This is a genomic window from Mycoplasmopsis fermentans PG18 (genome assembly GCF_000209735.1).
GTDB lineage: Bacteria > Bacillota_I > Bacilli_A > Mycoplasmatales > Metamycoplasmataceae > Mycoplasmopsis > Mycoplasmopsis fermentans.
In genome coordinates this window covers 890,821-982,020 of sequence record NC_021002.1, presented here as the reverse complement: position 1 = coordinate 982,020, position 91,200 = coordinate 890,821, and the positions used below count along the sequence as shown (strand labels likewise).

Annotated in this window: 86 protein-coding genes, 2 rRNA genes and 4 pseudogenes; 76 read left to right on the top strand and 16 right to left on the bottom strand. The window is 29.0% G+C overall.

All coding sequences use genetic code 4. From position 1 onward, the window contains the following. Both MBIO_RS04465 and MBIO_RS04460 read right to left on the bottom strand, forming a co-directional pair. Positions 1-531: pseudogene (locus tag MBIO_RS04465) on the bottom strand (IS3-like element ISMi1 family transposase); the annotation flags it as partial. Positions 532-578: 47 nt separating this feature from the next. Beyond that, a pseudogene (locus MBIO_RS04460) lies at positions 579-1,084 on the bottom strand (IS3-like element ISMi1 family transposase); the annotation flags it as partial. A 201-nt stretch (positions 1,085-1,285) separates the two neighbouring features. On the opposite strand from MBIO_RS04460, the gene MBIO_RS04455 reads away from it, so the two are divergent. Together MBIO_RS04455 and MBIO_RS04450 are read left to right on the top strand one after the other, a co-directional pair. Further along, positions 1,286-2,338, top strand: coding sequence for a zinc-dependent alcohol dehydrogenase (locus tag MBIO_RS04455; RefSeq protein WP_041594285.1), 1,053 nt, complete (start codon positions 1,286-1,288; stop codon positions 2,336-2,338). A gap of 119 nt (positions 2,339-2,457) precedes the next feature. Continuing rightward, positions 2,458-3,072, top strand: coding sequence for a hypothetical protein (locus MBIO_RS04450; protein WP_013527025.1), 615 nt, complete (start codon positions 2,458-2,460; stop codon positions 3,070-3,072). Positions 3,073-3,291: 219 nt separating this feature from the next. Here MBIO_RS04450 and rpmA read toward each other — a convergent pair. Further along, positions 3,292-3,561: pseudogene (gene rpmA, locus MBIO_RS04445) on the bottom strand (50S ribosomal protein L27); the annotation flags it as partial. Between the two features lie 9 nt (positions 3,562-3,570). Beyond that, positions 3,571-3,870, bottom strand: a complete 300-nt coding sequence (rplU, locus tag MBIO_RS04440) for a 50S ribosomal protein L21 (RefSeq protein ID WP_013354830.1) — start codon at positions 3,868-3,870, stop codon at positions 3,571-3,573. 144 nt (positions 3,871-4,014) lie between these two features. Between rplU and MBIO_RS04435 the strand changes: the two genes are divergently transcribed. Beyond that, positions 4,015-5,286: a YitT family protein gene (locus MBIO_RS04435; RefSeq protein ID WP_013354829.1), complete on the top strand. Its 1,272-nt coding sequence runs from the start codon at positions 4,015-4,017 to the stop codon at positions 5,284-5,286. 96 nt (positions 5,287-5,382) lie between these two features. On the opposite strand, the gene MBIO_RS04430 is transcribed toward MBIO_RS04435, so the two are convergent. Then, complete coding sequence (locus tag MBIO_RS04430) at positions 5,383-6,936, bottom strand: phospho-sugar mutase (RefSeq protein ID WP_041594284.1); 1,554 nt, start codon at positions 6,934-6,936, stop codon at positions 5,383-5,385. A 51-nt stretch (positions 6,937-6,987) separates the two neighbouring features. On the opposite strand from MBIO_RS04430, the gene MBIO_RS04425 reads away from it, so the two are divergent. The 16 genes from MBIO_RS04425 to pgmB all read left to right on the top strand — a co-directional run bounded on the left by MBIO_RS04425 (position 6,988) and on the right by pgmB (position 29,576). Beyond that, positions 6,988-7,920 (top strand): ECF transporter S component, encoded by a 933-nt coding sequence (locus tag MBIO_RS04425; RefSeq protein WP_013527023.1) that lies wholly within the window; start codon positions 6,988-6,990, stop codon positions 7,918-7,920. A gap of 932 nt (positions 7,921-8,852) precedes the next feature. After that, positions 8,853-10,139, top strand: a complete 1,287-nt coding sequence (locus MBIO_RS04420; RefSeq protein WP_232048382.1) for an alpha-amylase family glycosyl hydrolase — start codon at positions 8,853-8,855, stop codon at positions 10,137-10,139. Positions 10,140-10,183: 44 nt separating this feature from the next. Further along, a complete protein-coding gene (locus MBIO_RS04415; protein WP_013527020.1) occupies positions 10,184-10,585 on the top strand; it encodes a hypothetical protein in 402 nt (133 codons plus the stop codon). A gap of 235 nt (positions 10,586-10,820) precedes the next feature. Next, complete coding sequence (locus MBIO_RS04410) at positions 10,821-11,282, top strand: hypothetical protein (protein WP_013527019.1); 462 nt, start codon at positions 10,821-10,823, stop codon at positions 11,280-11,282. A 20-nt stretch (positions 11,283-11,302) separates the two neighbouring features. Next, on the top strand, positions 11,303-13,678 hold the full coding sequence (locus MBIO_RS04405) for a lipoprotein (RefSeq protein ID WP_013527018.1): 2,376 nt from the start codon (positions 11,303-11,305) through the stop codon (positions 13,676-13,678). Beyond that, on the top strand, positions 13,678-14,199 hold the full coding sequence (locus MBIO_RS04400; protein WP_013527017.1) for a hypothetical protein: 522 nt from the start codon (positions 13,678-13,680) through the stop codon (positions 14,197-14,199). Before MBIO_RS04405 ends, MBIO_RS04400 begins: the two co-directional genes overlap by 1 nt. Further along, a complete protein-coding gene (locus MBIO_RS04395; RefSeq protein ID WP_015511284.1) occupies positions 14,187-17,297 on the top strand; it encodes an ABC transporter permease subunit in 3,111 nt (1,036 codons plus the stop codon). Before MBIO_RS04400 ends, MBIO_RS04395 begins: the two co-directional genes overlap by 13 nt. Positions 17,298-17,299: 2 nt before the next feature. After that, entirely contained in the window at positions 17,300-18,250 is a 951-nt protein-coding gene (locus MBIO_RS04390) for a sugar ABC transporter permease (RefSeq protein WP_041594266.1), read from the top strand. 3 nt (positions 18,251-18,253) lie between these two features. Further along, a complete protein-coding gene (locus MBIO_RS04385; protein WP_013354818.1) occupies positions 18,254-19,474 on the top strand; it encodes an ABC transporter ATP-binding protein in 1,221 nt (406 codons plus the stop codon). Then, positions 19,474-20,136 (top strand): hypothetical protein, encoded by a 663-nt coding sequence (locus MBIO_RS04380; RefSeq protein ID WP_013354817.1) that lies wholly within the window; start codon positions 19,474-19,476, stop codon positions 20,134-20,136. The genes MBIO_RS04385 and MBIO_RS04380 overlap by 1 nt, the downstream gene beginning before the upstream one ends. 91 nt (positions 20,137-20,227) lie before the next feature. Then, positions 20,228-22,000, top strand: coding sequence for an alpha-amylase family glycosyl hydrolase (locus MBIO_RS04375; RefSeq protein WP_232048381.1), 1,773 nt, complete (start codon positions 20,228-20,230; stop codon positions 21,998-22,000). Positions 22,001-22,043: 43 nt separating this feature from the next. After that, complete coding sequence (locus MBIO_RS04370) at positions 22,044-22,709, top strand: GntR family transcriptional regulator (protein ID WP_013354813.1); 666 nt, start codon at positions 22,044-22,046, stop codon at positions 22,707-22,709. A 145-nt stretch (positions 22,710-22,854) separates the two neighbouring features. Next, positions 22,855-24,888, top strand: a complete 2,034-nt coding sequence (locus tag MBIO_RS04365; protein ID WP_041594265.1) for an alpha-amylase family glycosyl hydrolase — start codon at positions 22,855-22,857, stop codon at positions 24,886-24,888. 7 nt (positions 24,889-24,895) lie between these two features. Beyond that, on the top strand, positions 24,896-26,539 hold the full coding sequence (locus MBIO_RS04360; protein WP_013527013.1) for an alpha-amylase family glycosyl hydrolase: 1,644 nt from the start codon (positions 24,896-24,898) through the stop codon (positions 26,537-26,539). Positions 26,540-26,548: 9 nt separating this feature from the next. Next, positions 26,549-28,918, top strand: a complete 2,370-nt coding sequence (locus MBIO_RS04355; RefSeq protein WP_013527012.1) for a glycosyl hydrolase family 65 domain-containing protein — start codon at positions 26,549-26,551, stop codon at positions 28,916-28,918. Beyond that, the gene (pgmB, locus tag MBIO_RS04350; protein ID WP_013354809.1) at positions 28,911-29,576 is read left to right on the top strand and encodes a beta-phosphoglucomutase; all 666 of its coding nucleotides are present in this window, start codon (positions 28,911-28,913) and stop codon (positions 29,574-29,576) included. The genes MBIO_RS04355 and pgmB overlap by 8 nt, the downstream gene beginning before the upstream one ends. 52 nt (positions 29,577-29,628) lie before the next feature. On the opposite strand, the gene MBIO_RS04345 is transcribed toward pgmB, so the two are convergent. Continuing rightward, positions 29,629-30,063: a bis(5'-nucleosyl)-tetraphosphatase gene (locus MBIO_RS04345; protein WP_013527011.1), complete on the bottom strand. Its 435-nt coding sequence runs from the start codon at positions 30,061-30,063 to the stop codon at positions 29,629-29,631. A 141-nt stretch (positions 30,064-30,204) separates the two neighbouring features. Here MBIO_RS04345 and MBIO_RS04340 point away from each other — a divergent pair, with 141 nt between their 5' ends. The 4 genes from MBIO_RS04340 (at position 30,205) to MBIO_RS04325 (ending at position 36,634) form a co-directional block, all read left to right on the top strand. Next, positions 30,205-31,986 (top strand): ABC transporter ATP-binding protein, encoded by a 1,782-nt coding sequence (locus MBIO_RS04340; protein ID WP_013354807.1) that lies wholly within the window; start codon positions 30,205-30,207, stop codon positions 31,984-31,986. 16 nt (positions 31,987-32,002) lie between these two features. Continuing rightward, the gene (locus MBIO_RS04335; RefSeq protein ID WP_013527010.1) at positions 32,003-33,841 is read left to right on the top strand and encodes an ABC transporter ATP-binding protein; all 1,839 of its coding nucleotides are present in this window, start codon (positions 32,003-32,005) and stop codon (positions 33,839-33,841) included. Between the two features lie 147 nt (positions 33,842-33,988). Further along, on the top strand, positions 33,989-35,389 hold the full coding sequence (locus MBIO_RS04330) for an RNA-binding domain-containing protein (protein ID WP_013527009.1): 1,401 nt from the start codon (positions 33,989-33,991) through the stop codon (positions 35,387-35,389). A 33-nt stretch (positions 35,390-35,422) separates the two neighbouring features. Further along, the gene (locus MBIO_RS04325) at positions 35,423-36,634 is read left to right on the top strand and encodes a restriction endonuclease subunit S (RefSeq protein ID WP_015511273.1); all 1,212 of its coding nucleotides are present in this window, start codon (positions 35,423-35,425) and stop codon (positions 36,632-36,634) included. A 61-nt stretch (positions 36,635-36,695) separates the two neighbouring features. Here MBIO_RS04325 and MBIO_RS04320 read toward each other — a convergent pair whose 3' ends face one another. Beyond that, entirely contained in the window at positions 36,696-38,426 is a 1,731-nt protein-coding gene (locus tag MBIO_RS04320; protein ID WP_013527007.1) for an APC family permease, read from the bottom strand. 165 nt (positions 38,427-38,591) lie between these two features. Here MBIO_RS04320 and hisS point away from each other — a divergent pair, with 165 nt between their 5' ends. The 11 genes from hisS (at position 38,592) to MBIO_RS04265 (ending at position 50,195) form a co-directional block, all read left to right on the top strand. After that, positions 38,592-39,905, top strand: a complete 1,314-nt coding sequence (hisS, locus tag MBIO_RS04315) for a histidine--tRNA ligase (RefSeq protein ID WP_013527006.1) — start codon at positions 38,592-38,594, stop codon at positions 39,903-39,905. A 3-nt stretch (positions 39,906-39,908) separates the two neighbouring features. Then, positions 39,909-41,618 (top strand): aspartate--tRNA ligase, encoded by a 1,710-nt coding sequence (gene aspS, locus MBIO_RS04310; RefSeq protein WP_015511270.1) that lies wholly within the window; start codon positions 39,909-39,911, stop codon positions 41,616-41,618. 229 nt (positions 41,619-41,847) lie between these two features. Continuing rightward, complete coding sequence (locus tag MBIO_RS04305; RefSeq protein ID WP_013527003.1) at positions 41,848-42,591, top strand: DeoR/GlpR family DNA-binding transcription regulator; 744 nt, start codon at positions 41,848-41,850, stop codon at positions 42,589-42,591. A 142-nt stretch (positions 42,592-42,733) separates the two neighbouring features. Beyond that, on the top strand, positions 42,734-43,654 hold the full coding sequence (gene pfkB, locus MBIO_RS04300) for a 1-phosphofructokinase (RefSeq protein WP_013527002.1): 921 nt from the start codon (positions 42,734-42,736) through the stop codon (positions 43,652-43,654). Then, on the top strand, positions 43,645-44,265 hold the full coding sequence (locus MBIO_RS05175) for a fructose PTS transporter subunit IIA (protein WP_013527001.1): 621 nt from the start codon (positions 43,645-43,647) through the stop codon (positions 44,263-44,265). The genes pfkB and MBIO_RS05175 overlap by 10 nt, the downstream gene beginning before the upstream one ends. 18 nt (positions 44,266-44,283) lie before the next feature. Next, on the top strand, positions 44,284-45,669 hold the full coding sequence (locus tag MBIO_RS04290; RefSeq protein ID WP_015511267.1) for a PTS fructose transporter subunit IIC: 1,386 nt from the start codon (positions 44,284-44,286) through the stop codon (positions 45,667-45,669). Positions 45,670-46,200: 531 nt separating this feature from the next. After that, a complete protein-coding gene (locus MBIO_RS04285) occupies positions 46,201-46,710 on the top strand; it encodes a DNA alkylation repair protein (RefSeq protein ID WP_258408939.1) in 510 nt (169 codons plus the stop codon). Between the two features lie 43 nt (positions 46,711-46,753). Then, positions 46,754-47,623 carry a hypothetical protein gene (locus tag MBIO_RS04280; protein WP_013526998.1) on the top strand — a complete coding sequence of 290 codons (870 nt, stop codon included), beginning with the start codon at positions 46,754-46,756 and terminating at the stop codon, positions 47,621-47,623. 286 nt (positions 47,624-47,909) lie between these two features. Beyond that, entirely contained in the window at positions 47,910-49,301 is a 1,392-nt protein-coding gene (gene gltX, locus MBIO_RS04275; protein ID WP_013526997.1) for a glutamate--tRNA ligase, read from the top strand. Then, a complete protein-coding gene (locus MBIO_RS04270; RefSeq protein ID WP_013354794.1) occupies positions 49,292-49,702 on the top strand; it encodes a hypothetical protein in 411 nt (136 codons plus the stop codon). Before gltX ends, MBIO_RS04270 begins: the two co-directional genes overlap by 10 nt. 73 nt (positions 49,703-49,775) lie before the next feature. Then, positions 49,776-50,195, top strand: a complete 420-nt coding sequence (locus MBIO_RS04265; RefSeq protein ID WP_013526996.1) for a transcription antitermination protein NusB — start codon at positions 49,776-49,778, stop codon at positions 50,193-50,195. A 76-nt stretch (positions 50,196-50,271) separates the two neighbouring features. On the opposite strand, the gene MBIO_RS04260 is transcribed toward MBIO_RS04265, so the two are convergent. Beyond that, on the bottom strand, positions 50,272-50,862 hold the full coding sequence (locus tag MBIO_RS04260; RefSeq protein WP_013526995.1) for an FMN-dependent NADH-azoreductase: 591 nt from the start codon (positions 50,860-50,862) through the stop codon (positions 50,272-50,274). Positions 50,863-50,940: 78 nt separating this feature from the next. Between MBIO_RS04260 and MBIO_RS04255 the strand changes: the two genes are divergently transcribed. From MBIO_RS04255 to MBIO_RS04240, 3 genes are all read left to right on the top strand, one after another. Then, a complete protein-coding gene (locus tag MBIO_RS04255; protein ID WP_013354791.1) occupies positions 50,941-51,642 on the top strand; it encodes a nuclease-related domain-containing protein in 702 nt (233 codons plus the stop codon). Continuing rightward, positions 51,623-52,393, top strand: a complete 771-nt coding sequence (locus MBIO_RS04250) for a YgjP-like metallopeptidase domain-containing protein (protein WP_013526993.1) — start codon at positions 51,623-51,625, stop codon at positions 52,391-52,393. Before MBIO_RS04255 ends, MBIO_RS04250 begins: the two co-directional genes overlap by 20 nt. Before the next feature lie 166 nt (positions 52,394-52,559). Next, a complete protein-coding gene (locus tag MBIO_RS04240; protein WP_041594264.1) occupies positions 52,560-52,766 on the top strand; it encodes a hypothetical protein in 207 nt (68 codons plus the stop codon). A gap of 126 nt (positions 52,767-52,892) precedes the next feature. On the opposite strand, the gene mgtA is transcribed toward MBIO_RS04240, so the two are convergent. Both mgtA and MBIO_RS04935 read right to left on the bottom strand, forming a co-directional pair. Beyond that, a complete protein-coding gene (mgtA, locus tag MBIO_RS04235) occupies positions 52,893-55,607 on the bottom strand; it encodes a magnesium-translocating P-type ATPase (protein WP_013526991.1) in 2,715 nt (904 codons plus the stop codon). A gap of 310 nt (positions 55,608-55,917) precedes the next feature. Then, positions 55,918-56,070, bottom strand: a complete 153-nt coding sequence (locus MBIO_RS04935; RefSeq protein ID WP_013354789.1) for a hypothetical protein — start codon at positions 56,068-56,070, stop codon at positions 55,918-55,920. 322 nt (positions 56,071-56,392) lie between these two features. Here MBIO_RS04935 and MBIO_RS04230 point away from each other — a divergent pair, with 322 nt between their 5' ends. Next, a complete protein-coding gene (locus MBIO_RS04230; RefSeq protein WP_013354788.1) occupies positions 56,393-57,478 on the top strand; it encodes a M42 family metallopeptidase in 1,086 nt (361 codons plus the stop codon). Positions 57,479-58,392: 914 nt separating this feature from the next. Here the strand turns inward: MBIO_RS04230 and MBIO_RS04220 are convergent. Beyond that, positions 58,393-59,211, bottom strand: a complete 819-nt coding sequence (locus tag MBIO_RS04220; protein ID WP_013354787.1) for a TIGR00282 family metallophosphoesterase — start codon at positions 59,209-59,211, stop codon at positions 58,393-58,395. 253 nt (positions 59,212-59,464) lie between these two features. On the opposite strand from MBIO_RS04220, the gene MBIO_RS04215 reads away from it, so the two are divergent. Together MBIO_RS04215 and MBIO_RS04210 are read left to right on the top strand one after the other, a co-directional pair. Next, entirely contained in the window at positions 59,465-59,692 is a 228-nt protein-coding gene (locus MBIO_RS04215; protein WP_013526989.1) for a hypothetical protein, read from the top strand. Positions 59,693-59,771: 79 nt separating this feature from the next. Further along, entirely contained in the window at positions 59,772-60,038 is a 267-nt protein-coding gene (locus MBIO_RS04210) for a hypothetical protein (protein WP_013354786.1), read from the top strand. Positions 60,039-60,161: 123 nt separating this feature from the next. Here MBIO_RS04210 and recA read toward each other — a convergent pair whose 3' ends face one another. After that, positions 60,162-61,181, bottom strand: a complete 1,020-nt coding sequence (recA, locus tag MBIO_RS04205; RefSeq protein WP_013526987.1) for a recombinase RecA — start codon at positions 61,179-61,181, stop codon at positions 60,162-60,164. Between the two features lie 156 nt (positions 61,182-61,337). Beyond that, positions 61,338-61,646, bottom strand: a complete 309-nt coding sequence (locus MBIO_RS04200; RefSeq protein ID WP_013526985.1) for a hypothetical protein — start codon at positions 61,644-61,646, stop codon at positions 61,338-61,340. Here MBIO_RS04200 and MBIO_RS04900 point away from each other — a divergent pair. Continuing rightward, positions 61,646-61,822, top strand: a complete 177-nt coding sequence (locus MBIO_RS04900; protein ID WP_013526984.1) for a hypothetical protein — start codon at positions 61,646-61,648, stop codon at positions 61,820-61,822. The two genes, MBIO_RS04200 and MBIO_RS04900, sit on opposite strands and share 1 nt — an antisense overlap. 100 nt (positions 61,823-61,922) lie before the next feature. Here the strand turns inward: MBIO_RS04900 and MBIO_RS04195 are convergent, their stop codons facing one another. After that, a complete protein-coding gene (locus tag MBIO_RS04195; RefSeq protein WP_041594262.1) occupies positions 61,923-64,532 on the bottom strand; it encodes a hypothetical protein in 2,610 nt (869 codons plus the stop codon). A 629-nt stretch (positions 64,533-65,161) separates the two neighbouring features. Here MBIO_RS04195 and rpsJ point away from each other — a divergent pair. The 35 genes and pseudogenes from rpsJ (at position 65,162) to MBIO_RS04020 (ending at position 90,001) form a co-directional block, all read left to right on the top strand. Continuing rightward, the gene (rpsJ, locus tag MBIO_RS04190; RefSeq protein ID WP_013354782.1) at positions 65,162-65,467 is read left to right on the top strand and encodes a 30S ribosomal protein S10; all 306 of its coding nucleotides are present in this window, start codon (positions 65,162-65,164) and stop codon (positions 65,465-65,467) included. A gap of 71 nt (positions 65,468-65,538) precedes the next feature. Then, a complete protein-coding gene (gene rplC, locus MBIO_RS04185) occupies positions 65,539-66,366 on the top strand; it encodes a 50S ribosomal protein L3 (RefSeq protein WP_013354781.1) in 828 nt (275 codons plus the stop codon). Further along, positions 66,366-67,499, top strand: coding sequence for a 50S ribosomal protein L4 (gene rplD, locus MBIO_RS04180; protein WP_013354780.1), 1,134 nt, complete (start codon positions 66,366-66,368; stop codon positions 67,497-67,499). Before rplC ends, rplD begins: the two co-directional genes overlap by 1 nt. Beyond that, positions 67,499-68,011 carry a 50S ribosomal protein L23 gene (gene rplW / locus MBIO_RS04175; protein WP_013354779.1) on the top strand — a complete coding sequence of 171 codons (513 nt, stop codon included), beginning with the start codon at positions 67,499-67,501 and terminating at the stop codon, positions 68,009-68,011. The genes rplD and rplW overlap by 1 nt, the downstream gene beginning before the upstream one ends. Before the next feature lie 71 nt (positions 68,012-68,082). Further along, the gene (gene rplB / locus MBIO_RS04170) at positions 68,083-68,928 is read left to right on the top strand and encodes a 50S ribosomal protein L2 (RefSeq protein WP_013354778.1); all 846 of its coding nucleotides are present in this window, start codon (positions 68,083-68,085) and stop codon (positions 68,926-68,928) included. Beyond that, a complete protein-coding gene (gene rpsS / locus MBIO_RS04165; RefSeq protein ID WP_013354777.1) occupies positions 68,928-69,203 on the top strand; it encodes a 30S ribosomal protein S19 in 276 nt (91 codons plus the stop codon). The genes rplB and rpsS overlap by 1 nt, the downstream gene beginning before the upstream one ends. 2 nt (positions 69,204-69,205) lie before the next feature. Next, on the top strand, positions 69,206-69,565 hold the full coding sequence (gene rplV / locus MBIO_RS04160; protein WP_013354776.1) for a 50S ribosomal protein L22: 360 nt from the start codon (positions 69,206-69,208) through the stop codon (positions 69,563-69,565). A 6-nt stretch (positions 69,566-69,571) separates the two neighbouring features. Beyond that, the gene (rpsC, locus tag MBIO_RS04155; RefSeq protein ID WP_013354775.1) at positions 69,572-70,246 is read left to right on the top strand and encodes a 30S ribosomal protein S3; all 675 of its coding nucleotides are present in this window, start codon (positions 69,572-69,574) and stop codon (positions 70,244-70,246) included. Then, positions 70,224-70,649, top strand: a complete 426-nt coding sequence (rplP, locus tag MBIO_RS04150) for a 50S ribosomal protein L16 (protein WP_015511245.1) — start codon at positions 70,224-70,226, stop codon at positions 70,647-70,649. Before rpsC ends, rplP begins: the two co-directional genes overlap by 23 nt. Beyond that, positions 70,649-70,852, top strand: coding sequence for a 50S ribosomal protein L29 (gene rpmC / locus MBIO_RS04145; RefSeq protein WP_013354773.1), 204 nt, complete (start codon positions 70,649-70,651; stop codon positions 70,850-70,852). Before rplP ends, rpmC begins: the two co-directional genes overlap by 1 nt. Further along, entirely contained in the window at positions 70,852-71,118 is a 267-nt protein-coding gene (gene rpsQ / locus MBIO_RS04140) for a 30S ribosomal protein S17 (protein WP_013354772.1), read from the top strand. The genes rpmC and rpsQ overlap by 1 nt, the downstream gene beginning before the upstream one ends. Further along, positions 71,118-71,486: a 50S ribosomal protein L14 gene (gene rplN, locus MBIO_RS04135; protein ID WP_041594261.1), complete on the top strand. Its 369-nt coding sequence runs from the start codon at positions 71,118-71,120 to the stop codon at positions 71,484-71,486. The genes rpsQ and rplN overlap by 1 nt, the downstream gene beginning before the upstream one ends. A 21-nt stretch (positions 71,487-71,507) precedes the next feature. Further along, positions 71,508-71,834 (top strand): 50S ribosomal protein L24, encoded by a 327-nt coding sequence (rplX, locus tag MBIO_RS04130; RefSeq protein WP_013354770.1) that lies wholly within the window; start codon positions 71,508-71,510, stop codon positions 71,832-71,834. A gap of 2 nt (positions 71,835-71,836) precedes the next feature. Then, positions 71,837-72,382, top strand: coding sequence for a 50S ribosomal protein L5 (gene rplE, locus MBIO_RS04125; RefSeq protein ID WP_013354769.1), 546 nt, complete (start codon positions 71,837-71,839; stop codon positions 72,380-72,382). A gap of 1 nt (position 72,383) precedes the next feature. After that, positions 72,384-72,569, top strand: a complete 186-nt coding sequence (locus MBIO_RS04120; protein ID WP_013354768.1) for a type Z 30S ribosomal protein S14 — start codon at positions 72,384-72,386, stop codon at positions 72,567-72,569. Between the two features lie 2 nt (positions 72,570-72,571). Beyond that, entirely contained in the window at positions 72,572-72,967 is a 396-nt protein-coding gene (gene rpsH / locus MBIO_RS04115; protein ID WP_013354767.1) for a 30S ribosomal protein S8, read from the top strand. A gap of 11 nt (positions 72,968-72,978) precedes the next feature. Then, entirely contained in the window at positions 72,979-73,518 is a 540-nt protein-coding gene (gene rplF / locus MBIO_RS04110; RefSeq protein ID WP_013354766.1) for a 50S ribosomal protein L6, read from the top strand. Between the two features lie 26 nt (positions 73,519-73,544). Beyond that, on the top strand, positions 73,545-73,910 hold the full coding sequence (gene rplR, locus MBIO_RS04105; RefSeq protein WP_013354765.1) for a 50S ribosomal protein L18: 366 nt from the start codon (positions 73,545-73,547) through the stop codon (positions 73,908-73,910). A gap of 2 nt (positions 73,911-73,912) precedes the next feature. Continuing rightward, positions 73,913-74,623, top strand: a complete 711-nt coding sequence (gene rpsE, locus MBIO_RS04100) for a 30S ribosomal protein S5 (RefSeq protein WP_041594260.1) — start codon at positions 73,913-73,915, stop codon at positions 74,621-74,623. Between the two features lie 54 nt (positions 74,624-74,677). Continuing rightward, positions 74,678-75,118 carry a 50S ribosomal protein L15 gene (rplO, locus tag MBIO_RS04095; RefSeq protein ID WP_013354763.1) on the top strand — a complete coding sequence of 147 codons (441 nt, stop codon included), beginning with the start codon at positions 74,678-74,680 and terminating at the stop codon, positions 75,116-75,118. Positions 75,119-75,441: 323 nt separating this feature from the next. After that, positions 75,442-76,954, top strand: a 16S ribosomal RNA gene (locus MBIO_RS04090). A gap of 313 nt (positions 76,955-77,267) precedes the next feature. Next, positions 77,268-80,151 (top strand): 23S ribosomal RNA (locus MBIO_RS04085). Together the 16S and 23S rRNA genes form the textbook arrangement of a ribosomal RNA operon. A gap of 313 nt (positions 80,152-80,464) precedes the next feature. Next, the gene (gene secY, locus MBIO_RS04080) at positions 80,465-81,964 is read left to right on the top strand and encodes a preprotein translocase subunit SecY (RefSeq protein WP_041594283.1); all 1,500 of its coding nucleotides are present in this window, start codon (positions 80,465-80,467) and stop codon (positions 81,962-81,964) included. Further along, positions 81,958-82,620, top strand: coding sequence for an adenylate kinase family protein (locus tag MBIO_RS04075; RefSeq protein ID WP_013354846.1), 663 nt, complete (start codon positions 81,958-81,960; stop codon positions 82,618-82,620). The genes secY and MBIO_RS04075 overlap by 7 nt, the downstream gene beginning before the upstream one ends. A 27-nt stretch (positions 82,621-82,647) precedes the next feature. Further along, positions 82,648-83,397 carry a type I methionyl aminopeptidase gene (gene map, locus MBIO_RS04070; protein WP_041594259.1) on the top strand — a complete coding sequence of 250 codons (750 nt, stop codon included), beginning with the start codon at positions 82,648-82,650 and terminating at the stop codon, positions 83,395-83,397. Beyond that, the gene (infA, locus tag MBIO_RS04065) at positions 83,398-83,613 is read left to right on the top strand and encodes a translation initiation factor IF-1 (protein ID WP_013354844.1); all 216 of its coding nucleotides are present in this window, start codon (positions 83,398-83,400) and stop codon (positions 83,611-83,613) included. 17 nt (positions 83,614-83,630) lie between these two features. Continuing rightward, positions 83,631-83,744, top strand: coding sequence for a 50S ribosomal protein L36 (gene rpmJ, locus MBIO_RS04060; RefSeq protein WP_013354843.1), 114 nt, complete (start codon positions 83,631-83,633; stop codon positions 83,742-83,744). A 10-nt stretch (positions 83,745-83,754) separates the two neighbouring features. Next, positions 83,755-84,126 carry a 30S ribosomal protein S13 gene (gene rpsM / locus MBIO_RS04055; protein WP_013354842.1) on the top strand — a complete coding sequence of 124 codons (372 nt, stop codon included), beginning with the start codon at positions 83,755-83,757 and terminating at the stop codon, positions 84,124-84,126. A 22-nt stretch (positions 84,127-84,148) separates the two neighbouring features. Beyond that, on the top strand, positions 84,149-84,535 hold the full coding sequence (gene rpsK / locus MBIO_RS04050; RefSeq protein WP_013354841.1) for a 30S ribosomal protein S11: 387 nt from the start codon (positions 84,149-84,151) through the stop codon (positions 84,533-84,535). An 18-nt stretch (positions 84,536-84,553) separates the two neighbouring features. Next, complete coding sequence (locus MBIO_RS04045; RefSeq protein WP_013354840.1) at positions 84,554-85,567, top strand: DNA-directed RNA polymerase subunit alpha; 1,014 nt, start codon at positions 84,554-84,556, stop codon at positions 85,565-85,567. Next, positions 85,567-85,926 (top strand): annotated as a pseudogene (gene rplQ, locus MBIO_RS04040) (50S ribosomal protein L17); the annotation flags it as partial. The gene MBIO_RS04045 and the pseudogene rplQ, both read left to right, overlap by 1 nt. A 461-nt stretch (positions 85,927-86,387) precedes the next feature. Then, complete coding sequence (locus tag MBIO_RS04035; protein WP_013354838.1) at positions 86,388-87,185, top strand: energy-coupling factor transporter ATPase; 798 nt, start codon at positions 86,388-86,390, stop codon at positions 87,183-87,185. Then, positions 87,176-88,087 (top strand): energy-coupling factor transporter ATPase, encoded by a 912-nt coding sequence (locus MBIO_RS04030; protein WP_041594258.1) that lies wholly within the window; start codon positions 87,176-87,178, stop codon positions 88,085-88,087. Before MBIO_RS04035 ends, MBIO_RS04030 begins: the two co-directional genes overlap by 10 nt. Next, positions 88,087-88,953 (top strand): energy-coupling factor transporter transmembrane component T family protein, encoded by an 867-nt coding sequence (locus tag MBIO_RS04025; protein ID WP_013527028.1) that lies wholly within the window; start codon positions 88,087-88,089, stop codon positions 88,951-88,953. Before MBIO_RS04030 ends, MBIO_RS04025 begins: the two co-directional genes overlap by 1 nt. Before the next feature lie 199 nt (positions 88,954-89,152). Continuing rightward, positions 89,153-90,001 (top strand): HAD family hydrolase, encoded by an 849-nt coding sequence (locus MBIO_RS04020; RefSeq protein WP_013354835.1) that lies wholly within the window; start codon positions 89,153-89,155, stop codon positions 89,999-90,001. Here the strand turns inward: MBIO_RS04020 and MBIO_RS04015 are convergent. Both MBIO_RS04015 and MBIO_RS04010 read right to left on the bottom strand, forming a co-directional pair. After that, positions 89,998-90,729 carry a DNA-processing protein DprA gene (locus tag MBIO_RS04015; protein WP_013527027.1) on the bottom strand — a complete coding sequence of 244 codons (732 nt, stop codon included), beginning with the start codon at positions 90,727-90,729 and terminating at the stop codon, positions 89,998-90,000. The genes MBIO_RS04020 and MBIO_RS04015 overlap by 4 nt on opposite strands. Positions 90,730-90,826: 97 nt before the next feature. Then, positions 90,827-91,200 (bottom strand): IS3 family transposase (locus MBIO_RS04010; protein WP_158305111.1); only part of this gene is annotated, 374 nt, incomplete at its 5' end.

Genomic DNA, 91,200 nt, shown 5'->3' with positions numbered 1-91,200 from the left:
TTAAAATTCTCATAAAAAGTTTGACTTTTTCAATTTAAATTTTTTCTAATATAATTTAATTAAAAAATAGCTTTTTAAATTCTTGCCTTAGTTCAATTGTTATTTTGGATTTTTCTTTGTTAGTGAGTCTTTCAATTGAACCAAGGCGCTCACTTTTTTTGCTATCGCATTCTCCAATTTGAGTATTTTATTTTCTTCCTTTAATTGTTTAATTAATAAATCTTTATTTTCTATTTTATTTTCAATATTGATTTTAAAATTTGTTGCCTTTTGAGCATCTAAATTTATTTTAGATTTTCTTCCTTTTTTCTTTTCCATAGCAAAAGAATTATAACCAAACTTTTTGTATTTTTCTATTACTGAATAGCATGCTGAATAAGAGTTTTCCATTATTTTAGATATTTCTAAAATACTAAATTCTTGAAAATATAATTCGATAATTTTTATCTTTTGATCAAGTTTTAATTTTAAATAACCTTTTATATCTCTATTTCATTTGTTTCTTTTTACTTTTTTAAATTTAAATTGCATAAAAATGAACCCCTTTCCAAAAAGTCCGGAATTTGGGGTTCACTCTACTTTTTCAATTTAATTTTTTCTAATATTAATTTAATAAAAAATAGCTTTTTAAATTCTTGCCTTAGTTCAATTGTTATTTGGAATTTTTCTTTGTTAGTGAGTCTTTCAATTGAACCAAGGCGCTCACTTTTTTTGCTATCGCATTCTCCAATTTGAGTATTTTATTTTCTTCCTTTAATTGTTTAATTAATAAATCTTTATTTTCTATTTTATTTTCAATATTGATTTTAAAATTTGTTGCCTTTTGAGCATCTAAATTTATTTTAGATTTTCTTCCTTTTTTCTTTTCCATAGCAAAAGAATTATAACCAAACTTTTTGTATTTTTCTATTACTGAATAGCATGCTGAATAAGAGTTTTCCATTATTTTAGATATTTCTAAAATACTAAATTCTTGAAAATATAATTCGATAATTTTTATCTTTTGATCAAGTTTTAATTTTAAATAACCTTTTATATCTCTATTTCATTTGTTTCTTTTTACTTTTTTAAATTTAAATTGCATAAAAATGAACCCCTTTCCAAAAAGTACGGAATTTGGGGTTCACTCTATTGTAGAAAACTTTTAGTATTTTTTTCAAATGGCAATTTTATTTTAAAAAAAATATAGAATTAAATTATGGGAATGTTCCCATGAATGTTTTATAAAACATTAAAAAATTACTATTATTTTTTTAAGGAGATAGATTTTATGGCAAAAACAACTATGAAAGCTTTTGTTGTTGAAAAACCAAAACAATGAAGTGTTAAGGAAGTTCCAATTCCAAAACCAGGGCCTAAACAAGTTCTTATTAGAATGGAAACTTCAGGGGTATGCCACACAGACTTACACGCTGCAAACTATGACTGATTGGTAGAACCTAAATATCCATTAATTCCAGGACACGAAGGTATCGGTATTGTTGAAAAACTTGGTCCAGGATGTACACGTCTTAAAAAAGGTGACAGAGTTTGTCTAGCATGATTACATGATGCTTGTGGATTATGTGAATGATGTTTACAAGGTGAAGAAACACTTTGTCCTAAACAAAACATGTCAGCTTACACATTTGATGGATCATTTGCTGAATATGCAATTGGACACGAAGATTATGTAGGAATTGTTCCAGAAGGATTAGATTTAATTACTGGAGCACCTGTAGTATGTGCTGGTGTTACAACCTATAAGGCAATTAAAAGAGCTAAAGCTCGTCCAGGTTACTGAATGGTTGTTATCGGTGTTGGTGGACTTGGCCAATTAGCAATTCAATATGCTAAAGCAATGGGATATAGACCTATTGGTATCGACTTAACAGATGAAAAATGCGAATTAGCTTTAAAATCAGGAGCAGAATTTGCATTCAACTCTAAGAAAGATCCAAACTTTATTCAAAAACTTATTGAAAAGACTGGTGGTGGAGCTCACGCTGTAATTAACACATCAGTTGCTACAATTGCTGGTGAACAAGGCATGGAAATGCTTCGTCGTGGAGGACGTCAAGTATTAGTAGGCCTTCCATCAAAAGACAAACTTGGTAAAGACAACATTGGCGTTTCAGTATTCTGAACAGTATTGTTCGAAAAAGAATTAGCTGGATCAATCGTTGGTACAAGACTTGATTTACAAGAATCACTTCAATATGCTGCAGAAGGAAAAGTTAAATCAGAAGTTACAAAAGTTATTAAACTAGAAGAAGTTTCAGAAGTATTTGAAAAACTTCAAAAAGGTGAATTCTTAGGACGTGCTGTTATTGACTTTGGTTACAGAGGAAAGAAATAAAATCTGCCTAAATTTAGACAAGACCCATAGTGGTCTTGTTTTAAAGTCTTGTTTATTTTTTAAAAAATTAAAATATATACTATAAAATAATTATAGTAATTAAAAAAAGGAAAATAATAATGTATAGTAGAACTAAATTTATTCCGCTAATAGTATTATTAGCTTTTGTAGTTGGCTTTTGTTTATTGTTCATTTTTGGTATGCAACCTGAAATGATCATCAAAGAAGAAGCCAAACCAGCAACAACTGAATTTGGAGTAGGATTCTTTGGCACTTGAAATATGTGCGCAGTTGCTATTTCAATGAAGGATGGATTTGCTGCTTGTAAAGAATTTATAAATAACATTTTTCATAATTCAACTTCAATTTCATTAATTGGTGGCTCAATTATTGCTTTAGTTGCAATTGCTTTATTCTTTATTCTTTCAACAGCTACAGTCATTGTTTACTTTGTAACATCAATAGCTCATATAGCAAGAAAGAATTGAGTCTTTGGAACAATCTTAATCATTTTAGCAGCAGCTACAATAGCAGGTATTACAATAAGTTGTTTATATGGACTTGTATATTCAAAAATAACTAATTCTTCTTTAAGCGTAGAAGAGTCAGTTGACTTATTGAGAAAACTTATAACTTGAAACAGCATTTTAACAATTATTGTCGCAGGTTGTTCAATTGTTATTTCAATTATTGCAATGATTTTTCAAAAGAGAAAATTTGCTAAAGAAAGTTAAAACAGGCAAGTCCTGTTTTTTCTTAAAAACCTATAAAACACTCAAATAAATAAAATATGCACATCATAAAAATGTGCATATTTATCTAAATTATTTAGTTGCTTTTTTTGCAGCACTAACTTTTTTAGTTGTTGTAGTTGCTTTTTTTGCAGCTGGTTTTTTAACCGCTACTTTAGGAGCGGTTTCTTTTTTAACAGCAGCCTTTTTTACAACTGGTTGTGAAAGAGCACTTGAAACTCTTTCTGGATATACTGAGGCATATGTTCTATTTCTTCTTGTTTCAAATTTTACATATCCTGTAATTAAAGCAAATAATGTATCGTCATTTCCACGTCCACAATTTGTACCTGGGAAAATCTTTGTACCACGTTGTCTAAAGATAATTGATCCAGCTGTACAAAATTGTCCGTCACCTAATTTGATTCCAAGTCTTTGACCACGAGAGTCACGACCATTACGGGTTGAACCACCGGCTTTCGTATGTGCCATGTTATAATCCTATCCTACAATTTTTGTAATTTCTACACGTGTGTAAGGTTGACGGTGTCCCAATTTTCTCTTATGAGTTGATTTAGGGTTGTGACGATATACAACTATTTTTTTTGCTTTGCCTTGTTTTTGGATTTTTCCAGTAACTTTGGCTCCTTTAAGATATGGTTTACCAATCTTATTGTCGATTAATAAAACCTTGTCAAAGTCAACGGTTGAACCTTCTTTACCTTCAATTTTTTCAATAAAGATGGTTTGGCCTTCTTTAACTAAAATTTGTTTGCCTCCAGTTTCGATAATAGCAATCATGCTATACCTCCTGAATTTTGTGGCTCATCTTTAAGGTGGCTTATAAGCTCTTAAACCTGTTCAGAATGGTTACAAAAGTAACATGGTTATTATATAACAAAAATATTAATTAAAAAAATAAATATTTAATATAAAATTAATATTATGAATAACAACGAAAAAGATACTACCAAACTAGAACAAGTGCATAACCTTGAAGTTAGTAAAGAAGCTATTCAAGAAGTTAAAGATATGGTTTTTGAAGCAAAAAATCAAATCCAAGAACCTAAAAAGGAAATTCTTGATGAAAAATCTCTTGACAGTCTTGAAATGGTCCGTCATAATTATGAAAAAGATAATCCTAAAAACAAGGAAGTTAGGAAAAGAATTGCTAAACTCTATGCTCGTCGTTTAGTTTTTATCTTTTTATCAGCATTGGTCTTTAACTTTGGTGTGCAAGTATTCTTAAATAGAGGTGAAACTATTCCTAGTGGACTTAGTGGAGCTCCCTTATTAATTAACTTAATTGCACCGAGTACTAAGCCTTATTTTGCTTTAATTTACTTAGCTTTTAACTTACCGCTTCTTTTAGGATTTGGATTTAAGATTAAGAAAAGTTTTACTTTGATGACACTAGCTTTTATGCTATTTCAAATATTAACTAATTTGATATTAACTTCAGTTCCAATTGGAGAAAATAAAATAGTTTTAGACTGATTACATGAACATATTAATTTTGCACCTGGTTGAACTAAAGAAATAAAAGTTGGAAGTGTAACTTTAGAAAATCCTAATTCTTGACCAATTTTTGCTTATGGAGCTATTGGTTCAGGTTGTGCTGGAACAGCAATTGCTATTGCTTGAAAAAATGGCGGATCAACTGGCGGCACAGATATTGTTGCTTATTACTTCTCAACTAAAAAACAAAAAAGTGTTGGCAATATCTTAAGTCTTATTTCAATCATAATGACTATAACATTCTTAATCATTTTTGGTTTTGCTCAACCACATCATAACTATGCAAAAATTTTAACAAATGGTGTTGGAACTCAAATTATTGAAGATTCAGGTAACAGAGTATTCTTCGGAATGAGAGAATTTACAACATTCTTCTATATATTGGTTGTTAACTTCTTAATTAACTTTATTTATCCTAAATATAAAAAAGTTGCAGTTGAAATTTCTTGTGGGCCTTCACCAGATTTAGTGTTAGCGTACTTTAAGAAAATTAACTATTGACATGGCTACACTGTTGTTGAAGGCATAAGTGGTTACTCAGGCTTAAAAACATATAGTGTAGTAACTACAATGCTTCTTTTAGAAACACGTAGCATTATTCGTGATTTAAAAACTTTAGATACTAAATTATGAATTTCAGTTAAACCAGTAATTGGAATTTCAGGTAGCTTTATTACTAAATATGTCGACGAAAAATAATCAATTAATGGACTTTTTAAAAAGTTCATTTTTTGTATAAGCCTATAAAACAGTTAAATAAAACAAAAGGCTAATCCTTTTGCTTTAATATTATGGTTATTTTATTTCTTTTATAATTCTTGCAAAATTATCAAATTTTGCTTGAGCTTCTTGTTGATCTTTACCAAATGCAAAAATGTAAAATTTGATTTTTGGTTCTGTTCCTGATGGTCTTAGTGCAAGTCAAGAATCGTCATTTGAGAATGTAATTTTAATCATATTTGATTTAGTAAAATCAGTTTTTTTGTTAAAGTCATCAACAATTTTATTGTCTAAATCTAAGTTAATAAAACTGTTTTGAATATTACTTAATGATGTATTTTCATCAGTCATAATTTCAACATTACCACTAACAATGTAACCATTTTCTTTATATATTTCATTTAAAGCATCAACAATTGTTTTGTTTTCTTTTTTGTATTCTGCAGCTATTTTAACTAAAATAGCAACTGATTGAATAGCATCTTTATCTCTAGCTAAACTTTCATCAATTAATGAACCATAGCTTTCTTCAAAAGCAAACATGCAGTGTTGATCTTTTTTGATTTCTTCATTTATTATCATTCCAATTCATTTAAATCCTGTTGGAACTTCATAAACTTTTATACCATTTTTTCTAGCTAAAATTGCTGGCATATTTGATGAAACATATGAGTAAACCATGTATTGATTTGCAAAATTACTTATACTTGATTTACTAATCAAGTAATCAAAAATAATTGTTGCTGTTTCATTACCATTTAATCTCACATATTCGTTATTATGTCTAACAACTAAACCGACTCTATCGCTGTCTGGATCAGTTACTAATATAATGTCTGCGTTATGTTTTTGAGCTTGTTTAATAGATTTGCTGTATGTTTTTTCTCTTTCAGGGTTTGGATATTTGCAATGTCTAAAAGATGTACTTGGATACATTTGACTTTTGACATAATGAACATTTTCAGGTTTTAATCTGTATCTTTCAATAAATTTATTAAATATATCAGATACAAAATCACGTCCTGTCCCGTGTAATGGAGAATAGATTAACGAAATATCAGATAAGTCAACAAGTCCTCCTAATTTAAGAATCCTATCGATATATTCATTGTAAAGTTTCTTTGGATAAAACTTATGGTTTTTCAGTTCTTTAAAAATAGCTTCTTTTTTAGGAACTTTAAGATTTTCATCATATTTTGAATAATCTTCAAAATAAGCACTAATTTCTTTAATTTCTTCAGGTAAGCATTGACTTCCCATGTCGTTGTAAAGTTTTATTCCATTATATTCTGCTGGATTATGACTTGCTGTAATGTTAATTCCACCTTGAGCATGTTCTCTTAAAATTGCAAAACTAACAAAAGGTGTTGGAGTCAAGTATAGAGGAAAAATAACCTTAATGTCATATTGGCTTAAAATTTGAGCACTTAAGGTTGCAAATGTAGCTGAGAATCTACGGTTATCACGTCCAATAACAACAGTAATTGGATTAATGTGGCTATATTTGTTTTTTAAATATTTAGCAAAACCATGAATAACTCTTTGAACATGAGCTACATTTAAATGGTCTTCACCAGAACCTAAAATTCCTCTAATTCCAGCTGTTCCAAATTCTAATTTTTTGTTCATAATATATATAATATAATAACAAATAAAAATTTTTAACATATAATTCAAAATATGCAAAAAAATGAGAATTTTACCAATAATATTGCAGCCAATGAAGATGACAAATCTTTTAATGAATTATCATTTGGCAAAAAGTTTAAGCAACACTTCGCTAAGTCATTTCGTCTTAGTGTTTTAGATATTGCTTTAGCAGGTATATTATTGGCAATTCATTTTGTTGTTGCAATAATTTCTAAGTTTACAATTTTAAAAATAATACCCTTAGAAACTGATGCAATTTTTTTTATATTATATGGAATCTTTTTTGGACCACTTAAAGGATCTTTAATATCATTTTTAGCTGATACTTTTATGATGCTTTTAACTGGTACAATTGGAACTTGGTATTATCTTTATGCATTGATTCCAATAGGCATTTGTATTTTAAGCTCCTTTTATTACTTTTTTTATCGTGCTAGTTTTTTATTTAGAATTATTTTTCCAATAATTGTAATTTCAGTTGGTTTCGCTTTATTACTCTATGTTGTTATAAATAGTGGAAATGATAAAGGTTATCATATTAAAGGAATTAAGAAGCTAAAATATTTACCTAAAAATGCAGTTTTATGAATGCTCTTAATATATTTTAATTTCAGTGTTATCGCATTTATTTTTATTATTTTTCAATTGCTTTTTGCTAAGAATAAAAAAGTGAAAAAAAGATGATTTGATTATCTATTTGTCTTCAGTATTATTATTTTTATTATGATCATTTTTAGATGACTAATTGGGCCTTATGTTTACATTAATTATTACAATTATCTTTATGCTGGCAGAAAGTCATTAAATTATACTGGTGAGCATTATTACTTAATCACTATTCCAATCCTTTTAAAAAGCCTTATTACTATCCCAATTTACTCAATAATAATGAATCCAATTTTTTCTGTGGCCATTTTATTAAAAGAAAAATTTGTGGAAAAAAATAGCAAAATTTCATATTAATTATTTTTACTCAAAATTTACTAAAAAGTCTATAAAACAGGCTTTTTAGTTTTTTTATTTATTTGCTTTTGGCATTGATATATCAAGCAATAAATTATATTAATTTATATATTAATATAATAAAAGTAGAATCAAAATTTATTACTTTATTATTTCCAAAAGTGAGGGCGGCAAGTTTTAAGAAAAATGCATTTTCTTAAATTGTCTGCTTAAATTTTAATTTAAAAATCATTTTTTTCATATGAAAGTGAAAAAATGCAAAAGAAAATACTCCAGCGTAAGCTGGCAAAATCCAGCGCAAGCTGGAAATTTTATATTTATTTTGTTAATTCAAAAGTGAGATCTCTAAAACCTATGGTCTTGCTTTTGAATTAACAAAATATGTTTATCCAAAATTCAAATTAGATGGCATATTTAAAGATAATTTTAGAAACTATGGCAATGATACAGAATACTATCTTAAAGATAAAAAAGCAGTCAATAAAATACTTGTTTTAGCTAACACAATAAAAAATCATACAAACAATTTTGACAATTAGAAACTAAATTTAAAAACACACCAACTAATATTAATGTAATTGCAGCTAATAATTCTAAAATAGAAAATATTTAATTATTTTCAATAGTGATACAGGATTAATGTTAGTTGAATTAAGTTTTTAAAATAACTTAAAATTACTAAAAACATTGTTTTATAAGCATTTTGGTAATTTTTCTTTATTTGATTTGCAAGCTTGTACTATTAAGATAATTTATTTTAATATAATATTTGTATTAAAGAAGGTATAAATGAGTAAAAAAACAAGAAAAAAATTAGCATATTTTTCTTTAATTGCACCTATCGCTTTATGTTTAAGTGCAAGTTGCACAAGTGTTAAAAAAGATTATTAATTGTGAAACAATGAAAAATTTGTTGAAAAAATATAAAGAATTTGTCTTATGAAGGTGAATTTAAAAATGCAAAATTTATTGTGCCTTTTAACAAATCTATTAAGCCTTCAAATGTTATGTATCAATTAACAATTTATTCTTTTGCAGATCGCAATAATGATGGTATTGGCGACTTTATTGGACTAAATGAAAATTTAGAATATTTTAGCAATTTAGGAATTGATACTTTATATCTTTCACCAATACATCCAGCCAGCTCATATCATGGCTATGATGTAATTGATTATACAGATGTTGCTCCTGAATTAGGTGGCATGGAAGCCTTTGATCAATTTTTAATAAATGCCCATAAAAAAGGCATAAAAGTTATTATGGATTGAGTCATTAATCATACTTCATTTGAGCATCCATGATTCCAAGCAGGTCTTCAAAACAAAGACGAATTTGACAAATTTTATAATTTTTACAACTTCCAATATAATTGTGAAAAGAAATATGGTGTTGATGATTCTAGTACAAGAAATTTATTTTACAATATAGATTCTAATCAAAAGTCTTCATATAAAAGATATGTTGCTGAATTTTGAGGCGGTATGCCTGATTTAAATTTAAAGAATTCCAAAACAAGAAAAGAAATTATTAATGCTATGAAATTCTGAGTTAAAAAAGGAGTTGACGGTTTTAGATTTGATGCTTTTTATTACATTATGAATTCAGAAAATAAACATGAATTTAAAGACGCAACAGGCTTAGAAAAGAGAAAATTATTTAATGAGCAAAGATTAGCCTTAAGAGAAGTAATAAAAGAAACTAAAGATCAAAGATCAAGCGATGATATATTTTTCTTTGGTGAATGATGAAATAAACCAAGTAAAGCTCATAAATATTTTGCAATTAATGATACAACAAAACCTTATGAAGAAAGAATTGGCTTAAATATTGTAATTGATGGTTCTCATTTTAAAAATGGTTTTTTTATTGAAACTTCAAAAAAAGATTATGAAAAAATTTTAAAAGAACATGAAGTTGAAGGTCATATTAGAACATGATTACCATTCTTAGATAACCATGATGAAGATAGATGAATTAACAAGCGCTACTATAATAACCAATTGATTTTTGGAGTTAAAACTTTTTATCTCGAAATTAAGCAAAATGATTTTAAAGTTTTAAATGTAATGAGTTATGGATTAAGTAACCTATTAATTCAAAGTGGCAATCCAATTCTTTATAATGGTAATGAATTAAATATGAGAGGTGGCCCACAAGCACATTCTGATGCCTTTTTAAGAGAAGCTTTTAAATGAAGTAATAAAAAAACCAAGTAGATTTTTATGAAAGACGTTCGGGTATTGAAACTAGTCATATCTTTTTGAATTTATCCAAGAATGAGAATTCGATTGAACAAGCTCATAAGAATAAAAAATCTAATTTTAATTTAGCCAAAAAAATAATTAATTATCGTAAAGAAAATCCAAAAATGTTTGCTGAAAAAGAAAATACTTATGCTAATTTAGATGATCTCTTTAAACCCGGTTATGATTATAAAGGACTTGGATATAAATTAGTTAAAGCAAAGCAAAAAGATAAAAAGTTTTTAGTTTTAGTCAATTCAATTTATTATCATACAGCTTATGGTCAAGAATGAAATCTAGTCTTTAAGAATGCTCCAACTAAAATTAATGTTATTTTTTCTAATAATTCTTCGATAAACAATGAAAAAATAACTTTTAGTGGGAATACTGGTTTAATGTTAGTTGAATTAACTTATTAAAAATTAAAATCTCATATATGAGAAAATTTCCACAATTAGATTAAGTTAGATTAAGAATAAGAATATATAAAATGCACAAAAAACAGCAAAAAGAAATTTTTTACACTAAAATTTGTTGTTTTTTGAATTTTTTATTATCTTGAGTGGTCAAGGGTAATGTTCCTATATTTAATCAAGAATTGCACACTGACAAGGCATATATTTTAATTTTAAAATATAATTTATTTAGTTAATTATGCAAAAAAACAGGAGATTAGAAAACAAAAAAAGTACAAAAGTTTCATTTAAAACTAGAATGAGATGACTTTTTTTAGGCAAATGACCAAATGAAAGAAGATCATTACCTAAAATTCTTGAATACATGTTATTAGTTTTTACTCAAATCATTATTTTGATTTTAGAAATATTAATTTTGTATTTACTAGGCAAAAATAAATGAACTTTTGAAGGCAAATATTTAGAAAACATAGTTAGCGAAATAAAAAGTTATACTTATAGAATTTTATTTTCAGCTGCATTACTTTCTTATATATTTGCAATATTCGTTTGCATTCATGTTTACTATATTTTGGATAAAACCGAATTTTACAAATGAAGCGGAATTATTGCAACAATATTTGTCTTAACTTTTTTTAGTCCACTAGCAATTATCTTTTCAATAGTTGCTTATGAAAAAAATCTAATCGTTTTTGAATAGTTAGCTAACAAGGAGAAATTATGAGTAATTTTAAGAAAACTTTTAAAAAAATAGCAATTGGCTTTGCAACCTTAGCAGCTCCAGTGACAGCATTAGCTACAATTAGTTGTGGTACTACTGAAAGCAAAACAATTTTAATTGCAGTTGATGGCGTTCAACAAAAATTCTATGACAAAGCAATTGAATTGTTTAAGAAAACAAAATCAGGCCAAAATGGCTATGAAATTAAAACAATAGCTAAAGATGTTTGAGGTGCTTTAGAAATGCCTACAGGGGCAACAGATGAAAAAATTGTGCCAGATATTTTTTATGCACCACATGATAGAATTACAACTTTAGTTGCATCTAATGCAGTTGCTGATTTAGATCAATTTTCACCAGGATTATTAGATCGTATTGCTAAAAAAGTTAAAGCAACTGAAGAAGAAAAGAAACAACTTAGATCATTTGGTTCAGTAGTCGGTATTGAAAAAATTACTCAATTACCAGCTGAAAAACTTTTTGGTATTAGACACAACACTGAAGGTGTTATAGTTGCTTCAACAAAATCTTTAGCAGATGTTAAAAAAGACTTAGCTAAACCTGAAAATGATACATTGCTAAAATTAGTAAAACAAGGTCGTGCATTTTTAAGATTCCAAGACTTCTGATATGGTAATGGTATTTTAGGCGCTGTAGCTCATGAATACAAAGCTGAAGATATGATGAAGAAATTACTTTTCTTAAAAAATGGAAAAATTTCAACAGGTCTTTACACAGAAAATCCTATCCATGTTGAATTCAAAAAAGCAGTTGATTTAATGTCAGAATTCTTCTTTCCTATATATGAAGCTGCATATATCCTAGACTCAGGAGCATATGCTACTTCAGTATGAGGCAAAAGAAATATTAAACAAGATGACTTAAAAGCATTATTAAGTAATGACATGGGCGCTGTAAATAACAAAGTATTTGAATTAATGAAAGAAGGCAAACTAGAATATGGTTTAATTGGTACTTGAGATGTTCAAGTAGCTCAAAAATCAGGTAATGCCAAAACATTCTTTAATGCAGGCAAATTAAATGACGCTTATACATACCGTCAAGCTTCAAGTTCTTGATCATATTTAGTAAACATTAGAAATAATGGTAAATCAAAAGCAAGAAAAGAAGCTATTGCAGAATTTCTTGAATGTGTATTTGATTCTCAATCATTCTATGAATACTTCAAGAGCGATTCAAAAGTTCCATTTATTGTAGACTTACAAAAAGAATTAAAAACAAAAGTTGATCAAGATTCAGCCGCTCAAAATGCAAAATTACAAGAATTAATGAGCAAATTGAAATATACAGATGCTGCTGAATTTAATAGAGATTATGATTCATCAATTCAAGTAATTAATAATTTATCAAATGTAGGCGATTCTCCAAGTGCAAGTACTTGAGAAAATACAGCGAATGATGACCCACTTGCGGATTCAAATATGTATTCAGCTAACAATTTACCAGTACATGCTGTGTTAAACAGTACTTTAGAATCTAAATTAGGCATGAATTTCAAAGATATTCGTGATAAATATACTGAAAAAGGTACTGGATTACGTAATGCATTAGCAGCAATTTTAGGTTTGGAAAAACTTTCGGATTTACAAGGTAATGGCCAAACTTGACAAGTAGCTTTTACAAAATTAAACGAAGCAAATGTTTTAAATGAATTATTTGCAAATGCAAAACAAGGTGACAATTCGTTCCATATTAGAAAGCTTGAAAAAATCATTTTTGGTGCTGATGGTGACAATGGTAAAGAATACGATGCTGTTGTCGAAAAATTCAAAACAGCATTAAAAGAAAACAAATTGCAAGATTTAATCAATGCAAAAATTGCTGAAGCTAAAAAAGTTTCACAACTTTTATCTAAAAAAGCAGTAGCTGATGAAGTTATTACAAAAGCAGTTAAAGCATATCTTTACGCAAGATACATTAACCAAGCTGAAGTTAGAAATCTTGGTGACAAATTAACTAAAGAATTTCAATTTCCAGCAAAAGATAAAAGCACTAAAGTGCCAGCTTCTAAAGTTATTGAAATTGTTGAACAATATAGAAAAAATCAAACAGTTGACTTAATTTATCAAACATTATCTTCAACTAAATCATTAGCTGATGGTGGATTGAATGTAATTCAATACCAACCAGGACGTATTGACCAATCAAATCCTCAATTTGGTAATGTTGCATGAAGTTCATGAAATGATGCTGTATTTGGAAACAAATTATTATATTCTGAAATTGCAACAACAACTAAAACACTTGACGCATTTAAAAAAGTGATGTATGAAAAATTAACAGCAATTTACAAAGAAAAAATTGACACAATTAATAGTTCAACTGAATCGACAGCTGTTATTAGATTTGAATAATGGATCAAAATCCATACATTAAACCCAAATTAAATATAGACAAATTTAGTTTTTACTTTTTAGTTTCTTGTTTAGCAGCAATTACAGTCTTAATGATTTTTTGAGTCTTAATTCCTTTTGTTTATGGTTCTAAATTTATAGAGACAAGTCTTAGCGATGAAGAAAAAGCACAAATTGCTAAACAAGTGACAATAACTAAAATTGTTTCCTATATTGCAAACTCATTAGCATTAATTTGCTTTCTAATTTACATTGTTCTATTAAGGCATAAATTAAAAGCAGGCTATGGGTTTTTAATTATATGAATTTTAGTATTTGCTCTTTTAGGAGCTTTGCCTTGATTTAGAGGCACTAGAGTTTTATTAAAACAAGAAATTATTATAGGAGTATTTATTACAATCTTTTGTGTAATAATACTTTCTTATCTAATCTTTTTAACAGTCAAATTACATTTAGCTCGAAGAATGCACCATTATGAATGGTACACATTGAATAAAGGACATTTAATATGGAAAAATTAAAACTTTTTAACTGATATGGAGAAGAATTTGACACAATTCTTTCTGAAGAACAAGATACCTTAAAAGCCTATAAACATCATGTTAGAAATGTTGTTAATAGGCGTATCGATAAAATTAATTCACAAATGAAGATTAACAAAAATTTATTTTTACGAGCTAGAACAAAACTACAAGATAACTTAAAAAGAGAACTTTCAAGTTTATATGCGGCTTATTCAAATAAAATTAAAGCTATTAAAGATGCTATTAAAAAGATATCGTTTGCTGATAACGAAATCTCAATGATTAAGTATGAAATTAAAGCGTTAATAAAAGAAAAAAAGGCTCTTAAAAAATATGTACTAGAATTTCAAAAATCACTAAGACTAACAGCTGACATTGATGAAAAGAAGAATGAATTATTAGAAGAATTAAAGCAAAAAACAATTAAAGAAGAAAATAAAATTCTTTCTAAATATGCTTTATTCAATATAACTCTAAAATATCTTAAACATAATTCAGATCTTGATTTTGACATCAATAAAATTAAAAACTATTTGCATAAACAAGAACTAAAAATATTAAATACTTTAGAAGACCCAAAATCTTATTTCCAAAACTTTTATCAAAAATTGGAAAAACGTCGTTTAGAATTAATTGAAAAACGTAATTCACTAAACCACAAATATCAAAATAATAAATTTATTGAATTAAAGATTTATAAAGCAAACAAATACAACATTAAATTAGAAACAAATCAAAAAAATCTTGCTTTAGAATATGAATATAATCAAAAAGCAGAATTACAAAAACAAGAAGTAAAAGCATATAAAAAAGAAGCATATGCTAAAATCGAAGAACACAAAAATGAGATTAAACGTGTTGAAAAAGGCAATATTGAAAAAATTAAAAAAATAAAGCAAAATGGAAAATCAAAAATTAAGATTGTAAATCAAAATTTCAAGCAACAACTAAAGAAAATCGATGATTTAGTTGCTACTAGAAATTACCAACAATATTTAGAATTTTTAGCTAAAAATAACTTTATAGATTCTAATAAAGATGAATCTATAAAAATTACCAAAAAATCTGTTTTACAGTCATTTAAGAAAAATAAACAACTTGTCTATAATGACAAAAAAACATCTGCTTTAGCTAAAATATTTAAAAAATTATTGTTTGGTTTTTTTAACACAAAAAGCCTAAAAAAAGAATTTGAATGATTGCTTAAATCTGAACTTTATTTCAAAGAATCGGCAATTTATGAAAAATATTCTTATGAAGGAAATTATAAAAAAGAATTAGCTTTAGCCTTAAAAGAAAGAGCAATAAATGCTGAGCAAGTAAGACTAAAATTCTTATATGAAAAAGTTTTAGCTATTTATGAAACAAAACTAAATTCTTTAAATCTTAGCTCAAATGAAAATTCTAACATTTTAAAAGAACAAGTTAGAAACAAAGAACAATATCAAAGCGAAAAAGAATTAGTTTCTAACAAGAAAAAACAACTTTATAATCAATATCTTGAAACAGTTAAGCAAACAGCTTTAAGATATAAAAATAAAGAAATATCAAAACAAGCTTTTAAACATAGTAAAATGGAAGCAAAGATTGATTATAATGAAAAAAGATATGAATTAAAACTTCAAACTAACAGTCTTAAAAATAAAGAAATTTTATCAACTTGATTCTTTAGAAGACAAGCCGAAATGAAGGTTGTTTCAAAAATTTATGAAAGTAAAGTTAATGAAGCTGTTAAAACTGTACCAATTGAATGTACACGTAATATTAAATGATTAGCAGCAATAATTAGTTTTATTTTCCCTGGACTTTCAGAATTGATATTCTTCAAACAAAAAACTAAAGGGATTCTTTTACTTTTAGTAACCACATTATTGTATGCAATTTTTATTCCTTTTAGTTTCGGAGCTTATACTACTGGTATTGATGGTATGGAAGGGATTCTGAGTTTCATTGACTTAGGAGCTCGACACTTCAATTCTAGCATGGGCATATTTAGAGATGCTCGGCGTTACCTTTTTGGTGGTGTCATATCTGTTATTATCTTAACAATAGTATTAATTTACTTTACAGTTTGTTCAATTATTGCATTTAGAACAGCTAAATTAATGGAAGAAGGGTCACGTCCAAGTAAATGATCATATACAAAAAGATGATTAAATACAAGCGGCTTCCCTTGAATGATTTCAATTACAGGTTGAATCTTAATGTTATTTATTGTTCTAGCTCCTATTATTACTTCAGTTCTAATTTCATTTACTGACTATGGATACATGCATCAAGCCCCTACTCAAACCAGTTCATGAGTTGGCTTGAAACAATGAGGACTTTGATGAATTTATCGTAATAATGGAATTCTAACAGCTCTAGAAAGAATTATTGGTTGAACATTTATTTGAACAATCGCTTCAACTCTTTGTCCTATTTCACTCGGTATTATTTTAGCGATATTAGCAAATAATAATCGTCTTAAAGGAAGAAAATTCTTTAGATTAATCTTTATTATTCCTTGAGCAATTCCAGCTTTCGTTATGTTGTACTTCTTAAGAAGTGCTTTTGTTAATGGAACAACAGGTTATATTAATATGATTCTATTAAAACTTCATTTTGTTAATAGACCTATTGAATGACTTAACAACATAACCTCAGCTCGAGCTATCTTAATTGTTGTTCAAACTTGAATAGCTTATGCCTTTATCTTCATGTTAGTTACTGGTAACTTACAAGCAATTCCAAAAGATATTTATGAAGCTGCTTCTATTGATGGAGCCAAAAATTATCATAAATTCTTTAAGCTAACACTACCTTCTTTATTATTAGCAATTGCCCCAATGTTAATTGGTCAATTTGTTGGAGCATTCAACAACTTCACAACTATTAGTATCTTTAGTGGCGGAGGCCCTGCGTTTGCTAAACCAACTGCTTATCAAGAAGGTGCAACTGATATTCTAATTTCATTTATCTATAAACTAGCCACTGGTGCAGTAAAAATTGAATCTGATCAAGCTTTTGCAGCAGCTTTGACAACTCTTGCAGCTCTATTAAGTATCGCTGTAGCAGCTAGAGGATTCATTAAATCTATGACAAGGAGGGACTAATAATGAATAGTGAAAACAAAATTTATGATTCAATTGTTGATAACATTTCAACTAAAAAAGTTATCAACAAAAAAGTTCGTATCAACTATAACTTATCAGATACTAAACCTCCAACACCAATGGAAATAGTTTGACTGTTCTTTAATTACTTAATCTTAATTTGTTGATCCTTGATTGTGCTTTTCCCTGCGGTTTCACTAATTGTGGCCTCACTAAATGTTAACAACCAAAGGGTTGTAGCCATAACACCTTTTAAATTTGGCTTTGACAACTTTACTTATTTATTTACAAGTGAACGAAGCTATTTTTTAAGATGATATGGTAATACATTATTGCTAGCATTCTTAACTATGGTTATCTCAACCATTTGTGTTGCTTTGAATGCTTATGCTTATTCAAGATTTAAATTCGCTGGTTCAAAACACTCATTAACTATTATTATGATGTTGCAAATGATTCCTGCCACTTCATCTCTTATTTGTCTTTACATTATTGTGCGGATGGGGAATGATTTAGGAATTAATTCAATATTAATGCTGGTTATTATTTATTCTGGTGGAGCTATATCTTCAAATACCTTTATGCTAAAAAGTTATTTAGATACAGTTTCAAGAGAATTAGATGACTCAGCTAGAGTTGATGGATGTTCTAACTGAGGATTATTCTTCAAAATACTTCTACCAGTTATTATGCCTGCTTTAATTATGACTGCTCTATGATCATTCTTAACTCCATTTACGGATGTTATCTTACCGAAATTTGTTTTAATAAGTAACGAAGAAAAAACTTTAGCTGTTGGATTAGATATTTTACTTAATGCTGAAGAAAAACATAAAAATGCTGGTGCTTATGCAGCTGGCTCAATACTAGCTTCTCTTCCTGCCTTTTGTCTATTTATGTACTTACAAAAATACATTGTTGGTGGCTTATCTGAAGGAGCTGTGAAAGGATAAAATATGTGATTTAAAAAGAAAAATAAAGACTTGAATAATACTCAAAATCAAAATGAAGATTTTGACGATTTATCCTTTGAAACAATTAATTTGGACAAAATGCTAGATGAAATCGGTGAGCTTAGAAATATTGAAAAAGGAGCTCATATTGAACTAAAAGGATTATCTAAAAAATATGAAGGTAATGAAAATTATACACTTGAAAATATTAATTTAGATATTCAACCAGGTAAATTTTGTATCTTTTTAGGACCTAGTGGTTGCGGTAAAACTACACTACTTAGAATGATTGCGGGATTAAATTCAATTACAAAAGGTGACTTATTATTCAATGGCAAAAGATATAATAACCTTTTACCTAGTGAAAGAAATATTGCAATGGTTTTTCAATCATATGCTTTATATCCTCACATGAACGTTTACAATAATATTGCTTTTGGTTTAAAAATAGCCAAAGAAAGAAAAGACGTTATTGACAAACGTGTTAAGGATGTTGCTAAAATTCTAAAAATAGAAGATTACTTATACAGAAAACCACGTGACTTATCTGGTGGTCAAAGACAACGTGTGGCAATAGGTCGTGCTATTGCTCGTAAACCTCAAGTGTTCTTGATGGATGAGCCTCTTTCTAACCTTGATGCAAAACTTCGTGAAAGTATGCGTCGTGAAATTGTTAATATCCACAGAATGCTTGGCGCAACCAGTATCTATGTAACTCATGACCAACTTGAAGCTATGACAATGGGTGATCAAATTGTTGTCTTCAATGATGGCTCAATTCAACAAAATGGTACTGGCCGTGACTTATACTTCAAACCTGCTAATGTCTTTGTAGCTAGATTTATTGGTTCTCCAACCATGAATGTTTTCAAAGCAGCATGCGAAAACGGCAAAATTGTTAGTGCTCAAAAAGACATTAAAATTAAAGCCCCAAAAGAATATTTGGAACAATTAAAAGACAAAAAATTAAAAATTGGTTTTAGAAGTGAAGACATCAAAATTCATGCTTCTGAAGTATCAAATTCAATTCATGCAACTATTAAAAATATTGAATTAATTGGTAAAGAACAACTTGTAACTGTTAAATTGGATAATGACGATATCGAACTTACAATTACAGCAAGCAATTCAGATACTTACGAGCTTTATTCAAAAGTTTACATTGAATTTTATGAACCTAGAATCCATATCTTCGATGCGGAAACAACAAAACGGATTAATTAATGTTCAAAGTTAACCAAAAATTAAAAAAATCTAAAACAAATTATTTAGCTCGTAAATCTTTATTAGTATTATCAATTATTATTACAATAGTTGCAATAGCAATATTGTTTGCTTTTCTCTTTTTATTCTTAAAAAGAATAGATGAAGAATTAAATTGACTTCGAGATGTAGATCCTGCTGCTATCAAGTCAACTAAAGAAAAGATTTACAATAGTTCTTTTGCAAACTCTCCTTCTTATGGTCTTAAAAATTTCCTTCCTGCATTAATAATGATTAATATAAATATTCTCTTCATATCTTTAATCATTAATTGTATTGCAGTAATTCGACTTTTCTCAAATAAAAGTAATGCAGACAAATACTTTATTTATCTTATATTTCTCCAATTAACCTCTTTTTGTTTATTCTTTTTTGCAATCTCACTAAGTCCTAATAAACTTAACAAAGTTATTGACTTTAAAGAATTAAGCGGTTCAGAATATGCTATATATCAATTTTTAGATAAAATGAACATTACTTATGCATGAATTGGAATGTTCGTTATACTAACAAACTTTATTTTGTTAATTGTTGCTAAAACAAAATATGGATATGTTAAAAATGACCAAATTATTGCTAAAAGCAAAATTGATACTAAGGACTTAGAAAAACAATTAATATAATGATTAAAAAGGTGCTTCGGCATCTTTTTTGATACATCAAGATTTTTATTTAAAAAATATTTTAATATTTAAAAAAGTTAAAATTATTATTATGAAAACAAACAAATTAAAAGAAAAATTTATGAACTTTATTAAAAAAATGAAACTTAAAAAATTCATTAAAAAACATCCAAACCAAAATTATGTATCTTGAGATGATGCAAAATATTTAATAAAAAATCCAAATTTAACTTACTTAAATTTAGATCAAAAAATTGAAACTTGCAGTATTAATAAATCAAAATTAAGCAGCAATGTTATTTATCAAATTTTGGTTTACAATTTTGCGGATGGTAATAATGATGGCATTGGTGATTTTTACGGATTAATCAATAAAATAGATTATTTGGTAAATTTAGGTATTGACCAAATATGACTTAGTCCAATTCATCCTTCATCAAGTTATCATGGATATTCAGTTATTGATTACTGTGATGTAGCACCTCAATTAGGCGGCATGGAAGCATTTAAAAAATTCCTAAAATTAGCTCATTCAAAAAGTATAAGAATCTATTTAGATTTAGTTTTTAATCACACTTCTTATGAACATCCTTGATTTCAAGCAGCTTTAAAAGGTGACAAAAAATATGAAAATTATTATAACTTCAAACCACTTAAAAATGATTTAGATGCAAGAGTTGATAATGAAAAATTAAGAAAAAGATATAAAAACATTGATCAAAATTTTAAAGCTACAAATAAAAAATTTATTGGTCGCTTTTGAGGCGGTATGCCTGATTTAAACTTAAATAATTCAGATGTAATTAATGAACTTTGTGCTATTCAAAAATTTTGAACTAAATTAGGTGTTGATGGTTTTAGATATGATGCCTTTAGTGAATACTTTTCTTCTGAAAGCGAAACTAAAACCAATTTTAATGAAGCAAAAATATTTCATCTTTTAAGACAAGCAAGCAAGGAAATCACTCAAAAGCAAAATCGTGAAGAAGTGTTTATGATGGGTGAGTGATTAAGTGAAGCATTAAAAGCTTTTGAATATTTTACCTATAATAATCAAAAAGCACTAGACTCTACTTATGATGGATGAGAACATTTTAGAGATAATGATGATGTGCGTTTAGATTTTTCTTATTTACAAAGCCTTGTTGCTAAATACCAAAATACAAAATTTCAAGCACCCTGAATTCCTTTTTTAGATAATCATGATACTTTTAGATGATTAGACAATTATCGACGCCAAGTTAAAAACATTAGAAACTATCCTAAAATCACAGAAGATGAAAAAGACAGTATTAGAGCTGCTTTGCTTTATCTTTTAGCTTTGCCTGCTAAACCAATAATTTATTATGGTGATGAATTAGCATATGCAGGAACTAGAAGCTTTGATGATCCTGGTTTAAGAGAACCAATGAAGTGAAAAAACCATCAAGAAATATCAGCTATTTACGAAAAGAAATTAGATGCTTGTCAATCAAACTTATTTTTAAATGTATCTAATTCGCTTGATTATGTTGAAAATGAAATAGCACCAGGAAATAGTATCTATAATATGATTGCTTTAATTAATAAGCTAAGAAAAGATTATTCTTTTTTAAGTTTAACTAATATAGAAACTTTAGTTGATCCAAGATTAGTAGTAGACAGTAAAGATTATTCAAATGTTATTGTCCGTAAAGATCTTAATGATGATAAGAATTATTTAATGTTTGTTATTTACAATCATAAATGTCAAAATAATGTTCTTCAAAAGATTAGCAGGAATTATCACTTTGAAGCATTATATGAATATAAATGCAAAAATATGCCATGAGGAATAATAATGCAAAAATATGCTTGTGGTATTTATAAGTTAACAAAAAAATAGCTTTATTTTTTTAAAATTTAAAGGTGTGTATAATATTTATATTATGGATTTACAAGAAAAGAAGAAAACACAAGTGATTATTGATTATTTAATTGATTTGATTAAAACTCAAAAAGTACCAACAAACAAAATCTTGCCAAGTGAGCATTCTTTAATGATGCGTTTTGATTGTTCAAGAAGTATTGTTGTTAAAGCATATCAAAAATTAGAAGCATTAGGAGCTATCTATTCAATTTCAAAAAGAGGACATTTTGTTGCTGAAAACTTTCACAACTTAATTAAACCAATTAGTTATCTTTTAGGAGCAACAGCTCAAGAAGGAAAAGAAATAAAAAGCAAGGAATTACCTCAATGAATGGTAGATAAAAGAATTCTCTTTGTTCAAGGTTTTAGAACTTTTGAAAAAACTTATTATAAAGATAATGAGGTTTTAGCAACTTCTGAAATTTATGTAAGCTGTAAAAATATTGAAGTTGATGAGGAAATTAATTTTAATAAATCTTTAACCGACTTATTAATTGAGCGCGATGGTTTAAATAATATGGTTTATTCATTATCTTATGAAAATGTTAAAAAATTTGGATATGAAAGCTTGGTAGTTGTTTCATTTTTTGGCTATGATGAAGATAGCATTTCTGTAGCTGGAAAGTATTATATTAATCCTAAATACTTTAGATTTTTCCATCAAGAATTTTCATTAAAATCATAATTATATTTGTAAAATATTAAATAAAGTACTTGTAAAAAAAGTGCTTTTTATTTATGCTTTTTTATATTGACTTTTACACTTGATACATCAAGATTATTTTGCATTCTGAAACATTATTTTAAAATAATTTTAAAATTTAATTATTATGAATATAAAAGGACAAACTAAAGAATTTTTTAAGGACTTTGATGCTAAATATGCTTATAAAAAAGCTGATTTAGGAACAAAATTCCATAAAAATCATATTGAAATAAAATTTTGACAGCCTTTAGCTTTAGATGTAAAACTATTAATTTTTCAAAATTATTCAGATATTAATGAAACAATTAGTTTTTCTATGGAAAAAGAAGAAACTGTTTGAGTTGTAAAAATTGAAAAAAAATATGAAGGCAAATTTTATCAATTTTTAATCACTCATCCAGATAATTCTAAAACTGTTGCACTAGATCCTTATGCTTATTCTTTAGCTCCTTTTGATTGAGAAGCAAAAGAAGATAAAATTGCAAAAGGCGCAATAGTTAATCTAGATAATAAATCAAAATGTGGCATAATAAAATACCTTCTTAAAACCGAATTTAATTGTCAAGTAGACCCTATCATTTATGAGCTTCACATACGTGATTTTACTAGTTTAAAGAAAGCAAAAGAAAAAGAAAAATTAGGTACTTTTGATGCAACATTAAAACATGATATTTTTAAATATTTAAAAAATTTAAATATAACTCATGTGCAGCTTTTGCCAATTCATTCAACTTATTCATTAAATGAAAACAATATAAAAATGCTTAAAAAAGGAGAAGGCAAAGGTTGAGCTACTAATTACAATTGGGGATATGATCCTTTAAATTACTTTAGTATCAATGGTTCTTATTCAACTAATCCAAGTGATCCTTATAATAGAATTAAAGAATTTAAAAGATTTGTAGATAAAGCACACAAAAGTAAAATCGGAGTTATTTTAGATGTAGTTTATAACCATATGATGATAAATTCAATTTATGATAATATTCTGCCTGGTTACTATTATCGAGATAATGCTAAAGTAAAACCTGTTATTTATCCGCCTTTAGCAAGTCAAAGATATATGGTTAGAAAACTAATTTATGAATCACTAAAACATTTTGTTGAATATTATGATGTTGATGGTTTCCGTTTTGATTTATCAAGTTTTATTGATAAAGAAACACTTGATTATTGTTTTAAAAACTTAAGAAAAATAAAACCTAATTTAGTAATCCATGGTGAAGCTTGACAATTTAGTGATTTAGATTTCAAAGATTCTTATGTTAAAGGAATTAGTGATAATAATCATTCATTTGGTTACTTTAATGATTCACTTAGGTCAATAATTACTTGAGATGAATTTGGGTCTGGACCAGGATTGATTACTAAAGTAAATAATGAAAAGGTTGCCAAATATCGTTCATGTGTAATAGGCAATATTAATAATTACAAATGACCTAGTTATGATTTTAAGTATTCAAAAAACTCAAATGATTTATTTACTAAACATGTTGGAAATAACTTAGCTTATGTTGCTTGTCATGATGGTGGAACATTATGAGATCGTATTATTACAGAATCTTTAAATAAAGATTTAAAAATAAAAGATTTATTAGACCAATATCGCCAAGCTTTGATTTTGCAAATTACAACACAAGGACGTCAATTCTTTTTAGCAGGTACTGAATTAGCTCAAAGTAAACCTGCTGATAAAAGTGGTCAAGATTTTCATAAGTCATTTTATTCATATGCCAAAGATTATTTTGAATTAAATTCAGATGAAAATAAATACCATTTTAATTCTTATAAAACGACAGATTATACTAACGGACTAAAATGAAATAATTTGGAAAATCCTTGAATTAAAAAAGAGCTTTATCGTTGATTTATTAGACTCTTGAAATTTAGACAAAGTACTAAATATTTCAGACTAAATTCAAGTGAAGAAATCAACAAATACTTGAAATTTAATTGAGACATTAAAGATCAAAATGTTGTCGATTATTCAATTAAATTTAATGAAAAAGAAGAAGTAAGAGTCATTCACAATTTTAACCAATCTAACTATAAAACAATTGATTTAAAAAAATACAAAGTTTTATTTTGCTCAAAAATAGGCATCTTTAATACGAAAGAAATATTGGGGCATTGTTCATATATATTAATTAAAAAATAGGAGAGATATGAAAACAATAAAATTAGAAGATAAAATTATTTACCAAATATTTCCTCGTTCATTTTATGACTCAAATAATGATGGCGATGGAGACTTATTAGGTATAGCAAAAAAACTAGATTATTTACAAGACTTAGGTATAAATGCGATATGACTTTGTCCAATTTATGACACTAATTTTGTGGATGCTGGTTATGATGTTTTAGATTACAAAAGTGTTTGAAAACAATTTGGAACATTAGAAGATTTCAAACTTTTGACTACTGAAGCTAGAAAAAGAAATATTGATATTATCATGGATATTGTTTTAAATCATGTTTCAAATGAACACGAATGATTTAAAAAAGCTTGTGAATCAGAAGATAATATTGAACACAATTATTTCATTTGAAGAAAAGAATTAAATAAAGAAGAAAAAGAAGCAAAGAGTATTTTTGGTGGTTCAGCTTGAGAATATGTTCCAAGTGTTAAAAAATACTATTTTCACCTTTTTGCTAAAGAACAAGTGGATTTAAACTGAAATCATCAAGATACAGTTAAAGCTATGTCAGATGTTATTGATTTTTGATATGGCTTAGGTGTTAGAGGTTTTAGACTTGACGCTATTAAACACGTTTCAAAAAACTTTGAAGAAACTTTAACTAATTCTTGTTTTGCATGATGTAAAGGTGCAGACAACATGCTTCTTAAGTTTAATAAGTTAGCTTTTAGTGATAAAAAAGATGCTTATACATTAGGTGAAGCTAGTGGAATTAATTTAGAAGAATTATTAAAATATGGAACAGGATCTAAAAAAGTAGCTGATAACTATTACAACTTTTCTTGATGATGAATTGGTTGAGGAAAAGAAACAGGTAGAAATGGTTATGACTCAAATTGAGATTACAAAGAGTTTGTTTATCAACAACAACCATTTCAACATTCAACAAAAGTTTTACCAAGTATGACAACCAATTTTTTATCAAATCATGATACTTCAAGAAGTATTTCTAGATGAGGAGATGAAAACATATTTCATAAAGAAAGTGCTAAAAGTCATGCTTTAATGCTTTTTGGGCTAAAAGGTATTCCTTGTATTTATTATGGAGAAGAAATTGGTTTATTAAATAATCAATTTAACTCAAGAGAAGAATTTAAAGATTGTGACATATTTAATGCCTTTAGTGAGTTAGTAGATAAAAAGAAAATTTACAGTGAATACGAATTTATTAAATATTGCAATATCAACAGTCGTGACTCAGGCCGCACTTTGATGCAATGAGATAATTATGCAGTAAACAATGGTTTTAATGAAGGCCAAAAAACTTGAATTAAAACAAATCAAAGAGCACAATGAATTAGTGTTCAAAATAATTTAGAAGACAAAAATAGTATTCTTAATTTTTACAAAAAAATTATAGCCCTAAGATCTAAAAAATATCATGACATTTTAGTATTAGGAAAAAGTCAAATAGACCTACAAAACAGTGGAATAATACAGATTACAAGAACATTTAATAAGCAAAAAATAGTTATTTTAATTAATATGACAAAACATCAAAAAGTAGTTGAAAATGTTCAAGGAAAACAAATATTATCAACATATATTGATAACAAAAAAGTTACTGATAAATTAAGACCTTTTGAGTCGATTATGTTAGAAATTAAATAAGGAGTAATTATGGAATATATTGAATATGACCCTGATAATAATCAGATTTCACAGATTAAATTTGACCGTAATATAACAGCAAAAAGTGAAAGTATTTTTTCACTAGGTAATGGTTATTTAGGTATTAGAAGTGTTGATGAAGAAGTTCAAGAATATAACAAAGAAGACTTTTTTGTTAATGGTATTTTTAATAGAACATCTAAAGGAGAAGTTCCTGAATTAGCTAATTTAGCTGATTTAATTCAAACTCCTATTTCTTTTAATAATCAAATTTTTGAAGTTAATGAAAAGGATCAATATACTAAAACTTTAGATATTAAAAATGGAATTTTAAGTCGTAAAGTCATTGCCAAAAGAGACTTTGCTACAATTGAATTAAATTTTGAACGTTTTGTTTCTCAAGAAATAAGAAACATTTATGCTCAAAAAATTACAATTAAAATTTTAGATTCTAAAGATGAAATTGTTAAGGTTAAATTATTACCAGGAATTAATGGACAAGTAACAAACAGTGGTACTCAACACTTTGAAGAAGGTCTTAAAAACCGTGTGACAACCGAAAGTTTGAAGATGCAACAAATAACAACTAATTCAAATCGTTTTGTTGTGCACCACATGTTTACAAGACTTTTAAAAAATAATAAGTTAATTTTAGGCAGTAATGACAAATATCAAATTCAAACTGATCGCCGCAAAGTTTACTTTAAAATCGAAAATGAATTAAAAGCAAACGAAGAATTAGTTTTAGAAAAATTAATGTCAGTTCATACATCAATTGATGATGAAGAAAAAATATTAACTAATAGTGAAGTTTTGGCTAAATCAGATTTAACTTTTAACTACTTATTAAAAAATACATATGCTTCATTAAAAGAAAATTCTACAGCTGCAATGCAAAAAGTTTGAAATCAATTTTATGTCAAAATCGAAGGTAATGAACAAAGTAAATATGATGCTTTAGCATTAAACTTTTCAATTTTTCACTTAAATAATTTTGTGCCTAAAAATTCAACTAACTTAAATGTAGGAGCCAAAGGACTTTCAGGTGAAGGTTACCAAGGGCACACATATTGAGATACTGAATTCTTTATTAATCCTAATTATCTTTTTACTAGACCAAGTGTTGTTAAAAGATTACTAACATATCGTTATAAAGGGATAAAAGGAGCTAGAAATAAAGCTTTCGAAACAAAACGAAGAAATGAAGAAAGTCATTTATTAGGTGCTCAATATCCTTGAGAAATGGCTTGACCTACTGATGGTGAAGTTTGTCCTTATTGAGGCCAAACTGATGTTGTAACAGGTGAACAAGTACCGATTGCAAGTAGAAGACAAGAGATCCATGTTTCAGCTGATATAGCCTATGCAGTTTATCAATATTATCATTTTACAAATGATGAAGAATTCATGAAAAAAATAGGTTATGAAATGATAATTGATACAGCTTACTTTTACACAAACCGTGCAGAAATACAACCAGATGGTAGTTATGAAATTAAAGATGTAATGGGTCCAAATGAATATAAAGGAAACATTAATAATAATGCATTTATCAACCAAATGGCCTTATTTAATATGAAATTGGCAATTTCAATATATCGCAAATTGCAAGCACAAACACCAGGCTTACTTAACTGTATTTTAAAAAGAATACCTTATAAAATTAATTTTTCAAAAATGACTAAAGTCATTAAAGGTCTTAAAATTCAAGCTCCTAATAAAGATAAAATTATTGCAGAAAATGATACATTCTTATCCTTACCTTTAAAAAATGTTAGACCATTTCAAATGCTTGGAGATGCTGGTAAAAAATTATTCAATACTTCTGAAGGACATAGATTATTAGGCTCTCAATTAGTAAAACAAGCCGATGTCATTCTCTTAACTTATTTATTCCCTGAGTTATATAATAAAGAAATTAGAGAAAAAAACTTTGATTACTATGAAGCAATAACCACACATGATTCATCACTTTCGGCAGCAACTTATTGTATTGAAGCTATTAGATTAAATAAAATTGAAAAAGCTTATGAATTATTTAAATATGGTATTAATATTGACTTTGGTCCATGAATGCACACTTCAAATGCAGGTATTCATGCAGGATCTTTAGCAGCAATCTGACAAATGATTGTCTTTGGTTTTGGTGGTTTAGGATGATTTAATAAAAAGCTCCATATAGCTCCAAAATTGCCAAATAATTGAAATAGTTTAGTTTATAAAGCAATTTACAAAAATGAGCCATTTTTAGTAGAAATCAACAAGGACAAATTTACCATTAATACTATAAATAAAGGTTCTAAGTTAAAAATATGTGTTAATGGTATGGACTGTGAAATTACAAATGAAAAGCAAGTTTTCGAGGTGAAAAATGATTAAAGGAATAATTTTTGATTTAGACGGAGTAATTACCGATACAGCTAAATTACATTACAAAGCTTGAAAAGAAATAGTCAATGAATTAGGTATTGATTATAGCAAAGAAGAAAATGAAAAATTAAGAGGCTTGCCTCGTAGAGATACTTTACTTGCAATATTTGAATTAAAGAAATTTAAGCATAATTTTGATGATCAAAAAATCAATGAATTATGTACTAAAAAGAATGAATTATATTTAAGTTATTTAAAAAAATATATTAATAAAGATAGCCTTTTAGAAGGCATCGAACAATTTTTAAAAGACTTAAAAAAAGATAAGATTAAAATTGCAATAGCTTCTTCAAGTCTCAATGCTCCTTTGATTTTAGAAAAACTCGGAGTTATAAATTATTTTGATGTTATTGTTAATCCTGTTGAAGTTAAAAAAGGAAAACCTGCACCAGATATTTTTCTTTTAGCTCAAGAACAACTTAAATTAAAAAAAGAAGAATGTGTTGGAATTGAAGATGCAGTTGTTGGAGTTGAAGCTTTAAATAAGGCTAACATTAAATCCATTGCAATAACAAACGGTAATAATAATTTATTCCAAAAAGCAACTTTATTAGTTCAAGACACTTCTAAATTAATTTGAGACTTAATCAAACCTATTTTGTTTTAATAATAATTAATGTTAAAAAATGAATCCTTTCAAGTATTTAATAAAGGATTCTTTATTTATTCTTTTTTTCATCAAGCAAATATTGATTTAACTTTTTATACATTGTTTTTAAAACTCTTTTTTGACTGTTGTGAACTAATTTATTCATAGCTCTTGAACATGAATAATATTTCATTTCTAAGATTTCGCTTTCTTGTCTTTGAGGATCTTTTTTATCAGTTTGCATTGCTAAAAAGTAAACAACTTCTTTAGGTATTCCATTAGGTAAAACATATTTTTCTTTCATTCTAGTTTCCTTGAAAATTTGAAAATTTTCTAAGTTAACTTCTTCTTTAGCTTCTCTTAGTGCAGTTTCAATTTCGCTTTCTTTGTTTTCAACATGTCCTTTAACAAAGCTTCACATATTATTTATTTGCTTAGCAATCAAAACTTTTCAACCTTTTGTAAATTGTCTAAAAATTACTAATCCACATGATTTTTCACTCATATTTAGTCCTCATTTCTTTTGAAATATTTAATAATTATAGTTTAATATAAATTCTAATATTTTAAATATATTTTATATATATTAATAATTAAAAAGTTTTATAATAGAAAAAGTATTTATTATATATTGCAAGGAGGAATAATGTTTAAGTTAATTAAAATGCTACCAATTAAGATTAAATTAGCATTTCTTTTTGGTTCATTGCTTGTTTTTATTAATATTATTTTTACTTTGCTTTTGCCTAATATTATTTCTCAGTTTATTAGATTATTATTCGTTGATGATTATTCAAAAGTTGAGACATTATCCTTCTTTAATGGTCGTTGAGAAGTTAGAGGAACATGTAAAGATTTAATTACATATTTAAGTATTGCTGTTGTTTGTCAAACAATTTTAGCAGCCACTTTAACTTTTACTTCAACACTTATGATTGTGTGACCAGCTGAACAAAGTAGCCGCTTTTTTAGAAATGCTTTGTTTAATAAAATTCAAAAATTATCACTTAAAAATATTGCTGATTTAAAACCAGAAAGTATTATTACTAGAGTTTCAAATGACGTTGCAATCTTTTGAGAATTCCTTGTTAATGGTTCAAGTATATTAATTAGAGGTTTCTTTTTAGTAATTGGTGGTGGAGTTTTAGCAATTTTAAACGATCCAAAAATGTCACTTAGTGTTTTAGCTGTTGTACCTGTAATTTTTGTACTAGTACTTGTTATTGGTTTAACTACTAATCCACTTTTAAAGAAAACACAAAAAGTTGTTGAAGAAATTACTAAAGCAACTGATGAAAATATTTTAGGAGCAAGAGTTATTAAAACTTTTAACTTAGAAGAAACAAGAAAAAAACGTTTTAGTGAATACAACCACAGATGATATAAAGTGCAATTCAAAACAAATATGATTTTTGCTTTTGCTGTACCGATTTTTTATGCTTCAATTAACTTATTAATTATTGGAATCTATGCTTTTGCAGGTCATAGAATGTATACTGAAGTTGCAACTTTAGATTCACTTGTTAAAGTTAATATTTTTATAGAATACTTATTTTCAATTAGCTTTGGTCTCTTAATGACCATTCAATTCTTAACATCAATGTTTAGAGCTCGTGTTTCAGCAGGTAGAATTAATGAAATTTTAGAAACCAAAATAGATCCTTTATTTATTAAAGATGGTAAACAATTAACAAATAATTTTGATCTAGAAGTTCAAAATCTTTCATTTCGTTACTATGAAACCAGCCCTTCATATTCACTAATGAATATAAATGTTAAATTACCTTATAAACAAACTTTAGGTATTATTGGACCAACAGGTAGTGGTAAAAGTACATTTATTAACTTACTTTTAAATAATTATGTTTATGATGAAGGTTCAATTAAAATTGGAGGCCAAGAAGTTAAAGAAATTAATACCAAAAACCTTCATGAAACTGTTGGCATAGTTTACCAAGAAGCTTTACTTTACACTGGAACAATTAGATCAAACTTACTTTGAGCTAAACCTGATGCAACTGATGAAGAAATGCGTGAAGCACTTAAAAATGCTTGTGCTGATGATTTTGTTAATAAATTTGAAGATGGTTTAGATCACAAAGTTGTTCAAGGAGCTAGAAACCTTAGCGGTGGTCAAAAACAAAGAATTTCAATAGCTCGTAGTTTATTAAGAAAACCTAAAATCTTAATTTTAGATGATTCAACAAGTGCACTAGACAATATTACAACTAGAAAAGTTATTAATAATATTAAAAATAATTATGACTGTTCAACAATATTAATTAGCCAAAAAATTGGAGCTATTAAAAATGCTGACAATATTATGGTTTTAACTAATGGAGCAGTAATGGATCAAGGTAAACACGGTCACTTAATTAAGACCTGCGATTTTTACCAAAAGATCTATGAAACACAGCTAGAACAATAGAAAGGAGATAATCAATATGGCTAAAAATAAACAAAAAGAAAAAAAATTTTCAACTTGAAGACTGTTTAAATTAGTTTATGATTTCTTAGACAAAAAAGATAAAAAATTAGTCATTATTGGTGGCTTTATTTGCTTTTGAAATGCTGTTTTCTATGTTGGAGGAACTACTTTAACTGGTGTTATTATTAGTCTCTTTTTCAGCCAAAAAATGTTTGATGCTAGTGGTAAAGTTATTCCAGGAGCATTCGATGTTAAAGGCTTTATTATTTGAAACTCAATTTTAGCAATATTTTTTATTTGTTATGCAATAGTACGGTTTATTCAAAGTCGGATATTAATTGCCATAGCTTATAAAGCTGCTACAAAAATGAGAAAAGTAGCAATGGAAAAACTTATTGAAATGCCAGTTAGCTTTTATGATAAAGAAAAAAGTGGTGACTTAATTTCAGTATTAATCAATGATATAAATAACTTAGCAAACTCATTTGTTCAAATGTTCAATGAAACTTGAAATAACATTTTCAATGTCATTCTTTCAATATTAGCAATGGCTTTTGTCGGTTTTACTTTAACAGCAATAGTAATTCCTTTATCAGTTTTATTCTTCTCACTTGGCTACTTCATGATTTCAAAAGCTAGAAAATCATATGTTCTTGTACAACAAGACTTTGGTGATTTAAATGCTTATGTTGAAGAAATGCTAACTAATAGCAAAATCACTCAAACTTTTGATCGTCAAGAAACAGCAGAAAAGAATTTCAAAAAAATAACTCATGATATTTATTGACACTCATTCAAAGGCGATGTTTGTATTAAATTTTTTGATCCTTGATTTATTATTTCAACCAACCTTTTAGTTCTTTTAATCTCACTCTTTGCCATTATCTTTAATATTAAAAATGTCCCTACCTTAAGTATTTTTAGTTTTTTTAGTAAAGCTGATGCAGGTTTCATGATAGCTTATACATCACTGCTTTGAAACTATACAGGTACCTTACAAGTTTTCTTCAATGTTATTTTTTCAATTCAAATTGGACTTGCTTCAACAAAACGTGTTTTCCGTTTATTAGAACTAGAACTTCCAACCAAAATCAAAAATTCTATTGAATTAAAAGATATTGAAGGCCACATTGAATTTAGAAATGTTTGCTTCAGATATGATAAAAATAGTAGTAAATATCAACTTAAAAATGCAACTTTTGAAGCATTACCAGGTCAAATTATTGCCATAGTTGGTCCTACCGGTGCTGGTAAAACAACTATAATCAATTTACTTAGTAAATTCTATGAATATGAAGAAGGATCAATCAAAATTGATGGTGTTGAATTAACAAAAATTACTAAGAAAAACTTACGAGACTTAATGTCAGTTGTATTACAAGATTCATTTATGTTTAATGAAACCATTATGGACAACTTAAAAGTAGCTTCAGACAAAATCACAAACCAAGAAGTATATGAAATGGCTAGTTTAACTTCAGCTCATAACTTTATTCAAAAACTTGAAAAAGGTTATGACACTGTAATAGAAAATAGTGGTCAAAGTTTAAGTCAAGGTGAACGTCAATTGTTATCAATTACTCGGGCACTGTTGGGTAAAAAGAAAGTATTGATCTTAGATGAAGCCACAAGTAATGTTGATTCAAATACTGAACAAATTATTCAAAAAGCTTTACAAGAAGAATTAATGAAAGATCGTACTTCAATAGTTATAGCTCACCGTTTAAGTACTATTAAAAATGCGGACTTAATTTTAGTGGTTGATGATGGTCAAATTATTGAACAAGGAAATCATGCATCATTAATGGAAGCAAAAGGTTATTACTTTAATTTATATGAAAATCAATTCAAATAAACCAAAAAGCCTGTTTTATAGGCAAATACGGTTTATTTTTATTAATCATTTTTTTACTATTTAATTGACTTTTAATTAAAATTTTGATATACTAAAGGTGGGTAATAAAGTTGGTAATAAAATCGATAAAATAAAAGGAAAAAAAACATGACAAATAATGAATTAATTAAAGAATTAACTTCTTATGAATTTGAAAAGGAGTGATTTGAATTTAAAGTTAATAGAGCTGATGAAGATGAAATAGGCTCTTATATTTCTGCTATTTCAAATTCATGCGCTATAGAAGGCAGAGACTATGGATATTTAGTTTGAGGTATTGAAGATAAAACTCATAAAATTGTTGGTACACAATTTAATTATGATAGTCATACAAAGAGTAATGAGCCTTTAATTCATTATTTAGAAAGACAACTCAGTCCAAGAATTAATATTGAATTTAGCGAATTCAATTATCAAGGCAAAAGATTGGTTATTTTAAAAATAGTTGCAGCTCATAAAACTCCAACAGCTTGAAAAAATGAAAGATATATTCGAGTTGGATCAAGCAAAGAAAAATTAATGAAATTTCCTGAAAGAGAAAGAAAATTATTTTGAGTTTTAATTTTTGGCCATGAAACAATTCAAAACACTAAAGCCAATACTCAAGATTTAACATTTAATAAATTATTTGGATTTTATGGGTCAAGAGGAATTCAATTAAAAGAAGAAACATTTAGACAAAACCTTGAATTTTATACCGAAAAAGGTGAGTATAACTTACTTGCTCAGCTTTTGTCAGATAATTCTGGATTTCCAGTTAGAGTTTCTATTTTTGGAGGTTATGACAAAACAACCCCTTTATATACAGTAGATGAATTTGGATTTACTAATTTACTTTATACACTAGATGATTTGATTAGATTTGGAAATGTAGTAAATATTTATCAAGCTGATGAAAGAAACAGAGTTCTCACAAGAAAAGAAGTACCTTTATTTGATTCTAATGTTTACAAGGAAGCAATAATTAATGCCATCTTACATAACAAATGAACTTCAAAAGCTTCTCCAATGATTTCTATATTTAAAGATAGAATTGAAATTGATTCTATGGGAAATTTAGGACCTGAACAAACAATAGAAGGTTTTTACAAAGGAGAATCAAAACCAGTTAATGAAAAGTTAGCCGAAATTTTTCTTCAATTAAGAATTAGTGAAAAATCAGGACGTGGAGTACCTGCAATAGTAAAAGTTTATGGCAAAGAAGCTATTTATTTTGGTGATGGATTTATTAAAGTTACAATTCCTTTTAATAGAATTAATGCTGTAAAATTTGAAATTGAAGTTGAAGAGATAGATGAAGAAACAGCTAAAAAAATTCTTAATCAAATAAGAAAAAAGATATTATCGGAAATTATTAAAAATCCACATATTACTAAAGCTTTATTAGCAGAAAAATTAAATCTAAGCACAACAGCAATAGACAACAATATTAATTTTTTAAAAAAACATGGTTTTATTAAAAGAGTTGGAGCAAATAAAAATGGTTATTGGAAGGCATTAATAAAATAATAGTTTAAAATATATTTTTAATAAAGGAAGAAAATGAGTTATTTACAAAAGTTATTAGATAAGTATTGTCCAGATGGATATGAGTGGGTTACATTGGGCGAAATATCAAGCATTAGGAGAGGTGCCTCTCCTAGACCTATATCTTCTTTTTTGTCTAAAGAAGGTTATCCATGAATAAAAATTGGAGATATAGAAGAAGGAAAAATTTATTTAAAAAAGACTAAACAATTTATCAACGAAAAAGGTAGCAAAAAATCTGTTGTTGTTGATAAAGGAGATTTAATTTTATCTAATTCAATGTCTTTTGGAAAACCAGTGATTGCTGATATAAAAGGTTGTATTCATGATGGCTGGTTATTAATAGCAAATTTTGAAAAAAATGTAACTTCAAAATTTTTATATTATTGATTTTTATCTAATTATTCACAATCATTTTTTCTTCAACAATCCTCACCGGGGACAATATCAAACCTTAATTCAGAAATTTTGAAAAAACTAAAAATTCCTTTAATTCCTCTAAAAATTCAAGAAAAAATTGTCGAAATCTTGGAGAGATTTCGTATACTAGAAGCGGAGCTGAAAGCGGAGTTGGAAGCGAGAGGGAAGCAATTTGATTTCACTTTAACAAAAATTTTTAATTTCAAACAGTACAAATTAAAAAAATTATGAGAAATAACATTCTGAGATAAAAACTTCCAAGAAGTTGAAAAATTTAAACAAAGTAAAACATCTAATTTTAAATATTTATTTTATAAAGAAATAGAAAATTATAATGATCCTAAAGGCGATGTAAAAATTATTACCACAGGCAAAGAAGAAAATTTAAAAATTAATAGTAAAAATTATAAAAAAGATATATATTCAGGTGAAGTGTTGTTAATTCCCGGAGGTGGAGAGGCAAATATAAAATATCATAAAGGTAAATTTGTTACGGGAGATAATAGAATTGGACAAGTTCTAAATAAAAATGAAGTTGCAACAAAATTTTTATATTATTACTTTCTTTTAAATCTTGATTTAATTAGAAAAAATTTTAGAGGTGGTAGTATAAAGCATCCGTTTATGAAAAATATTTTGGAATTAAATATACCTATTCCTCCTTTAGAAACCCAAAACAAGATAGTTTCAATTCTTGACAAATTATCAGAATACTCTCAAGAAATTAATTTAGGTTTACCTGCCGAAATAGAATTAAGAAGTAAACAATTTAAGTATTACAGAGATCAATTATTAGATTTTAAATAAAATAAAACTCTCATTATGAGAGCTAATTATTAGTATCACTATTAAGTGATATTTTTTATTTTTAAACAACTATTCCTTTTTCAAGTGTTTCTTGTTTCCAAGCTAAATAAAGATCTCATGATTTGAACATTTTCTTGAAATATATCTTTTCAAAAACACTTGGAAATATTGAAATAAGTAAATAAATTATTAATGTTACTACACATAAAATCCTGCCTTTAAGCAGTTGATTAAAGAATGTATTTTCATTTCTAATTATGTAAGTATTATCTTTTGCAAATTTTTCCAATTCGACTGTTTTAAAGTATTCCCTGTCAAAACCTATCAATAAAAATAAATCAATAAAAGGAATGATTGTTGTGATTATTACAGATAAATAAGTAACTGTAACAATAAAGTAAGCCGATACTAAAAAGTATTTTTTCTTTTGTGCTTTTACAAAATTATGTTTTCTATTTTTAATGCCACCAAGTATTGCTGTAGCAATTGAAGTATAAACAATTAAAGATGTTCAGTTAGCCACTAAATCAGTAAAGTTATATAACTTATTTAATGCATCTGATTTAATAGTTTTATCACTATTTAAGCTATTAAAGATGTTGTAATTTTCATTTGAAAAATAACATAATGCTCCAAAAACTGAAAACAAAATAATTAAAGGAATACAAAGAAATAAACTATAAATTACACCAATTTTAGGTCTCTCTTTATTTAATTTAAATCTAAGTTTATATCAAAAAGGTAATTCACCTAAAGCCAATAAATCTTCAATATAGCGAGGCAATCACATTGCTAAATTGTTAATGATTCCTAAGATTCCTATAGCTATACAAATGTTTAAAATACCAAAGATAATTCTGCCAGCTTTTGAACCTCATCAGTTACTTAAATAATCCTTCATTTTAATAAATGAACCACCATTAATACTCATTGAAATGGCAATTAAAAGATAAATTATTGTGGTAATCAATAAACCAAATAATAATGCTAAAGGAGTCTTTTGAGGTTCTTTCATTTCGCTTTGGATACCAGCTGAAATATAAAAACCATCATAAACAAAGAAGATAGCTGATACTGATAAAAATACTCCAAAGCCCGCACCTAAAGATTTATAAGAAGCAATTGAACTTCCCAATCTAACATCAAAGTGTTGATCTTGTAAATTCCAATGAGTTTGATTTACTTCACCTTTTGAACTAAAAGCCAAAACAAAACCAATAATGATAATAAAGAATAAAGGCAAAAATTTAACAGCTAACATAATTTTATTTTGAATATCACCTGCTTTAGTATAAAGAGCTGGTACTATTGAAAAATAAATTACAATCAATAAACTAATTCCTGTTCAAATCATTCAATCATATTTAGTGCCAATCACAAACGCTTCTTGATTTAATATTGCTCCTACTCCTTGTTGTAAGGACATTAAAGCATAAAGAGGCATTAAAAAATAACTAAGTGGCAAATATAAGTAAGTCATAAAGTTTTTTGACATATTAAATACATGCCGATTATTAAAAGTATGATTTCATCCTATTAAAGATAAATTATGACTTTTAGCACTAGTAATTTCAACTAAAGCTAAAGCCATAGCAATAATTGCTAAAGCACCAAAAATTCAACAAAAGATAGCTAAAATTAAACTCTGATGTGAATTGTTAAGTATGCTTTCGCTACGAAAATAAATACCAGCACCATTGCTGCCACTAATTACTATTAGCATAGCAGTAAAGAAGCTGATTTTCTTTCTTTTATTAACTTTTTGATTTAAATTATCTTTTGCCTTTTTCATAGTTATTTTATATTTTATCAAAAGTACATAAATTGTAAAAATAAGATACTAAAAGCTAGTAAAAAAGCAAATATTAACTTTATTAAATCTAAAAACATAACATTTATTTAACTTTTATATATAATATTTAATATTAAATTGAGTATTTATTTTAGGAGGCATAAAATGTTTAACCGAATTAAAGGAACAAGAGACTTTGGTCCACAAGAAAATAATGTGATTGAATTAATTAGAAGTGCATTTGTTAATTATGCAAGAAATTATAATTTCCATTTAATTGAAACTCCAATTATTGAATCAGCCACTCTTTATCGTCGTTCAGTTGCAAGTAGCGATATAGTTAAAAAAGAAATGTACGAATTTAAAGACAAAGGTGATCGTGATATTGCACTAAGACCAGAAGGAACAGCAGGTTTTGTTAGAGCTTTAGTTGAAAACAAATGATATGCAACACTTAAAAATACAAAGTTTGCTTATTATGGTCCAATGTTTCGTTACGAACAACCACAAAAAGGACGTTATAGACAATTTAATCAAGCAGGGATGGAAATAGTTGATACAGTTATTAATCCATATAATGATGCTGAATTAATTATTGCAGCAGCTTCACTATTACAATGTCTTGATGTTAAATGTGTTTTAAAAATTAATTCAATTGGTGATGAAGAAACCAGAACTAGATATCAAGAAGAATTAAAAAAATATTTTGCTAAATATAAAGATCAATTAAATCCAATTAGTCTTGAAAGACTTGAAAATAATGTTTTAAGAATTCTTGATGATAAAGAAGAAAGGCAAAAAGATTTTGTTAAAAAAGCTCCTAAAATTAATAAATACTTAAGCAAAAACAGCACTGAATTTTTTAATAAATTAACTTCAATTTTAGACTTCAACAACATCAAATATCAAGTTGATTATTCTCTAGTTAGAGGACTTGATTATTATGATGAAGTTGTTTATGAATTTGTTTCAACTTCAAAAGAATCAGGAAGTCAAAGTACAATAATTGGCGGTGGAAGATATTCGAACTTAATCAAAGAATTAGGTGGACCTCAATTATATGCTTGCGGTTTTGGTTTTGGAGTAGATCGAGCAGCTGACATTATTAATGATGAAAACAAAGACAATAATGATGCTGAAAAAATAAACATTTTAGTAGCCACAACCAGTGAAAAAAATCTAGACATTTTATTTTCATTAACTAATGAGCTAAGAAATTATGGAAGCAAAATTGAATTTATTAAAGAAGTAGTTAAAAGCAAAAAAATCTTTGATAAGGCTCAAAAATTACAAGCTGATGTTGTGATTTTTGATGACAACATTCAAGGTCGTGAAACCTTTGTTGCTAAAAGTTTAAGCGATAATGATCGTATTATGTTCCAATACAATGAAGATGGTTATGCAGACTTATTAGACTTTTTAGCAGAACATAATTTACTAAGCGATTTAATAGCTGAAGAAGATGAAGACGAGGAATAAAAAATGAAAAGTAAATATATAAAGAACAATGAATTAAGTGCTAAAGACAAAGGTAAAAAAGTAACTTTACATGGTTGAGTAGCTAATAAAAGGCGTTTTGGAGAAATGACTTTTATTGACTTAAGAGACCGCTATGGAATTACCCAATGTGTCTTTAAAACAGACTTAAACGTCACAAAAGAAAGTTCAATGGAAGTAATAGGGAAGGTTGTTTTAAGAAAACAAAAGAACCCTAATCTAGCTACTGGTGATATTGAAGTAGTAGTTGATAAATACACAATTTTTTCTGAAGCAAATGAAGAATTACCTTTTGCAATTAGAGATGATATTGATGTTAAAGAAGAAACCAGAATGAAATATCGTTTCTTAGATTTGCGTCGTCCAGTAATGCAACAAAACATTATCACTAAAGATAAAATTATGTTTGCTGTTAGAGAATTCATGCACCAAAATGATTTTATTGATATTGAAACTCCAATGCTTGCTAAAAGTACACCTGAAGGTGCTAGAGATTTTTTAGTACCTACTAGAAATAGAGATGAATTTTGAGCTTTACCTCAAAGCCCCCAATTATTTAAACAACTTTTAATGTGTTCAGGTTTTGAAAAATATTATCAATTTGCAAGATGTTTCAGAGATGAAGATAGTAGAAAAGATCGTCAACCAGAATTTACTCAATTAGATATTGAAACTTCATTCTTAAATGTTGAAGACTTTCAAAAATACATTGAAAAATTATTCAAACACATTTTTAAATCAATAGGAATTAAAATCAAGACTCCATTTCCAAGAGTTAAATATTTTGATGCTTTAAGAGATTATGGAACAGATAAGCCTGACTTAAGATATGATTATAAAATAGTTGACATCAATGACTTTTGCCTTAATACAGACTTTAATATCATTAAATATGCTCCAAGTAAAAGAATGCTTTTTGTAGATACTTTAATTACCAAAAAAGACTTTAAAGACTTAGAAGAAATTGCTAAGAAAAATAAAGCAAATATTCTATTCTACTTTGTTTATGAAAATGGTGAAATAGTTCACACCAACTTTGCAAACAAAGTTAAAGATGCAGCTTTAGAATTAGTCAAAAATAACAAAAACAAAAATGGTTCTTACTTTATAGTTGCTAATACTTATGATCACGCATCTCAAGCTTTAGGTGCAGTTAGAGTTGAATTAAATGAAAGATTTAATTATGCAAGAAAGGAATGAAATCTTTCTTGAATTACAGACTGACCTATGTTTGAATATGATGAAGAAAATAATACTTGAGCAGCAGCCCATCACCCTTTTACTAGATTTGCGCATTCACTAGAAGAATTAGACAAAATTGAAATGAAGGATGTTAGAGCGCTTTCATATGACTTAGTTTTAAATGGTTTTGAATTAGGTTCAGGTTCAGCAAGAATATTTGATAAAAAAACACAAAAGAAAATGTTTGATTTAATTGGTATGAGTGAAAAAGAACAACAATCAAGATTTGATTGATTCTTAAAAGCTTTTGATTATGGTATTCCTCCTCACTGTGGAATTGGTTTAGGACTTGACAGATTGACAATGATTATTACAGGTCAAAAAACAATTCGTGATGTTATTGCATTTCCTAAGAATGCTAAAAACCAAGATGTTTTTACAGGAGCTCCAGGCAGTGTTGATAAAAAACAATTAGATGAATTATTCTTAGAAATTAAAAAAGAAGACAAATAATAAAGAAGGACATAAATTTTTTTATGTCCTAAAATGAATAAAAATATAGATATGTCCTTAAACAATTTAGGGACATGTTTTTTTCTTATGTTCCAAATTGTAGATTTTAAAATGGGACATAATTTAATCCTTATGTCCCTAAAATTAAAAGAAATGTTTAATAATTAGTTTAAAAGTTAAAAACTTTATTTTTTAAATATATTTATTAAAATATAAATAAAGGAAAATTATGCTTAAAGAACAAAGACTAGATGTTATTTTAAAAGAAGTAAATTCAAAAGGTGCTGCTTCACTAAAAGAGCTTGCAAAATTAACTCAAGCAAGCATTTCTTCAATACGCGAAGATGTTGCTGAATTAGATAAACAAAAATTATTAAAAAGAGTTCATGGCGGAGCTTATTCATTAAATAATAATTCTTCAGCAAATGATGTTGAATATGAATCAAGAAGTAATATTGAATTAGATGCAAAAATCAAATTAGCTACCAAAGCAAATGAATTTGTACAAGATAACTTATTAATTTTTATTGACTCAGGAACAACAACTCATCAATTAGCTAAATTAATTAATAACAAGAATGTAACTATAGTTACGAATTCAATTAATGTTGCTACAGAATTAAAAAGTCATTCAAACGTTACAACTATTTTAATAGGTGGATTATTAAAAAGTAATACGTTTAATGTTGTTGGATCATTAGCTTTAGATAATTTGAAAAACTTTAATTTTGATATTGGATTTATTGGAGCAAATGGATATAGCAATAATCTAGGTTTTACAACACCTGAAATTAATGAAAGTTTATTTAAAAAAGAAGCAATTTTAAAATGCAAAAAAAGTTATATTTTGTTAGACAAAACCAAAATAAATTCTGAATTTAAATATACTTTTGCAACCAATAATAAAAACATCACATTGATAACTAATTACAAGAAAAAAGATCTAAATCTTGAGAATATCATAGAAGTATAAAATGTGAGAAAATGTGGAAAATTCTACAAAATTCTACAAATTTATAGGCTTTTATGCCTATTTTTTGTTGTTTTTTGTAACTTTTTGTGTTTTTCTGTGCTTTTTTGTAGTTTTTTAAATAGAATTAAATTGAGGAGGATAGATGATTTACACAGTGACTTTTTCACCAGCTATTGACTATACAATGTCTTTAGAGGGAAAAATAAATATAGGAGATATTAATCGCTCCAAAAGTGAAAATTATACAGTTGGTGGTAAAGGAATTAATGTTTCAATACTATTAAATAATTTAGGAACTAAAAATGTAGCTTTAGGTTTTGTCGGTGGTTTTACTGGTCAATATATTATTAATTACTTAAAAGATAAAAAAGTTAAAACAGATTTTTGTAATATTGAAGGTAATTCAAGAATTAATGTAAAACTAAATGGCAAAGCTAAAGAAACAGCTATTAATGCTAATGGACCTAAAATCAGTGATCAAAATTTAAAACAATTATTAGATAAGATTGCTTTTAATATTAAAGATAATGATACTTTAATTTTGGCTGGCAATGTTCCAAAAAATGTTGACACAAATGTTTATGAATTAATTTTAGAAAAACTCAAAAACAAAAGAATTTATATAATAGTAGATTCAACTAAACAATTTCTACTTAATACATTAAAATACAAACCATTTTTGATTAAACCTAATTTAGAAGAACTTGAAGAATTATTTGATGAAAAAGTTAAAACTAAAGAAGACATAAAAAGTCATGTTGAAAAACTTAAAAAATTAGGTGCCAGAAATGTGTTAGTGTCTTGTGGCGCTGAAGGAGCTTATTTATTTAGTGAAGATAATCAAACCTTTTATAGTGCTACATATAAAGGAAAAGTTGTAAGTACAGTTGGTTCAGGAGATAGCATGATTGCTGGATTTATTGATAATTATTTAAAAAATAAAGATTATAAACAAGCTTTAGAATTCTCAATAGCTTGTGGAGCAGCAACTGCTTTTGATAAAGAAATAGCTAATAAAAGTGCAATATTAGAATTACTTGAAAGGGGTCAAAAGTGAAAATAAAAGAACTTCTAACTCTAAAAAATATTGATATTAATGCAAAAGCAAAAGATAAATTAGAAGCCATTGAATTAGCAGTTAATTTGATGGGTGATAACATTATAATTGACAAAAACGCCTATTTGACAGCGGTTTTGGAAAGAGAAAAACAAACAACAACTGGATTGGGCGATGAATTAGCATTGCCTCATGGACGCGGATCTTTCGTTAAGAAACCTCACTTAAGTGCACTTGTTTTAAAAGACGGAGTTGATTATCAATCTTTAGATAATAAACCTGTTAAATTGCTATTTCTAATTGCAGCTCCAGAAACAACAGATAGTGAAAACTTACACTTAGAAGTTTTGGCTAAATTGAGCAAAATGTTAGTTGATAAAGTATTTATTGAAAAATTAATTAATGCTAAAAGCAACAAAGAATTTCTAAAATTAATTGAAACAAAAGAACAAGAAGTTGATCAGAATGAATTTGAACAAACTAATAATGGTGAAAAATTTATAGTAGCTGTTACAGCTTGTCCAACTGGTATTGCTCATACATACATGGCTCAAGAATCTTTAGAAAATGCAGCTAAGGAAATGGGTTATCAAATCAAAGTTGAAACTCAAGGTTAAGGTGGAGCTAAAAATGTTTTGACAAATGAAGATATTCAAAAAGCTTATGGTGTCATTGTTGCTGCCGATACAAATATTGAAATCACAAGATTCAATGGTAAAAGATTGCTTCAAACAACTGTAACAAAAGGAATTAAACAACCCAAAGAATTAATACAAGAAATAATAGATGAAAAAGTAGCTGTATATAAATCAGATTCTTCTTCAAATGAAAATACAAATCAAGAAAAATTAAGTTTTGGAAAACAAATATATAAGAATTTAATGAACGGTGTAAGCCATATGCTTCCATTTGTTATTGGTGGCGGTATTCTAATTGCTCTAGCCTTCTTATTTGACTCTTTTTTAGGAAAAGAAGCAGTAGGAAAAGATTTTGGACAATATACTCCATTTTCAAAATTCTTTAAAAATGCTGGTGGATTTGCTTTTGGCTTTATGATGTCAGTGTTTGCTGGTTTTATTGCACATTCAATTGCAGGAAGACCAGGCTTAGCAGTCGGTATGGTAGCTGGAGCCATGGCATCTAGTACACAGTTTGCGGTTTATGAGACTGGTTCTAATGCAGGCTTCTTAGGAGCCTTAATTGGTGGTTTCATTGCCGGATTCTTAGTATTAGGATTAAAATGATGCTTCAAATGATTACCTAAATCGTTAGATGGACTTAAACCAATGTTAATTTATCCAGTATTTGGTATCTTACTTATTGCTGTTATTATGTTCTTTGTAATTAATACACCACTTTCATATTTAAATTACTACATTCAACAAGGTTTAAACTATGTTGTTAAAAATAACACAATTTCAATTGGCTTTAAAATTGGAATGGGAGATTTACTTGCTGGTATGATGGCAGTTGATATGGGTGGTCCAGTTAACAAAGTTGCATATACTATTGGTGTTGCTTCAGTAGATCCTGATGGAATCAATCAACCATGAATTATGGCAGCTGTTATGATTGGTGGTATGGTTCCTCCTCTTGTAATCGCTATTGCAGCTGACTTATTCCCTCAAAAATTTACTGCTAAAGAAAGAAAAGATTCAAAAGTTAACTACTTAATGGGCATGGCATTTATTACTGAAGGTACAATTCCTTATGCAGCTAGTGATCCCTTGAGAGTTATTGGTTCATCAATTTTTGCAAGTACATTAGCTGGTGGAATGGCAGCTGGATTAGGATGCTCAATTCCTGCTCCTCATGGCGGAATCTTTGTATTCGTTGTTGCACAAGGATGATATTGATATTTATTAGCTCTTGTTGTAGGTGCTTTTGCTGGCGCATTTATTTTAGGAGCATTAAGAAAAAAAGTTGATCCAAGCGAATTAGGAAGATGAAAAGGTATTCCAATTGGTAATGGAGTTTACTTAAAAAGAAAAGTAAAACAAGCTCAAAAAGTTGAGAAATAAATTAGAAATAGAAATTATGTCCTATAAGAATTCGGGACATAATTTTTTTCTTATGTCCCGAAAATAATAAAAGTAAACTAACGTTTTTGACCAAAAAATAGGGACATAATTTAATCCTTATGTCCCAAAAATTAAAGGACATAATTTTTAACTTATGTCCCTAAATGATAAATATATTTTTTAAAGTTTTATTGAAGAATAATTTTTAATTCAATTGTTTTATAGTCTTTTTAGTAAAATTGGCAATATTTTTTATAGGTTTAATATTTAACATATTACAAAAAAATATTTTATTTAAAGTATAATTTTTAAAGAAAAAAAGTAAGGTATTAAAATGAATGAATTAAGATGTAGAAAAGAAGAAAAACTTTATTATAAATTAATACCTTATATTGATCAAAAATATAAAGAATTTTGCTTGCAAATTTATAAAATTGAAAGTGCAAAATTATTAGGAGTTAGAATTCCAATACTTAAAGATTTAGCTAAAAAATGATATAAAGAAATACCTACAAAAGTATCAGAATTTATGTGAAACCCCTATCATTATTTGTTTGAGGAAATATACTTCATGGTCTTTTTATTAAAGAAATTAATGATTATAAAAAGCAAATAAAATATTTAGTTGAATATGCAAAAAAATTAGACAATTGAGCTATTGTTGATATTTTTGAATTTAAACTAAAAGACAAAAATAAAAAAGATTTTTTAAGTCATATTAAAGATTGACTAAGAGATAATAATTCATATACAAATCGTTTTGCTATTGTTATGCTTAAGAAATATTATTTAAAAGATGATTCTAAATTAAGTTATTTAGATTTAATTATGAATACAGCTAACAATAATGATTATTATGTAGAAATGGTTCAAGCTTGATATTTATCTATAGCTTACAAGAGTTTTAAAAGTAAAGTTTTAAAAATTCTTAACAATTGAAATTATTCAATTAATGTTTTAAATAAAACAATACAAAAAATAAAAGAATTATCAAAAACAACTAAAGAAGAAAAAGAACAATTAGATAAATTAAAAAAGTAAAATAAATAATATAATTTAATTGTGTTTAAAAATGGAGGTTTTTATGAAATTAAAAAAAATATTTAAATTTGGAGCATTGTTAACTTCACCAATCATGTTAGTTCCTATTGTTTCATGTGGCAAAAATCAAAAAGATGTTAATTCAACAAAATTCTTTGAATTTGAAAGTCCGATGCCTAAAAACAATAAACCAAATAATGAAATAAGTGAAAAAGAAAAATTTCAAAATTGTCAAAACGCATATGAAAAAATTATCCAATTAGCATCATTTAAAAATGCGCTTCAAAGTGATTTTGATGCAAATAACGTAAGTGAATATGGACCTGAAAAAATTTTAGATTTTAAAGCTAAGGACGGTCTTGCATTACTTAAAGCTACATATTTTAATAAAGAATCTGAATATGAAAAAATAGTTGAAGTTTATAAATCAATTAATCCTACAGGAAACTTTAATGATTATTTAACTAATGAATATAAAAAGATGACAAGTGCAATTAATATTTATCTTAAAGCTGAAGATAATCAAAGTGCAAAAAATATTAAAGAAGAATTAAATGATCCTAAAAAAGTTAAAGAAATAAATAACAAGGTTAATAATATAAAAGAAACAATTAACAAATTGATTGATAAATTAAATGAAAATCCTGAAATCAAAAGTAAAGTTGATGAATCTTTGAAAAAACAAAACTTATCAATAGAAAAAATTAAAGAAAAAATCAGTGGTTATGATAATAATGAAATTGCAAAAGGAATTTTTCTTGGACTTAATGGAATAATAAAGAATAAAGACGAACTATTTAAAAATCCTAATTTATCAAAATTTGCTCCGATTATTCCAAACAGACCTTTTGATAATTTGAATGAATCATTAGATGTAATTAGCAATGTTTTGTCGACTGCAAATCTATTTTAAATTCTAATTCGAAAGCTTAAAATTTATCGAAGCTTACTATTAATTAGTAGGCTTTTTTATTAAAATTATTGAATAATTTAGCAAATTATATTTATAAGGAGAAATCAATGAAATTAAAATTAATTAGAAATTTAGAGTGAACCCCTTTCCAAAAAGTTCGGAATTTGGGTTCACTCTACTTTGATATCTTTTTTAATTTTCTTTTTTTGCCTTTTAGATACTAAAATAAACATTTTCTATATAATATTAATTAATATACAAATTAAGTCATAAATAAGAGGTTAGAATGAAAAAAATAAGAACCAGATATGCGCCAAGTCCAACAGGTTACTTACACATTGGAGGTGCTAGAACAGCATTATTTTGCTATTTATATGCTAAGCACTTTAAAGGTGATTTTGTTTTCAGATTAGAAGACACTGATGTTAAAAGAAATGTAGCTGATGGTGAAAGAAGTCAATTAGAAAACTTAGCTTGACTTGGAATAGTTCCAGATGAAAGCCCACTTAAACCAAATAAGGCTTGTGGTAAATATCGCCAAAGCGAAAAATTAGATAGATACCAAGAAATTGCTGATGAATTAGTTAAAAGAGGTTTAGCTTATAAAGCTTATGACACTAGCGAAGAATTAGAAGCTCAACATGAAGAATCAAACAAAAAAGGTATTGCTTCATTTAGATATGATCGTAATTGATTAAAAATTAGCGAAGCTGAAAAAACCAAAAGAGAAAAAGCTAAAGCTTACTCAATTCGTTTAAGTATGCCTAAGGATGTAACTTATGAATGAGAAGACTTAGTTAGAGGTAACATCAGCTTTAATTCAAATGATATCGGAGACTGAGTTATTCAAAAGAGTGATGGCTATCCAACATACAACTTTGCAGTTGTAGTTGATGACCACGATATGAAAATAAGCCATGTTTTACGTGGCGAAGAACACATCACTAATACTCCAAAACAATTAGCAATTTATCAAGCCTTAAATTGAGAAGCTCCTTACTTTGGCCACTTAACTGTTATTACTAATATGGAAGGTAAAAAACTTTCAAAACGTGATACTAGTTTAAAACAATTTATTGAAGATTATCGTAATGAAGGCTACCATCCTGAAGGTGTATTTAACTTTTTAAGTTTGCTTGGTTGAAGTTCACCAGATACAGTTGAAGTTATGAAAAAAGCAGAAATTATTGAAAAATTTGACCCAGCAAGACTAAGCAAAAGCCCTTCAAAATTTGACATCAAAAAGATGCAATGATTTTCTAAACAATATATAAAAGAAGAACCAACTTCTAAGTTACTTAAAGAACTTAATTTAAAAGCAACAAAATGAAACAAATTATTTGTTGATACATTTAAAGAAAGTGTATTTACAACTTCGCAATTAATCGAAGATATGCAGCCATATTTAAAACCAACAAATAAAAAACCAGTTGTCGAAGCTGAAAATCATGATGTAATTTTAACTTTTAAAGATTTATTAAATAAAAACACTTTTACTATTGAAAATATTCAAGCTGCAATTGACCAAACAAAAGAAATTACAGGTAAAAAAGGCAAAAATCTATTTATGCCAATACGTCTAGCAACCACTTACATTGAACATGGTCCTGAATTAGCTAAAGCAATTTATTTATATGGCGAAGACTTAATTAAAGAAAGGTTAGCAAAATGAAAATAAGATTTACTTCAATTCAAGATCATAAAATTAAAAACCAAGAACCTAAAATAGTTTCTTTTGAAGCTGATGCAGAATATGATTTATTTTTAGATGATGAAGATCCAAAGCAATTACAATATCATACATATCATTTTAAAGAGCCTTCAATTGGTGAATCTAACCGTATAGAAATCAATAGTGAAAGAGTAAATATTTTTACAGGAATGTCAACGTTGACAATGTTAAAAGGTCAAAAAGCTCCTAACTCTTTTGTTAAAGTAGATGGCACACAATTCTTTTTAAAACCATTTTTACATGAAGTTGTTATTGAAGGCAATATTAAAAAATTCAAATATGAATTATTTGGCCCTAAAGATGATTTAATTGGTGAATTCAATGTTTCGATTGAAGAATTAGAATAATTTTAGTGAAGCACTTGTTGCTTCTTTTTATTTAAATATTTTGCAATTATAACTTTTGTTATAAAATAAAAACATGCAAAACAGACGTCAATTTCGTTTAGGTATAATTAATGTTCTTTACCGTTATGAATTAATGGATCAAAAAATCAATGTCAATGAATTATTTGATTCAGAAAGTAACTTAAGTAATGAACAATTTTCGCATCTTGAAAAGATAGCAAAAAACTATGATTTTTATAAAAAAGCAGTCAGTCAATTTTTAAAAGAAGGTTGAAGCTGAGAAAGAATTAGTCCATTAATTAGAGCCATTTTAATTAATGGTGCTCATGAACTTATGTCAATTGAACCTAAAATAATAATTAATGAATCAGTTGAAATAACTAAATATTATTTTGAAGATGAAAAAAACTTTTACAAAATGGTTAATGCAATTCTAGAAAAAGTTTATAAATTCTTTGTTATCAATGAAGTTATTTTAAAAAAACAAGATTAAAAATTTCTCTCATGAAAACGAGAAATTTTTTATTGCAAATAAAAAAGCAATTTATACCAATTGCTCTGTTTTATAGTTAAATTAAAGCATCAATTTCTTTTTGATATTGCTTAATTATTTCTTCTTGACTCATGTCCTTAAGAGGTGTCACTTTAGTGCCAGCTACTAATAAAGTCTTAACTTCTTTAGCTCCTAAAAAGTTAAATGTTCCTTCAAGCATTTTAACATGATCTCCAAAAGTATATCAACCTTTTGGAGCTCCTTGAGTACCAATAATAATAACTTTCATTTTGTTTAATAAACCAACTGATCCATTCTTTTTACTATATTTATAACTAAATGAATGATCAGCAATACAAATTGCATCAATGAAGTTTTTAACTAAAGCACTGTAATTAAAATTAATCATTGGACTATTAATTACAACATAATCTGCTTCCTTTAATTTTGTTATTCAGCTTTTTGCTTCACTATCTTCTCAAAAAGCTGTTGTGTCATGACCATTAAGCATTAATTCACTAAAAGGCGAATTTGCTAAATCTAATAAAGTGATTTCACTATTAGGATATTTTTTAAACAATTTACTGCTTACTATATTGTTGATTTTATTACTTAAACTATTCTTATTTACTGAACCTAAAATTGAGATAATTTTCTTTGCACTCATAAATGCCTCCTTACTCACTTTTCTTAATTATATTATTAATTTGCTTTACAAATTCTAATTTTAAATATAATTATAAATATGATTAAACCAAGTAGAGAAATGATAATTGGACTATCAGTTGGAATTCCTTTAACACTATTAATTATTGTGCTAGTGTTAACTTTTTTAATTATCAAACTTATTAAAAGCAAACGCAATAATTCAATTGGTTTTCGTTTTGAAGCAAAAATTAGAAATAAACTTCTAACTATTGCTAAAGATAAAAACTACAAATACTTAAATGGTGGTTTATTTAAATATGGACAAAGTCAAATATTTGAACTTGATGGTATTTTAATTAGTAATAAGGCAGTTTTTATTATTGAAGTTAAATATTATGTTGGCCATCTTAGTGGTGAAGCTACTAATGCTGAATTAGAGTTAAGAAGCAAAAGCAATAAAGTTTTGAAATTTAAAAATCCGCTTATTCAAAACTTTAAACACATTCAACACTTTTACAAAATGTGTGGCTTTAACTTCCCAGTATTTTCATTGGTAATCTTGCCTTCAAATACTACTTTTGATATAGCTAACTTAGAATCATGAGCTTTAGTAACAACTGAAGATCAAGTAGCTAACTTACTTGAAGATGTGGCTAAAGATATGAGTGAAGATCGAAACTTAAATAAAGATGAATTAATGTTAATCAATGAATCAGTGAGTTCAAATAGAAGTGCTTCACTTAAAGACATTAAACGTTTTGGAAAGATCTTAAACAAAAATGACTCAAAGAAAAAATAATTTAGTTTTAATTAAACACATCATAATTGATGATGTTAGTTATCCAGTTTATTCAAAAGTTAATGTCCGTTGTGAAAATATAATCGTTAGATTTAATAGTGACCAAAAAGTATTTGAGGTCACTAGTTTTAGACATATTAGTGAGGCTGATTATAATTTTCATAATTTAGATAGACTACTTATTAAAGCTTTTAAAAAAGCAAATAAAAGATTAAATAATGCTATAGTTTTAAATTTAACTAGCGGAGTTGAAGAACACTACATTAGTTTTTTTGGCAAAGAAACATTATTAAAATGAAGCTTTCATTATCGCGATACTAGTGATGGGGTTTATGATAAAGAAAACAATATTTTAACTATTAGATGCTCAATAAAATGTGCCAGTGATCAAAATAAAAGATTAAAGGTTTTCGAAAAAACTTTAACTAAATTTTTAGAAGACTATATTTCTAAAAAACAGCTTGTTTATAGTGCTTTAATGCAAATTAATAACCCTTATTTTTATGTTAGAATGAAAAAAAGTGCTTGAGGTACACACCACAAAAAATATAATGTTTTTAGTAAGCTAAGTTATAGTTTGTTTTTAGTGGCACTTGATCCTAAATATATTGACTATGTGATAGTTCATGAATTATGCCACTACTTTCATATGGATCATTCTGAAGAATTTTATAAATTGGGTGAATTTTATTATCCTAATTTTAAAGAATATTCAGACACAATTAATAAACATAAAATTAATTTTTGATAAGTCTTGAGGGACTTATTTTTTAAAAAAATATTTTTCAATTTTCCTGTTCCAAATCATAATGAATGAGATGCAAATATAAATGTTTTTTCAGATTCTGATTATAAGGATTATCTTACTCCATTAATGGAAGTTGGATTAGAAAAAGACAATTACATTGTTTTTGATATTGAAGAAAAAAACATCCAATTACAAAGTTGCTAGTTCAAGATTAGTTACACTAACTTATCAAAGATGAACATCAGAAGAATTTCTACAATTCTTTGAAGATAACAGAGAATGATTAACCATTAATTTTGAAAAACATACAAATGTTTCTAATAGATATGTTATTCATTTATATTGAGTTGGAGTTGGCGAAGGCATTATTTATTAACGCTTTCTATAAAACCATGTAAACCTCTTCAAAAATTATTTGTTACTACTGGAGTTAACTAAAAGCAAAAATAAAAAACGGGTAACCGTTTTTTAAATTCTATTGTTTTATAGATGTTTTAGTAAATTATAGTAACTCATTGTATTTTATGATGTAGATTTTTTTAACAATTAAAACAAGTGAAATATATAAAGCAATTGAACCTACTAAAAAGCCATAGAATCAAGGATTAAGTTGTGTTACTTTTAAAGCTGTATTAAGGCCAGGAATATAAGGAGTAATAGTAATTAATACACTTCCAAATATTGAAAAGAATAATAATATAAAGGCTGGCTTTGATTGAATAAATGCAGCTTTTTCAGTTCTAATGAAGTGAATTACTAAACTTTGAGTTCACATTGAAATTATGAATCAACCTGTTCAAAATAGCATCTTGAATTGTTCTGAATCTTTGGCTACAGAAGGATGGGCATAAGGAATGAAAACATAATAAAGAAGAATAAAAGAAAGTATATCAACAATAGAAGAAACTGGTCCAAACCAAAGCATAAAGCGCAATATGCTTTTAGCATTTCACTTCCGTGGTTTAGTAATTAGTTCTTTATCGACTTTATCTCAAGGAATTGTTCCACAAGCAAAATCATAAATTAAGTTTAAAAATAAAACTTGAATTGCCATTAAAGGCACAAAAGGAATAAGAATCGAAGCTAATATCATGCTAATGATATTTCCAAAGTTACTACTTACTGTCATTTTGACATATTTATTCATATTAGCATATGTCTTGCGGCCTTCAGTAATTCCAGTTGCTAAAACATTTAAGTCTTTTTCTAAAAGAATAATGTTTGCACTTTCTTTAGCAATATCGACTGCAGTATCAACTGAAATAGAAACATCAGCGACTTTCATAGCAGGAGCATCATTAATTCCATCACCCATATAACCTACAACATGGCCATTAGCTCTAAGTGCTGTTATTACACGAGCTTTTTGGTCAGGACTTAATTTAGCATAAATATTGTATTCATTAGCAACTTTTTGCAATTCTTCATCGCTTAATTCCATTAAGTCTTTACCAAGCATAATTTTATCTGTAGGAATTCCAACTTGAGCACAAATTGCTCTAGTAACTCTGGCATTATCACCAGTTAAGATTTTTACTTCGACACCTAAGTTGTGAAGGTTTTCAACTGCACTTTTAGTTGATTCTTTTGGTGGATCTAAGAAAGCTAGATAGCCAATTAGAATCATATCCTTTTCATCTGCTACACCAAATTTACCAACTTGACTAGGGTTACTTTTACGAGCCATTGCTATTACCCGCATACCTTCATCATTTAGTTTGTCAACTTGTTTTAAAACTTTTTGAATCATTTTTTCATCTAAGTCGACTACTTCACCTTTGTATTCTAATTTTGAGCAAATTGATAAAATTTCTTCAACTGCACCTTTAGTTATAAGTTGTGTTTTATCGCTTTTAATGCTTTTAACCACGACTGACATTCTTTTACGAATAAAGTCAAAAGGTATTTCATCAACTTTTTTATAGATTTCTTCAAGTGATCTTAGTTCCATTTCAACATCACTTAATTCATCTGTCTTATTAATAATAGATATATCTAAAAGGTTTTTAAGACCTGTTTGATAATAACTATTCAAGAATCCATATTTTAAAACTTTAATATTTTCTAAGCCTCTTACATCCAAGTGTCTTTCGAGCACAACTTGATCTAAGGTTAAGGTACCTGTTTTATCTGTACAGAAGATATCCATAGCACCAAAGTTTTGAATTGAGTTTAAACTTTTAACAATTGTTTGTTTTTTAGACATACTCATAGCACCTTTAGCTAGAGTACTTGTAATTATCATCGGCAACATTTCAGGAGTTAAGCCAATTGCAACTGAAATTGCAAATAATAAAGCATCAACCCATTTTTCATGTTCTCCTTTAATTGAAGCTCTTGTTCCTGTGATTATTAAAACAAGAGGTACAGCTACTAACATGATTTTAATTAATAATCAACTAATTGATTTGATTCCTTTTTCAAAATCGGTTTTAGGAGCTTTTTCATTAATTTTTTGAGCTACTTGACCAATATAAGTTTGATCACCAGTAACTACAACCATAGCTTTAGCTGAGCCTGAAATAACGTTAGAACCCATAAAAGCTAAGTTGTGATAATCAGTTACATTATCATAATCATAATTTGGAACTAAATTAGGAAACTTTTCAATTGAATCACTTTCGCCTGTCAATTGAGATTGTGAAACAAAAAGGTCTGTTGCACTAAGAATTCTAACATCAGCAGGAATAATATCACCCGCAGCTAAAACAACAATATCGCCTACAACTACTTCTTCAAGTGGTATTTCATAAGCGACACCATTTCGTTCTACTCTAGTAGTTGTTTGAATCATTTTGACTAATTTTTCAGCACTAGCACTACTCCGCGTTTCTTCAACAAAGTGTAAGATTCCACTAATTATAACCATTGTTAAAATAATGGACACAGTTCAAGGTTCGGATTTTTCACCTTTAGTTAAAGGAAGTATTATGTCAGTAATTAATGAAACTATTGAAAGTAAAATCAAGATCAATGAAAAAGGATTGAAGAAGCTATCTCATATTCTTTTTAATACTCCGCCTCTTTTCTTTTTGCTGAGTTTATTAACTCCATAATTTTCTTTGTTTTCTTCTATTATTTCATTTTTTGTAATGCCTAAATTTGAAGAATTATATTTTTCATAAATTTCATTTTGATTCATATTTGCAGCTTCAACTAATCTATTTTTTATTATTAAAGCTTCATTGTTTTTCTTATTTTTAACAGTTTTTTTCATAATAACCTCCCTCCCATTTAAATAATAAATATTATTTATTATAACAAAATAATATAGTTTTTGCTACATAAAATAAGAATAATTTTTGCAAGCAAAAAATTGACTCTAAAAGTAAAAAATTAATAGTCTATTTTGCCTAAAATCTCAGTTTTATAGGCATTTTAGAAAAAAGTGATTAATAATTTGCATAAAAAGATGTTAATTTTTTTATGCAAAGTTTGCATCTTTAGTTTAATATTAAACTTAATTTTCTTCTTTAGCTAATTTCATTCCAAAATCATTATAGTATCGATAGTTATTTGACAAAATGTTATATGTTTCGCTGTTTTTGGTTGTAATTATGATTTAAAGTAAAATAAACTTGTTTATCTTCATTATTACATGAAGCAGCAAAAGCAACAATACTTGTTGCAAAAGCAGTTGATAAAATAGTTAAAGCCTTTAGTTTGTTTCTCTTTTTCACAATTCTCGTTTTGGTATATAAATTATAATACTATGTATTATTAGCGATCCGAAGTGAAATAAGTATACTAATATTTAGAAAAATTTATAAAAAAGAAAAATGCGACAAGCATTCATGCTTGTGTTTAATGTATAAAAATTATTAAAGATTTTAAAAATGATACTAAAATATAAAAATTTGCTGTTTTAGTTTAAAACTAATTTTCTTAAAGACCTATAAATAAGATGCAAAAAATAATTAAAAATTTACCGCCTTAAAATAGACCTAGCAAAAATAAATTAGTTATATAATTCATATAGTAATTTTTTAAGGAGGTTTAAAAATGGCTAAATATGATAAATTAGCAAAAAGATTAAAAGAATACATGGCTATTGAAGCTATGAGTAGATATGAAGAACCTGTTGTTGAAGCTTTAAAGAAGAATACAGCTTCAAAAAATTTTGAATATTCAAGAGATGGTTTTGGTTCTTTAATTATTAAAAATAAAACAAAAGTTAAAAATGCACCAAAAATTATGATTGCTGCACACATGGATGAAGTTGGTTATTTAGTTAGATCAATCGAACCAAATGGTAACTTATTAGTTTCAGTTGTTGGAGGTGTTTGACCAGCTGCTGTTATTGGGACAAAATGTCGTGTGGTAACAAATAGAGACAATAAAGAAATTTTTGGTATTTTTGGTCATACATCAATTCATATTATGGAAGCTGAAAAACGTGCTAAAGTTCCTACAACAAAAGAAATGTTTGTTGACTGCGGATTCAATTCAAAAGAAGAAGCTGAAAAATGAGGTATTGAAGTAGGCGACAGAATTTATATGTCAGGTGAAGCAATTGATATGCCTAATAATTTAATTGCTGGTAAAGCAATGGATAATAGAGCTGGTGTTACAGTTATTGACTTTTTAGCAAACAATATTAAAGATTTAGATTTACCGAATGAAACATATATTGTTGGTACAGTACAAGAAGAAATTGGAACAAGAGGTGCTAAAACTTCAGTTTCAATTATTGAACCAGATGTTGCTTTTGCAATTGATACAGGAGCAAGTCATGATACGACAGGATGTATTAAAGGAACTCCAGTTTTAGGTAAAGGTGTAGCTCTTTTAATACAAGATGGTGCTGTTATTACAGATCCTAAATTAGTTAACATGTTAGTAAAAATTGCTGAAAAACACAAAATTCCAGCTTATAAATATATAGCCGAAGGTGGCGGTACTGATGGAGCTAGTTTACAATATGGTAAAGGTGGGGTTCCTACAATTACTCTAAGTTTACCTCAACGTTATTTACACTCACCAATAGGCGTTTGTTCATTAGTAGATATTCAAGCAACAATTGATTTAATTACAGAATTTGTCAAAGCTTTTGACAACAAAATGTTAAATGAATTAAAAGCTAAATAAAATCAAAAAATACTGTAAAACAGTTGTTTAAGACAAAATGCAACTAGAAATTATCAGAATTAATTAGTTAAAATTCTGATATTTTTTTATTTTCTTTTGCGTTATATAACATAATGTTTTAAAAAAATAATATTTATTTTTAAAGTAAAAAAATAGAAAAAAGTACAACGAAAAATAAAAATAAAAAGCACAATTTTTGATTGAAATTCTCAGTTTTAACACCTACAATTTCAACAATTTTATTACCAACAATTAGTGAAGGTTGTGGCACTAAGAAAAAAGGAGACTCGGAGGAAAGGGACGTGAGATACTTCAAAAGTAACTAAAGAAATAGCTTTAGAAAAATTAAAAAATCAAGCGATCAAATTAATGAATACTTTTTAATTTTAAGTAAAAGTAGCATTTTTAATATAATTTTATTACAAACAGCTTTAGAAAAATATTCAAATAGATTTTTTTTAAGTGATTATAAAACAATAGAAAAATCAGGAGAATACAAAATTTGTTTTAATGTCAAAGTTGGTGAAAAATCACATTATGCAAAATAAAAGCCATAGCTTTATTAAAGGATTAATAAAATAAAAAAACAAGTGGACCCATTAAAAAGAGTTCATTACTAGCTTCTAAATCAACATCAATATTACTAAAATCAACAAAAGACTTTGGATATTTCATAATTTTTATTTCTTTTTTATCTTTGCAAATTTTATAATAAATTGTAAAAAAATAGCGGTAAAGAATACCACTTAAAATCACTTACTATACAATGCAAGAGTCTACACCCTCAATGTTGGTCCATTGATTCAAGCACATTTGTCTTGTTCATTAGTAACACATATATTAGTCTAATAGCCAAGCTCTTTGACTAACTTGCAGCTTTACCTATGTAAAGCTTGAACTAGTTATATCATTTTTTATTCTTGTCTTATGTTAATTGGAATAATTTTGTTTTGGCTTTTGTCACTATTTAGTTTTAATATAGCACCATTAAATTGGCTTTTGTTTTTTGAAGGAATGAATTTAACATTCTTGTTATATCTCATTTTTTGATAAACTTCATCAAAGTTTGCTCCAATAGCACAATCAAATGGCCCACTCATTCCAGCATCTGTTAAATAACAAGTCCCCTTAGGTAGCACATGTGCATCATTAGTTTGCACATGTGTGTGAGTGCCACAAATACCATCAATTTTGCCATCTAAATAAAGACCTAAAACATATTTTTCGCTTGTTGTTTCAGCGTGAAAGTCAACAAAGTGAAAATCAGTTTTTTCTCCATATTCAATGATGTTATCTATAGTATCAAAAAAGTTATTGGCATATTCTTGAGTTCAAGGGGCTAATAGTTTATTAAAAGTAATTCCCATTAATGAAGTAACTCTTAAAGTAGTTCCATTATTACATTTATAAACTATTGATCCATTTCCTGGATATCCTTCATCTATATTAGCAGGTCTAACTAATTCAGGATTATTGATTATTGAAAAAATTCCATCTTTAGCTCAAACATGGTTTCCAATTGTAAAAATATTAACACCTGCTTTTTTAAGTCTTAAATAATCTTTTTTAACTAAACCTTTTCTTCCTGAAACATTTTCACTTTGCGCTATAACAACATCGATTTTATTTTCTTTTATTAAAGAAGGTAAATGTTTTTCAACTATTTCAATTCCTGCTTCAGAAAAAATATCCCCAATAAAAAGAATATTTAAAGTTTTGTTTTCTTTTGTCATATTAATGACCTCATTCTACTGATAAAAATCAAAATATATTATTAAAATTATTATATTATTAAAATATAAAAGTAATAAGAAATAACAAGTGGGATATAAATTCTAAAATAGTTTGTCATACCTTCAATACAAAACAATTTGACATTTATAATTGTAAAATAGGATGTATTTATTGATTTAGTATTTAGTTTTTGTTCTAATCCAGCAAAATTGGAAAAAGCAAACAAAAAACTATCAATTAATTGCACCTTGAATGAATTTGAGTAATTGACAAATTGCTAAAAAAGTTGGTTTATCAATTATATCTATTCAAAGATACAAAAGCCATATTAGAGATTTTTTAAATAGAAAAACCAATGCTATTCAAATTGTTTCTAAAAATAGAACTAACGGAATCAAAAATGTTAATGATGCAACAATCAAATCTTTTTGAAAAGAAATAAAAGTTGGAGATTATTCTCATGAAGGCTATGAAAAATAAATTAGTTATCAAACTTTAGTTAACAGATTAACAAGCTTAGGAGTTTTAACTATAAGAAAACGAGAAGAAAAGTAAAAAAATGATTAAAATTGCTGAATTGTTAAAAGTCCAAATAGAAGATGTTAGAAACAATTATCAAAACTTTTTAGGCTTGTTTAGCGAAGTAAGACTAAGAGTTAGATTATGCAGAAAAGAAAACATGCATTTTAGTGATGAATTACAAATAGATGCTTGTATCCATGAATGATTTGATGGGACTAAGAATGCATATTATCATGCAATAGATGTTGCAATAATAATTATTTATTTTTTTGCTTTTGTTTTTTACATATGATTTCGTTATTAATATTTATATGTTACATAGAAAATTTTTCAACCCAAAAATTAATTTTGTTATCTTCGCCAATAAATTTTTTTAAATTCCATAATTTATATTTAAACTAAAAACCCTATAAAATAGGGCTTAAAGTTATTTAGAAACATTTTTGACTTCGTTACCAAAAATTTGATTTTCGATTTCTTTTTTGAATTCTGGATTTTCTAAAAGTATATCTTTTAACGCTTTTTTACCCTGCGCAATGTTCTTTTCTTGATATGCGAATCAAGCACCTTTTTTCTCAATAACATTTGCTTCTGTAGCTAAATTAATTAACTCATTTAACTTGTCGATTCCTTTAGAAAAAATAATTTCAGTGGTAAATGATTTATAAGGAGCAGCTAATTTGTTTTTAACTATTTTGATTTTAACTTCATTTCCTGTTATGTCTTTTCCTTCTACAATTGATGTGGTTTTTCTTACTTCAATTCTAACTGATGAGAAGAATTTAATTGCTCGGCCTCCAGTTGTTGTTTCTGGATTGCCAAATAAAACACCAATTTTTTCTCTAATTTGGTTTACAAAAATAATTGCTGTTTTATTTTTGTTTAAATTACCAGTTATTTTTCTTAAACCTTTAGCCATTAAACGAGCTAAAGCTCCGACAGAAGAATCGCTCATTGTTCCATTTAATTCTACTTCAGGTACTAATGCAGCAACACTATCAACAACAATTAAATCAATAGAACCGCTTTTAGCTAATATATCGACTATTTGTAAAGCTTGTTCTCCACTATCAGGTTGAGAAAGTATTAAGTTATCAAGATTAATTCCTAAATTGCGAGCATAATTTGGATCAAGTGAGTGCTCAGCATCAATATAAGCTGCTATTCCTCCCTGTTTTTGAATTTCGGCAATTGCATGTAAACAAAGTGTGGTTTTACCACTGCTTTCAGGTCCATAAATTTCAATAATTCTTCCTTTTGGATAACCGCCAATACCAAGTGCATTATCTAAAAGATATGAACCGCTTGGAAAAGTTTCAATTTTTTCTTCAATTTCATTTTGTCCAAAAAGCATAATTGCTTCAGATCCAAATTTTTTAGTAATTTCTTCTAAAGCTTCTTTTAATTCTTTGTCTTTATTTTTAATTTCAATATTTTTGCTTTTCATGTTGATTTTATCCTTTCAATTAAAACTTGCCTTTTATGCTTAAATTACTAAAAAAATTGAAAAAAATTGTGAAAATTGAGGCTTTTTTACCAAAAATAACATAGTTTAATGTTTTTTCATATAAATAATAATACATTTATACTCATTAGAGTATTTTTATGTGAAATAAATATGGTTATATTTAAATAATTTTATTATATGACAATTGAAATTAGAAGAGAAAAGTGGGCAAATAATAGCAAAAAGTTTCAAAGATGCATTTTCAAATGCTCTTAAACAAGAAGTTGAAAATTCAACCTGTAGTGCTCTAAAATCATTTTTTTGATAAATTTGGTTTTTGAATTTTGGTGGTTTGTGTGTAATTTGTGGTTTTGTAGGAATTATTGCTGCTTGAGTTAAATGAAAAACATTTGATAGTACTCAAAGAATAGGAACATTAGTTTCAGGAATTATTTTATTAGTCATTGGTGGTTTCATGCTATTTTGAAAAATATCTTAAAAATAGAAAAACACAAGATCAAAATGTGAACCAACAACGCAAATCTAATATAGATCAAAATCAAACAACAGGTAACAATTCACAATCAAATAACCAAAATTACAACCATGATGAAACCTACAAATGTGACGATTGACAATAATTTATCTAATCCAAAAAGTAGCAGTTTTTGCTGCTTTTTAGATATAAAAAATGAGTCAATTATGACTCATTAATTATTAGAAAAACGATAGAAAAGGATTTTAGGCTAATTTGCAAAATAGAATATAAACATTTTCTTCTTCATTTGTTTTAGTGTTCTTTACTTTAATGTTCAATTCTAATTTTCCACTTTTATATACAACAGCTTTATTGAAATCAATTGTGTATTCTAAATCTTCATTAATAACAGTATTATCATATCCTGGGAAACCCAATTTATTATTTTTTAGGTAATCTACTCAAAGTTTCATTTTTTGACCTGAAGTTTTATTTTTATTTGCAGTATCTTCTCAAATACTTTTAGCTTTATTTATAATGTCTTGAGCACGAACATTAACAATATCCGTTTCTGAAGGTGTATTTTTTATTAAAAAATCGCCAACTTTAGAAAATGCTCCAAAGTTTTTTAAATCAAGTCTCATAACATTGGTTTTTTTTGTTGCTTTTTCAGTTACTTCTAAAACTAAATGTAAGTGACTTCTGTCATCATAATCTCTATTTTTAATATTATTTGATATAAAATAGATACCTCATTTATACATTAAACTTGTTAAATTAGTTGTGAATTCAAAATTGTTCTTTTCAAGTTCTTTATATAAATCGCTTGCTTTTTTGTTTTTGGCGTCTTTAGTTGGAGTGAAATATTTTTTATATTTAATATGTCCTGAAGCACTTATTAATGCACCTACTTCATCTTTGGAATCTTTTAAAAATTGATGTATTTTAATAATCTCTTCTTTTTTATCTGAAGGATTTTTTAAATTTTCTCTAACTAATACTAATTCTAACGTTCTTTTATCTTTGTTGACCTTTTCTAAATTGTTTGTTTTTTCTTTATCAAAGTAGTATTTGTAATCTTTTGAAGCAAATGTTGTAAATTCTTCATTAGCCCCATCAAAATCTTTTGCTTTATTAATTATTTTTCTATCTTTTAGGAATTTAAGTTGGTCTTGAATTTTATCGAAACTAAATAATCCACTTAAAAATTTATCTTTTAAATCGAAATCATATTCATCTTCATTAATATAGTCTTTTAATAGTACTTTATTGTCGAAAAAGCCTTTTTTATACTCTTTTCCGTCATTTCAGAAACCTGTAATTGTAATTGGATATTCTTTAGTTTCTTTAGTAAATATATTTTCAATTTTCAATGTTATTGTAAGTGTATTAGCTGCATCATTTGCTTTTGTCTTTTCTTTGACAATTGATAATTTTTCAAAGTCATGACGATATTGAATATTGTTTCATGATTCTTTAAAATTGAATTTGTAGTCATATTTATTTTTATCTGATTCGTCTTTAACTTCACAATATTTTTTCAATACTGCTAGTTGTTCATCAAATGTAGATTTGGTTTCCATTTCTCTAAGTATTTGATGTGGACTTGTGTAAAATCCTGGATCTTCATTTGCTTGTTTTGCGTCTTTAATACCAGCATTATTGAATTTTAATCCGCCCATTTCAAAGTTGCTTCCTCAGCCAACAATATTGATTGATTTTTCAACTCATTTTTGGTTTTTACCTTTTTCACGGTAGTAAGTATATAAGTGCAACTGGCCTGAACCATGAGTATGAGTTTTTTCTACGTTAAAAGCATATTCATATTTATCATTTGCATCATAAGTACCATCAATATTTACATATTGTTTTAAAAAATTAATTATGTCTTTTGGTTCATGATTATGTTCTTTATCAACCTTATCTAGTAAATCCAAAAAGTCTTTTGATGTCATTTTTTTGCCTTCATCTTTAACGCTTGGACGAAATACAAATGAACCTATTTTTTTATCAGCAATGTCACCTGCCGCATTATGTCCAACAACGTGATCAATTTCACCTTCTTTAACTTGAACACCTCCAGAAGCATAAACTCCTAGTCATTTTTTTGGATCGACTTTAGCATTAGGCTCAAAGCCTTGGATATCACGAGAAACCATGCTACTATCAGCAGGGTTATCTTTTTTAATACGTACAAAAACATAGTGTAAAGTATCAGGGTGAGAATGTGTTGCTTCATCACTTTTGTAGTCATAAGCAGAATCGGGATGAAATTCAATATTAACTTTACATAATTTTTTAATGATTTCAATTTGTTCTTCAAAACTTTTGTTTTTAATTTCGTGAGCTACTTCACCTGAACTGACTTTTTTAATAACTTCTAAATCTTTAATGTAACCATCAATTACTAATTGACCATCTCAAAAGTAAACTTTCTCAAGTCTATCAAATTTGTGTATATCATCATGATAAACATTATTGTGACCAATTTTGTTAATAGAAAATTTTTTAACTTTAGTTTTGTCATTGTCTTTAATATTTAATGCAATAATGCATTTATACTCTTTTTTTAATTCATTGTAACCAAATGTACTTTCGTTTTCATTTAAAGAATATTCTTTATTATTTTCATATTTAATTTGTTCTTTATTATTTATAAATTGATTAATAGTATCAATTAATTCTTTATTTTTTTTGCCTTTAATTAATCTTTGTATTGTTTTTGGATAGTAGCCTAAACCTTTTTCACTAGCGCTAACTGTAATGTTAGGTATATTTTGATCTGAGTTTTGATTACAACTAGCTGCAATAGTTGTAAGTGGTAGAGCTACAGAAGATAACAATGAAAAATTAAAGAATAATTTCTTTTTCATAATAGTTATTTTCCTTTTTATTATTAATTTTTTTAATTATTTTTAAGAATGATAGATTGTTATAAAACAAAAATATTTTTTTCAAAATATTATATATAGAATGTGATTAATCTTCAGCTACATTATATATCTGTTTTTTATACACCTAAACAAAAAAATTCAAATTTTCTTTATATACATATATTAATTATTTTTATCTTTATATTTTATAGAGATGTGGTATAGTTTAAAAAATCACTTTTTTAATAACAAAAAGCATTAAAAAGTAGTTTAAATTAATTTTAACAACTTGTTTCGGTGTTTCAAGTTTTTACTTAATAACTTATTGATGTTTTGGCTAAAAAATCAACATTTTTAAAATTTGCACAAAAAACCAAAAAGTGAGTTTATAAGCTAAAAAATAAGTAAAAATTAACTTTTTAATTTATTAGCTGATTTTATTTACTTAGCATTTATACTTAATAATAAAATATTTAATATTTTTCTTTGAAATTTTAAGTCTTCATTTATAATTGAAAAGCAACTATTACATAGAAGCATAAGGTTGTTGAAATGCCAAGAAGAGTTGTTGAGGACATTTCAAGTAATTTATGTGGAGTAAAGTTCGTATATGAACAAAGGAGACAACTATGAAAAAAATCAATATCAAGGTTAAAAGTTTCGATCATGCTTTAGTTGATTTTGGAGCAAAGAAAATTGTTGAAGTTGCTACCAAAAACTCAGTTAAAGTAAGTGGTCCAGTTCCTCTTCCAACAAAAAGAGAAGTTGTGACTATCTTAAGATCAGTTCACGTTAACAAAAAATCTCGTGAACAATTTGAATCAAGAACTTTTCAACGTTTGATCGTTTTATTAAACCCAAACGATAAAGCTCTTGACCAAATTAAGAGATTAGAACTTCCAGCAGGTGTTGAAGTTCAAATCTCAACAAAATAACAAAATCCGACTTGTGCTAGACAACAAGCGACGGTTGTTAAATTACAAACAAAATTTAAGGAGAAAAAATTATGAAAGGAATCTTAGGACGGAAGATTGGTATGACACAAATCTTTACTGAACTTGGAGCTAGTGTTCCAGTTACAGTTATAGAAGTGCAACCAAATGTTGTTACTAAAGTTCTTTCAGCTGACAAAAATGGGTATGTTGCAACCCAAATTGCTGTTGGTGAAAAGAAAGAACACAGAAGCAATAAACCTCTTAAAGGTCAATTTGCTCAAGCTAAAACAACACCTAAGCGCTACGTTAAAGAAATTCGTGGCATGCAAGGCTATGAATTAGGTCAAACTATTAAGGCCAACATTTTTAAAGCTGGTGAATTAGTAGATATCACTGGTACATCAAAAGGTAAAGGTTTTGCCGGTACAATCAAAAGATGAAACCAACACATTGGACCTAAATCACACGGTGGTGGTGGTGGTAGTCAACCTGTTAGACAAACAGGATCACTTGGGGACATCTCAGGTAACCGTGTTTTCAAAGGTATGACAATGCCAGGTCACTTAGGAGCTGTTAGAACAACAGTTCAAAATCTTGAAATTGTTAAAGTTGATGTAGCAAACAACATTATGTTAGTTAAAGGATCAATTCCTGGGGCTAAAAATTCATATGTTATGATTCGTGAAGCTGTTAAAGGCTTACCAAATCATGATGCAATTAAACTTGTTGATATTAAAGAAGTTCTTAAAATGAATGAATTGCTTGAAAGAGCTAAAAAATACAACATTGAAGTTACAGTTGGTATGCATTCAAGTGAATTAGAACCTCTTATCCAAAAAGCTGAAGCTGATGCAGCTGCAGCAGCTGAAGAAAGTAAAAAAGCAGAAGGAGATAAATAATGGCTGAAACAAAGAAAAAAGCTACTACTAAAGCTAGTGAAGAAAAGAAAACTATAACTAAAAAAGTAGCAACTGCTAAGAAAACTACTACTGCTAAATCAACTTCTACAGCTAAAAAATCAACAACTACTGCTAAAAAAGCTACTACAACAACTAAAAAATCCGCTGCTCCTAAAGCAACAGCTGAAAAGAAAACAACTTCAAGAAAAAAAGTTACAGTTGAAATTGATTTAACTAAAAACTTAAAACCTAAAAAGCCTACTAAAGCTGAATTAAAAGCTCAAGAAGCTAAAGAAGAAAGTGCTAAAAAGAAAACCGCTGCTAAAACAGCTGCTCAAAAAGCTAAATTAGCTAAAGAAGAAGCTGCTGCAAAAGCAAAAGCAGAAAAAGAAGCACAAGCAGCTTTAGATGAATTAAAAGCTGCAGCAGAAGCTGCTAAAAGAAAAGCTAAAACTTATGCATCTTCAAGAGCAAAAGTTGCTTCACTTAAATTAAATGATGCTAAACTTGAACAAGAAAAATTTACAAAAGTTATCTTGCTTCACTTTGACAATAAAGCCTTACCAAAAGAATTATTTGCATCACCAAAAATTTATGAACAAGCAATTTTTGACACCATTATGGCTGATAGAGCATCAAGACGTCAAGGTACTCATGATGTTAAAAATCGTTCAGAAGTAAGCGGTGGTGGTAAAAAACCTTGAAGACAAAAAGGAACAGGACGTGCTCGTGCAGGTTCAACAAGATCACCTATTTGAGTTGGTGGTGGACGTGCATTTGGTCCTACTCCAGAACGTAACTACTCATTAAAAGTTAACAAGAAAGTACGTCGTGCTGCATTCTTATCAGCTCTTACATTACTTTCAAACAAAAAATCAGTTGTTATTGATGACTTTAAAATGTCAAAAATCTCAACTAAAGATGCTGTTAACAAACTTAAATCATTAAAAATTGAAAACTTAAAACACATTTTAGTGGTAACAACAGATGAAACTGTTTACAAATCAACAGCTAACTTACAAAATGTTTTATGTGTTAAACCAAACTCAGTAAGTGTTGAAAACCTTGTTTGAGCAGATGTATTAGTTCTTTCAAATGAAGGTCTTAAAAACTTTGAAGGGAGAATTAAATAATGGAAATTACTCAAGTATTACATAGACCAGTTCTCACTGAAAAAACCAACATTTTACAAAGTTCAAACACATACACATGAGAAGTTGATTGAGCTGCAAACAAATATCAAATTAAAGAAGCAATTGAATTTATTTTCAAAGTTAAAGTTGTTAAAGTTAACATTTTAAAAGTTGACAAAAAACCTAAAAGAGTAGGTCGTTACAACGGTTTTACAAATCGTTACAAAAAAGCAATGATTACTTTAGCTGAAGGAGATAAAATCGTTTATTATCCAAATGAAGCTGAAGCTCAAGATGCTAAAAAAGAAGCTAAAGTTAAAGCTAAAAAAGCTGAAGATAAAAAACAAGCAGCAGCTAAAGAAGCAGAAATTGCTAAAAAACTTGCTGCTAAAAAAGCTAAAGCAGCTGAAAGCAAAAAAGCAGACAGCTCAAAAGCTGAAAAAACTACAAAATCAACTACTTCAAAACCTGCTGCTAAAAAAGTTGCAGCTGCTAAGAAGAGTTCAAAATAATTATTAGAGGATTAAATTTTGCTTAAAAGAAAAATTTCCTCATCTATTTTTAAGCAAGGAGAAAATTAGAAATGGCAATTAAACATTACAAGCCAACTACGAATGGACGTCGTAATATGTCATCTCTACATTACACAGAAAACTTAAGTGGACATGCTCCTGAAAAATCTTTACTTACACTATTAAAATATAGTGCTGGTCGCAATAACCAAGGTAAGATTACAGTACGTCACAAGGGTGGTCGTGTTAAGAGATTTTACAGATTAATTGACTTCAAACGTAATAAGGACAATATTCCAGCAGTAGTTAAGACCATTGAATATGATCCTAACCGTTCAGCTAATATTTGTTTATTAGCATATGCTGATGGAGAAAAAAGGTATATTTTAGCGCCTGAAGGCATTAAAGTAGGCCAAAGCGTTATTTCAGGTGAACACGCTGACATTTTAGTAGGTAATGCATTACCACTTTCAAGCATTCCAGAAGGTACAATTGTACACAACATTGAAATGCAACCAGGTGGTGGAGGTATTATTGCTAGATCAGCAGGTACATCTGCACAAATCTTAGGTAAAGATGACGACGGTAAATATGTTGTTTTACGTCTAAAAAGCGGTGAAATGCGTCGTATCTTAGCTCGTTGCCGTGCAACTATCGGTTCAGTTGGTAACGAAGAACATTTATTGGTTGATTTAGGAAAAGCTGGTAGAAACCGTTATAAAGGTGTTCGTCCAACAGTTCGTGGTTCAGTTATGAACCCTGTGGATCACCCACATGGTGGTGGTGAAGGTAAACAACCTGTTGGTCGTAAAGCTCCTCTTACTCCTTGAGGTAAAAAAGCTCTTGGAGTTAAAACAAGAAAAACTAAGAAATCTTCAAACAAACTTATCGTAAGAAGAAGAAAGGATGCTAAATAATGGCTCGTAGTCTTAAAAAAGGACCTTTTGCAGACGAACATTTACTTAAAAAAGTAGATGCTATTGTTGAAGGCAAAGCGCCAAAAAAACCAATTAAAACTTGATCAAGACGTTCAACCATCTTTCCAAGTTTCATTGGTTTAACATTCCAAGTACACAATGGCAAGCAATTTATTGATGTTTATGTAACAGATGACATGGTTGGTCACAAGTTAGGTGAATTTGTACCTACAAGAACCTTCTCAGGTCACGGTGCTGACAAAGGTAAGAAATAGTTATGGCACAAAATACACCAGTTGTTCAACAAGCTAAAGCTCATGTTGAAATTCAACGTGTTAGTGCACGTAAAGCACGTTTAGTTGCTGACTTAGTTAGATCTAAAGACGTGCGTGAAGCTCTTGGTATTTTAAGAAATACAAACAAGAAATCTTCAGAATTATTTATTAAACTTATTAACTCAGCAATTGCTAATGCTACAAACAACCACGGAATGGATGCATCTAAATTATTTGTTAAAGAAATCTTAGTTAATGAAGGACCAACACTTAAAAGATACCAACCTCACTCAAGAGGAACAGCTTATTCAATTTTTAAACGTACATCACATTTATCAATTACATTAGAAGAAAGAAAGTAGTAAATTATGGGACAAAAAGTTAATCCAAATGGATTCCGTTACGGAATTACAAAAGCGCGTAATACATCTTGATTTGCTGAAAAAGCAAACTATGGAAAATACTTAGTAGAAGATGCTAAAATTTACAAATTCTTCGATAAATTAGTACGTAAATACCAAATTGGACAAGTTGAAATCAAAAGAAATCAAGCCAATAAAATAACAGTTTACATTCACTCAGCTACACCAAATAAGTTAGTTAGTGAAGGTGGAAGTACAATCGACAAAATTAATGTTGATTTACACAAATACTTAAAAAACAAAAATCTTGATATTAATTTACAAGTTGTTTTACTTAAAAATCCTGAACTTAATGCTCGTTTAGCTGCTGAAGCTATTGCAACTAAACTTGAAAATCGTGAAAGCTTTCGTATTGCACAAAAATTAATTATTAATGATGCATTAAAAGCTGGAGCTAAAGGTATTAAAACTGCAGTTTCAGGTCGTCTTAATGGTGTTGATATGGCTAGAACAGAAGGCTATTCACGTGGAGAAATGAGACTTCACACATTAAGACAAGATGTTGATTATGCACACGCAAATGCTCACACTACTTATGGTGTAATCGGCGTTAAAGTGTGAATTTCAAAAGGCGAAATTTTGGAAGGAGGGTCAAAAGATGCTTCAACCAAAAAGAACTAAATATAGAAAACCATTTTTAGTACGTCATGACAAACGTAAAGCCTTCAAAGGTAATACAGTTGCTTATGGTGACTTTGGTTTACAAGCTGTAAGCTCAGCTTGAGTCGATGCACGTCAAATAGAAAGTGCTCGTATTGCTATCACTCGTTATATGGGTCGTGAAGGTCAAGTTTTCATTAGAATCTTCCCTCACTTCTCAAAAACATCAAAACCTATCGGTGTTCGTATGGGTTCTGGTAAAGGTAGTCCTGAAAAATGATATACACATGTTAGAATTAACACAATGATGTTCGAAGTATCAGGTGTTAGCGAAGAAATTGCAAGAGAAGCTTTACGTTTAGGTGGTCACAAACTACCTGTAAGCTGAAGAATAGTAGCTAAAGAACAAGGAGGTCAACAATAATGCTTTATAAAGATATTAAAGTTAAAAATAATGCTGAACTCCGTAAATTACTTGACGATTTAAAAGCACAATTATTTATTTATCGTTTCCAAAACAAAACTGGGACATTAGATCACAGTCACAAAATTAGAGAAGTACGTCGTGACATTGCTAAAGTATTAACAGTTTTAAAAATTAACGAATCTAAAGGAGGAGCTAAATAATGGAAAGAAGTTCACGTAAGACCCTTCAAGGTCGTGTTGCTTCAGCACGTGGTGATAAAACTATCATCGTTGAAGTTGAAAGTTATAAAGCTCATAGTCTTTACTCAAAACGTTTTAAAGTTGTTAAACGTTTCGCAGTTCATGATGAAAAAAACTTAGCTAAAGTTAACGACATCGTTACAATTATGGAAACACGTCCTCTTTCAAAAACCAAACACTTCCGTCTTGTTGAAATTAAACAACACGCAGTTGAAGGAGAAAAATAATGGTTATAGCACTTTCTAAATTAAATGTTGCAGATAACTCTGGAGCAAAAGAAGTTGGTGTAATCAAAGTTTTAGGTGGAAGTAGAAAGAAAACAGCTAATATCGGTGACGTTATTATCTGTTCAGTTAAAAAAGCTTTACCTAATGGTTTAGTAAAAGAAGGACAAGTAGTTAAAGGTGTTATTGTTAGAAGTGTTTATGGAATTAGCCGTGAAAATGGTACACATATTCGTTTCGACGATAATGCAGTTGTGTTAATTAAAGATGATGGTACTTTAAGAGGTACTAGTGTGTTTGGACCTGTTGCTCGTGAATTACGTGACCGTGGTTATTTAAAAATCGTTTCATTAGCACCTGAAGTTCTTTAATAATAAATAAAGAAGGTAATTATGAAATTAAAACTTAAGAAGAACGACGAAGTTATTGTTATTGCAGGAAGCAATAAAGGTAAAATTGGTCGTATTATTAGAACAAATTTTAAAACAAACCGTGCATATGTAAAAGATGTAAACGTAGTAACTAAACACGTAAAACCAAGTCAAAGTAATACAGAAGGTTCAATCAAGAACGTTGAAGCTCCTATTCACATTTCAAATCTTGCAATCGTTACTAAAAAAGCTACCAAAAGTGGTGCTGCTCAATATTCAAAAGTTGGTTTTAAAGTTAAAGGTAACACTAAAGTTAGAGTTGCTCGTAAAACTAAGAAGGAAATTTAATTATGAATTTAAAAGCTTATTACACAAAAACAGTTGTACCTGCATTAATGAAAAAATATAACTATTCATCAGTTATGCAAGTACCACGTTTAGAAAAAATTGTTTTGAATATGACAGCAGGTAAAGAAGTAACAAACTCTAAAGCTATCGAAGAAGTTCTTAATGAACTTACTCAAATTTCAGGTCAAAAACCATTCCAAACCAGAGCTAAAAAATCAAATGCTTCATGAAAACTTCGTGAAGGCATGCCTATGGGTGGTAAAGTTACACTACGTCGTGATCGTATGTGAGACTTTTTAGAAAAATTAATTAATGTTGCAATGCCACGTATTCGTGATTTCCGTGGTGCCAACCCTAAAGCATTCGATGGTAGAGGAAACTACTCATTAGGTGTTAAAGAAGAAATTATTTTCCCAGAAATCGAATTTGACAAAATTCGTCACATCAAGGGACTTGATGTTCAATTAATCACAAGCACAAATAAAGATGAAGAAGCTAGAAGTTTATTAGAATTAATCGGCATTCCATTTATTAAAGGAGATAGATAATATGGCTAAAGTTTCATTAAAAGCAAAACAAAAGAAACATCCTAAATTCTCAACACGTGCTTACACACGTTGTGAATTATGTGGACGTCCACACGCAGTTTTAAGAAAATACAAGATTTGCCGTATTTGTTTCCGTAATTTAGCTCATGAAGGAAAAATTCCTGGCATGAAGAAAGCGAGTTGATAATTATGTTTATCACAGATCCAATTTCAGATATGATTGTTAGAATCAAAAACGCTAATCAACGTAAATTCAAAACTGTAGCTATTCCTTTTTCAAATAAAAAAGCTAAAATTCTAGAAATTCTTCAAAATGAAGGTTACATTACAAACTTTGTTACAAAAGGCCAAGGTAAAGACAAAGTACTTGAAGTTTCATTAAAATACAAAAACAACCAAAGTGCAATTGTTGACTTTAAACGTGTTTCAAAACCAGGTCTTAAAGTTTATACTTCAGCTGACAAATTACCTACCATTTTATCAGGTTATGGTACAGCAATCATTTCAACTTCAAAAGGAATGATGACTGAAAAACAAGCTCGTAAGGAAAATGTGGGTGGTGAAATCATTGCCTACATTTGATAGGGAGGTGCTTTATGTCTCGTGTTGGAAATAGAGTATTAAATATCCCTGCAGGTGTTGAAGTTAATTTAAATGGTACAACCTTAAATGTTAAAGGTTCATTAGGCCAATTAGAAAAAACATTCAGCCCACTTATTGCAATTAAAATTGAAAATAATCAAATTACAACCCTCCGTGCTAATGAAGAAAAACACACAAAACAATTACACGGAACAACAAATGCTTTAATTCAAGGCATGCTTGAAGGTGTTTCAAAAGGTTTCAAAAAAGAATTAGCAATCAAAGGTGTTGGTTACAAAGCTGCACTTAATGGTCAAACTTTAGAATTAACTGTTGGTTACAGCCACATAGTTAGTCTAAGTGTACCAGAAGGTGTTAAAGTTGAAGTTCCAAAACCTCTTGAAATCATTATTAGTGGTATTGACAAAGAAAAAGTTGGTCAATTTGCTGCTGTTGTGCATGATGTTCGTCGTCCTAACTCATACTCAGGTAAAGGGATTTCATACAAAGGCGAATACATTCGTATTAAAGAAGGAAAAACTGCTTCTAAATAGTAGTTTAGTTGAAAGGAAAAAATATTATGGCTACATTATCTCGTAATCAAGCACGTCAAGTTAAACACTTACGTGAACGTCAAAGTATTTCAGGTACTGCTACTAAACCACGTCTTTGCGTATTCAAATCTCATACAAACTTTTATGCACAACTAATTGACGATACAACAGGACACACTTTAGCAAGTGTTTCAACACTTGATCCTAAAGCTAAAGTTAAATACCACGGAAACATTGCTTCAGCAACTAAAGCTGGTGAAGCAATGGGTGCTAAAATTGCAGCCCTTAAATTAAAAGAAATAGTATTCGATCGTTCAGGTTACATTTATCATGGACGTGTTAAAGCCTTCGCAGAAGGTGTTAGAAGTATAGCTAAAGGAGTTAAATTCTAATTATGGCAGAAGCAGAAGTAAAGAAAGTTGTTAATAAAGAACAACCTAAAGAAGCCCAAGCTCAAGGAACTAAAGAAGTTGTAGCTCCTAAAGCTAAAGCTGAAAACAAAGATAAAAAACAAATTTGAGAAAAAAGACCTCAAGGTCAAAAAATTTCTCAAAACTCTCGTCCACAAGGTAAATTCGAAAAAGGCAATCGCCGTGACCGTCGTAATCACTTTGATGCTAGCGACAATGAATTCAGCGAAAAAGTTGTTAATATCTCACGTGTAACTAAAGTTGTTAAAGGTGGACGTCGTTTCTCATTTGCAGCTTTTGTAGTTGTTGGTGACAAAAAAGGACGTGTTGGTTTTGGGCATGGAAAAGCAAACGAAGTTCCTGACTCAATCAAAAAAGCAGTTAAAGATGCTAAAAATCACCTTATTACAGTTCCAATTCAAAACAAAATCACAGTACCTCATGAAGTTCATGCTAAATTCTTAGCTTCAAGAGTTATGCTTAAACCTGATACAAAAGGTAAAGGTATTGTTGCTAGTGGTACAGTTAGAGCAGTTGTTGAACTTGCAGGTTACACCGATATTTATACCAAAACTTATGGTTCACGTTCAAAAGCAAACATTGTTAGAGCAACTTTAAAAGCTCTTCAAGCTTTAAGAACACCAGAACAAATTGCTGACATTCGTGGTAAAGATGTTAAAGATCTTTTAGCCTAATTAATTTAGACTAAGTAAAATTAAAAATTTATTTACATAAAGGAAAGGACTAAAATGAACTCAACATTACAATCATTAAGACCTACCGCTGGCTCACGTGTTGAAAAACACCGTGTTGGTCGCGGACATGCTGCTGGAAAAGGTAAACAAGCTGGTAAAGGTCAAAGTGGACAAAACAAACGTAAGGGTCACAGACTAGGATTTGAAGGTGGTCAAACACCTTGATTCCGTCGTATTGGAAAACGTGGATTTACCAATGTTAACCACATCGAATACCAAATTATTAATTTAGTTGATTTAGAAAACAACTTTAAAGCAAATGCAACTATTGACTTAGAAGCATTATTCAAAGCTAATTTGATTAAAAGACAAATGCCTGTTAAATTATTGGGTAATGGTCAAGTAACTAAAAAATTCAATGTTAATCTTCATGCAGCTTCAAAAAGTGCTATTGATGCAATCGAAGCTAAAGGTGGAAAAGTTACTTTATTATAGTTTGCAACCTAACTATTGTTAGTCTATAAAAAAGTATTTCTATTAATAATATAAAGAAGTAAGGAGTAACCTTGCTTTTTTATTTCATATTTTTTGCAATATTTAGCTAACTAAATAAATTATTAAAGTAACCAAAATATCTTATTTTATAGGCAAAAAATTAGTTTTTTTGCTCTTAAAATTAACTTGCCAAAATTTTTGAAAAAAAATAAAAAAATTTTCTTCTCTTTAATTTTTTATTATATATAATTAAAAAGCAATCTATAAACCATAGAGTGCGCAATTGTTCTTTGAAAACTAGATATATAAACATGACAGTCAATTTTTTCGAGAGTTTGATCCTGGCTCAGGATGAACGCTGGCTGTGTGCCTAATACATGCATGTCGAGCGAAGGTAGCAATACCTTAGCGGCGAATGGGTGAGTAACACGTGCTCAACGTACCCTTCAGTTTGGCATAGCGACTGGAAACAGTCGATAATTTCAAATACTCGTAGTTTTCGCATGAAGATTACGGAAAAGAAGCGTTTGCTTCGCTGGAGGAGCGGGGTGCGTAACATTAGCTAGTTGGTGAGGTAACGGCCCACCAAGGCGATGATGTTTAGCGGGGTTGAGAGACTGAACCGCCACACTGGGACTGAGATACGGCCCAGACTCCTACGGGAGGCAGCAGTAGGGAATATTCCACAATGGGCGAAAGCCTGATGGAGCGACACAGCGTGAAGGATGAAGGTCCTATGGATTGTAAACTTCTGTGGTAAGGGAAGAAAAGACAGAATAGGAAATGATTTTGTTTTGACGGTACCTTATTAGAAAGCAACGGCTAACTATGTGCCAGCAGCCGCGGTAATACATAGGTTGCAAGCGTTATCCGGAATTATTGGGCGTAAAGCGTCTGTAGGTTGTTTGTTAAGTCTGGCGTTAAATTTTGGGGCTCAACCCCAAAACGCGTTGGATACTGGCAGGCTAGAGTTGTGTAGAGGTTAGCGGAATTCCTTGTGAAGCGGTGAAATGCGTAGATATAAGGAAGAACACCAAGATGGCGAAGGCAGCTAACTGGACATATACTGACACTGAGAGACGAAAGCGTGGGGAGCAAACAGGATTAGATACCCTGGTAGTCCACGCCCTAAACGATGATCATTAGCTGATGGGGAACTCATCGGCGCAGCTAACGCATTAAATGATCCGCCTGAGTAGTACGTTCGCAAGAATAAAACTTAAAGGAATTGACGGGGATCCGCACAAGCGGTGGAGCATGTGGTTTAATTTGAAGATACGCGTAGAACCTTACCCACTCTTGACATCTTCTGCAAAGCTATGGAGACATAGTGGAGGTTAACAGAATGACAGATGGTGCATGGTTGTCGTCAGCTCGTGTCGTGAGATGTTTGGTTAAGTCCTGCAACGAGCGCAACCCTTATCCTTAGTTACTACCATTTAGTTGAGGACTCTAAGGAGACTGCCCGAGTAATCGGGAGGAAGGTGGGGATGACGTCAAATCATCATGCCTCTTACGAGTGGGGCAACACACGTGCTACAATGGCCGGTACAAAGAGAAGCGAAGTGGTGACATGGAGCAAACCTCAAAAAACCGGTCTCAGTTCGGATTGTAGTCTGCAACTCGACTACATGAAGTCGGAATCGCTAGTAATCGTAGATCAGCTACGCTACGGTGAATACGTTCTCGGGTCTTGTACACACCGCCCGTCAAACCATGGGAGCTGGTAATGCCCGAAGTCGGTTTATAAACAAACTGCCTAAGGCAGGACTGGTGACTGGGGTTAAGTCGTAACAAGGTATCCCTACGAGAACGTGGGGATGGATCACCTCCTTTCTACGGAGTACAAAAGAGTACTTTTTAAAGTACTATTAACCTTATTTCACTAGACCTATTTTATTTATATATTTTTTGTTATGTGGCTTTTTTATGGGTCTAAAGCTTTATATCTAGTTTTGAGAGAACAATATTTTTTTCTCTCATTTGTTCTTTGAAAACTGAATAGTAAATTTTTTGATATTTACAACGACATCAAAATTAAATTAAATGGTTAATTTGTTTTGATTTCATCGAGAAAATCATATTAATTATGATTCATTGAAATGTCTTAAAATACACATCATAACAAACTATAACAATAGGAAAATACTTTTAAATAAGGAAGAGTTTGTGGTGGATGCCTTGGGTCTGAAAGTCGATGAAGGACGTGATTACCTGCGATAAGCCTCGTGGAGCCGGAAATATGCTATGAAACGGGGATTTCCGAATGGGGAAACCTAACTAGGGTAATGCCTAGTTGCCTTGTTCTGAATTCATAGGAACTTGAGTGAGACACCTTGTGAACTGAAACATCTTAGTAGCAAGAGGAAGAGAAAATAAACAATGATTTCTTTAGTAGCGGCGAGCGAACGAGAAAGAGCCCAAACCCAGCAATGGGGGTTGTAGGACGATCTACATGAAGTTACAAAACTTAATGATAGCAGAAGCTTTTGGGAAGAAGCGGCATAGAGGGTGATACCCCCGTATGTGAAATTGTTAAGTCTTCTGATCGTATCCTGAGTAGGGCGGGGCACGTGGAACCCTGTCTGAATCTGCCGGGACCACCCGGTAAGGCTAAATACTAATCAGACACCGATAGTGAACTAGTACCGTGAGGGAAAGGTGAAAAGAACCCCGAGAGGGGAGTGAAATAGATTCTGAAACCACTTACTTACAATTAGTCAGAGCCCGTTTATGGGTGATGGCGTACATCTTGCAGTATGGACCGGCGAGTTATGACAGCATGCGAGGTTAAGCAGAAAAAAGCGGAGCCGTAGAGAAATCGAGTCTTAATAGGGCGTCTTAGTATGTTGTCATATACCCGAAACCATGTGATCTATTCATGAGCAGGCTGAAACTTGGCTAACCCCAAGCGGAGGGCCGAACCGTAGTACGCTGAAAAGTGCCCGGATGACTTGTGAATAGTGGAGAAATTCCAATCGAACTTGGAGATAGCTGGTTCTCCTCGAAATAGCTTTAGGGCTAGCGTGTAGTGTTAAGTAGTGGTGGTAGAGCACTGAATATGGAATGGCCTCGCCTAGGGGTACTGACTATAATCAAACTCCGAATACCGCTATGTATTGCTATGCAGTCGGAACCGGGGTGCTAACGTCCCGGCTCGCGAGGGCAACAACCCAGATCGCCGGCTAAGGTCCCAAAATCGTGTTAAGTGAGAAAGGTTGTGAGGTTTCATAAACAACTAGGAAGTTGGCTCAGAAGCAGCCACCTTTTAAAGAGTGCGTAATAGCTCACTAGTCAAGAGACCTTGCGCCAACAATTTAACGGGACTAAAACACGATACCGAAGCCGCGGGTAATTATATTTACGTTAGAGGAGCGTTCCTAGGGCAATGAAGTCAGACCGTGAGGACTGGTGGAGCGCTAGGAAGTGAGAATGCCGGTATGAGTAACGATTCGTAGTGAGAATCTACGACGCCTATTGGGGAAGGTTTCCTGGGCAAGGTTCGTCCACCCAGGGTTAGTCAGGACCTAAGACGAGGCTGAAAAGCGTAGCCGATGGACAACAGGTTAATATTCCTGTACTTTCTATAATAGTGATGGAGTGACGGAGGAGGATAATCTTACCACTTACTGGATTGTGGGGTAAGCGTTCACTGGTGACTGTAGGCAAATCCGCAGTCTATAACCGGGAGGCGTGATGCATAGGGTCAAACCGAATTAGATGATTCCACACTTCCAAGAAAAGCTTCTAAACTTAATATTATGGAAACCTGTACCGAGAACGGACACACGTCCCCGAGATGAGTATTCTAAGGCGAGCGAGAAAACTAGTGTTAAGGAACTCTGCAAAATGACCCCGTAAGTTCGCAAGAAGGGGCGCCTAAGGTAACACTTAGGCCACAGTAAATTATGAGGGGCAACTGTTTATCAAAAACACAGCTCTCTGCTAAACCGCAAGGTGATGTATAGGGGGTGAAGCCTGCCCAGTGCCCGAAGGTTAAGTGGATGCGTTAGCATTTGCGAAGCGTTGAAATGAAGCCCGGGTGAACGGCGGCCGTAACTATAACGGTCCTAAGGTAGCGAAATTCCTTGTCGGCTAAATACTGACCTGCACGAAAGGCGCAATGATCTCTCAACTGTCTCAACACTAGACTCGGTGAAATTATGGTCCCAGTGAAAACGCTGGGTACCCGCATCAAGACGAAAAGACCCCATGGAGCTTTACTACAGTTTCGTATTGGAACTTGGTCTAACATGTGTAGGATAGGTGGGAGACTTTGAAGCGAGGACGCTAGTTCTCGTGGAGTCATCCTTGAAATACCACCCTTGGTATATTGAGTTTCTAACATGCCATCATCATCAGGTGGGTGGACAGTGCGTGACGGGTAGTTTGACTGGGGCGGTCGCCTCCTAAAGAGTAACGGAGGCGTTCAAAGGTACACTCAGTACGGTCAGAAACCGTATGTAGAGCGCAAAGGTAGAAGTGTGCTTGACTGTGAGACTTACAAGTCGAGCAGGTGCGAAAGCAGGACTTAGTGATCCGGCTGTACATTGTGGAATGGCAGTCGCTCAACGGATAAAAGTTACCCTGGGGATAACAGGCTTATCTTGCCCAAGAGATCACATCGACGGCAAGGTTTGGCACCTCGATGTCGGCTCATCGCATCCTGGAGCTGGAGTCGGTTCCAAGGGTTGGGCTGTTCGCCCATTAAAGCGGTACGCGAGCTGGGTTCAAAACGTCGTGAGACAGTTTGGTCCCTATCTGATGTGGGCGTTGGAATATTGATGAGAGCCGCTCTTAGTACGAGAGGACCGGAGTGGACGTACCACTGGTGTTCCAGTTGTTCCGCCAGGAGCATAGCTGGGTAGCTAAGTACGGAAAGGATAACCGCTGAAAGCATCTAAGTGGGAAGCCTCCTCAGAGATAAGTATTCCCTTGAGATTCCTTATAGACTATGAGGTTGATAGGTTGGAGGTGTAAGCGTAGTAATACGTTGAGCTGACCAATACTAATAAATCGATCGGTTTAAAAGTAGAAGTGTATTTATGACATTTCAATGAATTATTGTTACTATTCAGTTTTCAGAGAACATGTGTCACGAGTGTGACATTTTTTTATTCATTTTTTTACCAAAAAGCCTATAAAACAAAGGATTTGGTGAAATTTTTTTATTTTTTTAAAATACTAAAAAACTAAAATATTTTTTATTTATTTTAAGGCTAAAAAAATATAAGTTTTTTTATTAAACTTTTACTATAAAATTTGGTAGTTTATTATATAATAATAAAGTATTTTATAAGAGACAAAGTTGAATTGGTTTTTGCAATGAAAGTGAGGGTTGAATATATGAAGAAATTTTTCTCAAATGTAGGATTTAAGATTTCAAAATTTTTTTATAACTTCAAAAACAAATGAATAGTTTTCTGAAGTACTAAAGAAATTACTAAAAAATTGCTTTATACATTATTGTTGTTATCAATCTATATTTTAATGACAACAATCAAAGCTCCTTTTGTTAAATTATCTGATGTAAATATTAATGATGACCCATTCTTAAATACATTAAACCTTGTTGGCGGTGGAGGTCTTAAAAACTTCTCACTTGCAGCACTTGGAATTAGTCCATTCATTAATGCCAGCTTGATAATGTCTCTTTTACAAACCAAACTTTTCCCTCCAATTCAAAAACTTAGTCAAAGTGGACCACAAGGTCGGAGAAAATTAAATATCATTACAAGAATTTTGACTTTGTTTATTGCATTCCCTCAAGCTATCTTGCTTACTAAATCACTTAGTTTAGGTGACAATCCATTTATTGGATTTACTCCAATTCAAAAACTCCCTCGAGAAGTTACAATCTACTTAATATTGCCTTTAATCTTAATTGGTGGATCATTGTTCTCATTATTCATTGCTGAACAAATTACAGATAAAGGTTTAGGAAATGGTACAAGCTTAATTATTTTTGTTGGTATTGCATTCCAATTACAAAGTCAATTTAAAGGAGCATTTAGCTTATTTGTTGGTAGTGAAAGTACAGCAGCAATTTTTGTTGGAGCATTAAAATTCTTAACTTACTTATTTGTTTACTTTGCATTGTTATTTATTATTGCTTTAGTTTACAATGCTGAAAGACATGTACCTATTCAACAAATTGGTGCTGGACGTAGTAGAAATATTAATGAAATGGGTAAATTGCCAATTAAATTAAATCCCGGTGGAATTATGCCAATAATCTTCGCCTCAATGCTAGTCAGCTTCCCAATTATGATATCTAGAATACTTCCAAAAGGTAATTCTGGCAAATTATGAATTGAAGCCAATATGCAATTCACTCAACCACTAGGCTTGTCATTATTGATTCTAATTACATTCTTCTTTAGTTACATAATTGGATTGCAACAATCAAGAATTGACAAGATTTCAGAAGACTTTGCAAAGAACTCAACATTTATTCCTGGTATTAGACCTGGAGAAGAAACTGAAGATTATTTAATAGGTGTTGTTTTAAGACTTTGCACCTTCAGTGGTTTCTATTTAGTATTCTTAGCTTCATTCCAATACATAATGATTTTATGATTACAAATTCCAGCTATAGTAAGTTTTGGTGGTACAGGTATGATGATTTTAGTATCAGTTGCTCTTGAAACTATTCAACAATTCATGGCACGCCGTAAAAGTCAACATCTTGCAAAACAAAAACGTCTTTCAAAAGAAGCTGCAGATGTGCTTAACTTCCAAAACAAATATCAAGAAAATGATCCTTTTGCAACAAATGATCAAAAATCTGAAGACGTTTCAAAAGAATATGATAAATACAAAAATGGAGATGGCTTATTATGATAAGTAAAATTAAACAACATATAGTTTTTATGGGGCCTCCTGGTGTAGGAAAAGGTACAGTGGCTGCTATAATAGCTGAAAAATATGGACTAGTACATGTTTCAACTGGTAATATCTTTCGTGAAGAAATAGCTTCACAAAGTGAACTTGGTTTACAAGTTAAAAAGATAGTTGAAGCAGGACAATATGTACCAGACGACATTACAAATACTATTGTTAAAAATAAAATTCAAGCTTTAATCAAAGCTAAAAAGATTATTATGCTTGATGGTTATCCACGTACTATTGACCAAGTTAACTTTTTAGATAGTATTTCAAACTTTAAATATGTAGCTCTTGAATTAAGTGCTCCTGAAGATGTTATTTTAAAAAGATTAAATGGACGTAGACAATGTCCTAAATGTAAAGCAAGTTTCCATATTGATTTTATGCCTTCAACTAAAGGCAAATATTGTGATAAATGTGGAGCTGAATTAATCTTAAGAAAAGACGACTCAATTGAAGCTATTAAAGTACGTCAAAAAGTTTATCATGATCAAACAGCACCATTGCTTGATTATTACAAAAAATATAATTTATTATTAACATTTGATGCTACAAGTGATCCAGAAACTATAGCAAAAAATATTGTTGAATCTTTAGCGAAATTAAAAAACTAATTTGCTAAAAGTAGAAAGAAGCTGCTTATGATAACTATTAAAAATGAACAAGAAATTATTAATATTACTCAAAGCTGCAAAATCCTGGCAGAAGTTAAACAAATAGTTTATGACTTTGTAAGACCAGGGGTTTCATTAAAAGAAGTGGATTCAGTCGCTTTTAATGAAATAGTAAAAAGAGGTGCACAACCAGCTTTTAAAGGCTTATATGGTTTTCCAGCAACCTGTTGCATCTCAATAAATGAAGAATTGATCCATGGAATTCCAAGTGATTACATTATTCAAGATGGCGACATAGTTAAAGTCGACATGGGATGTACTTACAAAGGAATGAACAGCGATAGTGCCTTCACTAAAGGTGTTGGTAATATCAATGAAAGTGATAAAAAAATAATTATAGTGGCTCAAGAATCATTCTATGCAGGTTTTAATGCGATTAAACCTGGTGCAAGAGTGGGAGATGTTAGTCACGCTATTGGTCAAGTAATAAGACAAAATAATTTATATACACCAAGTCAATACTGTGGGCATGGAATTGGACGTGAAGTTCATGAAGACCCTTATGTATTTAATGATGGCCATGCTGGTAGTGGACCATTATTAAAAGATGGAATGGTAATTTGTATTGAGCCAATGATTTTACAACAAAATGCTAGAATCAAAGTTAAAAAAGATAAATGAACCGTTGTTAGCGCTAGCGGTTTAAATGCAGCTCACTACGAACACACTGTTTTAATTAAAGATGGCAAAGGTATTATATTAACGAAAGGAATCTAAATGGCAAAAGACGCAATCAAAATGAAAGCTGTTGTCAAAGAAGCTTATTCAACAGATGAATATGATGTTGAACTTGAAAACGGCATGCTCATTAAAGCTCACATTTCAGGAAAAATGCGTGTAAATCACATTCGTATTTTGCCTGGAGATACTGTCGATGTTGAAATTAGTCCTTACAATTTATCTTTAGGACGAATAACATATCGTCACAAATAGATTTATAGGAGAATTATATGAAAGTTAGAGCTAGTGTAAAAAGAATGTGTAAAGATTGTCGTGTTATCAAACGTAAAGGAATTATTCGGGTAATTTGCTCACAACCAAAACACAAACAAAGACAAGGATAAGAGGAATTAAATGGCTAGAATTTTAAATATTGAAATTCCTAACAATAAACGTGTTGTTATCTCATTAACATACATTTATGGTATAGGAAGAACTAGAGCACAAGAAATTTGTGCTAAAGCAAAAATTGATGAAAATCTTAGAGTTAAAGATTTATCAGAAGAACAATTATCAGCAATTCGTGAAGTAGCTAAAGAATACACAACTGAAGGTGATCTTCGTCGTGAAACCAGTTTAAACATCAAACGTTTAATGGAAATCAAATGCTACCGTGGTATTCGTCACAGAAAAGGTTTACCTGTTAGAGGTCAATGTACACAAAAGAATGCTCGTACACGTAAAGGTCCTCGTAAAACAGTTGCAGGTAAAAAATCAACTAAATAATAGATAGGAAGAGGAATTAATTATGGCTAGAAAAACCAAAAAGAAAAATATAACAAATGGTGTAGCGCACATTCACTCAACAAACCAAAATACTATTGTTACCTTTGCTGACGAAAAAGGAAACGTAATTGCATGAAGTTCTTCAGGTGCTATTGGTTACAAAGGGACCAAAAAGAAAACCCCTTATGCAGCTGGTTTAGCTGCACAAGCAGCTGCTGAAGCTGCCAAAGAACATGGTATTAAAAGCGTAAAAGTTCAATTAAAAGGTTTAGGTGCAGGTAAAGACGCTGCTAGAAAACAAATTGAAGTTGCCGGTATCACAGTAACAGAAATTAGAGATGTTACACCAGTTCCACACAACGGAACAAGACCTCCAAAACGTATTCTTAAACGTGAAGCTAAAAAATAGTAAAGGAGTTGAATAATTATGGAAAAAATGACAAAATTAGAGTACCAAAAGGTTACTAAATTAAATAATTCAACTTCAAATGTAACTGCATTTACTCTTCAACCACTTGAACGTGGTATGGGTCAAACATTAGGTGTTGCTCTTCGTCGTATTTTACTTTCAAACATTACTTCATTAGCATTATTTGCAATCAAAATTGAAGATGTTAATCATGAATTCCAAGTAGTTGATGGTTGCGTAGAAGACGTTGCCACAATTATTATGAATTTAAGAAAAGTAAAATTCCAATACAACCCAGAATTTGTTAAAGATGACGAAATTATTAAAGTAACATTAAAAGCTGATCAACCAGGAGAAGTTACTTCAAGATTATTAGAAGTAAACAACTCAAGTATTGAAATTTTAAACAAATCATTAGAAATTGCTCACTTATCAGCAAATGGTAAACACAAATTAAATATTGAATTATATTTAAGACCAGGTCGTGGCTTTATTTCTAATGAAGAAAATAAGAAATTACTTAATAACTCTTCAATTACAACTAGAATGGAATCAAAAATCAAAAACGGAATTTTTATTGCTACAGATAGTAACTTTAGTCCAATTGAAAAAGTTAACTACACAGTTGAAGAATTAAACTCATCATCAAACAAAATTGAAGAAAGATTAACCTTCTCATTCCAAACAGATGGAACAGTTGATCCTAAGAGTGCATTACAACAAGCTTGTGAAATCTTAGTTGGTCACTTCAAATTGATTGGTAATGTTGATGAAATGAAAGTAAATGTATTTGCAGAAGAAAGTGAACAAACTCAAGAAACAAACGACAATGATGTTGATATCAATTCATTAAATCTTTCGGTACGTTCATTGAATGCACTTAAAAGAATTGGTAAAACAAAGATTTCTCAAGTAGCTGAAATGTCACTTGAAGAATTAGAACAAGTTAAAAACCTTGGTCGTAAATCACTTGATGAAATTCAACAACGTTTAAAAGAATATGGATATGAACTAAGTAAAGGAGAAGAATAATGGCTAACCCAAAACAAATTTATAGTCGTGATACTAAATGAAGAAAAGGTGTTATTCGTACCTTAGTTAGTGAACTTTTCATCCACGGACGTTTAACTACAACACTTATTCGTGCTAAAGAATTACGTCGCCATGCAGAAAAATTAATTACCAAAGCAAAAAACCCAACTTTAGCAAACCGTCGTATTGCTGCAAGTTTCTTACGTACAATTAAAAACACAGATGGTAAAGATGTTTTAAGAGTTTTATTTGAAGAAATTGCTCCAAGTTACTTAAACCGTAATGGTGGATACACACGTATTTACAAATTGGTTTCACGTGATGGAGACAATGCACCTATGGCTATTATTGAATTAGTTAAAGGCGACAAAGTTAAAACAAACAAAGCAGAAAAAACATCAAAAGACAAAGACACAAAAACTACAGCATCAAAAGCAACAAAAAGCAAAAAAGATGCTAAAGTAACTAAATAATAATTTTTACCAATAAGACAGTTTTATAGCTGTTTTAGACTAAATTCAACATACATAATTTGATTATTTTAATCACACAATAAGGCACATTTAGAGTGAACCCCAAATTCCAGACTTTTTGGAAAGGGGTTCACTTTTATGCAATTCAAATTTAAAAAAGAAACAAATGAAATAGAGAAATAAAAGGCTATTTAAAATTAAATCTTGATCAAAAGATAAAAATTGTTGAATTATATCTTCAAGAATTTAGTATTTTAGAAATAATAAAAATTAAACATTTTTGTTTTTTATAAATAAAAAATATTTTATTGGTTTTTAAAAAAATCATTTCATAATATAATATTTTTATGATTAAAGTACAGGACCTAGTTTTTTCTTATCCAGAATCAAAAACAAAAGCTCTCAATGGGCTTAATTTTACCATTCCAGATGGTAAATATGTTGCTATATTAGGTCACAATGGATCAGGTAAAAGTACATTCAGTAAATTGCTTGTTGCTTTGTATAAACCTTCTTCAGGTTCTATTGAAATAAATGGAACAGTTATTTCTAAAAAAACAATCAGAGAAATAAGAAAGAAAATTGGCATTATTTTCCAAAACCCTGATAACCAATTTGTTGGCGCTAGTGTTGAAGATGATATTGCCTTTGGTTTAGAAAATCAATGCATTCCACAAAAAGAAATGAAACCTATTATTGATGATTTAGCTGAAAAAGTAGGAATGAAGGACTATTTGACAAGAGAACCTCAATTCCTTTCAGGAGGTCAAAAGCAACGCGTTGCCATAGCTTCTGTTTTAGCTTTAAATCCTGAAATCATAATTTTTGATGAAGTAACTTCAATGCTTGATCCAAGAGGTAAAAGTCAAGTTTTAAAAATTATTAGAGAAATCCAAAAAACTCGTCAAAAAACTTTAATTTCAATTACTCATGATATGGATGAAGCTATTCAAGCTGATTATTGCTTAGTTTTTTCTAAAGGTCAAGTTGTTGCAAGTGGCTCACCTAAAGAAATTTTAAAAAATCATGAAATCATTGAATTAGCTAAAATTGATTCACCTTTTATTTATAAGCTCAGTGAAAAAATTGAAAATATTGAATCAACATATAATGAAGAGGAGTTATTAAATCAACTATGCAAATAAAAGTTAAAGATTTAGAACATATTTTTAGTCGTAGAACTCCTATGGAATTTAAAGCATTAAGTGGTATTAATGTAACAATCAATCAAGGCGAATATATAGGAATAATTGGACAAACTGGCTCAGGTAAAACTACATTCATAGAGCATTTAAATGCTCTTATTTTGCCATGAAATGGTTCAATTGAATGAATTTTTGAAAATGAAAAAATAAATAAGAAAACAAAAGAAAAAGAAAAATTTATTGATTCATATATTGTTAAAGCAAGACAAAAAAGAGTTAAGAAATCTAAAGATATTCGTAAAAGAGTTGGAATAGTATTTCAATTTGCTGAATACCAATTGTTTGAATCTACTATTAAAGATGATATTGCTTTTGGACCAAGAAGCTTTGGTGTGCATAAAACTGAAGCTTATGAAAAAGCTAAAAAATATCTTGAGTTAGTAGGTTTGGATGAAAGTTACTTGAATAAATCACCTTTTGGTTTAAGTGGTGGTCAAAAAAGGCGTGTTGCTTTAGCTGGAATTTTAGCTATGGAACCCGACATTTTAATTGCTGATGAACCAACAGCTGGATTAGATCCAGTTGGAGTTAGAGAAGTTTTAGAAATTTTTAATAAACTTCATCAACAAGGTAAAACGGTTATTATTATTACACATGATTTGGATAATGTTTTAGAAGTAGCAAAAAGAGTATTAATTTTTAAAGATGGAAAAGTTGTTAAAGATGGTGATACTTATGAAGTATTAAGGAATACAAAATTCTTAAAAGAAAACAATATGGAACCTCCAAAATTATTAGAATTCGTTTCTAAATTAGAGGAAAGAGGCATTAGTGTGCCTAAAGTTACATCTATTGATGAACTAGCTGCATTCTTAAATAAAAGAATGAAAGGAGGTGTATAATGAAATCTCCTATTGGTCGTTATTATCCACATGAAACAATAATTCATAAAATTGATCCAAGGTTAAAATTGATAATCAATATTATTTATATTGTTTTAACTTTTATTGTTAATTACTTTGTCTCTTTAGCTGTTTTATTAGTACCTCTAATGATTGCATTTGTTATTGGTTCAAGAAAAATATATCCTTTATTTAGATTAATGATTATGCCTCTAATTATTGGTTTCTTTATTCTCTTTGTTAATATCTATACTATGAAGTTAAAACCTGACTCGGACTATACAAGAATAATACCCTGAGGTGGCCATAGTGAATATGCCTTAACTTTAGAAGCTTTAGCAAGAACTGGAGCATTAATTATAAGAATTTACATTATGATTATGGTTACTTCTTTATTATTGATTACAACCAAACCAATACTACTTACTAAAGCACTTGAAGACTTGATGTTTCCATTTAAACTTCTATTCATTCCAACTCACATAATTGCTATGATTATTTCGATTGCATTAAGATTTATTCCTACTCTTTTTGAAGAAGCACAAAGAATAATGAAAGCTCAAGCAAGTCGTGGAGTTGACTTTAAGAATGGAAAAATTAAAGAAAAAGTTAAATCATTTACAACATTAATTATTCCATTGTTTGTTACTTCTTTTGCTAAAGCGGAAGACTTATCAAATGCTATGGAAACTAGGGGTTATGATCCTTATGCAAAAAGAACAAGATATCGTAAATTAAGAATAGGTTGATTAGATATTTTATTCTTTATATTGATAGTTGGTTTGATTCTATTTGTGGCATTTAGTCAAAGTGCAAAATATGATTTCTTACCATTCTGATACAAGTTCACATATTTCAAATATTAAAGCATTCATGCTTTTTTATTTTTTGCCTATAAAACAGATGTTTTAGAATAATAAACTAGTACAAAAAGACTTAAATCTTTTTGGGATTTAAGTCTAATTCTTTTGTCCTGGTTTATAATTTGCCTTAATAGTCTTTTTTAAAAAAGATTGAAAAAAATGGTAAAATAATATAATTAATGAATATAGTAAGGAGCGCATTATGCAAAACAAAAGAAAAGTGTTTGCTTTTGACTTGGATGGCACATTATTAACAGATGGAGTTAATACTCATCCAGAAACTCAAGAAGCAATTTTAAAATCATATAATTTAGGACATGCAAATATCATTTGTACTGGTCGTGGTTTGCAAAAAACTTTACCACTTTTAAAATCAATTAAAGGCATTAATTATTTTGTATGTTCAAATGGTGCATTATTTTATGATGTTGAAAAAGATTATTATAAAGTTTTAGGCGAAGTTAATAAAGATATATTTAATGATCTTTTTGATTATGCTCAAGCTCATGATTTAATTTTAACTATTGATACTCCTGAATTTAATGGTGCATGATCTAGAAATAGTGATAAAAATATATTACCAGAATGAGTTAAAGATCAAACAAAATTAACAGATAAAAATTCAAATTTCTTAAAACCATATTCAGATTTAGAAAAAGTTCTTAAAGATAATAATAGTAAAGTTACTCAAATGGCATTAAGAAATCCATTAATTACTGCAGCAGAAACCACAAAGTATTTTCAAAATAAATTAAAAGATAAACAAAAAGTTTTCTTAACAAACTCAATTTACACTGATGTTAATCCTTTAGGTGTAACTAAGTGAAATGGTTTAAGTTCACTTCTAGACTATTTAAAAATTAATGTTCATGAGCTCTATACTTTTGGTGATAGTGGCAATGATATTGAAATGTTAAAAAATGCTCACATTGGTTTTGCAATGGGAAATGCCACTGAAGAAGCAAAAGTAGCTGCCGATAGAGTTATAGGTTCTAATTTAACTGGCGCTATTGGTCAAGCAATTAATGAAATTTTAGACGACAAAAATTAATAATATTGTACTTCTGCAATTTGCGTAATTAGATTAGCTCCTAATTTAATTAAATAATTGTTTCCATCATCATAACTTAAACCCGGATAACAATACACTTCCTTATTATTGTTAGCAAAAGCTGTTGCAAGACTCAAAATACCCGAGTCGCTTTTGCTGCTATAAACAATTAAAAATTCAGCTAAAAATGAAACTAAAATGTTCCTTTCTTTAAATCTAAATAATTTAGCATGAGTTTGTGGTGGATATTGACTAATATACAATTCTGTATCTAAATTTATAGTTTCCTTTATATAATCTAATCCATAAGGCAATACATGGATTATTTCTTTTTTATTTTGACGATATATTTCAACAAATTTTTGATCTAAATTCTTGAAATCATTCGTTATTAAAGGATAATTCTCCAAAAATGTATTTTGTGATTTCTTAATATTGATGTCCACAATTGGACTTTCAATATCTCCAGTTAAGCAAACTGCTTTCTTATTTAATAAGCCAATATTGCCTTTATAAAAAAGAACATATGGCGAATAACGAAAATTTTTTAATATCTCTGGAAAATTTTCGTCTAAAGCTGTTATATACTTAATACCTTTTTCTTCTAGCTCCTTTAATACTATATCTATTTCTGCTTGATTAATTTTTTTCTTATTTTTCAAAAATTTGTAAATTTCAAAAATATTCCCTTCATATTTATAACTTAAATAAACTAATAATTCATTCATTTCTCCTCCTATATATACCTAGCCATTTTTTACATAATTTATTAAAAAAAATAAAAATCTTTGTTTTTTGTGGTATGAACCCCAAAAATTGGACTTTTTAATTATGTTTGGACTTATTCCTGTATTGGACAGGACTAAGTCCTTTTAATTTATTAACAATTCTGTCATTATTATAATATGAAATATATTCTCCTAAAGCAGTTTTAAATTCTTTAAAACTATTAAATTTCTTTTCTTCTCCAAATCAAAATTCTCTTTTTATAACACTAAATAAACATTCAGTAGGACTATTGTCTAAACAATTTCCCTTTCTTGACATGCTTTGAGTTGTTTGTTTTTCTTTCAAATAATCAATATAATCTTGATGAGTGTATTGTCATCCTTGATCAGAATGTAATAATACATTTTTTAAGCTGTGGCCATTCTCTTCTACGTTTTCTAACATTTTACCAACCATTCTTAAATTAGGCG